109 protein-coding genes, 3 tRNA genes, 1 other RNA gene, 2 pseudogenes and 1 other annotated feature (2 of these 116 only partly in view) are annotated in these 115,343 nt (G+C 41.8%); of the genes and pseudogenes, 11 read left to right on the forward strand and 104 right to left on the reverse strand.

The genetic code is table 11. The annotated features are described in order from the left end of the window. The 13 genes from NQ508_RS09745 to NQ508_RS09810 form a co-directional block, all read right to left on the reverse strand. Positions 1-3,125 carry the 5' portion of a penicillin-binding Tp47 domain C-containing protein gene (locus NQ508_RS09745; RefSeq protein ID WP_049940526.1) on the reverse strand. The gene continues 703 nt to the left of window position 1, outside the view, so only the first 3,125 of its 3,828 coding nucleotides appear in the window; its start codon is at positions 3,123-3,125; its stop codon lies beyond the left edge, outside the window. Positions 3,126-3,243: 118 nt separating this feature from the next. Further along, a complete protein-coding gene (locus tag NQ508_RS09750) occupies positions 3,244-4,092 on the reverse strand; it encodes a 4Fe-4S binding protein (protein WP_006428093.1) in 849 nt (282 codons plus the stop codon). Further along, a complete protein-coding gene (locus NQ508_RS09755) occupies positions 4,093-4,527 on the reverse strand; it encodes an FMN-binding protein (protein WP_006428092.1) in 435 nt (144 codons plus the stop codon). A 29-nt stretch (positions 4,528-4,556) separates the two neighbouring features. Beyond that, positions 4,557-6,308 carry an FMN-binding protein gene (locus NQ508_RS09760; RefSeq protein ID WP_006428091.1) on the reverse strand — a complete coding sequence of 584 codons (1,752 nt, stop codon included), beginning with the start codon at positions 6,306-6,308 and terminating at the stop codon, positions 4,557-4,559. 11 nt (positions 6,309-6,319) lie between these two features. After that, entirely contained in the window at positions 6,320-7,411 is a 1,092-nt protein-coding gene (locus tag NQ508_RS09765) for an FAD:protein FMN transferase (RefSeq protein WP_006428090.1), read from the reverse strand. Between the two features lie 225 nt (positions 7,412-7,636). Further along, positions 7,637-7,987: a transfer-messenger RNA gene (ssrA, locus tag NQ508_RS09770) on the reverse strand. Between the two features lie 227 nt (positions 7,988-8,214). Beyond that, entirely contained in the window at positions 8,215-9,969 is a 1,755-nt protein-coding gene (locus NQ508_RS09780) for an ammonium transporter (protein WP_006428088.1), read from the reverse strand. A 276-nt stretch (positions 9,970-10,245) separates the two neighbouring features. Then, a complete protein-coding gene (locus NQ508_RS09785) occupies positions 10,246-10,479 on the reverse strand; it encodes a hypothetical protein (RefSeq protein WP_006428087.1) in 234 nt (77 codons plus the stop codon). Between the two features lie 9 nt (positions 10,480-10,488). After that, the gene (gene smpB / locus NQ508_RS09790) at positions 10,489-10,953 is read right to left on the reverse strand and encodes an SsrA-binding protein SmpB (protein ID WP_006428086.1); all 465 of its coding nucleotides are present in this window, start codon (positions 10,951-10,953) and stop codon (positions 10,489-10,491) included. Next, positions 10,940-13,096 carry a ribonuclease R gene (gene rnr / locus NQ508_RS09795; protein ID WP_044920284.1) on the reverse strand — a complete coding sequence of 719 codons (2,157 nt, stop codon included), beginning with the start codon at positions 13,094-13,096 and terminating at the stop codon, positions 10,940-10,942. Before rnr ends, smpB begins: the two co-directional genes overlap by 14 nt. Before the next feature lie 90 nt (positions 13,097-13,186). Beyond that, positions 13,187-13,429, reverse strand: coding sequence for a preprotein translocase subunit SecG (gene secG, locus NQ508_RS09800; RefSeq protein WP_022415780.1), 243 nt, complete (start codon positions 13,427-13,429; stop codon positions 13,187-13,189). Positions 13,430-13,523: 94 nt separating this feature from the next. Then, positions 13,524-14,846 carry a phosphopyruvate hydratase gene (gene eno, locus NQ508_RS09805; RefSeq protein WP_006428083.1) on the reverse strand — a complete coding sequence of 441 codons (1,323 nt, stop codon included), beginning with the start codon at positions 14,844-14,846 and terminating at the stop codon, positions 13,524-13,526. 103 nt (positions 14,847-14,949) lie between these two features. Beyond that, the gene (locus NQ508_RS09810) at positions 14,950-16,065 is read right to left on the reverse strand and encodes a 4-hydroxybutyrate dehydrogenase (protein ID WP_006428082.1); all 1,116 of its coding nucleotides are present in this window, start codon (positions 16,063-16,065) and stop codon (positions 14,950-14,952) included. A gap of 161 nt (positions 16,066-16,226) precedes the next feature. Here NQ508_RS09810 and NQ508_RS09815 point away from each other — a divergent pair, with 161 nt between their 5' ends. After that, positions 16,227-17,069, forward strand: a complete 843-nt coding sequence (locus tag NQ508_RS09815; RefSeq protein ID WP_006428081.1) for a YitT family protein — start codon at positions 16,227-16,229, stop codon at positions 17,067-17,069. Positions 17,070-17,078: 9 nt separating this feature from the next. On the opposite strand, the gene NQ508_RS09820 is transcribed toward NQ508_RS09815, so the two are convergent. The 4 genes from NQ508_RS09820 to NQ508_RS09835 all read right to left on the reverse strand — a co-directional run bounded on the left by NQ508_RS09820 (position 17,079) and on the right by NQ508_RS09835 (position 20,529). Beyond that, a complete protein-coding gene (locus tag NQ508_RS09820; protein WP_006428080.1) occupies positions 17,079-17,660 on the reverse strand; it encodes a TetR family transcriptional regulator in 582 nt (193 codons plus the stop codon). Positions 17,661-17,749: 89 nt separating this feature from the next. Next, the gene (locus NQ508_RS09825) at positions 17,750-18,334 is read right to left on the reverse strand and encodes a manganese efflux pump MntP (RefSeq protein ID WP_028086849.1); all 585 of its coding nucleotides are present in this window, start codon (positions 18,332-18,334) and stop codon (positions 17,750-17,752) included. A 278-nt stretch (positions 18,335-18,612) separates the two neighbouring features. Next, complete coding sequence (locus tag NQ508_RS09830) at positions 18,613-19,791, reverse strand: phosphoribosylaminoimidazolecarboxamide formyltransferase (RefSeq protein WP_006428078.1); 1,179 nt, start codon at positions 19,789-19,791, stop codon at positions 18,613-18,615. Positions 19,792-19,815: 24 nt separating this feature from the next. Beyond that, positions 19,816-20,529, reverse strand: a complete 714-nt coding sequence (locus NQ508_RS09835; RefSeq protein ID WP_006428077.1) for an IMP cyclohydrolase — start codon at positions 20,527-20,529, stop codon at positions 19,816-19,818. 214 nt (positions 20,530-20,743) lie between these two features. On the opposite strand from NQ508_RS09835, the gene NQ508_RS09840 reads away from it, so the two are divergent. Further along, entirely contained in the window at positions 20,744-21,001 is a 258-nt protein-coding gene (locus NQ508_RS09840) for a hypothetical protein (RefSeq protein WP_006428075.1), read from the forward strand. A gap of 142 nt (positions 21,002-21,143) precedes the next feature. Further along, entirely contained in the window at positions 21,144-22,499 is a 1,356-nt protein-coding gene (locus tag NQ508_RS09845; protein ID WP_006428074.1) for a radical SAM/SPASM domain-containing protein, read from the forward strand. 643 nt (positions 22,500-23,142) lie between these two features. On the opposite strand, the gene thiD is transcribed toward NQ508_RS09845, so the two are convergent. The 6 genes and pseudogenes from thiD to NQ508_RS09875 form a co-directional block, all read right to left on the reverse strand. Next, complete coding sequence (gene thiD, locus NQ508_RS14445) at positions 23,143-23,946, reverse strand: bifunctional hydroxymethylpyrimidine kinase/phosphomethylpyrimidine kinase (protein ID WP_044920142.1); 804 nt, start codon at positions 23,944-23,946, stop codon at positions 23,143-23,145. Between the two features lie 90 nt (positions 23,947-24,036). Further along, positions 24,037-24,576 (reverse strand): annotated as a pseudogene (locus tag NQ508_RS14450) (HAD family hydrolase); the annotation flags it as partial. Next, a complete protein-coding gene (thiE, locus tag NQ508_RS09860; protein ID WP_173785120.1) occupies positions 24,573-25,220 on the reverse strand; it encodes a thiamine phosphate synthase in 648 nt (215 codons plus the stop codon). The gene thiE and the pseudogene NQ508_RS14450, both read right to left, overlap by 4 nt. A 40-nt stretch (positions 25,221-25,260) precedes the next feature. After that, complete coding sequence (thiM, locus tag NQ508_RS09865) at positions 25,261-26,082, reverse strand: hydroxyethylthiazole kinase (protein ID WP_006427810.1); 822 nt, start codon at positions 26,080-26,082, stop codon at positions 25,261-25,263. Between the two features lie 308 nt (positions 26,083-26,390). Further along, positions 26,391-26,894, reverse strand: a complete 504-nt coding sequence (greA, locus tag NQ508_RS09870) for a transcription elongation factor GreA (protein WP_006427809.1) — start codon at positions 26,892-26,894, stop codon at positions 26,391-26,393. Positions 26,895-26,956: 62 nt separating this feature from the next. Beyond that, positions 26,957-27,742 carry an HAD family hydrolase gene (locus NQ508_RS09875; RefSeq protein ID WP_022416363.1) on the reverse strand — a complete coding sequence of 262 codons (786 nt, stop codon included), beginning with the start codon at positions 27,740-27,742 and terminating at the stop codon, positions 26,957-26,959. Positions 27,743-27,986: 244 nt separating this feature from the next. Between NQ508_RS09875 and NQ508_RS09880 the strand changes: the two genes are divergently transcribed. Continuing rightward, complete coding sequence (locus NQ508_RS09880) at positions 27,987-28,310, forward strand: tRNA-binding protein (protein ID WP_044920133.1); 324 nt, start codon at positions 27,987-27,989, stop codon at positions 28,308-28,310. A gap of 101 nt (positions 28,311-28,411) precedes the next feature. Here NQ508_RS09880 and fucO read toward each other — a convergent pair whose 3' ends face one another. The 7 genes from fucO to NQ508_RS09915 all read right to left on the reverse strand — a co-directional run bounded on the left by fucO (position 28,412) and on the right by NQ508_RS09915 (position 36,470). Beyond that, positions 28,412-29,557 (reverse strand): lactaldehyde reductase, encoded by a 1,146-nt coding sequence (gene fucO, locus NQ508_RS09885; protein WP_006427806.1) that lies wholly within the window; start codon positions 29,555-29,557, stop codon positions 28,412-28,414. A 331-nt stretch (positions 29,558-29,888) separates the two neighbouring features. Further along, positions 29,889-30,428 carry a TetR/AcrR family transcriptional regulator C-terminal domain-containing protein gene (locus NQ508_RS09890; protein ID WP_006427805.1) on the reverse strand — a complete coding sequence of 180 codons (540 nt, stop codon included), beginning with the start codon at positions 30,426-30,428 and terminating at the stop codon, positions 29,889-29,891. A 39-nt stretch (positions 30,429-30,467) separates the two neighbouring features. Next, complete coding sequence (locus NQ508_RS09895) at positions 30,468-32,024, reverse strand: ABC-F family ATP-binding cassette domain-containing protein (protein ID WP_006427804.1); 1,557 nt, start codon at positions 32,022-32,024, stop codon at positions 30,468-30,470. A 144-nt stretch (positions 32,025-32,168) separates the two neighbouring features. Further along, complete coding sequence (locus tag NQ508_RS09900; protein WP_006427803.1) at positions 32,169-32,672, reverse strand: GNAT family N-acetyltransferase; 504 nt, start codon at positions 32,670-32,672, stop codon at positions 32,169-32,171. A 160-nt stretch (positions 32,673-32,832) separates the two neighbouring features. Next, positions 32,833-34,281: a serine hydrolase domain-containing protein gene (locus NQ508_RS09905; RefSeq protein ID WP_006427802.1), complete on the reverse strand. Its 1,449-nt coding sequence runs from the start codon at positions 34,279-34,281 to the stop codon at positions 32,833-32,835. A gap of 1 nt (position 34,282) precedes the next feature. Then, on the reverse strand, positions 34,283-35,662 hold the full coding sequence (locus tag NQ508_RS09910; RefSeq protein ID WP_044920131.1) for an APC family permease: 1,380 nt from the start codon (positions 35,660-35,662) through the stop codon (positions 34,283-34,285). A 160-nt stretch (positions 35,663-35,822) separates the two neighbouring features. Beyond that, on the reverse strand, positions 35,823-36,470 hold the full coding sequence (locus NQ508_RS09915) for a GntR family transcriptional regulator (protein WP_006427800.1): 648 nt from the start codon (positions 36,468-36,470) through the stop codon (positions 35,823-35,825). Between the two features lie 167 nt (positions 36,471-36,637). Here NQ508_RS09915 and NQ508_RS09920 point away from each other — a divergent pair, with 167 nt between their 5' ends. After that, positions 36,638-36,970, forward strand: coding sequence for a hypothetical protein (locus tag NQ508_RS09920; protein WP_006427799.1), 333 nt, complete (start codon positions 36,638-36,640; stop codon positions 36,968-36,970). A 139-nt stretch (positions 36,971-37,109) separates the two neighbouring features. On the opposite strand, the gene rpsI is transcribed toward NQ508_RS09920, so the two are convergent. The 14 genes from rpsI to NQ508_RS09990 all read right to left on the reverse strand — a co-directional run bounded on the left by rpsI (position 37,110) and on the right by NQ508_RS09990 (position 50,793). Beyond that, the gene (gene rpsI, locus NQ508_RS09925; protein ID WP_006427798.1) at positions 37,110-37,502 is read right to left on the reverse strand and encodes a 30S ribosomal protein S9; all 393 of its coding nucleotides are present in this window, start codon (positions 37,500-37,502) and stop codon (positions 37,110-37,112) included. A 25-nt stretch (positions 37,503-37,527) separates the two neighbouring features. Further along, positions 37,528-37,956, reverse strand: a complete 429-nt coding sequence (gene rplM / locus NQ508_RS09930) for a 50S ribosomal protein L13 (RefSeq protein WP_006427797.1) — start codon at positions 37,954-37,956, stop codon at positions 37,528-37,530. Between the two features lie 226 nt (positions 37,957-38,182). Next, the gene (locus NQ508_RS09935; RefSeq protein WP_006427796.1) at positions 38,183-39,490 is read right to left on the reverse strand and encodes an alpha-amylase family glycosyl hydrolase; all 1,308 of its coding nucleotides are present in this window, start codon (positions 39,488-39,490) and stop codon (positions 38,183-38,185) included. 157 nt (positions 39,491-39,647) lie between these two features. Continuing rightward, positions 39,648-41,006 carry an MATE family efflux transporter gene (locus NQ508_RS09940; RefSeq protein ID WP_006427794.1) on the reverse strand — a complete coding sequence of 453 codons (1,359 nt, stop codon included), beginning with the start codon at positions 41,004-41,006 and terminating at the stop codon, positions 39,648-39,650. Positions 41,007-41,012: 6 nt separating this feature from the next. Beyond that, the gene (locus NQ508_RS09945) at positions 41,013-41,522 is read right to left on the reverse strand and encodes a flavin reductase family protein (protein WP_044920128.1); all 510 of its coding nucleotides are present in this window, start codon (positions 41,520-41,522) and stop codon (positions 41,013-41,015) included. 139 nt (positions 41,523-41,661) lie between these two features. Then, complete coding sequence (tyrS, locus tag NQ508_RS09950) at positions 41,662-42,885, reverse strand: tyrosine--tRNA ligase (RefSeq protein ID WP_006427792.1); 1,224 nt, start codon at positions 42,883-42,885, stop codon at positions 41,662-41,664. 128 nt (positions 42,886-43,013) lie between these two features. Next, positions 43,014-43,285: a binding site (T-box leader), on the reverse strand. Between the two features lie 70 nt (positions 43,286-43,355). Then, positions 43,356-43,979, reverse strand: coding sequence for an SGNH/GDSL hydrolase family protein (locus NQ508_RS09955; protein ID WP_006427791.1), 624 nt, complete (start codon positions 43,977-43,979; stop codon positions 43,356-43,358). A 43-nt stretch (positions 43,980-44,022) separates the two neighbouring features. Next, the gene (gene nagA, locus NQ508_RS09960; RefSeq protein WP_006427790.1) at positions 44,023-45,174 is read right to left on the reverse strand and encodes an N-acetylglucosamine-6-phosphate deacetylase; all 1,152 of its coding nucleotides are present in this window, start codon (positions 45,172-45,174) and stop codon (positions 44,023-44,025) included. Between the two features lie 77 nt (positions 45,175-45,251). Beyond that, positions 45,252-46,094, reverse strand: coding sequence for a MurR/RpiR family transcriptional regulator (locus NQ508_RS09965; RefSeq protein WP_006427789.1), 843 nt, complete (start codon positions 46,092-46,094; stop codon positions 45,252-45,254). A 24-nt stretch (positions 46,095-46,118) separates the two neighbouring features. Next, on the reverse strand, positions 46,119-46,997 hold the full coding sequence (locus NQ508_RS09970; RefSeq protein ID WP_044920125.1) for an ROK family protein: 879 nt from the start codon (positions 46,995-46,997) through the stop codon (positions 46,119-46,121). Positions 46,998-47,089: 92 nt separating this feature from the next. Beyond that, complete coding sequence (locus NQ508_RS09975; protein ID WP_022416399.1) at positions 47,090-47,539, reverse strand: NanQ anomerase/TabA/YiaL family protein; 450 nt, start codon at positions 47,537-47,539, stop codon at positions 47,090-47,092. Between the two features lie 18 nt (positions 47,540-47,557). Continuing rightward, complete coding sequence (locus NQ508_RS09980) at positions 47,558-49,063, reverse strand: sodium:solute symporter family protein (RefSeq protein ID WP_006427786.1); 1,506 nt, start codon at positions 49,061-49,063, stop codon at positions 47,558-47,560. 49 nt (positions 49,064-49,112) lie between these two features. Next, positions 49,113-50,030 (reverse strand): dihydrodipicolinate synthase family protein, encoded by a 918-nt coding sequence (locus tag NQ508_RS09985; protein WP_006427785.1) that lies wholly within the window; start codon positions 50,028-50,030, stop codon positions 49,113-49,115. A gap of 73 nt (positions 50,031-50,103) precedes the next feature. Then, a complete protein-coding gene (locus tag NQ508_RS09990) occupies positions 50,104-50,793 on the reverse strand; it encodes an N-acetylmannosamine-6-phosphate 2-epimerase (protein WP_006427784.1) in 690 nt (229 codons plus the stop codon). 280 nt (positions 50,794-51,073) lie between these two features. Between NQ508_RS09990 and nagB the strand changes: the two genes are divergently transcribed. Then, positions 51,074-51,805 carry a glucosamine-6-phosphate deaminase gene (gene nagB, locus NQ508_RS09995; RefSeq protein WP_006427783.1) on the forward strand — a complete coding sequence of 244 codons (732 nt, stop codon included), beginning with the start codon at positions 51,074-51,076 and terminating at the stop codon, positions 51,803-51,805. A gap of 94 nt (positions 51,806-51,899) precedes the next feature. Here the strand turns inward: nagB and lgt are convergent, their stop codons facing one another. From lgt to NQ508_RS10065, 14 genes are all read right to left on the reverse strand, one after another. After that, the gene (gene lgt, locus NQ508_RS10000; protein ID WP_006427782.1) at positions 51,900-52,778 is read right to left on the reverse strand and encodes a prolipoprotein diacylglyceryl transferase; all 879 of its coding nucleotides are present in this window, start codon (positions 52,776-52,778) and stop codon (positions 51,900-51,902) included. Between the two features lie 124 nt (positions 52,779-52,902). Beyond that, positions 52,903-54,003, reverse strand: a complete 1,101-nt coding sequence (gene ychF, locus NQ508_RS10005) for a redox-regulated ATPase YchF (RefSeq protein WP_006427781.1) — start codon at positions 54,001-54,003, stop codon at positions 52,903-52,905. A gap of 190 nt (positions 54,004-54,193) precedes the next feature. After that, entirely contained in the window at positions 54,194-54,853 is a 660-nt protein-coding gene (locus NQ508_RS10010) for a thiamine diphosphokinase (protein ID WP_006427780.1), read from the reverse strand. Then, complete coding sequence (gene rpe, locus NQ508_RS10015; protein WP_155115987.1) at positions 54,846-55,508, reverse strand: ribulose-phosphate 3-epimerase; 663 nt, start codon at positions 55,506-55,508, stop codon at positions 54,846-54,848. The genes NQ508_RS10010 and rpe overlap by 8 nt, the downstream gene beginning before the upstream one ends. A 2-nt stretch (positions 55,509-55,510) precedes the next feature. Continuing rightward, positions 55,511-56,389 (reverse strand): ribosome small subunit-dependent GTPase A, encoded by an 879-nt coding sequence (rsgA, locus tag NQ508_RS10020; RefSeq protein WP_006427778.1) that lies wholly within the window; start codon positions 56,387-56,389, stop codon positions 55,511-55,513. A gap of 6 nt (positions 56,390-56,395) precedes the next feature. Next, positions 56,396-58,510 carry a Stk1 family PASTA domain-containing Ser/Thr kinase gene (gene pknB, locus NQ508_RS10025; RefSeq protein ID WP_022415856.1) on the reverse strand — a complete coding sequence of 705 codons (2,115 nt, stop codon included), beginning with the start codon at positions 58,508-58,510 and terminating at the stop codon, positions 56,396-56,398. Next, complete coding sequence (locus NQ508_RS10030) at positions 58,504-59,247, reverse strand: Stp1/IreP family PP2C-type Ser/Thr phosphatase (protein WP_006427776.1); 744 nt, start codon at positions 59,245-59,247, stop codon at positions 58,504-58,506. The genes pknB and NQ508_RS10030 overlap by 7 nt, the downstream gene beginning before the upstream one ends. Then, positions 59,225-60,295 carry a dual-specificity RNA methyltransferase RlmN gene (gene rlmN, locus NQ508_RS10035; RefSeq protein ID WP_006427775.1) on the reverse strand — a complete coding sequence of 357 codons (1,071 nt, stop codon included), beginning with the start codon at positions 60,293-60,295 and terminating at the stop codon, positions 59,225-59,227. Before rlmN ends, NQ508_RS10030 begins: the two co-directional genes overlap by 23 nt. Continuing rightward, the gene (gene rsmB / locus NQ508_RS10040) at positions 60,288-61,598 is read right to left on the reverse strand and encodes a 16S rRNA (cytosine(967)-C(5))-methyltransferase RsmB (RefSeq protein WP_006427774.1); all 1,311 of its coding nucleotides are present in this window, start codon (positions 61,596-61,598) and stop codon (positions 60,288-60,290) included. The genes rlmN and rsmB overlap by 8 nt, the downstream gene beginning before the upstream one ends. A gap of 67 nt (positions 61,599-61,665) precedes the next feature. Beyond that, positions 61,666-62,373 carry a zinc metallopeptidase gene (locus NQ508_RS10045; RefSeq protein WP_022415854.1) on the reverse strand — a complete coding sequence of 236 codons (708 nt, stop codon included), beginning with the start codon at positions 62,371-62,373 and terminating at the stop codon, positions 61,666-61,668. Positions 62,374-62,449: 76 nt separating this feature from the next. Further along, a complete protein-coding gene (gene fmt / locus NQ508_RS10050) occupies positions 62,450-63,400 on the reverse strand; it encodes a methionyl-tRNA formyltransferase (RefSeq protein WP_022415853.1) in 951 nt (316 codons plus the stop codon). A 1-nt stretch (position 63,401) separates the two neighbouring features. Next, on the reverse strand, positions 63,402-63,875 hold the full coding sequence (gene def / locus NQ508_RS10055) for a peptide deformylase (protein ID WP_006427771.1): 474 nt from the start codon (positions 63,873-63,875) through the stop codon (positions 63,402-63,404). Positions 63,876-63,896: 21 nt separating this feature from the next. Beyond that, a complete protein-coding gene (gene priA, locus NQ508_RS10060) occupies positions 63,897-66,125 on the reverse strand; it encodes a replication restart helicase PriA (protein WP_006427770.1) in 2,229 nt (742 codons plus the stop codon). Next, on the reverse strand, positions 66,126-67,589 hold the full coding sequence (locus tag NQ508_RS10065; protein ID WP_006427769.1) for a UDP-N-acetylmuramoyl-L-alanyl-D-glutamate--2,6-diaminopimelate ligase: 1,464 nt from the start codon (positions 67,587-67,589) through the stop codon (positions 66,126-66,128). It lies immediately after the preceding gene. 126 nt (positions 67,590-67,715) lie between these two features. Between NQ508_RS10065 and pepT the strand changes: the two genes are divergently transcribed. Beyond that, positions 67,716-68,933 carry a peptidase T gene (pepT, locus tag NQ508_RS10070; protein WP_006427768.1) on the forward strand — a complete coding sequence of 406 codons (1,218 nt, stop codon included), beginning with the start codon at positions 67,716-67,718 and terminating at the stop codon, positions 68,931-68,933. A 353-nt stretch (positions 68,934-69,286) separates the two neighbouring features. Here pepT and NQ508_RS10075 read toward each other — a convergent pair whose 3' ends face one another. The 21 genes from NQ508_RS10075 to NQ508_RS10175 form a co-directional block, all read right to left on the reverse strand. After that, positions 69,287-70,162, reverse strand: coding sequence for a YitT family protein (locus NQ508_RS10075; protein ID WP_022415851.1), 876 nt, complete (start codon positions 70,160-70,162; stop codon positions 69,287-69,289). A gap of 197 nt (positions 70,163-70,359) precedes the next feature. Then, a complete protein-coding gene (locus NQ508_RS10080) occupies positions 70,360-71,547 on the reverse strand; it encodes a Y-family DNA polymerase (RefSeq protein ID WP_044920119.1) in 1,188 nt (395 codons plus the stop codon). Next, positions 71,538-74,132: an ATP-dependent chaperone ClpB gene (gene clpB, locus NQ508_RS10085; RefSeq protein WP_006427765.1), complete on the reverse strand. Its 2,595-nt coding sequence runs from the start codon at positions 74,130-74,132 to the stop codon at positions 71,538-71,540. The genes NQ508_RS10080 and clpB overlap by 10 nt, the downstream gene beginning before the upstream one ends. Before the next feature lie 150 nt (positions 74,133-74,282). Beyond that, a complete protein-coding gene (locus tag NQ508_RS10090) occupies positions 74,283-74,735 on the reverse strand; it encodes an Hsp20/alpha crystallin family protein (RefSeq protein ID WP_006427764.1) in 453 nt (150 codons plus the stop codon). Positions 74,736-75,365: 630 nt separating this feature from the next. Then, the gene (locus NQ508_RS10095) at positions 75,366-75,866 is read right to left on the reverse strand and encodes an EFR1 family ferrodoxin (RefSeq protein ID WP_006427763.1); all 501 of its coding nucleotides are present in this window, start codon (positions 75,864-75,866) and stop codon (positions 75,366-75,368) included. Between the two features lie 401 nt (positions 75,867-76,267). Continuing rightward, on the reverse strand, positions 76,268-77,017 hold the full coding sequence (locus NQ508_RS10100; RefSeq protein WP_006427760.1) for a YibE/F family protein: 750 nt from the start codon (positions 77,015-77,017) through the stop codon (positions 76,268-76,270). Next, a complete protein-coding gene (locus NQ508_RS10105) occupies positions 77,011-78,156 on the reverse strand; it encodes a YibE/F family protein (RefSeq protein ID WP_006427759.1) in 1,146 nt (381 codons plus the stop codon). Before NQ508_RS10105 ends, NQ508_RS10100 begins: the two co-directional genes overlap by 7 nt. Positions 78,157-78,167: 11 nt before the next feature. Beyond that, a complete protein-coding gene (locus tag NQ508_RS10110) occupies positions 78,168-78,305 on the reverse strand; it encodes a hypothetical protein (RefSeq protein WP_006427758.1) in 138 nt (45 codons plus the stop codon). A gap of 6 nt (positions 78,306-78,311) precedes the next feature. After that, on the reverse strand, positions 78,312-78,500 hold the full coding sequence (locus NQ508_RS10115) for a hypothetical protein (protein ID WP_006427757.1): 189 nt from the start codon (positions 78,498-78,500) through the stop codon (positions 78,312-78,314). Then, a complete protein-coding gene (locus tag NQ508_RS10120; RefSeq protein ID WP_006427756.1) occupies positions 78,497-78,763 on the reverse strand; it encodes a hypothetical protein in 267 nt (88 codons plus the stop codon). Before NQ508_RS10120 ends, NQ508_RS10115 begins: the two co-directional genes overlap by 4 nt. 352 nt (positions 78,764-79,115) lie before the next feature. Next, on the reverse strand, positions 79,116-79,475 hold the full coding sequence (locus tag NQ508_RS10125; RefSeq protein ID WP_006427754.1) for a Fur family transcriptional regulator: 360 nt from the start codon (positions 79,473-79,475) through the stop codon (positions 79,116-79,118). A gap of 139 nt (positions 79,476-79,614) precedes the next feature. Beyond that, complete coding sequence (locus tag NQ508_RS10130) at positions 79,615-80,199, reverse strand: cytidylate kinase-like family protein (RefSeq protein ID WP_006427753.1); 585 nt, start codon at positions 80,197-80,199, stop codon at positions 79,615-79,617. A gap of 13 nt (positions 80,200-80,212) precedes the next feature. Then, positions 80,213-81,574 (reverse strand): MATE family efflux transporter, encoded by a 1,362-nt coding sequence (locus tag NQ508_RS10135; RefSeq protein WP_006427752.1) that lies wholly within the window; start codon positions 81,572-81,574, stop codon positions 80,213-80,215. A 292-nt stretch (positions 81,575-81,866) separates the two neighbouring features. After that, the gene (locus tag NQ508_RS10140; protein WP_006427751.1) at positions 81,867-82,127 is read right to left on the reverse strand and encodes a type II toxin-antitoxin system Phd/YefM family antitoxin; all 261 of its coding nucleotides are present in this window, start codon (positions 82,125-82,127) and stop codon (positions 81,867-81,869) included. A gap of 52 nt (positions 82,128-82,179) precedes the next feature. Next, positions 82,180-83,526: an MATE family efflux transporter gene (locus tag NQ508_RS10145; protein WP_006427750.1), complete on the reverse strand. Its 1,347-nt coding sequence runs from the start codon at positions 83,524-83,526 to the stop codon at positions 82,180-82,182. Beyond that, positions 83,516-83,971: a MarR family winged helix-turn-helix transcriptional regulator gene (locus NQ508_RS10150; protein WP_006427749.1), complete on the reverse strand. Its 456-nt coding sequence runs from the start codon at positions 83,969-83,971 to the stop codon at positions 83,516-83,518. The genes NQ508_RS10145 and NQ508_RS10150 overlap by 11 nt, the downstream gene beginning before the upstream one ends. A 240-nt stretch (positions 83,972-84,211) precedes the next feature. Continuing rightward, on the reverse strand, positions 84,212-85,189 hold the full coding sequence (locus NQ508_RS10155) for an aldo/keto reductase family protein (protein WP_006427748.1): 978 nt from the start codon (positions 85,187-85,189) through the stop codon (positions 84,212-84,214). A gap of 14 nt (positions 85,190-85,203) precedes the next feature. Further along, entirely contained in the window at positions 85,204-85,413 is a 210-nt protein-coding gene (locus NQ508_RS10160) for a substrate-binding domain-containing protein (protein WP_006427746.1), read from the reverse strand. Further along, positions 85,377-85,916: a substrate-binding domain-containing protein gene (locus NQ508_RS10165; protein ID WP_147578449.1), complete on the reverse strand. Its 540-nt coding sequence runs from the start codon at positions 85,914-85,916 to the stop codon at positions 85,377-85,379. Before NQ508_RS10165 ends, NQ508_RS10160 begins: the two co-directional genes overlap by 37 nt. Further along, a complete protein-coding gene (locus NQ508_RS10170; RefSeq protein WP_022415842.1) occupies positions 85,817-86,437 on the reverse strand; it encodes a methylated-DNA--[protein]-cysteine S-methyltransferase in 621 nt (206 codons plus the stop codon). The genes NQ508_RS10165 and NQ508_RS10170 overlap by 100 nt, the downstream gene beginning before the upstream one ends. A 183-nt stretch (positions 86,438-86,620) precedes the next feature. Then, positions 86,621-87,508, reverse strand: coding sequence for a LysR family transcriptional regulator (locus NQ508_RS10175; RefSeq protein ID WP_006427743.1), 888 nt, complete (start codon positions 87,506-87,508; stop codon positions 86,621-86,623). Positions 87,509-87,696: 188 nt separating this feature from the next. Between NQ508_RS10175 and NQ508_RS10180 the strand changes: the two genes are divergently transcribed. Further along, positions 87,697-88,743: a YeiH family protein gene (locus NQ508_RS10180; RefSeq protein WP_006427742.1), complete on the forward strand. Its 1,047-nt coding sequence runs from the start codon at positions 87,697-87,699 to the stop codon at positions 88,741-88,743. Positions 88,744-88,894: 151 nt separating this feature from the next. On the opposite strand, the gene NQ508_RS10185 is transcribed toward NQ508_RS10180, so the two are convergent. From NQ508_RS10185 to NQ508_RS10250, 14 genes and pseudogenes are all read right to left on the reverse strand, one after another. Next, complete coding sequence (locus tag NQ508_RS10185) at positions 88,895-89,746, reverse strand: bifunctional 5,10-methylenetetrahydrofolate dehydrogenase/5,10-methenyltetrahydrofolate cyclohydrolase (RefSeq protein ID WP_006427741.1); 852 nt, start codon at positions 89,744-89,746, stop codon at positions 88,895-88,897. 75 nt (positions 89,747-89,821) lie between these two features. After that, complete coding sequence (locus NQ508_RS10190) at positions 89,822-90,466, reverse strand: cyclodeaminase/cyclohydrolase family protein (protein WP_006427740.1); 645 nt, start codon at positions 90,464-90,466, stop codon at positions 89,822-89,824. Between the two features lie 321 nt (positions 90,467-90,787). After that, positions 90,788-91,540 (reverse strand): TSUP family transporter, encoded by a 753-nt coding sequence (locus NQ508_RS10195; protein ID WP_006427739.1) that lies wholly within the window; start codon positions 91,538-91,540, stop codon positions 90,788-90,790. A gap of 209 nt (positions 91,541-91,749) precedes the next feature. Then, positions 91,750-92,715 carry a beta-galactosidase small subunit gene (locus tag NQ508_RS10200; protein WP_006427737.1) on the reverse strand — a complete coding sequence of 322 codons (966 nt, stop codon included), beginning with the start codon at positions 92,713-92,715 and terminating at the stop codon, positions 91,750-91,752. Beyond that, positions 92,699-94,645, reverse strand: a complete 1,947-nt coding sequence (locus NQ508_RS10205; RefSeq protein ID WP_044920112.1) for a glycoside hydrolase family 2 TIM barrel-domain containing protein — start codon at positions 94,643-94,645, stop codon at positions 92,699-92,701. Before NQ508_RS10205 ends, NQ508_RS10200 begins: the two co-directional genes overlap by 17 nt. Before the next feature lie 67 nt (positions 94,646-94,712). Beyond that, positions 94,713-95,414, reverse strand: a complete 702-nt coding sequence (locus NQ508_RS10210; RefSeq protein ID WP_006427735.1) for a pentapeptide repeat-containing protein — start codon at positions 95,412-95,414, stop codon at positions 94,713-94,715. Between the two features lie 180 nt (positions 95,415-95,594). After that, positions 95,595-96,656: a tryptophan--tRNA ligase gene (gene trpS, locus NQ508_RS10215; RefSeq protein ID WP_259828682.1), complete on the reverse strand. Its 1,062-nt coding sequence runs from the start codon at positions 96,654-96,656 to the stop codon at positions 95,595-95,597. A 182-nt stretch (positions 96,657-96,838) separates the two neighbouring features. Continuing rightward, on the reverse strand, positions 96,839-97,927 hold the full coding sequence (locus tag NQ508_RS10220; protein WP_022415832.1) for a DnaJ C-terminal domain-containing protein: 1,089 nt from the start codon (positions 97,925-97,927) through the stop codon (positions 96,839-96,841). A 210-nt stretch (positions 97,928-98,137) separates the two neighbouring features. Beyond that, positions 98,138-98,590: an Hsp20/alpha crystallin family protein gene (locus tag NQ508_RS10225; protein WP_006427892.1), complete on the reverse strand. Its 453-nt coding sequence runs from the start codon at positions 98,588-98,590 to the stop codon at positions 98,138-98,140. A gap of 510 nt (positions 98,591-99,100) precedes the next feature. Continuing rightward, positions 99,101-99,553, reverse strand: a pseudogene (locus tag NQ508_RS10230) (aldo/keto reductase); the annotation flags it as partial. Positions 99,554-99,611: 58 nt separating this feature from the next. After that, positions 99,612-100,079: a YbaK/EbsC family protein gene (locus tag NQ508_RS10235; RefSeq protein WP_006427895.1), complete on the reverse strand. Its 468-nt coding sequence runs from the start codon at positions 100,077-100,079 to the stop codon at positions 99,612-99,614. Positions 100,080-100,129: 50 nt separating this feature from the next. After that, positions 100,130-101,485, reverse strand: coding sequence for an MATE family efflux transporter (locus NQ508_RS10240; protein ID WP_044920218.1), 1,356 nt, complete (start codon positions 101,483-101,485; stop codon positions 100,130-100,132). Between the two features lie 326 nt (positions 101,486-101,811). Beyond that, positions 101,812-102,096 carry a hypothetical protein gene (locus NQ508_RS10245; protein ID WP_055181945.1) on the reverse strand — a complete coding sequence of 95 codons (285 nt, stop codon included), beginning with the start codon at positions 102,094-102,096 and terminating at the stop codon, positions 101,812-101,814. A gap of 30 nt (positions 102,097-102,126) precedes the next feature. Beyond that, a tRNA-Gly gene (locus NQ508_RS10250) sits at positions 102,127-102,197 on the reverse strand. Between the two features lie 195 nt (positions 102,198-102,392). On the opposite strand from NQ508_RS10250, the gene NQ508_RS10255 reads away from it, so the two are divergent. Then, a complete protein-coding gene (locus tag NQ508_RS10255) occupies positions 102,393-103,178 on the forward strand; it encodes a hypothetical protein (RefSeq protein WP_006427899.1) in 786 nt (261 codons plus the stop codon). A gap of 1 nt (position 103,179) precedes the next feature. Here NQ508_RS10255 and NQ508_RS10260 read toward each other — a convergent pair whose 3' ends face one another. The 8 genes from NQ508_RS10260 to NQ508_RS10295 form a co-directional block, all read right to left on the reverse strand. Further along, positions 103,180-105,993: an ABC transporter permease gene (locus NQ508_RS10260; RefSeq protein ID WP_006427900.1), complete on the reverse strand. Its 2,814-nt coding sequence runs from the start codon at positions 105,991-105,993 to the stop codon at positions 103,180-103,182. Between the two features lie 4 nt (positions 105,994-105,997). Further along, entirely contained in the window at positions 105,998-106,672 is a 675-nt protein-coding gene (locus NQ508_RS10265) for an ABC transporter ATP-binding protein (RefSeq protein WP_006427901.1), read from the reverse strand. A gap of 91 nt (positions 106,673-106,763) precedes the next feature. Further along, entirely contained in the window at positions 106,764-107,705 is a 942-nt protein-coding gene (locus NQ508_RS10270) for a sensor histidine kinase (protein WP_006427902.1), read from the reverse strand. Positions 107,706-107,741: 36 nt separating this feature from the next. Further along, entirely contained in the window at positions 107,742-108,407 is a 666-nt protein-coding gene (locus NQ508_RS10275; protein WP_006427903.1) for a response regulator transcription factor, read from the reverse strand. A gap of 18 nt (positions 108,408-108,425) precedes the next feature. Next, positions 108,426-109,772 carry an MATE family efflux transporter gene (locus NQ508_RS10280; RefSeq protein ID WP_006427904.1) on the reverse strand — a complete coding sequence of 449 codons (1,347 nt, stop codon included), beginning with the start codon at positions 109,770-109,772 and terminating at the stop codon, positions 108,426-108,428. Positions 109,773-109,885: 113 nt separating this feature from the next. Continuing rightward, on the reverse strand, positions 109,886-110,842 hold the full coding sequence (locus tag NQ508_RS10285) for an AEC family transporter (protein WP_044920204.1): 957 nt from the start codon (positions 110,840-110,842) through the stop codon (positions 109,886-109,888). A gap of 92 nt (positions 110,843-110,934) precedes the next feature. After that, on the reverse strand, positions 110,935-112,146 hold the full coding sequence (locus NQ508_RS10290) for a MalY/PatB family protein (protein WP_044920206.1): 1,212 nt from the start codon (positions 112,144-112,146) through the stop codon (positions 110,935-110,937). A 56-nt stretch (positions 112,147-112,202) separates the two neighbouring features. Then, on the reverse strand, positions 112,203-113,099 hold the full coding sequence (locus NQ508_RS10295) for a C39 family peptidase (protein WP_006427907.1): 897 nt from the start codon (positions 113,097-113,099) through the stop codon (positions 112,203-112,205). A gap of 230 nt (positions 113,100-113,329) precedes the next feature. On the opposite strand from NQ508_RS10295, the gene NQ508_RS10300 reads away from it, so the two are divergent. Both NQ508_RS10300 and NQ508_RS10305 read left to right on the forward strand, forming a co-directional pair. Beyond that, a tRNA-Pro gene (locus NQ508_RS10300) sits at positions 113,330-113,404 on the forward strand. Positions 113,405-113,419: 15 nt separating this feature from the next. Continuing rightward, a tRNA-Gly gene (locus NQ508_RS10305) sits at positions 113,420-113,490 on the forward strand. A 158-nt stretch (positions 113,491-113,648) separates the two neighbouring features. Here NQ508_RS10305 and NQ508_RS10310 read toward each other — a convergent pair. The 3 genes in view from NQ508_RS10310 to NQ508_RS10320 are tightly spaced (at most 28 nt apart) and all read right to left on the reverse strand, a layout consistent with a single transcriptional unit that may run on beyond the window. After that, complete coding sequence (locus NQ508_RS10310; RefSeq protein WP_006427908.1) at positions 113,649-114,107, reverse strand: signal peptidase II; 459 nt, start codon at positions 114,105-114,107, stop codon at positions 113,649-113,651. Next, the gene (locus tag NQ508_RS10315; RefSeq protein ID WP_006427909.1) at positions 114,108-114,398 is read right to left on the reverse strand and encodes a hypothetical protein; all 291 of its coding nucleotides are present in this window, start codon (positions 114,396-114,398) and stop codon (positions 114,108-114,110) included. A 28-nt stretch (positions 114,399-114,426) separates the two neighbouring features. Beyond that, on the reverse strand, positions 114,427-115,343 hold the 3' portion of the coding sequence (locus NQ508_RS10320; protein ID WP_006427910.1) for a S8 family peptidase. It continues 667 nt past the right edge of the window; 917 of the gene's 1,584 nt are visible here — the last part of the coding sequence; its start codon lies off the right edge, out of view; the stop codon is at positions 114,427-114,429.

A 115,343-nucleotide genomic window follows, 5' to 3' on the forward strand; every position in this document is an offset into this window, starting at 1 on the left:
GATGTAACCGTGATCTGGAATTCTGTTCCGGCCGCCGCATCTTTAAATGGCGCTGCATCTGTCACCAGCGTTCCGTCTTTATCAATAATCTTTACAGAACCTCTTCCACTTGCTGCATAATCGGTGCCGTTCACGTTTACAGATGTAATATTTCCGATATAAGTATTGAATGCTTCCTCATTACTGTTTTCTGCCACTGTAAGCTTTTTGTTATCTGCATCATATGTTGCCGGCATATCTGTTGTTGACAGAATGAATGTTGTTTTCAGATCTGCATATTTTCCATTTTTATCTTTTACTGTAAGTGTATATTTCCCCGGATTAATTGAAGAATCTGCTTTAAATGTTAATACATTGCCTTCTACTTTCACATTCAATCCTTCAACGGTGTATTCCGGATCAAAATCATCCCTAAGATTCAGCTCTATCGCCGTCTTACCAGCAGAAATATCTGCATCTGCAACCTTAACAGCATCCTCTGTTTTTGCAAATTTTACAGGGACATAAAGATCATTAACATCAATTGTATATAGACCATTTGTTGTATAATATTCAATACTGTCAATCGTCTTGCCCATCATAGATGCATAATGCGCTGAAGATGTCGGGCAACCATGTACTGACTCTGTATATCCAGTACTCCAAGCGAGCTCATTTCCTCTCCAGATGTTCTCCAGATGACGCATACCATAGGCAGTTCCATCTGTTGTCTTTACAACGACTGCATTTACATTAGAAGATGTAATCTTATCTTCCGGAAGTCCGTCCAGATTAAGCTGGTAATCTCCATAAGAAGACTGTGTTAACAATTCTGCCGTAACACCTGTCAGAGCTTCTGCTTTCTGTCCTTTAACCTCGCTGAATACAAGTTTTCCATCCTTGTCCATAGAAACTTCTTTGTAATTTGCAGGAGCCTCTGTCAATGAATAGTATGCATATGTCTCGTTTTCAAAAAGTGTATCTTTTCCTTCTAATGTTGTGGTAGATGTCTGTCCACGGTTCGTTACTGTAATATCAACTTTATCCGTATCTTTTACTTCTTTGTATTTTGTAAGATCTACGGAAGGATCTACTTTTACAGCAAATGTAATACCATCAATCTGTGATCCATCTGCATTTTCATGATAAGAACCACCTGCAAGTCCTGTGGTACGTGTCTTGTTCTTTGTTGCAGAAGTAAATACATCAACATCCACGTCATTGTTTGTTGTCTCTGATTTGTAGAATGCTGCATACGGGATGTTCATGAGAACATAAGTCTCTTTTTTCTCTGCTTTTACAAGTGCGTCGATTGCTGCATTCAGATGACTGGTTGCTTCATCAACTGTTGCCTGTGTATGTGGAGTTTTTATTTCATCTTTTGCTTCCTGAAGCTCTGTCTGCATTGCCGCCCAGCTGTCTGCTGTATAATCTGATTCCGTCAGACTTTCGGCTTTCTTAATTGCTGCTTCCAGATTTGTTGTACTGATCTCTTCTTTTGCATCTTTTACGATGTTTTCATCTTTTGCCTGGAAATTATATGTTACATCTTTATAACCCAGTGCTGAAATTGTAATTGTCCAGTATCCCGTTCCATCTGTTCCTTCCGGCAATGTACAACGCAGTGACTTGGTAAGTCCAAGCTGAATTCCCATTGATTTATGCATCCAGTTATCTGCTGCAAATTTTGTTCCGTATGTTGCTTTTGCATTCGTGTATGTACTGTCATCTCCATAGTATGTCCATTTTACACTCTGCATATTTGCTCCGAGGGCTCCGTAATTACCCGTCAGATCTACTCTTAAGAATTCTCCATAAGAGCCCTTTGCTTCTTTTACTGTAAGTCCTGCTTCTTCTGCTGTTGGTGCTGTTTTTAATTCCTGGCCTTCAATTCCAGATTCCGTTCCTGTCTCTTTTGCTGAGAAACTGAATGTTCCATCCGCATTCTTAGTTGCTGTCTTAAGTCCGTTTGTATTTGCTGTAACTTTTGCTTTCAGACCTTTGTATGACTGAAGTTTATTCTCGGCAAATCCTCCTGCAAGTTCTCCACCGTTTTCTACAACTTTGTATGCTTTGCAGAATGCTTCATAATCTTCTGCCGCTACTTTTACCGGTACATATTTCAGTCCTGTAACATCATATTTTGTCATCTTCGTTGTTGTTCCGTCTTCTTCGGTGATTGCTCCACGGTCAAATGTAATCGTTTTTCCATCTGTCAGAACAGCTTTCTTTGAATCTGTCCAATATGACACTTCATAAGATTTTCCATTTTCTGCCTCTATGGTTGCCGCACACTGATAACTTCCTCTGTGAAGTCCATGATTCACTGTTGGACGTGTTACGACATCAAATGCACCTTTATCTGACTCTCCTTTTGTATCCAATTCACTGGATGATGAACTGTCTCCTGCTGCCTGTACTCCTTCTGCTGCCCAGTATTCCGCCCAGCTAAGTCCTGCATAGACATATTTATATTCTTCTTTTACTGCTGCTTTCAAGTTATCAATTGCACTATCAAGATTTTTTTTCGCTGCATCGACTGTATCCTGAGATTTCTTTTCAGCGAGTGCTGTCTCTGCAGACGCAAGTGCTGTCTTTAACGTATTCCATGTCTCAGCTGTGTAATCACTTTCTTTTAATGCTTTTGCTTTCGTAATTGAAGCTTCCAGAGCTGCTGTATCTACAGTTGCTGCTGTACTTGCTTCTGGTGCTGACTGGATTGCTTCTAATGCCGCTTTTTTTATGGCATCAGATGATCTTGTTGCAGTAGATACGGTATCCCAACTATTAATTGTATCTTCTGTTGCTGACTGACCAGCTAATTTTGATTTTATTCCCTTTGATTTAGAATATGCTTTGTTAAAATATGAATCGTTACCAGACTCATAGCCATTTTCCGGAGTTACTACAATATCAGAAAACTTTCCATCTTTTACAGTCAAGGCTACTCGGACATCATATTCATTCCATTCATCTTCATCATCATCCTCTGTTCTTGTGACATGTGCAGTCTTCGTATATGTTCCATCTTTTGCCACCTGATCTTTCGTTACCGCCATCGCCGGTACCGCCGGACAAATGCTGGCTGCCATGGTTGCCGACATCGCAACTGCCATTACTTTTGTCTTCATTTCTTTCTTTTTCATAAAAGCCTCCTTAATGAAAATATTTATTATTAAGTTAGTATTTTCTAACTTATAATCAAAAAAAATTTTACTAATCAGACATGTGCATTTTCCACACATGTCTGCATATTATGTTATTTTATACTCCAAGCCAGATACATAATCCAAGTAATATCAATGCTCTTAAAATTGTAAACCAGATTTCATTGCCTCTGATCTTTTTCACTCCGCAGTGAATATTCTTCTTCGGACATGTATCTATACATTTCTGGCACTGGAAACAGTCGCCTTCTACTTTCCAGGAACCATCCGTCGGAAGTCCGATATTCGCCGGACATTTTCTGGAACATGCACTGCACTTTGGAATGCAGGATTCCCGGTCTCTGCGAAGTGCAAATATCGGTAACACCGGAACCAGTGAGAATACAGCTCCCATCGGGCAGAAATTTCTGCAGAAAAATCTTTCCTCCAGACACATTCCGACAATCAGAAATACCAGAATGACCAACCCTATGAGATATCCATTCAGTTTAAAATTTCCTGCATGTATCATAGAAAATACATCCCAAGGACTTGTTCCCTGTGCTTTACTGTATACACCGCCATAGCACATAAATACGATGATTACCAGGATCACATATTTCAGATATACAAGTCTGTCTGCAATCCGGTCCGGAATCTGCACCGGTTTCTTTTTCATCTTTTTGCAGATCAGTCTGTATAATGCATTCACTCCATCGCCAAGACTTCCAAATGCACAGGCAAATCCACAAAAGAATCTTCCGAAAACAGCAGTATATACACACACCACAATAAGTACAGTAACAAATGATGTCAGCGCTACTTTTTCACCCGCACCAATCTGTGTAAATATATATTTCACACCTGCAAATGCTGCCGTGTATACCGACGGAATAAAGATAAAATACAGCAATTGGATGATTGCCCTTATCCATATATGTATCTTTTTCAATTGTTTTGCATTCATTTATTTTACCGCCTTTTCTAATGCCTGTTTTGTCGCATTCTTAATTCCTGTAGAACTGAAAGTCGCACCGCTGATCGTATCTACTTCTGCACTTTGCGCATCCAGAATCTTCGGTATAATATCTTTCGCCATAGTCAGATAAGAACCATCTTCTCCGTCAGCAGAGACAATATTTACTTCCTTAATCTTCTGCTTTTTTACTATTACTTCCACTTTAACAGTTCCACCAAATCCATCCGCTTCTCCGGTATATGTCCCGTCTTTATAAGAACCGTTTTTTGAATCCTCATCTTCTAAACTTTCCGTATTTTCGATTTTGGCATTCAGTTTTGCAATTTCCTCATCTTTTGCTCTGACTTCCAGCACGGAATTATATCCCAATATCAACCCGACGATCACTACAGCACTCATCAGGCGCATCCAGAATTCTCTCATTCTTCTCTCTCCTTTAACTCAGTCTCTTTTTACTGTCTTTTTGCAGAAAGCAAGGCGTTCTCACATGCATCCAGGATTGCTTTTGAAGTACAGGTTGCACCCGATACTGCATCAATTCCTTCTGTATTACCTTTCTCGATCAGCTGGCTTGTCACACCTTTTTTATTCGGTGTTCCGTTTGCAGCGCGAAGGATATATCTGTCATTCGATGAATCTCCGTCCCCTTTTACATCAGTAACAGCAACAATCTTGTCATCCCGCACTGTCACTTTCAATGTCAGATTATAAGCCGTGAAATCTTCATCTTCATCTGGTCTGCACAGCGCACGTCCTTCATAGATACCATTTTTATATACTGTAGTATCATCTTCGCCATCATCTTTTTTCTCCAGCAGTGCCAGTGCCTGGTTCAGATTCTCAAGAGCCTGATCCACATCTTCCTGACTGATCTCTGTCTTATCTGCATCAAGCAGCTTCTGTGCGTCTTCCATTCTGGTCTTAAGAACCGCATAGGTTGCTTCTGTATAATCCTCTTGTTTCAGTTCTTCTGCTTCTTTCATCGCTTTTTCAAGTTCTGAAGTATCAGCTTCTTCCTTATCCGGCTCCGTTGTCTGTCCGTTTGTTACCTTTTCTGCTTCTTTTAATGCATTCTTCACTGCATTTATGAGACCATTTGAACTGTAAGTTGCTCCGGATACTACGTCCACATCCGTACTCTGTTTTTTCATAATATTTTTTACTACATCCATTGCACGGTTAAAGAATTTTTCATCATCATGATTCTTTGTTACGAGTACTGCCTTGATTGATTTATCCTGAAGAACCACCGCTACTTCTATCTCACCGTTATACCCTTCTGCCGTTCCGTAATAAATACCTTCTTTATACGGGAAATTGCCTTTGACAGTCGTATTGTCTTCTGTCTTAGAAGTATCTTCCGTCTTCGCATTCACAGACTGTGAATTACCGCTTACTGCAGCCTGACGGAGTGCATCTCTTACTGCACTCTTAATTCCGTTCGAACTGTAAGTCGCCCCGGAGATTACATCTACATTTGTACTCTGCGACGAAATAATATTGCCGATCAATGCTTTTGCACGATTCAGATAACTGCTGTCATCATGATTCTCCACAACCTCAATAGACGCAATCTTTCCTCCGCTGATCACAACCTTGACTTTCAAAGTTCCCCCGAATCCGGTTCCTGTTCCATAATAGGTTCCATCTTTATACGCTGCCGCATCCTGTACATCAGCCAGTGACAGTGCACTTCCCTGTGCCGCTGCATTTCCGGACTGGGACTCTCCCGTCTCTCCACTGTCTTTTTCTCCTGTCAATGCATTCTTCACCGCACTGATAATGCCATTAGAGCTAAATGTTGCGCCAGACACCACATCCACATCCAGCGTCTGTCCTGCAATGATCCTGTCTATCACTGCTTTTGCACGGTTAAAGAACGCTGCATCGTCCGAAGAACTTAAGATATCGATTGCCGTAATCTGTTTATCTTTGATCGTTACCGCAACAGTCACCTCGCCGGCATAACCGGTTCCTGTTCCTTTATAGATTCCGTCCGCCAGATCAAAAGAACCTTTTGCCTTGCTTTCTGTCTTCTTCGCTTCCTCGGCATCCGTTGTCTTTGTCTCTTTCGTCTGTGCCTGAGCTTCATAAACCGGTGCCTGATAGCCGCTTAATGACACCCCGATACAGGCTGCAACTACAATCGCCGAGGTAGCCGGTGCACCCTGTTTTATTTTTTTGATCACTTTTTCTTTGTCCATATCTTCCGCCTCTACTTTTTCATTACATTTACCTTATAATCCGATTGAAAATCATCCGCGATCCCTTCTGATACGTATAATTGTTCGTCATCCGTAAGCAGAATCACATCAAATTTATCGTTATACTTCTTCCAGAATTTCTCCGCTTTCTCTTTTCCCATGATAAAAAGTGAAGTAGATAATCCATCCGCAAGTGTTCCGTCATCACTTACGATCGTTACCGAAGTCAGTCCGTTCTCTGCCGGATAACCGGTAGACGGATCAATAATATGATGATATTTCTTCCCATTTTTTTCAAAGTATCTCTCATATCCGCCCGATGTGATAACCGCCTTGTCCTTTGCCTGCAGGATTCCAAGATAATTTCCGTCTTCATCCGGACTTTCTACCGCAACTTTCCATGCGCTTCCATCTGGTTTTGCACCAAGAAGCTGTACATTTCCTCCAAGACTTACCAGACCGCTCGTCACACCGCACTTTTTATAAATCTGCATAATCCTTGAAGATGTATATCCCTTCGCAATGCCTCCGAAATCAATTTTCACATTCTTAGGCAGCGTGATTTTTTTTGTCTTTTTGTCGTATTGGATCTTCGATGCATCTACATTCTTCAGTAACGCACTCAGTTCATCCTCCGCAGGGATCCGGTAATTCTCCGTTGTAAATCCCCATGCATCCATGACCGGATAGATGGATATGTCAAATACTCCTTTTGTCTGTTTATATATTTTTTCAGAGCGTTCATACAAGTACGCCGTGTCATCCGAAACAACAGCTTCCCCGTTTTGATTTAATTTGTACACTTCACTGTTTTCATTTCCGGTAGACAACATTCCATCCAGTCGTTTGATCTCTGTCTCAGCTTTATCTACTGCTTCAGATGCATGCTCTCCATATGCTGTTACCGTCATATACGTATCCATCGCAAATATATCGCGACTCTGCTTTTCTTCACTGGATTTTTCGGAATTTTCACTTTTGGAATCTTCTTTTTTATCTGTCTGCGTCTGTGTTGTCTTGGCGGATGCCGTACTGTTTCCACATCCAACGGTTCCCATCGACACCGCCACACATAAAATGGCTATTACAATCTTTCTTTTCATTCTTTATCCTCTATATCTATAGTTATTTTCATCTACCAATAGTTAGTCTGTATTATTTTCAATTTCACTCTTCTAACTCAATAAATGTACCATATGTTTTTTTCTGCTTCAATTCTTTTTTTGATATTGATATTTATTATCATTTATTTTCACTGTTGATTTTCCACCAAAAAAGCGCAAAAAAATATCCTGAAATCTTTGATTCTTTCAAAAATTTCAGGATATCAGTGGACCTGGCGGGAGTTGAACCCGCGTCCGAAAGCCCATCCATTCGAGCATCTCCCATCACAGTCATTATATCAACATTCCCTCCATGCGGCACCTAATGACAGGTTCCTCACTTTAGTAGCTTCATAAATTCTTCCATCCCCTCAAAGCTTTGGGAACGAAGTGCTCCGCCTGTTTGAAGCCGGTGACCCGAACAGCGGATGATCCGGGGCCGACTGCGGCCTAATTAGGCTGCGTACGCTAATTCTGTATTGTCTGCGTTTATATTTAAGTGGAACTTTTAACGTAGTGTCCCGCTACGGATGGCTTCTCCAACTTCCAGACCCCCGTCGAAACCAGTACAAGCCCTGATTGTAATGCTTTTCTGGTTTGCAGACTGTCTTTACGTAAATTTAATTATAGTCTTAATCAATTTCATTTGTCAAGCCTCTCACCTAATAAAATTTGAGATAATACAGATAATTGGCAACTCCTTCCGAATACATGACAGTGAAAAGAGACATATTCGAACTTCTATTCTATATGCCTCTTCTCACTATACATAATAAACCACCATATTGTTGTAAACTTTTTTCTTACTCTACATCTTTCAATGCATCATAATCTTCTTCGCCGGTACGAACCTTGACAACCTTCTGTACATTGTAAACGAATATTTTTCCGTCTCCGACATGTCCGGTATAAAGAGTTCTCTTCACAGTCTCAATCACTTTGTCTACCGGAATGCTTCCTACGATAACTTCTACTTTAACCTTTGGAAGTACGGTTACATCCATCTCAACTCCACGGTATTTCTCACCGGCACCTTTCTGAACACCACATCCCATAACCTGTGTGACTGTCATTCCTGTTACTCCAAGATCATTGAGTGCAGTTTTCAGTTTTTCATATCTTGAAAGTTTGGCAATGATAACAACTTTATGTATTCCAGTCTCAGGATCTACAGGAGCAGTTACTTTGACAGATGCAGCTCTCTGTGCTTCTGAAGCTTCATCATAATCATTTTCTCCAAGCTCTGTATTCTCATTGATATTCATGCTTCCTTCTGTGATATCCATCAGACTGAAACCTGCATATGCAGATGCCAGACCATGTTCTTTCACATCCAGACCTACAATCTCTTCTTCTTCTGTTACTCGAAGACCTACCGTCTTATCGATAATCTTAAATACGATCGTCATGGTTATGATCGTCCATGCCATTACGGTTACTACACCAAGCAGCTGTAAACCAAGCTGGTGGAATCCGCCGCCGTAGAACAGACCTTTCAATGTGCACTCTGGTGCTGTTTTTGTTGCAAAGAGACCGACTGCGATCGTTCCCCAGATACCATTTAAGCAATGAACTGCAACTGCTCCGACCGGGTCATCTACATGAGCAACATTGTCACAGAACCATACACCAAATACAACCAGAAGTCCGGCTACCACACCGATGATGATCGCACCTGTTGCATCAACGACATCACAAGGTGCAGTGATTGCTACCAGACCTGCAAGTGAAGCATTCAGACACATCGATACATCCGGTTTGCCATATCTAAGCCATGTAAATATCATACATACAACCGTTGCGATTGCCGGTGCGATCGTTGTTGCCATAAAGATCGATGCAAGCTGTGGACCTGTCGTAGCGGCAGCTCCGTTGAATCCATACCATCCAAACCAGAGGATGAAACATCCAAGTGCACCGATTACAATGTTATGTCCAGGGAATGCATGTACCTTTGTTACTTTTCCATCTTTATCTCTGGTAAATTTACCAATTCTGGCTCCTTCCAGTGCGGCTCCGATAAATGCTGTTGTTCCACCAACCATGTGGATTGCACAGGAACCTGCAAAATCATGGAATCCTAAACTTGCAAGCCATCCACCGCCCCAGATCCAGTGTGCCTCGATCGGATATACAACAGCGGAGATCACTGCGGAATAAATACAATAAGATAAGAATTTGGTACGTTCTGCCATTGCTCCGGATACGATGGTTGCCGTTGTCGCACAGAACACCAGGTTAAATACAAAATTGGACCAGTCAAAATTTGCATAATCGGTAAAAATTCCAAGTGTCGGAGTTCCGATAAATCCGCCAAGTGCATCTTCACCAAGCAAAATTCCAAATCCCAATGGGATAAATACACAAGTTCCTATACAAAAGTCCATCAGGTTCTTCATAATAATATTGCCGGCATTCTTCGCTCTGGTGAATCCTGCCTCTACCATTGCAAATCCAGCCTGCATGAAAAATACAAATGCTGCACCGATCAGGAACCAGATTCCAAATACCTGTGTGCCTACGGCATCCTGTATCGCCGATAATACTTCTTTCGTCATAATGTCTCCTCCTTCATCCTTCAGATGTCCGATAACGAAAAAGAGTGTGCACTTCCGTGGTCGACTCACGAAAATGTACACACCCTTGTGCTATCCTTTTATATAAAAGAAAAAGCGCCTCGAAATGATTCTTTCGAAGCGCCCTTGCTTTTATGTCCCGTAGTTTAACGCTGTGAACTTTTTTTGTCAAGGAAATTTCTGACATTTTTCTGACGTCACACACAATTTCGTTTAATTATCACAACAGGATCTTATTTTTCTTATATTTTTTCTACATTATTCCAGACCAAGAATTTCTCCAAGTACTTCTATAATAATTTCATTGGTGCAGGATTTTACAAATCCCATCATATGTAATGAGATCTCATCCTGCTTCTGAGCTTCCGTCAGTTCCGGATTTCTGTTCGTTTCATTAATAAGCTGTACCAGATGTGGTGTCAGCTCCTCGTAGGTCTCTAATGTTGTCTGGGTAACCAGATTTCTTAATTCTTCTTTCTTTGTAGGTACCATTCTTTTCTCCTATCTGAGTTTCATCTTGAAATCACGTTCTGCTTCACGTCTCTGATCCTTTTTGGCGATATCCTGACGTTTATCATATAATTTCTTACCTTTTGCCAGACCAATCTCCACCTTTACAAGGCTGCCTTTGAAATATACTTTCAATGGAACGATTGCCATTCCCTTTTCCTTCGTTTTACCGATCAGTTTATTGATCTCTGATTTATGAAGGAGTAATTTTCTGACTCTGAGTGGGTCTTTATTAAAGATATTTCCCTTTTCATATGGACTGATATGCATACCGTAGATAAAGACTTCTCCATTTTCAATACGGATAAAGGATTCTTTGATACTGCATTTTCCCATACGGAGTGACTTTACTTCTGTTCCGTGCAGAGCAATTCCTGTCTCGATCTTATCCAGGATAAAATAATCATGATATGCCTTTTTATTATTTGCTACCATCTTGTCATTACTCTTCGCCATCTCCGGCACCTCCCTGATTCACAATCTTAAAATCAATCGTACGCATCAGACGATCTGCATCCAGCACCTGTACTCTTAAGGCTTCTCCCAGTTTGTACACTTTCCGTGTATGCATTCCTATCATCTCATAACGTTCTTCATTGTATTCATAATGATCATCGGTCATGTTTGTTACATGGACCAGACCTTCTATCGTATTCGGAAGCTCTACATACATACCCCATTTAGTAATTCCAGAGATCACACCGTCGAATTCCTCTCCGATATGTGCCTGCATGTATTCCACCTTCTTAAGTTTGATTGTCTCTCGTTCTGCCTCATCCGCGCGACGTTCCATCTCACTGGAACGCTTTGCAACTTCCGGAAGGATCGACTGGTAGTGTTCAATCTTACTTTCATTCATTCTTCCCCGCAGGTTATCCTTAATGATCCGATGGATCTGAAGATCCGGATATCTTCGGATCGGAGAAGTAAAATGCGTATAATAATTCGCCGCCAGTCCAAAATGTCCGTCATTCTCTGCCGTATACTTCGCCTGTTTCATCGAACGAAGTGCCAGACGGCTGATCATTGCCTCTTCCGGTGTATCTTCCACTTTCGTTAGCAACTTTTGTATTTCTTTTGGTCTAATTTCATTAACTCCAATATGCATTGAATACCCGAAATTATTGATAAATGTTGCCAGTGTACGGATCTTTTCTTCATCTGGTGCTTCGTGGGTACGGTATACAAACGGAAGCTCCTGCCAGTAGTAATCTTCTGCAACCGTCTCATTTGCCAAAAGCATGAAATCCTCGATAATCTTCGTTGCAACATTTCTGTCATATGGTTTAATATCGATCGGCTTTCCATTCTCATCCAGGATCATCTTCGTCTCTGGGAAATCAAAATCAATGGAACCGCGTTTCTTCCTTCGGGCTCTTAAAATACCCGAAAGCTCCTGCATCCGTTCGAACATCGGAACCAGTTCTTTGTATTCTAAGATCTCCGCTTCATCATGATCCGTCAGAATCTTCTTTACGCTGGTATAGGACATTCTGCGATCCACATGAATTACTGTCTCAGCGATCTCATGTGCGATCACATCACCAGACGGATCCACTGTCATGATGCAGCTGAGTGCAAGTCTGTCCTCTCCTGCATTGAGTGAACACATTCCATTCGAAAGTGTATGTGGAAGCATCGGGATCACACGGTCTACCAGATATACACTTGTACCCCTTTCCAGTGCCTCTCTGTCAAGTGCACTGTTCTCCTGCACATAATTCGTCACATCTGCAATATGCACGCCCAGAATATAATTTTCTCCCTCTTTTACAAGGGATACCGCATCATCCAGATCCTTTGCATCTTCTCCGTCAATCGTGACCATCTGCCAGTCACGCAGATCCTTTCTTCCATTCATGTCAGCTTCGCTGACCGGTTTTGCAACACGCTCTGCCTGTCTTAATACTTTATCCGGAAATTCTACCGGGAGGTTATACCCTTTTACGATCGACATGATATCTGTTCCCGGATCATTCAGATGACCGATGATCTCCACGATCTTTCCTTCCGGTTTCTTTCCATTCTCTCCATAAGAGGTCAGCTCCACTACAACTTTGTGTCCATCCACTGCCCCTCTTGATTTTTCAATCGGTACAAATATGTCCTGATCCAGTCTCTGGTTATCCGGAATCACGAACCCAAACTTCTTTCCCGGCTTCATGCGGTAAAGTCCGACTACTTTTGAAAGCCCCCGCTCCAGGATCTTCACGATCTTTCCTTCACGGCTTCTTCCTTCCGGTTCTTTTGTAAGTACGATCTCAACATGATCTCCGTCAAATGCACCACAGGTATCATCCGCACCGATGAATACATCCTCTGAATCTCCTTCGTCCAGCACTACAAAGCCAAATCCCTTAAGACTTGCCCGGAACACACCGGTCAGACGCTTTGCATGTCCCCTGCAGTATTTTCCTCTCTTGGAAAGATATATCTTTCCTTCCTGCTCCAACGCTTCCAGGATCTGTCTTAACTCATCTCTGTCTTCTTTTGCCACGCGAAGAAGCATTGCCAGTTCCTTGAATTTCATCGGTGTATATAAATCATCACAGATCAGATCATAGACAACTTTTTTTCTTTTATCAAATTTCTTACTCATATCTCTATGCTCCCCTGCATATTCTGTGTTCCAAAAAGGGACACTCCCATACAGGAGTGTCCCTTTCATCTTCTAAAAATATGCTCTATCCTATGCAAATACTTTTAAATTCAACACTGCTGCCAGTACAATAAACAGAATCGCAAGGAATTTTGTCGACTTCACCAGTGCACCTTCCATAGAACGTCCCTTGTTCTGTCCCCAGTAAGTATCAGCGATACCACTAATGGCACCAAGCCCTGCTGACTTACCTTCCTGCATCAGTACGATAACTGTTAAAGCGATACAGTCTATTGCAAATATTATCATTAATACAATCTTCAAAATGTCCACTATTCACACCTCCTGCGGATAAACCACATATATTCTATCACAGGATGGACGATAAGGCAAGCTAATCTCTTTCGAAATCTTGTGTCAGACAGCATTATATCTGTACATTTTCTATTTTTTCTTCGAATGGGTTCTGATATACAGCCACATCCCCCAGTCTTTCCTCTATCCGCAATAATTGATTATACTTTTCCACCCGTTCCGAACGGCATGGAGCTCCTGTTTTGATCTGCCCTGCATCTGCCGCCACTGCGATATCTGCAATGAACGAATCGGCAGTCTCGCCCGAACGGTGTGAGATTACCGTCTTATATCCGGCATTCTGCGCCATCTTTACTGCTTCAAAGCTCTCCGTCAGTGTCCCGATCTGATTCACTTTGATCAGTATCGCATTCGCCGCTTTTCTTCTGATCCCTTTGGCAAGTCTTCTGGTATTCGTCACAAACAAATCGTCTCCTACCAGCTGCACCCGCTCTCCGAGCCTGTCCGTCAGCGTCTTCCAGCCTTCCCAGTCATCTTCATCCAATGGATCTTCAATGGATACAATCGGATATTTTTCTATGATATCTTCGTAATAATCAATCAGTTCTTCTGCCGAACGGACGATCTTATATCCTTTTTTCTTTGCCTCACCGTCGAATACATATTTCTTAAAATTCTTATCATATAACTCGGATGCTGCTACGTCCAATGCGATAGCTATCTCTTCGCCTGGCTTATATCCGGCCTTTTCCACCGCTTTTACCATCAAACGCAAGACCTCATCTGCATTGTGAAGATCCGGTGCAAATCCTCCTTCGTCTCCTACTGCAGTACTGTATTCCAGCGTTTTCAAAACTCTCTTCAGCTCATGATATACTTCCGCACACATCTGAAGTCCGGTCTTAAAATCTTTCGCCCCTACCGGCATAATCATAAATTCCTGAATATCAATCGTATTATCCGCATGTCTTCCGCCATTCATGATATTCATCATTGGAACCGGAAGTTTTTTCACATTTGTGCCGCCAAGATACGAATACAGCGGAAGTCCCAACGCCCCGGCCGCCGCTCTTGCAGCCGCCAGCGAGACTCCAAGCATGGCATTGGCACCAAGATTGGATTTGTTCTTTGTTCCGTCAAGCCTGACCATCGCCTGATCGATCGCTGCCTGATCCAGTACATTCATGCCGATCACTTCCGGCGCAATCCTTGCATTGACATGATCTGCCGCCTGCTGCACGCCCAGGCCTCCATATCGTTCTTCTTTATCCCGTAATTCAACTGCTTCATATTTTCCGGTCGATGCACCGGACGGAACACTTGCTCTTCCGCAGAATTCATCTCCGGCAAGTACTTCCACTTCTATCGTCGGATTTCCTCTCGAATCAAGTATTTCTCTTGCGTATACATCCGTAATGGGTAAATACTTATACATTATTTCTATCCTCCTCTTTATAGAAGATAGTATGTTCCGATCCGAAGCAAAACATTCAGTTTTTAATCTGAATCACACTCTTTTGCACTATTATATATAAAAATTAATACAATTCTTTATAAATCTCTGCCATCTGCTGCCAGGTCAGTTTCACATAGCTTTGATTCAGAAGTCTCTGCTGTGTCTCTTCAACTGTCTTCGCAAAGCTCTCGATTTCTTCTTCCTTCATTCCATATTCATGTAACGGTTTTCTTGCAATGATCTGATCCAGAAGTTTCTCAATCTTGGTATATACTTCATCTGATTTGCACTTTAAAATATTGCTTAAGAAATTATTTAGTTTCTTTATTCTGCCATTTGGATCTAATTTCTGATATTTTGCGAATACAGCTGTCAGGAACTGATAGTTCGCTTCTCCATGTGTGACATGATACACGCCACTCAGAGGATAAGACATGGCGTGCACCGCTCCTGTTCCTGCATTGCCGAATGCAATACCGGCAAGATTGCTTGCTGTCAGGAAATCATCCAGCAGATTCATTCTGTATTCTTCCCCATGTTCAGCAATCTTCCGGAATCCTTCAATGATCATCTCCATTGCCTTCATACTGAACATCTGTGTATATAAAGTTGCTTTCGGCGATACATAGGATTCAATCGCATGAATGAACGCATCAATCGCACTTGTCGAAAAAAATGAATACGGAAGACCGGTCAGAAGCTCCGGAATCAGCACTGCACGATCTGCATAGATCTCATCGACAGCAAGTCCCATCTTTGTATGTAACTTCGTAAACTCTGCAATTGATACATTGGAAACTTCCGAACCGGCACCACAAGTCGTCGGCACTGCGATCAGAGTCTTCTCTCTTTTAAGCGGTACCTTCCTTCCAAAGATCTCTTCGGCGGTGTAATTTCCTGCAAGCACCAGGATCTTCGCCATATCGATAACAGCTCCTCCTCCGATTGCAATAATTCTGTCACAATCCGTCTTACGGAAATCTGCCAGCAATGCATCGATCATCACATCTGTAGGCTCGCCTTTTCCATATTTACTTTTAAATTCCACATGTGCTTCCAGCCCAAGTGGTGCAAAATATGTCTCATATGTACTTTTACTTGCAAGAATAAAATCATTCTTACCTATATTATATTCTTCTGCGAAATCTTTTGCGTGTTCAAATTTCTGTACTTCTGCCTTCTGCCAAAAAAGCTTCATTTTTTCTTATCCTCCCGGTCATTTTTCTGAATATTTTGTCTCTTAATAATATACCACCAATACGTTGACTTTTCCAGACACGAGCGTTACAATCATTGAGGATATGAAAGATTTCTTTCATATCCAAATAATTACAAAAGGAAAACTGGGGAATTTTTCAAATGAAAGAACATTTAAAAAACTTTGCACTACTCACTGGCAGTACACTGATCATGGCAGTGGGTATTTACTTTTTCAAGTTCGCCAACAACTTCACGTTTGGCGGTATCACCGGTTTTGCGGTACTCGTTGCCAAGTTCACTCCTCTTTCGGCCAGTGATTTTTCCTTCATTGCGAATATGCTCCTTCTGATCATAGGGCTTTTCGTTCTCGGGAAAAAATTTGCTGCACAGACTGCATACAGTAGTATCCTACTTTCTGTCACGCTGTCCGGACTGGAACGTATCTATCCAATGAGCCACCCGCTTACCAACGAACCATTGCTGGAACTGATCTTTGCGATTGTACTTCCTGCCATCGGTTCGGCCATTCTGTTCAATATCGGAGCATCCAGCGGGGGCACGGATGTTATTGCCATGATATTGAAGAAATACACCAGCGTTGACATCGGAAAAGGCTTGCTTGCTTCCGATATCTTATTCACAATCGCCGGTTTCTTCGTATTTGATATTAAGACGGGTCTTTATTCACTGCTCGGTCTTACGATGCGTTCGACACTGATCGACAGTCTGATTGAAAGTCTGAACCGCTCGAAGTATTTCCACGTGGTATGCAGCGAGCCGGAACCAATCTGTGAATTTATCAAAAATGACCTGAAACGAGGTGCAACAATCGTACTCGCCCAGGGTGCATTCACAGGCGATGACAAATATATCATCCTGACTGTACTTAGTCCAAATGAAGCAATCAAGCTTCGTAATTTCATAAAAGCTCATACAACTGGTGCATTCTTACTGATATCCAATACCAGCGAGATTATAGGAAAAGGGTTCCACTCTGTGTAGTGAAACCCTTTATTTTTTCTCCGTATTCTCAATGTCCAACAGATCCAGGATTGAATGTGACATCATATACTGATAAAATTCCATTACATCTCCCGCCGAAATATTTTTGCTTTCCCGGATAAGCCAATATTTCAGTCCATTCACCAATGATATTGCATGAAATTCCAGAAATACCTTTTCGTCGACGTGTGGCATATTTCTTAAGTGTTTTAACGGATGATGCTTTACCAAAATTTCTTCCATATGGAAAACCTGTCCATACAGCATCTCCTCAAAGGAATTCTGCCCTGTTACTTCAAATACCTTTTCGTAATAAGTCTTGTCTTCTCCAAATCTCTGGAACAAAAGCTGCAGAGACTCCATTCCATGTTCCTGCTCCATAAGTTCTGAGACTTCTTTAAATACGTCTTCCCACAGAAGCCATTCCATCACTTCGTATTTGTCCTGAAAATAATTATAGAACGTCGGACGTATCACCCCTGCTGCATCTGTGATCATCTTGATCGTCAGTTTTTCAAATCCTTTTTTCGCCACCAGTTCTTTAAATTTTTCTCCCAATAGTGCTTTTGTTAATTCACTTTTGCGCTCCATCTCATCACCTTAATTTTTCTCAGATAACTTGTAGTAAATTATTATACCCCTGCTATCCGGCAAAATCTACCGTCAAATTGCTCCATTTTTTACGTATAATAATGGAGAATTACGTCGAAACTGGCAAGTAAAAGGAGTGCTCCCCCGACCCAGTATGCACGTCTGTTTTCTTTCAGTCCCAGTCTGTATCCTGCAAATATACCGATTACCGCTTCCAGAACCGTTACCGGGAATAACACCAATGACTCTTCGATCATGGCTGTATCCAGGAATCCAAGTCCCATTCCGACAAAGAACGCATCGACACTCGTTACCAGTGCAAGAAGCGTTGTTTTCTTCCATTCGATCTCATCTTTTCTGCGTTCCAACACCTTCTTTTTACGGATTCCTTTGAGGATCATATAGATGCCAAGTGCCGCAAAGATCAGCACTGTCAGACCTTCCCATCTGTCAGCCGCCGTCTTCGTTCTGGTAATAGACAGTAACGGCAACAATGTGATCAGGTTTCCAAGTACCAGTACCCCAAGCTGGATACCGCCAAACAGAACGCTTAAGAGGACCAGATTCTTCCATCTGATCTTTGAAAATCCGGCTCCCATATAGGCCGCCGCCACAAATACATCGATCGATAATCCAACGGATACAATCAACAGTTCCATCGTTGACAATTGCATCGCCTTCTTTCTTTTCTCCTATTTTAGCCTATTTAGAATCGTTTTTGAAGAAACAAATGCTATATAGATACCGAAATCGTACTACATTTTCCTCTATTTGTATAAAAACCAAATATACTCGATATATAAATATGATATATAGTAACTCCCGTAACTCTTTTATTCCTGAATACTTTGGTATCTAAAAAACGAGAAAGCTACGCTCTTACGTAACCTTCCCGCTTTCTGCGACATATATAGTATCAACTTTAGGATGTGTCTCTTATATTATATCCCGATTAGTGATGGAATAAACGGATTCCGGTAAATGACATCACCATATCATATTTATTACATGTTGCAATTACATTGTCATCACGTACGGATCCACCCGGCTGTGCAATGTATTTTACACCACTCTTATGCGCACGCTCGATATTATCCCCAAATGGGAAGAATGCATCTGATCCAAGTGCAACATCGGTCAGTTTGTCCAGCCATTCTCTCTTGGCTTCTCTTGTGAATACTTCCGGTTTTTCTTTGAAGATTGCCGGCCATGCATCGTCTGCAAGCACGTCCATGTAATCGTCTCCCATATAGAGATCGATCGCATTGTCTCTGTCTGCACGTCTGATTCCATCCACGAATGGAAGATTCATAACCTGCGGTGACTGTCTGAGCCACCAGTTATCTGCTTTGCCTCCTGCAAGACGTGTACAATGGATTCTGGACTGCTGTCCTGCACCGATACCGATTGCCTGTCCGTCTTTTACGAAACATACAGAGTTGGACTGTGTATATTTTAATGTAATCATAGAGATTGCCAGATCAATCTTAGCCTGCTCTGTCAGTTCTTTGTTCTCTGTCACGATATTTGAGAAGAAATCATCGTCAATCTTTAATTCATTTCTTCCCTGCTCAAATGTAACACCGAATACCTGCTTGTGTTCGATTGGAGCCGGTACATAATCCGGATCGATCTGGATTACATTGTAGTTTCCTTTTTTCTTTGCTTTTAAGATTTCCAGCGCTTCCGGTTCATATCCAGGAGCGATCACACCATCGGATACTTCACGTTTGATCAGTTTGGCAGTATCCACGTCACATACATCAGACAGAGAAATAAAATCTCCGAAAGAAGACATACGGTCTGCGCCTCTTGCTCTTGCGTATGCAGATGCAAGCGGAGATAATTCTCCGAGATCATCTACCCAGTAGATCTTTGCAAGCGTATCACTCAGTGGAAGTCCGACTGCGGCACCTGCAGGAGATACATGCTTGAATGATGTAGCTGCCGGAAGTCCGGTTGCTTTCTTTAACTCACTTACAAGCTGCCATCCGTTAAATGCATCCAGGAAATTGATATATCCCGGTCTTCCATTCAGAACCTTGATCGGCAGTTCACTTCCGTCTTCCATATAGATTCTGGAAGGTTTCTGGTTCGGATTACATCCATATTTCAGTTCTAATTCGTTCATATCTATTCTCCTTATCGATTCCTCTTACTGGTTCTTATTGATGATCTTTGTCTCATATGTACCTGTCGCGATATCAATATAGCGTACGAATAATGATACTTTGTTGTCCGCATTCAGGCTGTTCCATAAGCTGTCGGCAAATGCATCCATATCATCCGGAATTGCGATCAGTTTTGGTTCTCCTTCAAAGCTCGGAAGCGGATTGCCGTCACATTTGTATGTATGGATGAAATGTCCTTCTCCTGCTGCAGGATTCTCATATGCAAATGTATAACGGTTGCAGCTTTCCGGATTGCCGTTGTTGCTCTTTAGGATTGACATTGCGTAGTTAAATGTTCCATTTTCAATATGCATAACACCAGAAATTCTAGGTGTGTAGTTCGGTCCGTCTGGTTCGAATTCACGGCTTCTGAGTGACTGTTCAAATGTAAGCTGCTTGTCCATGCCCTCGTAGATGGTATCTGTCTGATCTCCGTTAGTTACGATCGTCTTGTTGCCAAGTACTCGTACCGGTGCATAAATGATCAGGCTTGGATCAGTCAGTTTGGATGGATCAAATGCCTGTGTGCGGATGCCTTCCCCTTCTTCTACAAACACACGGTTACGGCTGTTCTCACTTCTTCCCATAATAAAGTAAGCAGTTACAGCTTTGGTCCCATCTGCACTCTTTCCTATAATAATGCCACGTCCCGGGTAAGAATTGCCCTGCAGTTCCTTCTCGATTGATAACATTTCCATGAATACATCTCCTTTTCCTATGTGGTTTTGAACGTTTCTATCCCTATTATATATAAAACCTTCTTATTTTTCCACCCCTTTTTATAAGTATAATTAAAAAAGTTCGTTTTTTTATAAGTACAATTTACAATTTGAAGCACAAAAGCGACATATATTATAATTCGGAGAACAAGATTTATTTTATGAAAAGGGGGATTTCTCATGAAACATCTACATGTACTCGCACTGCCTTGTCTTATGGCCGCTCTTCTGCTTTCCGGCTGCAGCCAGATTTGAATCCGGCACTTATTACTCCATTGATGAAGCCTCCCGTGCACTGGTAGAAAAGCTTGAACATTACGCAGCTTCCCCGGTCTATGGAGACGAGACAACAACAGATATTTCCTTAAACGGACATACGCTATCAGATTCCGGTAATGAAGATTCCGAACTGCAAAAATTAGGAACTATCATTTGCCCAATGCCTGAATAAACGCTGATTCTTTTTGCATGGCAATTGCCAAAATACGACAATATACGATTAATGTCGCATTTGCTTGAATCTGAAAATCAAAAGTTTTAAGATAAGGTAACTGCAAAGAGAATATAATGCAGTAAAATGAGGAGGTAACACTATGAATGTTGTAGACACAGTAAAAAACGCCGCCTTTGCTTCCGCTATTCAGGCAGCACTTAACTACATGGATAAGGATCCTGAAACTAATATTCCAAAGGTTATGAGTATCGTTGACAAGGCTGCACCAGAAGGCTGGTATGAAAGTCAGCGTAATGCGATCCGTCAGGGTATCGCCGAAAAAGGTAATTGGTATCAGCTTGCACAGAAAGTATGGGAGCTGGATCCAGGTGTACGAAAAACTTTCTTTACAAACTTTATTGTTAACGCTTCTTTGAAGGGTTCTGCTCTTCAGAAGGAAACCGAGGAAAAAGAAGACTGTAATGTTCCTTGGGCGATTTTATTAGATCCGACTTCAGCCTGTAACCTGCACTGTACCGGATGCTGGGCTGCAGAATACGGACATAAACTGAATCTTTCTCTCGAAACGATCGATGACATCGTAACACAGGGAAAGAAACTTGGTACATACATGTATATCTATACCGGTGGGGAACCAATGGTACGTAAAAAAGATATCATCACAATCTGCGAACGTCATCCTGACTGTGAATTCTTATCTTTCACAAATGGTACACTGATCGATGAAGAATTCTGTCAGGAAATGTTAAGAGTTAAGAACTTCGTTCCTGCAATCAGTCTGGAAGGATTTGAAACTGCCAATGACGGACGCCGTGGTCCTGGTGTGTTTGATAAAGTAAAACATGCTATGCAGTTATTAAAAGAACACAACCTTCCATTTGGTATCTCAACCTGTTATACAAGTATGAACTACAAAGATATCACAAGTGAAGAATTCTACGATATGATCATCGAAGCCGGTGCTTTATTCATCTGGTTCTTCCACTATATGCCAGTTGGAAATGACGCCGCTCCGGAACTTATGCCAAATCCAGAGCAGAGAAAAGCTGTATACGAACGTATCCGTGCTTTCAGAAGCTCCAAACCAATCTTCAGTCTGGACTTCCAGAATGATGCGGAATACATCGGCGGATGTATCGCGGGCGGACGTTACTACCTGCACATCAATGCAGCCGGAGATGTGGATCCTTGTGTATTCATCCATTATTCGAATGCCAATATCCATGAAGTCAGTCTTCTGGATGCATTAAAGAGTCCAATCTTCCAGGCATACCGAAAAGGACAGCCATTCAATGACAACATGCTGCGCCCATGTCCAATGCTTGAGAATCCGGAATGCTTACCAAAGATGGTAAAAGAGACCGGTGCTCACTCTACCGATCCACAGTCACCGGAAGATGTACAGCATCTTTGCGATAAATGTAAGCCTTACGCTGAGGCCTGGACGAAGATGGCTGATAAGCTTTGGGTGGAGAGACAGACAGCGAAGAAGTAATTTTCTATTTAATTAATTATCGTCTCCTCTCAGTCCATGAGAAAAACTTGGTGCTCTATTTGCTACTAAGATTCCGTGATGTAAGAAAATCTAAGGATGTCCAAATCTCCTAAAAGCAAAGGCATTCCACTCATAACTCGCTTCGCTCAAACAATTCGTTCCATGCCTTTAACGGAGATTTGAACATCCTAAGTTTTTCTAAACATCACTCCATATACGCGACAAACAGAGCACCAAGTCTTTCTCATGTCGTGATTGGCCAATGATAATGAATTCAATAGATGGATTGTAACCGTTGTGTAGCCGGAAAGTTGTGGTGGAAGCCTTGATTTTCCGGATTTTTTGTACACTTTCGGTATCACGCCGGTTACGCTTCCACTATTGAATCATTACTGTATGCGATAACGTAAGGAAGAAAAGGGAAAGAGTCCCGCTGCGTGCATATGAGATCATGGTTAGTATTTCTTAAGCATCAAAATTGGCCGTTAGCAGTCAAAAAATCATTGTCTGAGCTTGCGAGTTATGTTTTTTTGACTGCTGCTTTTAGGACAATTTTGATGCTTTAGAAATACTCCATGATTGAATCAGCACGCAGCGGGACTCTTTCCCTTTTCTTCCGGCCGGGTATCAACCGCTTAATGCATTAAATAGAAAATCTCCCCCGCATCTCAAACCCATGATCCATCGGTCCGCTTCCTTTTCCCAGATCTAACATGGCTTCCAACGCCCCGCTGATATACTCTTTCGCGCGGTGAATAGATTCTTCCAGAGAATATCCTTTTGCCAGATTGGATGCGATTGCGCTGGATAAGGTACAGCCGGTTCCGTGAGTGTTCGGGTTGTTGATTCTTTTTCCGTGGAACCATGTTGTTTCTCCATCCTGGTATAGGAGATCATTCGCATCATTCAGGCTGTGTCCGCCTTTGCATAAGACTGCACAGTGATACATTTCATGAATCTTCTTTGCTGCTTCCACCATATCATCTTCTGATCTAATCTCCATTTCTGCAAGAACTTCTGCCTCTGGGATATTCGGTGTGATCACAGTTGCCATTGGCAGCAGCTGTGTTTTTAATGTATCAATCGCGGTTTCACTGATCAGTCTGGATCCGCTTGTTGCTACCATCACTGGATCAACTACGATATTCTCCAGATGGTACTCTTTTAGTTTCTTTGATATCATTTTTATTAACTCTTCTGATGACACCATACCGATTTTCACTGCATCCGGACGGATGTCTGTGATAACTGCGTCCAACTGTTGTTCTAGAAATTCCGGAGATACTTCCATGATTCCGGTTACTCCGGTTGTATTCTGGGCTGTCAGTGCGGTGATTGCACTCATTGCGTAGACTCCGTTTGCCTGCATCGTCTTGATGTCTGCCTGAATTCCTGCACCTCCACTTGAATCACTTCCGGCGATTGTAATTGCTGTCTTTTTTTTCATAAGTTCTGCCCACTCTCTACAATACCAGTCTACTTCTCTCTGAACCTCTTCCTGGTCATCCTTACTTGCTTCATCATAGATTCCTACAACCTGGAACCCTGCCTGCTTTGCAGTACGGATTGCATGAATGACATCTTCGAATACAACCGTCTCCTCCGGACGGGTTCCGAGATATTCTGCTGCCCGCAGATAAATATCCGGCTTCGTCTTTCCCGCACCGACCTCTTCACAGGTAAAGATCCGGTCAAAATATTTTGCAATTCCCAGACGCTCAAATGCCATCTCTATCTCTTTTTTATTATTGGATGATGCAACCGTCATTGGGATATTATGCTTATCAAGCTTTTCCAGAAGTTCCTTCACTCCACTCTTTAATAGTGCGGTTTTCTTATAATAATTGCTGATGATGTCCAGAACTCCCTGCACAATTTCTTCCGGCTCCTGGGACAGATGATAATGTTCTTTTACATATGCTGCACCTTCCTGGATGCTCATTGTAAATAACACCGTCCCAAGATCCGGCTCTGCCTCTATACCGATACTGTTCAGATAACGGACTCCTACGTCTTCCCAGATCTCCATGGAATCCAGAAGGGTTCCGTCTACATCAAATATTGCTCCTTTTATCATGCTTTCACCATTTCTCCTGTTAAACTTTTTAGTTTCTCTGTCGCTTTTTTAATATCTTTTTCTGCAAATATCGCACTGATCACGGCAATTCCACAGATTCCGGTTCCTGCAAGCTCTGATACATTTTCTTTACTGATTCCGCCGATTGCGATTACCGGAATGTCTACCGCATCACAGATTGCTTTTAATGTCTCACGACTTACCTCAGCAACATCGGCTTTCGAATTTGTATGGAATACTGCTCCGACTCCCAGATAATCAGCTCCTCTCTTTTCGGCAAGAACTGCCTGTTCTACCGTCTGTGCAGATACACCGATGATCTTATCCGGTCCAAGCTTTGCTCTTACGTCGTCTGCTTCCATATCACTCTGTCCGACATGTACACCATCGGCGTCCATTTCCAGTGCAATATCTACATTGTCATTGATCACAAACGGCACCCGGTATCTGGCACAAAGTTCTTTGATTTCTTTTGCTTCTTTCAGGAAATGTGCTTCATCCAGTTCTTTTTCTCTCAGCTGTACGAATGTCGTACCGCCTTCCAGCGTTTTCTCTACCTGACTGTATAACGTCTCACCATTTAACCAGTGGCGATCTGTCACCGCATACAGAAGTAAATCTTCTTTTTTCATCTTTTTACACATATGTTCTGTCTTCTCCTTCATCTGATCTTTTTCGAGCTCCTTATCTGATCTCATATTTTGCACCTTTATCCAATGTCTCTTTATCCATATTGTAGATAGCATCAATGATACGGTTGCGGTAAGTAGCGTTACCGTCACCTTTCTGCATATAACTCCATCCGATCTCTCCGGCCAGCCCCATTGTACATACAGCTGCTGCAGCTGCTTCCAGTTTCTGTTCCGGATTCGCTGTTAAGAACGCTGTCATCATTCCCGATAACTGACATCCTGTTCCCGTAATCTTTCCCATCTCCGGACGACCGTTGCGGATCACATAGCATCGGTCTGCATCACTTACCAGGTCAATCGCACCTGTAATCGCAACGATACATCCCGCCTTTTTGGCAAATGCTTTGGTAAATGCAATACCTTCTTCCAGATTCTCTTCTGTTACGGCATCTGTCACATCTGCATCTACCCCTTTTGTTGTTCCGCTGCCCTGTGCCAGTGTTTTTACTTCCGAGATATTTCCACGGATCACATCGAACCTGATCTTCTCCATCAGTTCTACAGCTGTATTCGTCCGAAGTGTGCTCGCTCCTGCTCCGACCGGATCCAATAACGTTGCATGCCCCAGCTCATTGGCACGCGCTCCGGCTGCGAACATTCCCTCAATACTTCTTTTGCTCAAAGTACCAATGTTGATATTCAGCCCTCCGCAGATTGAAGTGATTTCCTTTACATCCTCCGGTTCATCTGACATGATCGGGCTTCCACCACAGGCTAACAATACATTCGCAACGTCATTTACCGTTACATAATTGGTGATGTTGTGTACCAACGGTACATTCTTTCTTACATTTTCGATACAGTTTCCTAACATATTTTCTTCCTCCTGTTATTCATGTATTCCCGATTTTTCCATCTACAGGACCTGCCACCTCCAGGGCCTGCCACTGGCAGCCCCTTACGGATACTTTGGTAACTGGCAGCTCCTTTCGAATGCATGGTAATCAAAAAAGGACAGATCTACCTGTTTTTCAGATACATCTGCCCTGTCGGCAACTTTTCTTTCCCTACGTTGGCATGATCCAAATCAGTTTCCCGGGTCAAGACATCTTTAGTCTACTCTCAGCCCGCTCAGATTACGGACTCCCCTTTTCCTTTAATGACCTCCATTATACTACGCTTTTAATATTTGCGCAATGTATCATGACTGTCATCTGTTGTATTGTCAATATTTTTGATCACGATATAATATCCGTCATTTCCGTTGGTCTTAACAAGTACACGGTCTCCGACCTTATGTCCCTGTATCGCTTTGCCGAGTGGTGATTCAATACTGATCAGGCCCTGAAGGGAATTCCCCCTGATACTGGTTACAAGACGATATGTCTCTGTCTCATCATCATCTTCAAAATAGACCTCGACCGTATTATTGATTCCGACTTCATCTGCTTTCGATGTATCTGATACGATCTTCGCATTCTTAAGCATTCTCTCCAGATAACGGATACGGCTTTCATTTCGGTTCTTATCCTGTTTTGCTGCCTTGTACTCAAAGTTCTCGCTTAAGTCGCCCTGCGCTCTTGCCTCTTTTACAGCTTCCAGTTCTTTCTTACGCACAACAATCTTGCGGTATTCAATCTCTTCTTTGATCTTCTTAACATCACTTTCGGTTAACTGTTCTCCCATGAAAATGCACTTCCCTTCTTCTCTCCGTATATTATAATACTCTGATACACGCTCTGCAAATTCTAAATCAATCCATAATGCTCCATCGCCTTATAAAGCCCGTCATTCTCCACTGTATCTGTAATGTATTCTGCATATGGCTCCAGAACCGGATCATGATGCCCCATGATCACTCCATGTCCGGCAGCTTTGATCATATCAAGGTCATTGCTGCTATCTCCGAATGCATAGATTTCATCATCAGCCAGATGCAGTTCTTTCTGTATGTACTCAATTGCAGTTGCCTTGGAATACTCTTTCTGTACACATTCATAGACACCTCCCAGACGGTCGATATGGTTAAATACATCTTCTGTTTCTTTAAAGAATCGTTCTCCATCTGCCATCTTATCTATATAGATCAGTATCTTATCAAAATCATAGCCTGTATCTTCCATTGCCTGTTCTCTTCCAAGCCCAAGTCCTGCCATATACCTTCTGCTGCTTTCTACCGGCTCCAGTCTGGAGATCCGGTTCGAATAATAGATATCCTCTGTTCCTTCCAGAAATCCTTCTACTTTACAGTCCTTCATGCTTTTAATAATTTCACGTCCTCTTTCATAGGGAATCGAATGATGAAACACAACCTGTTCTCCATAGATCAGATGCGTTCCGCATCCACACAGGAATCCATCAAATGATATCCTCTTTATCATCGGTGGTACACTGCATATGGTACGCCCGGTATTGATAAATGTCTTGTGACCGTTCTCCTGTGCCTTATGTAATGCCTCCAGTGCACTTTCCGGTATTTTATGTGTAATCTCACTTAAAATTGTTCCATCAATATCAAAAAATAATGCTGACATAATTTCCTCCATGATCTGTACTGCCAGTTTTTTAATCTTCCTGATCTGTCACCGACTTTTTTACAAGCGTCCGGCACAAAAAACTGACATCGTCTATTATAAATAAACGGTTCGCTCTTTTCAATAGATACAGCGGTTTCTATCTTCCATTTTCGACAAATATCTGGTAGTATAAATATATTATCTATAGAGCATGAAGTACAATAGTATGCACTTCACTGTTTTAAAACAGGAGGTATTCATTATGATTACATTAGAACATTTTGATGAAGTCGACATGAGAGTTGGCACTATTACAGCTGTATCGTTGAATAAAAGGGCAAGAAAACCTGCTTATAAAATCACCGTAGATCTCGGCGATTTCGGAACCAAGAACAGCTCCGCTCAGTTAACCAACTATGAGCCTGAAGAACTGGTTGGAAAGCAGGTAGTCTGTGTATGCAACTTTGAACCCATGAGAATCGGTGATGTAAAAAGTGAAGTACGTCTGCTCGGAAGTGATACCGATGAAGGATGTATCCTTCTTACTTCTCTGACTCCGGTGAAAAACGGAAGTAAAATATTTTAAATCGCCCAGGACTTGCCACCGGCAGCTTCTTCCAAATACCTGGTAAATGTAAAACAGGGTCAGAGAACCGTTCTTCTCTGACCCTGTTTTTTATTCATATCTTACATTAATTTTCTGAACAGATCTTTCAGATCTTCTACGCTTGCATCTTTCGGGTTACCCGGTGCACATGCATCTGCGTGAGCGGATTCAGCAAGGAACTGAAGGTCTTCTTCTTTCAGAGCTTCCAGTTTTGTAGGAATTCCGACATCAACAGATAATTTACGTACAGCATCTACTGCTGCTTTTCTGTATTCTTCTACAGACATATCATCTACGCCTTCAACGCCCATTGCTTTTGCGATTTCTTTATATTTCTCTCCTGTGCATTCTGCATTGTATTCCATAACGATTGGAAGCATCATTGCACACGCAACACCATGTGGTGTATCATATACAGCTCCAAGTGTATGAGCCATAGAATGTGCGATTCCAAGACCTACGTTAGAGAATCCCATTCCTGCGATATACTGTCCGAGTGCCATGCCCTCGCGTCCTTCTTTTTCATTGGCAACTGCACTTCTTAAAGATTTGGAAATGAGTTCGATTGCTTTCAAGTGGAACATATCTGTCATTTCCCATGCTGCCTTTGTTGTATATCCTTCAATTGCATGTGTCAGGGCATCCATACCTGTCGAAGCTGTCAGTCCCTTTGGCATAGAAGACATCATCTCCGGATCTACGACTGCGATAACAGGCATGTCGTGCGGATCTACACAGACGAATTTTCTCTTCTTCTCGACATCAGTGATAACATAGTTGATCGTTACCTCTGCTGCTGTTCCTGCTGTTGTAGGCACTGCAATGATCGGAACACATGGATTCTTGGTTGGTGCTGTTCCTTCCAGACTTCTTACATCTTCGAATTCCGGATTGGCAATGATGATACCGATTGCTTTGGATGTATCCATAGAAGATCCTCCGCCGATTGCGATAATATAATCAGCTCCCGCTTTCTTAAATGCCTCAACTCCGTGCTGTACATTCTGAATCGTCGGATTTGGTTTAATGTCAGAATATAATTCATATTCCAGTCCTGCATCATCAAGTACTTTTGTTACCTTTGTTGTCACATTGAATTTGATCAGATCCGGGTCTGAACATACCAGTGCTTTTTTCAGTCCTCTTACTTTAACTTCTGCTACAATCTCTTTGATTGCTCCTGCTCCGTGAAATGATGTCTGGTTTAAATTAATTCTGTTTGCCATGATAACTGACACTCCTTTTATACATATTCTTTATTCGCGATGCGAAATATTTTTATTTTCTTGTTATCCGCATCTCTTTTCTTTATGTCTTTATTTTAACAACCTTTTTCTTGTTATGAAAGTTACAAAGTGATTATTTTGTAACTTTTGCATGTTACACTTTTGTTATTTTGTAACTTTTTATGCTTTGTTCACAATACCATTCATTTTTATTTGTTATATAAATAACTTTGTTCTGTCCAGCAACAGCCATCGGAAGCTTCCTTCGAACGCATGGCGATACCAAAAAACACTTCTCTCGCATACTTTGGTATAAAAAAAGAACTCCCTTTTACAGGAGTTCTAATTTCTTAAATAGTGTTTCCAGCTCTGCCGGCATTGCTGCAACCAGATTTCTCGCCATCTCTTCCGGGCGCTTTTTCATATCTCCAAGTACCCACTGCGTTGTCATATATACAGATCCCTGACAATACATTTCCAGTTGGAAATGCAGATTCTCAGGAATTGGCTGTTTTGTCTTTTCCTGAATCTGGTTCTCATAGAATCTTAAGATCAGCTGAAAATCATGATCTCGCAGACAATTCTGATCATCATTACGAAAAGCAGCTTTGAAGAATAATTTTTCTTCTTCTATATAATGAAACTTATTAACAAGACCTTCATAAGCCGTCTTACCTTCTCCCATATGCTGGAACGATTCCAACAGGATCCGGTCAAAATACCAGTTGATCAGATCATATTTATCCTGAAAATTCCGGTAAAATGTCTGCCTTGTCGTTCCGCATTCTGTTACGATTTCTTTTACCGTAATCTTTTCTACCGGCATCTTCTTCATACAGTTTTTCATAGCGTCCGCCAGACGGTATTTCATTTTATCATGTTTTGTTTCTTCCAATTATATCATCCCCAGTTAGAATACTTTTGTCGTCCACTTACTCATGTCCCACACTTCATTCACTACATCCTGATAAAACTCAGGTTCGTGGCAGATTAAAAGAATACTTCCTCTGTACTCCTGCAAAGCTTTTTTCAACGAATCCTTTGCGTCCACATCCAGATGGTTTGTAGGTTCGTCCAGAAGTAATATATTCGTATCCCTGTTGATCAGCTTACAAAGTCTGACTTTCGCCTGTTCTCCACCGCTTAATACTCTGACCTGACTTTCAATATGCTTCGTTGTCAGTCCACATTTTGCCAGCGCAGAACGGACTTCATATTGTGTAAATGAAGGAAACTCCTGCCAGATCTCATCAATACAGGTTGTCTTATTCTCTCCTTTTACTTCCTGCTCAAAGTAACCAATCTCCAGATTCTCTCCCAGTTCGCAACTTCCGGATAACGATGGGATCAATCCCAGAATACTCTTCAATAATGTAGTCTTACCTATTCCGTTCGTTCCGACAAGTGCAATCTTCTGTCCACGCTCCATACTGAAGTTCAATGGTTTCGATAACGGTTCATCATATCCCGTCACCAGATCATGTGTCTCGAATAACATCTTTCCGGGTGTCCGTCCATAACGGAAATGAAATTCCGGCTTTGGTTTCTCTGCCGCCAGCTCGATCACATCCATCTTATCCAGTTTCTTCTGTCTGGACATCGCCATATTTCTGGTAGATACACGTGCCTTATTACGTGCCACGAAATCTTTCAGCTCACTGATCTCCTGCTGCTGTCTTCTGTAAGCAGCTTCCAGCTGCGCTTTCTTCACTGCATAGACTTCCTGGAAGTGATCATAATCTCCCACATAACGGTTCAGTTCCTGATTCTCCATATGATAAATGATATTGACCACTTCGTTTAAGAATGGAATATCATGCGAGATCAGAATAAATGCATTCTCATAATCCAGAAGATAGCGCTTCAACCATGCAATATGTTCCTCATCCAGGTAGTTGGTCGGCTCATCCAGAAGCAGGATATCCGGCTTTTCCAATAACAGTTTTGCAAGAAGGACTTTCGTTCTCTGTCCTCCGCTTAAGTCTGTAACATCACGGTCCAGACCCAGATCCAGAAGTCCGAGTGCTCTTGCCACTTCCTCTACCTTTGCATCAATCGTATAGAAATCGTGCAACGTAAGCTCATCCTGAATGGTTCCGAGTTCGTCCATCAGACGGTTCATCTCTTCTTCATCTGCCGTTCCAAGCAGATCACAGATTTCATTCATACGCTGTTCTTTCTGAAGCAGCGGATCGAATGCAGATTTTAACACGTCACGGATGGTCATTCCCTTTTCGAGGACCGCATGCTGATCCAGATATCCTGCATGTACATTCTTAGACCATTCTACTTTTCCTTCATCCGGCACAAGCTTTCCGGTCACAATATTCATAAAGGTAGATTTTCCCTCTCCGTTGGCTCCTACAAGACCGATGTGTTCTCCCTTTAAAAGTCGAAAAGAAACATCTGAGAATATGGCTCTGTCCCCGAAACCATGTGTCAGATGTTCAACATTTAATATACTCATAAATTTCTCCCTGATTATTCACTTTTTTAATTTGAAAAGATGCCAGCAAACTCTCTGCTGACATCTACATTATAACGTTTCAACCAGGACCTTGCAATCATAATATATTCCGGTTTGATTCGTACATTCTGTATTACATCTGCATTATATCGCTTTACAGAAAATACTCCTCTTCATCCCGCCATATTTTTCCTTCGTCATCACCTGTTCATACTGTAATTTCAGGAATGTATTCACACTTGCCACATTGTCCGGATGTGCCGTTCCAAGCAGATAATGATATCCCTGTTCTTTCAGAATCTGTTCTGACTCTTCCATCATCTTTCTCTGCAACCCCTGTCCGCGGTATTCTTTTCTTACCATGGCAATCTCCATATGTGCCGACTGCTTTCGCTGTTCTTCATCAAATTTCAGATCGTATCCGAGATTCTCATCCCCAAGATTCTTTGCCCGTGCGATAAAGACACCTGCCAGTCTGCCATCACATATTGCCTTTAATCCAAAGCCACCAGTCATCATATAGCTTGTTACTTCCTCATCGCTATCCAGACTGAACCATTCCTTATTCGGAAGTTCACTATAGATTTCATGGATCATTCGAAGAATATCCGGTATATCCTGCTCTGTTACAACTGCTATCTCATTCATATATCTTCTCCGTTCATTTTTGTTGTTTACAGTATCATACTGTAAATATGTTCATCTGTAAATAGATGAACTTTTATCGAATATGCAATGCAAAAAACCCCGTGGGACAGCTTCTTCTGCCTCACGGGGTTCTCCTTTTTCCACTAACCGTTCATTCTATCTACAGAATGCATGACGGTTCAAATGTTCCGGTAAACTTCCATGTCATATCTTCTTCTGCCGGAAGATACGTTACATTCGGTCTCCATGTTCCAACTACTACATTTTCCGAATTCACCCACAGACAATATTCTTCTCTGTATGATGTATTCAGAAGTCCCACAGAAAGATACAATGCATCTTCATCAAACGCATAAGATACCGCATGATATCTCTTCGTAAAATCATTCGGATACATATCATTACATTTCCAGTCCTTATATCCTGCAAAAAGAATCTTCTTTTCTCCTGCCACAGTAAGTTCCAGTTTTAATTCCTCTCCTACCGTTGAAATCACTGCCGACTCAATTTGTCTTGGATTCTCTGTAAACACAATTCTTTTATTTAATAGTTTCTTTGTTGCTTCATTTGTGTCTTTTTTGTCACCTTCCGGCTTCGGAAGTGTCAGATGTACCAGTTTCTCTTCCAGTTTTTCCTGTGCCTCTTCCAGATTTTCTTTTTCACACGGGATCTGAACTGCTTCTTTTATGTATTTCAGACAGATATCTGCTGCCAGATATTCCGATGCCCCTGCCGTGATTCCGATTGCAACCGGATAATCACGAAAACAGATCAGATACTGTCCAAATGCTCCTTCTGCCGCAAAAATCTCTTTTCCGGCCTTGATATGATAAGCATAATGCGTCAGTGCTTTCTTCTCATCTTCCGGAATCACAACGCGCATCTTTCCTATCTCTTCGGTCCACCATGCCGGTATCAGCTGCTCTCCATTCCATTCACCTTTTTGAAGCAGAAGCTGTGCCAGTGCAGAGATCTTTCCTGCAGTCAGGTACATTCCCCATCCACCGGTGTTGTGTCCTTCCGGACTGGTCAGCCAGTTGATCTCACCAAATCCCATCTTGTCAAATACACGCTCCTGCATCAGTGCCAGACAGTTTTTTCCCATAACCTTTGTGACAATTCTTGAAAGTGTATAACTACATCCGGAATCATAATGGAATGCTTTTCCGATATCTTCTCTTATCTTCGGCTGTTTTAACCAGTTTGTCTCCCAGTCTCTTGTAAGCTTCGAAAACCATACATTATTGCAGCATTCTTTGGAACCTGCCTGCATGGTAAGCAGATGATAGATCGTCAGATCTTCCAGTGCCGGATCGTATTCTTCCGGAAGTTCATCTCTTACATAATCAAGCAGTTTATCTTCCAGATGAATCTTCCCCTCATCGAGTGCAAATCCCAGACAAATACTTGTTCCGATTTTTGAAAGTGAATGCATCATCTGCGGCTTCTCCAGTGAGAACGGCTCCCATGCACCCTCTAAGATAACTTTTCCATCAAACCGTACTGAGATACTGTGGATTTCCACTGTCTGTTCCAGTTCCGTTAACATCTCTGTCAATTTCTCCGGATTCAGTCCCAGTTCACCTGGTTTTACATAAGTTGCCGCCATCTTACTTTTCCTCCTTTTTTACAGATGGATCCCAGAGTGAAGTCTCGATACGGATACCACCTTTCTTTGTCAAATAGATTCCGATCAGTATCAGTGCAAGCATAACAATAACCGCTGCTACTGCATAAGATACTTTAATACTGAAAATACCCTTTACAAAGATAACTGTATAAATGATGATACTTACAGTACAGAATGTATATAATGCCCCATTTGAAAAATGGAATTTATTCTTTGCCCATGCTTCCGGATATCTTTTTGGAAGTCTTGAAATTGCATATACAACAGTCACATTCATGAAGAATGTAATTACCTGGAAAATGTTTGTGATTGTTACAATGCTCATATCCGTAACGATTGGGATCAGAACAACGATCAGTGTGTATGTATAAATCAGATACGGTGCTCCAAAACGATTCTCTTTTAAAATAAACTTTGGAAGCCATCCGTCTTTTGCAGCCTGTGCAAGAGGATATCTGACATCATTGAATACACCGTTCAGTGTAGTAATGATCGCCATGATTGGTCCGCCGATCATGAAAATCTTATATACTGCACCAGGAAGGATTGCCTGCGCTGCCGGTAAGATTGTCGGTGCTCCTGCAACTTCATCATGCGGAAGCACACCGCCTGTTACCATGGCAAGCCCCACATAGATGAACAGAAGGCATGGCACACATGCCATACTTGCAAACGGTACATCCTTTGTCGCTTTCTTTGCATCTTTTCCGTACCAGAGGATATTGTAATATCCATTTGCTGAGTTGATCAGAAGTAATGCAGCAAGCATGAATCCTTTAAAGCCTCCGGTAAACATCTTATCCCCAGAGAACTGGAAGATCGGCTGCTTGATCTGTGTCAGTCCAAAGATAACATAAAGTACCATCGTGATCAACAAGATCGTTGATAAGATCTTACTAACCTTTGCAAAAATATCCATTCCCAGAAGGTTTAATACAAATAAGATGCAGATTCCCACAACAGCAATTGCTTTTACTGTAATTCCCGGAAGAAGATTATTTACATACAAGCCTAATGCCAGTGCAAAAGAGCTGTTCAGGATTGGAGTTACAAGCTTCGTATACGCTACCAGTCCTCCTGCACTTACACCGGATAAATTTGTTACAATCGAGTAAGGTCCCCCTGCCACTCTCATAGTTCCCCCAAGGATAATATACGGAAATACCATAAAAAATCCCATAACGATAGCTGTCAGATATGCCAGCCATACGGAATATCCTGTCATTGCCATCGCCGGTCCGATCAATGTTACCATTCCTGATCCAATTACCATTCCTACCGCAATAGCAAAGAGATCTCCTCGCTCCAATATACCAGGCTTTGGTTCCGGAGTGTTCACGATTAAGTTCTTGTTACTCATTTTTCTTTCTCCTTTGTCCTTTACTCTTATCATTTATTTTTTATTATTTATAAATGATAATGTATCCATAATCAAATTGTAATCAAAAGCGCCGGACTTGTCAATCGTTAATCACAAGTTCGACGTTTTACATAATTTTTACTTTATTTTTTGTGCATATTTACTTTTCAAATTCCGTCAATACATCCTCTAAGCTTCGTTCTATATGCTGATGCATCTTCATCGCTGCTTCCATGGTATCGCATTTTTTCATACTTTCTACAATACCCTCATGTTCTTTCAACGATTTTTTTGCATACTCTGCTTCTGTCATCTTTACTCCCATCGATAATCCGCTCCAGAGTTCCGAAAGCATTTTCTTTAATTTTTCATTCCCGGCAGCTATCCATATCTCCATGTGAAGCGACTGATTCAGCTTCGAATAGTTCTCATAATCCTGTTTCTCTATCATCTCTTTCGAAACAGTTAATACCTGCTCGATCCGGCTCATATCAATGCGGTTCTTACAACACAATACACACGCTTCACTTTCCAGTGCCGCCCGGATCTGGAAATGTTCTCTGAGCGTTGTCTCATTGATTCCCAGTACCGTTGCTCCTTTGTTCTGTTGCAGATCTATCAAGCCGTCCCTTTCTAGAATCTGGAATGCCTCTCTGACTGGTGTAATGGAGACCCCAAGCTCTTGGGCCGTACTTTCCAGAGTTAACACTTCTCCTTCTGTAATCTGTCTTGAGATAATCGCCTTTCTAAGTGCTGCCGCCACTCTTTCCCTTGCCGGTAACATTTTTATCGGTTTTAAACCAAGCATTTTTTATTCTCCTTATCAAAGTTTTCCTTGTGTTTATATTGTATACATTATTATCTATAATGTAAACCCTTTTTCTTTAATAAGTCTTCCGTTGATTTTTGCTCATATTCTCGCGTTCTTTCTCATTTTATGTTATAATTTTCTTAAAAACTTAAGGAGGTTTTACTATGAGCCATATTTCCTATGCCTTCAATCATTCTGACATAGAAGCAACCGCTTACGCTCTTACCGTTCTGCCTCGTCTTGGACTTGCAGAATCAGAAGCCCAGGCAGAAATTAATTATCAACTCTGTTGTTCTGCGGCGAAAAAATTGATTAATCACGCCACAGATATTACACCCGACGAATTTCGTACCATTATTGCAGCACTCCAGGCTGCCAAACTCATCATTCTTGGTGATATCGAAGTCGATGCAAAAACATGCAGCGAATGCAAGAGTTATTTCTTTACGATCAACAAATTATTATCCACCTTTGAAAAGCAATTATTGCAGGAATAAGATCAACTGAACTACAGATAAAGCTGCCGATGGCAGCTTTATCTGTATGCTTTGCTATGCAAAGAAAAACCCCGGAAACATTGCATTTCCGGGGCTGCTGTGTACTTCTTTTTTGTATATCTCGAATGATTCGTATAAATTATCTCTTTGAGAACTGTGGTGCTCTACGAGCTGCTTTGAGACCGTATTTCTTACGTTCTTTCATACGTGGATCACGTGTAAGGAATCCAGCTTTCTTAAGAACTGGTCTGTAATCAGCATCAGCCTCAAGAAGTGCTCTTGCAACACCGTGACGGATTGCTCCAGCCTGTCCTGTGTATCCACCACCCTTAACATTAACGATTACATCAAATTTTCCTTCTGTGTCTGTTGCAGCTAATGGCTGGCGAACAACAACCTTTAATGTCTCAAGTCCAAAATACTCATCGATATCTCTTTTATTGATAGTAATTTTACCTGTTCCTGGTACTAAATATACTCTAGCAACAGATTTTTTTCTTCTACCTGTTCCGTAAAATTTTGCAGTAGCCATTGTAAAATCCTCCTTTTAACCTTTCTTAGAATTTCAGTTCAACTGGTTTCTGAGCCTGCTGAGCGTGCTCTGGTCCAGCGTATACGTGAAGTTTCTTGATCATAGATCTTCCTAAAGGTCCCTTTGGAAGCATTCCCTTAACAGCAAGTTCGATAACCTTCTCTGGTTTCTTAGCCATCATCTCTGCTAATGTAGTCTCTTTCATTCCACCTACATATTCAGAGTGATTGTAATAAATCTTCTGATTCAGTTTCTTACCTGTTACATTAACCTTTTCTGCATTTACAACGATTACATAATCGCCTGTATCAACGTGTGGTGTGAACTCCGGTTTGTTCTTTCCTCTTAAAACCTTAGCAACTTCTGATGCTAAACGTCCTAATGTATATTCCGAAGCGTCAACTACATACCATTTTCTTTCAATCTTATCTGGATTAGCCATATAAGTTTTCATTGTGGTTTACCTCCTGTGAATCATTAACATTTTCATGATAATATATCAGAATCAGCAAGATTCCGGGGCTTTGGCCTCTTACTGTTTCTCCTTTTGTCATACTTGCTTATTATATTATACTGTACCGTGTGTGTCAACTGTTTTTTGACATATTTTTCTTATATTTTTACTTATTTTCGTTGATCAAATGTACTTTTCCCGAGAATCTTCCCGTACATTTTTCATACTAAAATTTTAAATACTGTACACTATATGGTTTCAGTTCAAGCTGACCATTCATCGTAACCGTTTCCCCGGTCAGCAGATCTGCTGCCGTTCCATTCAGTTCTCCTGCATTGGCAGTGTATGGATAATCCGCAGCATTGATTGCAACGATCACTCGTTCTTTCTCTGAGCAGCGCTCGAATACCAGCTGATGATTCTGGATCACTACATTCTTATAAGCACCATTGCAAAGTGCATCACTTTCCTGGCGTACACGGATCAGTTTCTTAATAAACTCTGTCAGCTCATTTGGCTTTGGTTCTTCAAAGCAAGGGCGAAGCGCATAGTCATTATCCGGTGCTTTCTCCCCCGGCTCAGCCCATTCACTTCCATAATACAGGCACGGGATTCCCGGCATACCCATAAGCAGTCCGTATGCCAGCGGAATATGTTTCTTATTCGTCAGAATGCTTGCCAGTCTTGTAACATCATGATTATCCACAAATGTCATCAGGTGCTTTCCTCTGTAAATACACCACTGATCACTTCCGAACTGGCGGTGCAGGGAATGTGCGATCTCGAACATATTCATACTGTTAAAGCTGGAATATAATCCCTTGTAGCACTCATAATTCGTGCAGCTGTGAAGCATCTCATCATTCACGATAATATTATAATCGCCAAACAATACCTCTCCGATCAGTGCAAAGTCCGGTTTTAATTCCTGTGTATAAGAGCGGAGACGTTTCATGAAATTGTGATCCAGACTATAAGCCACATCCAGACGGAGACCGTCGATATCAAATTCGTCAATCCAGTATTTTACACATTCCATCAGATAATCTACGACTGCCGAATTCTGAAGGTTTAATTTGACCAGCTCAAAATGGCCTTCCCATCCTTCATACCAGAATCCGTCATTATAGCAGCTGTTGCCGTCAAAGCTGATATGGAACCAGTCTTTGTACGGTGAATCCCATTTCTTCTCCTGTACATCTTTAAATGCCCAGAAGCCTCGTCCCACATGGTTAAATACACCATCCAGTACAATTTTTACGTTATGTTTATGCAGATCTTCACAGACCTCTTTAAAATCTTCATTCGTTCCAAGCCTGCAGTCGATCGTCTTAAAATCTCTTGTATCATATCCATGATTGTCCGATTCAAAGATCGGATTTAACAGAATTGAATCTACTCCTAATGTCTGAAGATACTCAGACCAGTCCATAAGTTTGCGGATACGAGGAACACACACACCGTCATTGTGCACTGGTGCCCCACAGAATCCGATCGGATAAATCTGATAAAAAATACTATTGTAAGCCCACATTACTCATCCATCCTTTCTGTGTCTGCCATAAACTATGCTCCGGCAGATCACTTACTGTTCTATTGTACCACATTTCGTTCTTTAAAGACACAAAAGACACTGCCACTGGCAGTGCCTCTTGCATACTTCCCTATCTGAAAGACCTGCCGCTGGCAGGTTATTTCCTGTTATATATAAGTTTCTCTCCCCGCATGAATATGTAGAACCATACAAACAGCAGCACACCTTTCAGAATACTCGAAATCGTAATACTCCACCAGATCCCGTTCAGCGCAAGTGTTGTATGAACCAGTATCAGCGCAAGCGGAATCCTGAGCGCCGTAAATACAATACTGATCACAGATGGCGGCACGGTCTTTCCATACCCCGAAAATGCACCTGCCGTCGTAATCTCAAGACTCATAAAAAGCTGCGATACACCAAGGATCCGAAGATAATCCACTCCAAGCGGAATTACATCTTTTTCTGTAATAAAAATCCGGAATACCGGAGCCGGACAGCATATTAATAATAGCGTACAGAAAATCCCCCATACAAATACTACTTTTAATGCGCTGACATATCCCTGATAGATCCGTCTCTTCTTACCTGCGCCATGGTTCTGCGATGTAAATGAATTCACCGCTGCTGCAAAACCATCCGCTGTCATCCACGAAATTGATTCTATCTGTGAACCAACTTTCTGGACAGCCACCGCCGCATCTCCATATCCCGCGACCAGACGTGCAATGATCATCGATATTCCGGTAAACAGCATACTCTGAACAGACGTTGGAAAACCGATTCTGACAATTCCTTTCAGATGATGCAGATCCGGCTTCTTCAGATATCTTACATATTGAAAAAGTACGGTATCCTTCATCGCAAATATAAAAAACATAACTGTAACGATCATCTGCGCGGTTACCGTAGCAATTGCTGCACCTGTCACTCGAAGAACCGGAAATGGTCCGATTCCAAAAATCAGAACCGGATCCAGGACGATATTAACAACCAGTCCGGTCGTTGTTGCCAGAAATACCGGCCTGCTGTTACCGATTGCCGTAAATAATCCGGTATACGTCTGATTTAAAAAGGAAAACAAGACAAGACCGCAAGTAATTTCAAGATAATATATGGCATCCCGGATCACCTGTGCCTGATTCAGATGGAAAAAATGAATCAGTGGTTTTGCCCCTAATATACAGACAAGTCCATAAATAATCCCCAAAATCAACGTAAGCTGTAACGCGTTGGATGCATATTCTGCGGCCTCTTCACTATTAGATGCCCCAAGTGCATGTCCGACATTAACCTGCCCTCCCATTTTTGCAAGCGCGGCAAGTCCGTTGGAAAGCCACATATACATTCCTGCTGCCCCAACAGACGCTACCGCCGAACTTCCGATACGGCCGATCCAGATCATGTCGGTCATATTGTACGCCATCTGGATCAATGACGTCGCCATGATCGGGACAGCCAGTCTGGTAAGAGATGATAATACAGGTCCGTTTACCAAATCAATTTTCTTTTGCATGATTGGCTATACTCTTTTCAATACTTTCACGATCTCGCCCATATACATCGTATGATAATCCTTATCCGGATACCATTTATCATCATTTTCCTTAACATCGAAACATTCCGGTTTCATATCCTGTGTATACTGAGTCTTGCATACGAAGATCAGATCTGCTTCTTCAACTGCAGTTGTTCCGTCTACCGCATATGGATGAAGGCCTGCTTCTTTCCATTTATCTTCTACGTCTTTTCCTGATACAGATCCGCATACGCTTAATGCTTTTCTGTAATCTTCTGACAGGAAAGAAAGCGTGTACATACCGGTCTCATCCATGAATTTCTTCGTGTATCTCTGTGGGCGGATATATGCAGTTGCGATATTCTTTCCCCACATGATTCCGACACCACCCCAGCTTGCTGTCATGGTGTTACTCTTTTTTTCATCTCCTGCTGTTACCAGCATCCACTCTTTTGAAATCTTTGTGAATGGGTTGAATTCCAGACTTTCAATTGCTACTTCTTTAAATGCCATTTCCATATCCTCCTTATCGTCTTTATGTACTCTCACAAAATTAAGTATGAAACAGTAGCAAGAGTACATCTTTGCTTTTAGAATTACAGACAGTGAGTATTCACTGCCTGCAATTTTACTGTATTCTTTTATAATTATACTACTTTACTAACACTTTACGGAAGTTTTTCTTACCCTTTTTCAGGACTACGCCTTCTCCACTTAATGCTTCTCCGGCAAATGTCTGGAATACATCTGTCACCTTCTCACCATCTACAGATACTCCACCCTGCTGTACGGCACGGCGTGCTTCTGACTTAGAAGCTGTCAGTCCTGATTTTACTAACATCGTCAGGATATCGATGTTACCGTCTGTAAGGTCTTCTTCTGTCAGTTCTGTCTTTGGCATATCTGCTGCTGCACCTGTTGAGAATAATGCTCTTGCTGCCTCCTGTGCCTTCTGTGCTTCTTCTTCACCGTGAACCAGTTTTGTAAGCTCGAATGCAAGAATCTCTTTTGCTGTGTTAAGCTGTGCACCTTCCCAGCTGTCCATCTTGTCGATCTCTTCTAATGGAAGGAATGTCAGCATACGGATGCATTTTAACACGTCTGCATCTGCAACATTTCTCCAGTACTGGTAGAATTCGAATGGTGATGTCTTGTTAGGATCAAGCCATACAGCACCGCTCTGTGTCTTACCCATCTTTTTACCTTCTGAGTTCAGAAGCAGTGTGATCGTCATAGCAGAAGCGTCTTTTCCGAGTTTACGACGGATCAGTTCTGTACCTGCAAGCATGTTGCTCCACTGGTCGTCCCCGCCAAACTCAAGGTTACATCCGTATTTCTGGTATAACTCATAGAAGTCATATGCCTGCATGATCATGTAGTTGAACTCAAGAAAGCTGAGTCCTTTTTCCATTCTCTGCTTGTAGCACTCTGCTGTCAGCATACGGTTAACGGAGAAATGTGCTCCGACTTCACGTAATACTTCGATGTAGTTCAGTCCCATCAGCCAGTCAGCGTTATTAACCATCAATGCTTTTCCATCTGAGAAATCGATAAATCGACTCATCTGTTTCTTAAAGCAGTCACAGTTGTGCTGGATTGTCTCCGGTGTCATCATCTGACGCATATCTGTTCTTCCGGATGGATCACCGATCATAGCTGTTCCTCCACCGATCAGTGCGATTGGTTTGTTTCCTGCTTCCTGCAGACGTTTCATCAAGCACAGTGCCATGAAATGTCCTACGTGAAGGCTGTCTGCTGTCGGGTCAAATCCGATGTAGAATGTAGCCTTTCCATTGTTGACCAAGTCTTTGATCCTGTCTTCGTCTGTTACCTGTGCGATCAGACCTCTTGCAACGAGTTCTTCATAAATTCCCATTTTTATTCTCCTTTTATTATGTTAATGATTTACAGAATTCTCACTTTACTTCAGCTTGCAAATATGCTTTTCAGGAAGCGATTTTCCCACATAACTGGTCAAAAAAAGTCCTTATCCAATCAATATTGGATAAGGACGATATTAACCGTGGTACCACCTTATTTTGCTGATTACCTGCGTATTCAGCCTCATTCAGTCTGCGTGTTCACAGACCTTTGCACTATAACGTGTGCCCGACGTCACAGCCTACTTTCGAAAACACTCATAATTCTTATCGTGTATCATTTCGGTGTGCAGCTCCAAGACGTATTCATTCTTCACTCTTTCATGCGCCTCTCATCAACCGGCAGCTTTCTGTATGGGTGTGTGAATCACTACTTCTTCTTTTCCAAGCCTTTGTGATATCTGTATATTATTTTCCTGTCTGTGTTAAAGACTAACTGATTTGATGAACTTTGTCAAGATGATTTTTAATCTCCATCTTTTATTTTTTCAAAAAGTTGCAGCCATGCTCCTGCAATTATTTCATTTCCATATTCTGTCAGATGAATACCATCCGTTGTAACACTCTCATATCCTGCTTTTTCTGCTTTCAATATTATCATCTCCTGAAGCGCAAGAAAGTCCGCATGATATTTTTCTGCAATCTTTTTTTCGATTCTTTCTGTCTGTTTTATTCCCGGAATCCAGTTTTCATACATTCTGGGATATGGCACTATAAATGGCGACATACAGATAAGCTTTGCATCCGATTGCTCTGTAATTTCTTTCACAATGGCTTCATAACAGGCTTCAAACTGCTGTTCTTCCAGGCTCTTTCCTGTATTCATCATAACTCCGACGTCATTGCATCCTATCAGAATGCTTACGACATCCGGTCGTTTTAAAATGCATTCCTTCTCCAATATACGTTTCACTCCATGAATCGTGAATCCATCATGTCCTCGATTCATAATGTCGTACTTCTTCCTTCCGCCGCCACTGTCATTCAACTTCTCAGCCACCATATTCACATAACCGTTTCCCAGTGGATTTTCTAAAAAGCAATGACTGGCATCTGTAATACTGTCACCTAAAAATATAATCTTTTTCATCTGTCCTTAACACCAAATGGCCTTATACTATAAATTGCATGAATTATAATTCCTGTCCGTCCTTAATTACCATCTTAAGCTCCAAATTCTCGTCTAATAATACGATATTCGCTTTCTTTCCCGGTGCGATCGAACCATATGTATCTTCAATTCCAAGACTCTTAGCCGGATTGATCGTCGCACATGCAATAGCTGTCTCAAGTGGGATCTCCATCTTTTTAACTACTGTACGCAGGCAGTCAGCAAGGTTTGTTACTGATCCTGCAAGTGCTCCGTCAGATACCAGTGTCGCATGATTTCCAACTACTTTTACATCCAGACCGCCAAGTGTATACTGTCCGTCCGGCATTCCGGTTGCACGCATGCTGTCACTGATCAGGATCATGCGGTCTGCTCCCATCATCTTGAACGCTGCTCTTACCATAGATGGGTGGATATGTACACCGTCACAGATAATTTCTGCCATTACATGTTCACTATCTGATACTGCACCTACTACACCCGGTTCACGGTGTGTGAATGCAGGCATTGCATTAAAGAGATGTACCGCATGATTCGCACCTGCATCAAACGCTGCTTTTGCGTGTGCATAATCAGCATTCGTATGTGCAAGGGAAATATTCACCTTATCTTTCATTGCTTTTACAAATGCAACTGCTTCGTCACTTTCTTCCGGCGCAAGTCCGACAAACTTTACAAGCCCTTCGGAAGCATCAATGAATCTCTGACAGATTTCCGTATCACAAGGCATGATGTTTCTTTCATCCTGTGCACCTTTTTTCACCGGACTGATAAACGGTCCTTCCATGTTCACACCTACAAGGTCCGCTCCCTTAGGATTCTGCTCTTTTTTGTATTCAGCTGCCGTTCTTAAGATCGTTTCCAGCTCTTCGACCGGAAGTGTCATGGTTGCCGGTGCAATTGTTGTAACACCTACAGATGCCTCATATTTTGCAATATTTTCAATTGCTTCTTTGCTGTTATCGCAGAAGTCATCTCCCATACATCCGTGGAAATGCAGATCGATCAGTCCCGGGATTGCATATGCTCCCCGTCCATCGATCACTTCCTCTCCGATCATATCCGGTACATTTTCTGTTGTATAAATATTATCAATTTTATCATCGTGGATTACAATACCACCTGCTGTAAATTTCTTATCTTCTGTATAAACGATTACATTTTTGATTATCATTTCAGTTATCCTCCAATTTATTCTGTCTATTTCCGCATATCATTTTATCATTCATACGATGTCCCCGTGATATGTATTTATTTTAATAAGCTCCTGCGAAGCGCCTCACCTTCTTCCAGTGCACGCAGTGTATTATCATGCAGTACCTCTTTTTCATACTTATCCTGCTCTACATAATAAGAATAGATAATATCCAGCATGACCAGGATTGGGAACTGTGGTGATATAACGTTACCATGGTTCAAATGCCGAAGCGACGGAAGTAAGAGTACTTCCGAACAATATTGTTCAAAATCACCCCGGTTATTCGCCGTCAGCAGTACGGTTTTTGCACCTCTTCGATAAGCTTCCTGCAGCAAAAACAATACCGATTCTTTTGTACCACTGATACTGATTCCGAACACCAGACTTCTCTTATCCTGAAATACCGCCTGCATCCTCATCATATCCGTCTCCACCAATGAATCAATATCCACACCGATACGCATAAAGCGAAGCTCCATCTCCCTTGCAGAAAGTCCCGAACTTCCCGTTCCACATACAAATACCCGCTCCGCCTGATTCAGATATCTGCTGATTCTTGCAATCTGAGCTTCATCTACCAGACTGTACGTCTTATTCAGGAGTTCCTGGTATGCATTCAAGATCATCCTGGTATTCCCTGTAATAGATTCCTGCTTTTCAACAAATGTTTCTTCATACTGATAGACAAATTCCCTGTAACCTCTGTAGCCACATTTTTTTGCAAATCTTGAAAGTGAAGCTTCTGATACAAAAAGTCTTTCTGCGATAGATTTCGCAGAAAAATCTACTTTCTTTCTGTTCTGTATAAAAAAATCTGCAATATTTCTTTCTACTGTTGTGAACTTATCATAGTTGGATTCTATGATCGGTACTACTGATTTCACATAATATTCCATAGCTTATTATCCCTGTTCTGATTACTAGTGTCTTCCCTGGAAATGATAGAATGCTCCAAGCATACCGGCATTGTTCTGATTTTTGGCAAATGCAATCCTTGTATGCTCCCACATACTGGACACCAGATATTTTTCTACTGCTTTTTCAATCTTATCTTTTAAGAATGCTTCCTGTGCCATAATTCCACCGCCAAGTACAACAACTTCCGGATTCACTACATAGCAGATATTGGCAATTCCTTTTCCAAGTACATCCACCATCTCGTCAATTGCACGGTTACAGATCTCATCGCCTTTTTTCGCCTCTTCGAAAATGTGATATCCGCTCCAGTTTTCGGTTGGTTCTTCCTTCCACGCAGCTACTTTCTTTGTCAGGATGCTTGCTGCTCCGAGTGTCTGGAAATCACTGTCATCCATATGCATATATCCAACTTCACATGCACTGTTGCTGAATCCGTGGAACACTTCACCGTTCAGAAGGATACAGCCGCCGATTCCGGTTCCGATCGTCAGCATCACTGCTGCCTTGCTTCCTGCAGCCGCACCTGCTTTATACTCTGCAAGTCCGGCACAGTTTACATCATTTTCCACTTCACATGGAATTCCGAATCGTTCTTCTACTGTCTTTTTAAATGCCGTTCCGATATAATTCGGGATCAACGGTGCAGAATAGAAGATTTCTCCTTTTTCGATGTCCACCATACCTGCAGTAGAGATACACACACCTGCATCTGCTTCACCTTTTAACTCTTCTACAATACCGATCACTTTCTCAAGGATCGCCGGTCCGCCTTTTTGTGCTTCTGTCTTCATTTCTTTTTTTAACAGTACTTCTGCATTCTCGCTTACAATCCCATATTTGATGGCTGTGCCGCCGATATCAATACTAATATATTTTTTCATTTCTTCTTTTCCTCTTTCACTATCCTTCATTATACTCGTTAGGCCAGAAAAGGGCAAACCGTTCTTTCATGGTTTGCCCTCGACTTTTCTGATTAGATCTTTACTTTGAATATTGCCTTTTTGATGGCTTCCGGTTCCTGAACCTGAACCGCTGTTCTGTGTCCGTCACTTGGATAACAGATCAGGAAATCTCCATCTGTCAGGACTACTGAAGAATTCTTTTCTCCATCCATTGGAAGAAAATCATCTTTTTCCACAAAATCTTTTAATTCCATATTCTGAATGAAGTTCAGATCGATCTGTTCATTTCCATGGATCATTACATGGACGTCCAGATAATTTTTATGTGCTTCCCAGAAACGTTCTTCCGGTGTTGTTGTTGTATATTCTACGATATTGACAAACAGTCTGTCACCATCGATCTCATGACTTCCCTTTTCATAAGATGCAAGATCGTGTGTCTTTGCATATTCAAAGCACTCTTTTACTTGTTCTTCTAAGAATGGGAATTCTGATAAATTATTGATATTTCCAAAAATCACGAAAATCGTCACTCCTTCTTAGTTTTTGTAAATGGTTGTGTTAGGAGCAGGTACGGAATCGTCTCCTTTTGCCTTTCTCCAGATGATACTTGCCGGGATACCAATTACCAGTGATACTACAATTGAGATGATTGAGTATGACCAGATTGATACGTGATCAGCAGGTACGAAGTATTTGATGTATACCATTACGCCTGATGCAACGATGAATGCACATACTGCACCAAATGTATTGGCAACCTTTGTAAATGCTCCAAGGATAAATGTTCCGATCAGGATACCAAGTACCAGTCCCATGAATCCATTGAACCATTCGTATGCAGATTTTACTCCGCCGTTAGCCAGTACCATAGCAACTACGATTGCGAAGATACCAACGATCAGAGATACATACTGTCCGATCTTTGTCTGTTTCTCAAAGCTTAATTCTTTCTTAGAAAGTCTTGCCTGGATATCCAGTGTCCAGCTTGATGCTACAGAGTTCAGACCTGTAGAAAGTGTAGACTGTGCTGCTGCATAAATAGCTGCTAACAGAAGTCCTGTTACACCAACCGGAAGCTCAAATGCGATGTAAGATGCGAAGATCTGGTCCTGAGCTGCTGCCGGTGGAAGTGTATTCTGCTGATAGAATACGTATAATCCTGTACCGATCAGGTAGAATACTGTTGCGATGAAGATTGATAATCCTCCGTTTGCAAGCATCATTTTGTTCAGTTTCTTTGTATCAGTTGTTGTTGTAAAACGCTGTACAATATCCTGGCTTGATACGTAAGATGCCATTGTATTGAATCCGGCACCAACGATCATGATGAATACGCTGTCTTTAAAAATGTTAGCATTGAAGATCGGCTGATCTACAGCAAGGAACTTATGCTCTGTTGTCAGTGCATGTGCGATTGCTCCAAATCCACCATCTAAGTGTGCTAACAGGAAGATCAGTGCAAATGTAACACCGATCAGAAGTACAGATCCCTGGATGAAGTCTGTCCAAAGTACGGATTTAAGACCTCCTGTGTATGAGTAAATAATAGCAATGATACCCATGATAATGATCAGTAAGTTTACGCTGATTCCAGTCAGACTTCCAAGTACCATACATGGAAGGTACATGATGATTGACATACGTCCGATCTGGTAAATGATGAACATTACAGCTCCAAGTACACGAAGTCCTTTGCTTCCGAATCTCAGTTCCAGATAATGATATGCTGTATCAATATCCAGTTTGCTGTAGATTGGCAGGAAGAATTTAATCGTGATCGGGATAGCTAACAGCATACCAAGCTGTGCGAACCACATGATCCATGTTCCTGCGTATGAGTTTCCTGCTAATGACAGGAATGAAATCGGACTTAACAGTGTTGCGAAAATTGATACGGAAGTTACCCACCACGGTACAGTTCCGTCTCCTTTAAAATACTCTTTTCCTTTCATTTCTTTCTTTGCGAAATGAAGGCCGGCGAACAGTACAGCCGCGAGATAAATTACTAAAATGACTAAATCTACTACGGTAAACCCTTGCATCGTCTCTCTCCTTACAGATATTTTTCTTTCACGTATTTTTTATATAATCTTACAGATATTTAGCTTTTGCGTCGCGAACCATCTTAGCTGCTTCTTCAACGATAGCCATGTCTTCTTCTACTAATGCTGGCAGTGGCTCTCTTACTCCGCCAAGTTCCAGACCTTCGTTGATCTTTAACATAGCTTTGATCACTGCGTACATATTTCCGTGTGCAGAGCACATCTTATAGATAATCTCATCACAAGCATACTGGATTTCTCTTGCTTCTTCCATCTTTCCGGCTCTTACATACTCGTCTAATTTCAGATATAATTCCGGCATAACTCCGTATGTACCACCGATTGCTCCTTCAGCTCCGATGACACGTCCACTCATGAACTGCTCATCTGGTCCGTTAAAGATGATGTAGTCAGGGCCTGCTGCCTGTTTGAACATCTGGATATCCTGTACCGGCATAGAAGAGTTCTTAACACCAATTACGTTAGGATTCTTTCTCATCTCTGCGAAAAGTCCCTGTGTAAGAGCTACTCCTGCAAGCTGTGGAATGTTGTAGATTACGAAGTCTGTGTTTGGTGCTGCTGCACTGATGTCATTCCAGTACTGAGCGATTGCATACTCTGGCAGGTGGAAGTAGATCGGTGGGATTGCTGCGATTGCATCAACTCCAAGGCTTTCTGCATGTCTTGCAAGCTCCTGGCTGTCTTTTGTGTTGTTGCATGCAACGTGTGCGATTACTGTAAGCTTTCCTTCTGCTGCTTTCATAACGTTCTCAAGGATGATCTTACGGTCTTCTACGCTCTGGTAGATACATTCTCCTGATGAACCGTTAACGTATACACCTTTTACACCTTTTTCTACGAAGTACTTTGTCAGTGCCTGTACGCCTTCCGGACTTACATTGCCTTCGTTGTCATAACATGCATAGAATGCTGGGATCACGCCTTTGTACTTTTCAAGATTTCTCATTGTTTTTTCTCCTTTTCTTTTTTGATATATTGCTTTATCTTTTTATAATGTTATCAATAAATCCTTTAGGGAATTATCTTTCCATTTCTTCCACAAATGATTTTGTGATCAGCTGTGGTCTTGTGATAATAGAACCGACAACAACGCTGTATGCTCCAAGTTCGATCACGTGTCTTGCTTTTTCCGGTGTGTTGATGTTACCTTCTGCAATGACTCTGTGTTTTGCTTTTGCGACAATCTTTCTTAAGATTTCGAAATCATTTGCCTCGATCTTGTCGCCCTTGCTCTGCTCTGTGTAACCAACCATTGTAGTTCCAATGAAGTCAAATCCAAGTTCATCCGCATGCAGTGCTTCTTCCACTGTAGAACAGTCTGCCATAAATAACTGATCCGGATATTTTGCTTTTACTTCTTTAAAGAACTCATCTAATGTCTTTCCGCCAGGTCTCTTTGAAATAGTAGCGTCCATAGCGATGATTTCAGGTTTTACTTCCATCAGTTCTTCGATTTCTTTCATCGTTGGTGTAATGTAGATATCACTGTCATCATAATCTCTTTTTACGATTCCGATGATCGGCAGATCAACCTGTGACTGGATCTCCTTGATATCTTCTTTTGTATTTGCACGAATTCCGCTTGCACCTCCCTGTTTTGCAGCCAGTGCCATTCTTCCCATAATGAATGAAGAATGTAAAGGTTCATTCGATAATGCCTGACAAGAAACGATTAATTTTCCTTTCAGATTTTCAACTTTCTGATTCATTGTTTTGTTCCCTCCTTCGTTCTGCAATCAGTATAATATTGTTCGATTTTATTTTCAAGTGTCTTTGTAGTTGTTGAAAGCTCTTTCATTCTTTTCAATTCCCATATCCTATTTTCCTTATTTTTCGCCTTTTATTTTGTGCAACTTGCACAATTCCAGGTAGTTTCTTTCCAGTTTTGAAAGTAGTTTCTGTTCTTTCTATTTCACTTGAAAATTCATTTATAATGTATATACTGGTATTCAGAAACAAAAAACAATTGAATAAGGAGAGGTTATTATTATGGTAATTTATAAAGCAAAAGACTATCAGGATATGAGCCGTAAAGCAGCAAACATTATTTCTGCACAGATTATTATGAAACCAAACTGTGTACTTGGACTTGCAACCGGATCTTCACCGGTCGGTACTTATAAACAGCTGATTGAATGGTATAAGAAAGGTGATCTTGATTTTTCTCAGGTTACAAGCGTGAACCTCGATGAATATAAAGGACTCAGTCCGGAAAATGACCAGAGCTACAGATATTTCATGAACACCAATCTTTTCGATCATGTAAATATCGATAAAACACGTACTTTCGTTCCGAACGGACTGGAAGCAGATTCTGACAAAGCCTGCAGTGAATACAATGAGATCATCCGCAAACAGGGCGGCGTAGACCTTCAGCTTCTCGGTCTTGGACACAACGGACACATCGGATTCAACGAGCCAGGTGCTGCTTTTGAAAAAGAGACACACTGTGTAGATCTGACAGAAAGCACAATTGAAGCCAACAAACGTTTCTTCGAATCTGAAGATGATGTTCCAAGACAGGCCTACACAATGGGTATTAAAAATATCATGCAGGCAAAGAAGATCCTCGTAGTCGTAAGCGGAGAAGATAAAGCTGCAATCTTAAAAGAAGTATTATACGGCCCAATTACTCCGGAAGTTCCTGCTTCTATCCTTCAGCTTCACAATGATGTTACGATTGTGGCTGATGCAGCTGCACTTAGCAAAATTAATATGTAGATCACAGGACTTACCACCGGCAAGTTCTGTTGTATACTTTGGTATAAAAAAGCAGGCGTTCTATTGAAAGAATGCCTGCTTTTTTATATCTGTCTTACTGATTTGACTCCGTACTTTTGATGCGTGCGGCTTTTTTTCTGCCTGTAATAACCAGGATTGCTGATACTATCACAATTGTGCCTGCCAGAAGTTGTGATACCGGAAGTCCAACTTTCGGCAATAAAAGCTGATCTGTTCTGAGGCTTTCGATCCAGAATCTGCCAAGACCGTAGCCTAAGAGATAGATCAGGAAGACCTCTCCATCGAATTTCTTGTGTTTGCGGTATAGCAGCATAATGATCAGCACCATCAGGCACCACATGGATTCATACAGGTATGTCGGGTGAACCTGAATGTACATGACCCCTTTTACGGTCTCTGCATGATTCCACATCTTTGTAGTAATGTCTGAGCTTCTGACTGCATCTACCGGAAGTCTCATTGCAAATAAGCCATTTGTATATTCACCGAATGCTTCTCGGTTAAAAAAATTTCCCCATCTTCCAATCATCTGTCCGGTGATCAGACCAAATCCGCCGGTATCAAATAAAAGAAACGGTGATATTTTTTTTATTTTTGCAAATATGAATACTACAATAATTGCAGTAATTACACCACCGTATATAGCAAGTCCTCCCTCACGGATATTAATGATGCTCTTAATGTCGTCTTTATACATATCCCAGGAGAAGATCACATAATATGCTCTTGCTCCGATAATCGAAAAGATTACTCCGTATATTGCCAGATCATAATAATCCTCTACATTCTGATGTGTGCGCTTTGCTTCCATTACTGCCAGCATGAGTCCCGCCAGGATCCCAATTCCTATGACGATCCCATAATATGCAATATCAAATCCAAATACGGTGATATGATCTCCGACAGATTTTAAATGAATTCCCAGATTCGGAAAATCAATTGTTCTGTGCATTTCTTTTTCCCTTTCCTTTTTCTTTATAGATATGACTTTCCAGATTGGCAGAAAAGCCGGCACATACCATGCCAGCTTTTCTATTTATACATTTTCTTATGTGTTTTCAGCATGCTTAGTATGCTTATACATTGAAACGGAACAGCATGATGTCTCCGTCTTTTACCACATAGTCTTTTCCCTCCAGACGGATCAGACCCTTTTCTTTGGCTGCTGTGTGACTTCCGCATGCGATCAGATCATCATAAGATACAACCTCTGCACGGATGAATCCTCTTTCAAAGTCAGAATGAATCTTTCCAGCTGCCTGAGGTGCCTTTGTTCCTTCTGTGATCGTCCATGCACGGACTTCCGGCTCACCTGCTGTCAGGTAACTGATAAGTCCAAGCAGTTTATAGCTTGCTTTGATCAGTTTTTCCAGACCAGACTCTTTTAATCCAAGATCTTCCAGGAACATCTTCTTCTCATCATCATCCAGTTCTGAAATCTCTGCTTCGATCTCTGCACATACAACGAATACTTCACTCTGCTCTCCCTTGGCATACTCACGAACAGCCTGTACCCCTTCGTTATTAGCCGCATCATCTGCCAGATCGTCTTCAGATACATTTGCTGCATAGATCACTGGTTTGTAAGTCAGAAGATTGTAGCTTTCCAGCCATGCCTGTTCTTCCTCGTCATCTACTTCTTCGAATGTCTTTGCAAGCTTTCCGTCTTCGAGATGTGCTTTAACCTTATTCAGAAGTCCGAGTTCTTTTGCTGCTGATTTATCATTTCTTGCAACTTTGGAAACTTTGGAAATTCTTCTTTCCAGGATTTCAAGATCAGAGAAGATCAGCTCTAAGTTAATTGTCTCGATATCACGAAGTGGATTAATGCTTCCGTCTACGTGTACGATATTGCTGTTCTCAAAGCATCTCACTACATGTACGATTGCATCTACTTCACGGATATTGGCAAGGAACTGGTTCCCAAGTCCTTCTCCTTTTGAAGCACCTTTTACGAGTCCAGCGATATCAACGAATTCAATTGCTGCCGGGATGATTTTTTTTGTGTGATACATCTCTCCCAGTACATTTAATCTTTCATCCGGTACAGTTACAACTCCTACGTTCGGGTCGATGGTACAGAACGGGTAGTTAGCTGATTCTGCTCCGGCCTTTGTAAGTGAGTTAAACAGTGTACTCTTTCCTACGTTTGGTAATCCTACGATTCCTAATTTCATTTTTCTATTTCCTCCTGTGAATCTATCTGTTTTCTCTTTTTGGCACTCTATGTCTGATAGTCTTGCCGGTAATCATTCTCATTCCGGCACTCTTATATCACAATAAAAAAGTCTTAACACAGTATTTTGTATTATACCATGCTAGGACTTTTTTGTGAATAATTTTGCTTTAAATTCTATTATGAAAATTTTATCTGTCTTTTGTCTCCATCAGGATTACAATCCCTTTCATGAAGCTGATCGTAACTTCATCTTCCTGAAACTGATTGCTTACACACAGACTGTCATAAGGAATCAGGGTATGATTATCAAGCGGATACTTTGCCCCCTTAATACTAAATCCATATACCTCTTTCCCCAACGGGAACACTGAAAAATACGGCCCATATGTTTCACCTTTCTTCAGGTGTGTCTCCCCGCCTCCGATCAGACGGATCTTATTCTGCGTATCCATAATAACGGCATCAATCCCTGCTTTAAATGGAATTGCAAGGCTCTGTACATTAGCCCAGAGATGATCAATTCGCCCTCCGGTCGCTCCAAGGATCAGGATTTCCTTAGCCCCTAGTGTCATCGCAAGTCTTATTGCAATCTCTGTATCCGATGCATCTTTTACCGGATTAAATTCACGAATAGGAACATTCGTCTCATTGCGGTAATAATCACCGATTTCTTTTTTTACACTGTCGAAATCGCCAACAATATAATTCGGCAGTATCTGATGTCTGCAAAGGAACTCCATACCTCTGTCCACACCGATGACATACTGATTCTCTTCTTTTTCAAGAATCGATAATACAAATTCTTCATTCAGTTCCCCACCACTGATGATGATAATCCTCTTACTCATAACTCTTTAGTATCTCCATAAATTTTGCAGTATTTTCTCCGGCATCCCCTCTGAATACAGCGGAGCCGGAAACAATCACATTCGCTCCTGCATCCAGTACTTCTCTTACATTCTCTACATAGACGCCGCCATCTACCTGAATATCCGTCTCCAGATTTTTTTCATTTAACATCGCACGAATCGCACGAATCTTGTCCAATGACTCTGGAATGAATTTCTGTCCTCCGAATCCAGGATGAACACACATCACCAGAATCATATCCACTTCTTCAAGATACGGTACAACTTCCTTCACATCCGTCTCCGGATTAATAGAAAGTCCTACTTTCATTCCGCATTCGCGGATCTTATTCAGCGTAGCTTTTACATCCTCACAGGCTTCTACATGTACAGTTACAGAATCAGCCCCTGCTTTCTGAAATGCTTCCACATAACGGATTGGCTCCTGAACCATCAGATGTGCATCCATGAATTGCTCTGTAGCATCATGAATCGATGCCATAACCGGCATACCGAATGAAATGCTTGGTACAAACATTCCATCCATGACATCAAAATGAATATATTCCGCTCCATTATCCTCAGTCTTTTTCATTTCCTGACCCAAAACTTTGAAATCCGCCGCCAGTATTGACGGTGCTAATACATAGTTTATCATCAGTACCTCCTCTTATTCTTCAATTCCTCATACATTTCTATATAATTCTGATAACGGATCTTATGAATCTTTCCTTCTTCCAAAGCTTCTTTTACTGCGCATCCCGGCTCATGCACATGATCACATCCATTAAACCGACACATTCCTTCATATTCCCGGAATTCCGGGAATAAATATTTCAATTCTTCTTTTTCATAATCATTGACGTACAATGAGCTAAATCCGGGTGTATCCATGATATAAGAATCCTCATCGATCGCGAATAGTTCCGAATGTCGTGTCGTATGTTTGCCACGCTCAATCTTTGTGCTGATCGCACCGGTCTCCATCTCGGCGTCCGGCTGCAGAATATTGATGATCGAAGATTTTCCTACCCCTGACGGCCCTGCAATTGCCGTCGTCTTTCCTTTTAGCAATTCACGTATTTTTTCAATTCCCCGTTCTTCTTTTGCACTTACGAATACCATTGGATAGCCACATGTTTCGTAGATTTCTTCCAGTTCTTTTATCTGAGGATCTGTTGCAATATCTTCTTTATTAAAGCATAAAACCACCGGAATTTCTTTGCTTTCCATCATGACCAGAAATCTGTCCAATAGATTAAAATGCGGATTCGGTTTTGTGATTGCAAAAACCACCAATGCCTGATCGATGTTAGCCACTGCCGGACGTATCAATTCATTCTGACGAGGCAAGATTTTTACGATATTGCCTTTCTTCTCGGATTCATCCAGAACCTCTATCTCTACATTATCTCCGACCAGAGGTTTTATCTTTTCTTTACGAAATACCCCTTTTGCTTTACATTCATAAACACCGAATTCTACTACATGAACGTAGTAGAATCCGGCAATTCCTTTTATAATTTTTCCCTGCATATCTTTTTACTGATTACCACCGTTATTTCCATCACCGGAATTCTGGCCGTTATTTCCTGAATTTCCGGAATTGTCACCATTATTTCCAGTGTTATTACTATCTTGTGATTTTGATCCAAGACTGATCACATAACTGATTGTTCCTCCTTTGGAAACTGTTCCTGAAGAAGGAGTCATGGAAATAATACATCCTTTTGCATAACTGTCACTGTATTGTGAATCAGATATATTGGTATAAAGTCCTTTTGACGATGCCCAGCTCTTCAGTGCTGATTCCTGTTGACCGACAAAACTCTGTACTTCTATCTTTTCCTCCGGTTTCGGTCCGTTACTTACGGTAATAGAAATACTCGTTCCTGCAGAAGCCTTTGTTCCAGGTTCTACTGTCTGACTGATGACCATTCCTTTTTCTACACTGTCGCTGTAATCATAAGTTACAGTTCCTACATTAAATCCGTAACTCTTGATTGTACTCTGTGCAGTTGCATCTGCCATACCTCTTACATCCGGCACTGTCTTCTTATTGCTTCCCTGACTTACCAGCATCGTAACCGTCGAACCTTTCTCAGCTTTTGTACCTGCTTCCGGTGTTGTACTGATTACTTTTCCACTTTCAACACTGTCATCATACTGGAAACTTGAAGTTACTTTAAATCCTGCCTCCTCAAGTTCATTCTGTGCCTCTGTCTCACTCATACCACTGACATACGGTATTGCCTTTTTGCTTCCAACTAGTCCTGAACTTACAACTACTTCAATCTTGGTATGTTTTGATACCTTTTCTCCGGCTTCCGGTGTCTGTTTTGAGATCTTTCCTGCCTTATACTTCTTAGACTCTTTTCTTGTCACAACCTGAATTCCGAGTCCTTTTTTATTCAGCAGTGCCTTTGCATTCTCTTCAGACATACCACGGACATCCGGTACTGTGACCTTGCCTGATTTATCTTCCTCGTCCTGAGTTGTAATTCCACCAAATGATTTAAATACGCCTGCCGCCTTACCAACAGTAAATACAAGGATCAGCACGATGATCGCCACAACTACGATTGTAAGTATCTTCATGATCTTATGCATATGCGGATTGACTTCATCTGCCCCTCTGCCACTTTCATAATTCTCATAATCTTCGTCGTTGTCATCATTTCCATACATGGTATCTGTATCATACTCATCTGTATCATACTCTTCTGTATCATACTCTTCATCATCATTTCCATTCCGGATATCATCCAGATCTTTGTCTGTCATGATAACGGTATCTGTCATACCACCGATTGGAGGGATCACTACAAAATCCCCATCCGGATCGACCAGTGAATGCTTCAGATCCTGAATCAGAGCCCCTGTACTTTCATATCTTCTCTCTGAACTTTTCTGCGTACATTTCAGAATGATCTGCTCCAGACTGTACGGAATATCCGGTACGAGTTCTGACGGCGGTGTAATCTCCTGCTGCAGATGCTTCATTGCAACTTCTACCGTTGTCTCCCCGTCAAATGGAACCTGACCGGTTACCATTTCGAATAAAGTTATACCAATTGAATAAATATCACTTCTCTGATCACTGAATCCGCCTCTTGCCTGCTCCGGCGACGTATAATGAACCGATCCCATCGCATTCGTACTTACCGTATTGGACGTTATGGCCTTCGCAATTCCAAAATCCGTAACTTTTACCTTTCCGTCCTTGGAAATAATAATATTCTGTGGTTTGATATCGCGATGGATAATTCCCGATGCATGTGCTGCGCCGATACCGCTGCACATCTGAATCGCAATACTGATCGTCTCTTTATGAGAAAGTCTTCCCTTTCTCTCTATATATTCTTTTAATGTAATTCCTTCTACGAGTTCCATAACCATATAGTTAAGGCCACGGTCCTCCCCTACATCATATACATTTACAATATTCGGATGTATCAGTCCGGCTGCTGCCTGTGCCTCCGAACGAAATTTTCTCACGAAATTTTCATCCTCTTTATACTGTTTCTTTAATACCTTAATCGCTACATATCGGTTCAGCATCTGATCCCGGCCTTTATAGACATCTGCCATTCCGCCGGCACCGATCTTACTAAGTACAGCATATCTCTTGCCTAGTACGATTCCATCTTTTACCATACACTCACCTCATCAGCAAGTGGCTCTGCTACGATAACCCCTATATTATCTCTCCCGCCATTGCTATTTGCTTTTTCTATCAACATCTGAACAGCTTCCACTACGTCTCTGGAACCTTTGACAATATTGAACATGTCTTCATCCTCTACCATATTACTGAGGCCATCTGTACACATCAATATCATATCACCCTTTTTCAGACGATATTCATAAATGTCCGGTTCCACATCTTCTTTTACACCAATTGCCCGTGTAATGATGTTCTTATCCGGATGGTTTCTTGCTTCTTCTGCTTTGATTCCACCAAGTCTTACCATCTCTTCTACCAGCGAGTGATCTTTGGAAAGCTGACGGATCTTATCGTTGATCAGGTAAAGTCTGCTGTCTCCCACATTGGCAAAGTACAATGTATTGCCAACAACAGTTGCCGCTACCAGTGTCGTTCCCATACCTTCCAGTTTTATATCTCTTGAAGCTGCCTCGATTAATTTATGATTTGCAATACTGACTACGCTCCTTAGGATCTCCTCGGGTTTATCCATCGGTGTCTTCTTCAGTTCATCTTTTAATACATTTACCGTATAACTGGACGCGAAATCTCCCGCCTTATGTCCGCCCATTCCGTCGGCGACCGTAAGGAGATTTGGAAATGGTCCAATCGGTCTGTCTGTCACATATACATAGTCCTGATTGACCTCACGTCTTCTTCCTACATCAGTCATTGCATAAATTTTCATCTGTCTCTCCCTCGCTTTTGGCTGCGTGTCTGCGACGCAACTGTCCACAGGCTCCGTCAATATCAGAGCCTCTTTCCCTTCTTATAGTAACATTAATTCCGTTTTTTTCAAGTTTATTTTTAAATTCCATGGCATTTTTGCGGTCCGGCTTTTTGAAATCTCTTTCCTTGATCGGGTTCACCGGAATCAGATTAAGATGACAATTTCGCCCTTTTAAAATCGTCGTAAGTTCCCGGATATCGTCCGGCTGGTCATTCACTCCGGCTACCAGACTGTACTCGAAAGTAATCCTTCTTCCTGTCTTGTCAAAATAATAATCGCAGGCATCCAGTACTTCCGACAGATCGTATTTATTCGCTACCGGCATCAGTTTCTTACGTTTTTCCTGACTGGAACCGTGAAGTGAAAGTGCCAGTGTGATCTGAAGTCCTTCCTCCGCAAGCCGTCTCATATTCGGAACGATTCCACAGGTAGACGCCGTAATATTTCTCTGACTGATATTCAGTCCGTGCTCATCACTCAACATATGGATAAACTTTACAAAATTATCATAATTATCGAGCGGTTCTCCGGTTCCCATCACAACAACATTCGAAACACGTTCTCCGGTAATCTTCTGGATGTGATAGATCTGCCTTAACATCTCAGACGGCTCCAGGCTTCTTACCAGTCCACCGATTGTCGAAGCGCAGAATCTGCACCCCATACGACAGCCCACCTGCGAAGAGATACATACGGAATTACCGTAATTATATTTCATCAGAACACTTTCTACCATATTACCGTCTTCCAGTTCGAATAAGAACTTCTCCGTCGGATCTTCTTTTGATATCTGATGATCGATCATCTTCACTTTGCGGATCTCATAATTTTTTTTCAGTTTCTCACGTAAGGCTTTTGACAGATTCGTCATTTCATCAAAATCATCTGCCAGCTTTACATGAAGCCATTCATAGATCTGTTTGCTCCGGAATGCCTTCTCTCCGATTACAAGCATCTCTTCTTTTAATTCATCATAATTATAGGAACATATATCTTTCTTACTCATGGTTCACCCTTTTTATTATTGCTATGTAGAATCCATCTCCTGCATCTTTACCCGGAATCATCTGTTTGTCTTTCACCAGTTCAAATTCCGGATATTCTTTCAGGAACCATTCTACATTCCCCTCATTCTCTTCTCTGTGTATGGTACAGGTACTATACAGAAGCTTCCCGTCCGGTTTTACATAATCCTTTACCACCGACAGGATCTTCCTCTGTAATTCCACCAAGTCAGCTTCCGTCTTTTCATTCATCTTATAACGCAGATCCGGTTTCTTTCCAAGTACACCAAGTCCGGAACACGGAAGATCTGCGATTACAATATCTGCACTCTTTTTCTTATCCGGATCATACACGGTTGCATCCTGGCATACTGCCTCAATATTGGTAAGGCCGCTTCTTTCGATGTTGTCCCGGATCAGATCGACTTTATATTCAGTCAAATCTCTTGCTTCCACATGGCCGGTTCCGTTCAGAAGTTCTGCGATATGTATGGATTTTCCACCCGGTGCGGCACACACATCCAGTATCTGGTCTCCTTCTTTCACTTCTGACCATAATGCTACCTGCATAGAACTTAAATCCTGCACCTGATAAAGTCCTTCGCAGAAGCTTGGAAGTGCGGACAGGTGATCATATCCTGACAGATATAATGCACACGGAATCTCCGGCACTTCACCAACCGTTACACCTTCTTTTTTCAGGATTCCGACCAGATCTTCTTTTTTGATCTTATGTTCATTAAACCGGACTGTTAATGGCTTTTCTTCCAGAAATGCACTTCCGATTGTCTTTACTGTCTCTTCGTCGTATACGTTCAGCCATTGTTTGACCAGCCATTCCGGCAGCGAATACTTCACGGAAAGGTAAGACACCTTATCCTTCTCATCCGGATAGTTAATCTTGTCAAGATTCCTGCTGATATTGCGGAGCACTCCGTTGACGAATCCTTTCAGATTCACGAATCCTCTTTTGCCTGCAAGCTTCACCGCTTCATTACAGATTGCCGAATCCGGTACGCTGTCCATATATTTCATCTGATACACCGAACTTCTTAAGATCGTTCGTATCAACTGTTTCATCTTATTTACTTTTACCTTTGAAAACAGATTAATGATATAGTCGATCTCAATCATGCGTTCCAGGGTTCCATTTACCACTCTTGTGATAAATGCACGTTCTCGTTTGTCCAGATACTGATATTTATCCAGAACATTCTTTATAACAATATGGCTGTACTCACCGTCTCTCGTGATCTGAAGCAGCATGTCCAGCACTAATTCTCTTTCATTTACAGACGCCTGCATACGTCCCCTCCTCTTCCCATAGATATACAATCAGGGAAGCGGTTTATATCCCCTTCCCTTTCGTTAATTAATCGTTTCTTCGATTTCCAGTCAGAAGCAGTATACGCAGAAGCTGCAGAATTGCAGATGCTGCTCCGGCTACATAAGTAAGCGCTGCCGCTGTCAGCACCTTTCTGGTATCTCTGACTTCATCCTCATACAACATGCCTGTATTACCAAGGATCTTTAATGCTCTGTGCGACGCATCAAATTCCACCGGTAATGTCACAATCTGGAATAACACTGCAAGTGAAAATGCAAGGATTCCAAGATTGATGAACAGTGAAGAGGTCGTACTGCTGTTGAAGAAAAATCCAAGGATAATTAACGGCCACGCGATCGAACTTCCGAAATTCGCCACCGGCACCAGGCTGCTTCTTAACTTCAGCGGCACATATCCCGTCGCATGCTGTACTGCATGCCCGCATTCATGCGCTGCTACGCCAAGTGCTGCTACTGATGTAGAATTATACGTTGCATCCGAAAGTCTCAGCGTCTTTGTTCTTGGATCATAATGGTCAGTGAGATTGCCGGAAATATGCTCGATCCGCACATCATACAGTCCTTCCCTGTGAAGGATCTGCTCTGCAGCATCTCTTCCTGTCATACCGGAATGATTCCTTACTCTGGAATATCTGCTGAATGTGGAATTCATCTTCGCAGATGCAATCAGGCAGATCACGACACCAATCAGCACTAATATATACGTTGGATCAAAATACATTGGATAATACATAATTATCAGCCTCCTTGCTCTCTATGACCTGCATTATATATGAAAATTTCCCCAAATAGCAGGTTTTCATACATTTTTAACAATTCTTAATCATTTGTGAAGAAAGTTCACATCCTGTTTCGATCTGATAACCTCGTAAGAAAGCGTCCGCTTCCATTCTCTTCTTTCCAGGGATCTGAAGTACCAGTACTTTCAGAAGTCCGTCTCCTGTCTGTACAGAAAATCCGTCTTTTTCCACTTTCACGATTGTTCCCGGGGTTGCATCGGTATTCTCATCCAGAACTTTTGCTTCCCAGATTTTCATGACTTTACCATTCCAGTCTGTGTAAGCACTCGGCCATGGATTCAGACCCCGGATCAGACATTCGATTGCCTTCGCAGACTTGCTCCAATCGATATCTCCGAGCTTTTTGTCCAGCATTTTCGCATATGCTGTCGGGCTTTCTCCCTGTGTTTCCCACGTTGCAGTCTTATCTTCCAGTGCCTTTAATGTCTCAACACAGAGCTTTGCACCTGCTTTAGCAAGCTTGTCATGAAGGCTTCCGCCTGTCTCATCTTCTGCCAGTGGCACTTCTGTCTTCATGATCATATCTCCCGTATCCAGGCCTTCATTCATCTGCATCGTCGTTACACCGGACACTTTATCCCCGTTGATAACTGCCCACTGAATCGGAGCCGCACCACGGTAACTTGGCAATAAGGACGCATGTACATTGATGCATCCGTATGGTGTCATCTCAAGAATTTCTTTTGGAAGGATCTGTCCGAATGCGATAACGACCATGATATCTGCATTATATTTGCGAAGTTCTTCTACGGCCTGCGCTTCTCTGATCTTCACCGGCTGAAAGACTGGGATTCCATGTGCCAGTGCTGCTTCTTTGACCGGTGTATACTGCATCTTGCCGCCACGTCCCTTCGGCTTATCCGGCTGTGTGACTGCAAGTACGACTTCATGTCCGGCTTCGATCAGTGCTTCCAGTGTTCCGACCGAAAAGTCCGGTGTTCCCATGAATATTACTTTCATGCTATTCTTCCTCCTCATAGTTCACGTCATGTACTTCACCCTCTACCAGTCTGGTATATAACTTACCATCCAGATGGTCGATCTCATGACAGAATGCTCTTGCAAGGAGACCTTCTCCTTCCAGGATCACTTCTTCCATATCTTCATTCAATGCTTTTACTTTCGCATAATTCGGTCTTGTCACGATTCCTGCTTTTCCAGGAAGGCTTAAGCATCCTTCTTCGCCTGTCTGTTCTCCGGATGTCTCCAGGATCACCGGATTGATCAGGACGATCGGTCCTTCTCCGATATCAATGACTACGATACGCTTCAGGATCCCAACCTGTGGTGCCGCAAGCCCTACGCCCATTGCTTCATACATGGTATCTAACATGTCGTTGATCAGTACTTTTGTGCGAAGCGTCATCTTCGTTACTTCTTTACATTCTTTATTCAGAACTTCATCCCCAAATTCTCTGATTGTTCTAAGTGCCATCTCTTTTGTCTCCTTTATCTTTTAAAAAATATTCATCGGATTAAAGTCAAACTGTATCCTCATGTTCGCAAATCCTCTGTTGATCTCGATATAGCGTTCCATATGGTTCTTGATCCGCACAAGCACCTGATATTCCTCACTTTTCAGATATATGACTTTCCGGTAAACGTCATTGACTTTTCCAACCGACGGACTTGCCGGTCCGATTACCTGCACTTCTCCGTCTGCGCTTACCCGGATTGCATATTTCTTCAGATATTCTGCTGCCGTTGTAAGCTTATTTTCATCAGATCCGGTCATCAGGACTGCCATCAGCTGTGATGCCGGCGGATATCCCATCAGATCCCGGTAATTCATCTCTTTTTCATAGAAGCCTTCGTAATCCTGTCTCGCTGCCATCCGGATACTGTAATGATCCGGACTGTAAGTCTGTATTATTACCTCCCCCGGACGTCTGCCTCGTCCCGCACGGCCCGCCGCCTGTGTCAGGAGTTGGAATGTACGTTCTCCGGAACGGTAATCATCCGAATACAGCGACATATCTGCCGCCAGAACACCGACCAGCGTCACATTTGGAAAATCATGTCCTTTTACGATCATCTGTGTCCCGATCATGATATCTGCTTCTTCATCTGCGAATTTCGCCAGGATTTTCTCATGTCCGCCTTTGTTCTTCGTGGTATCCATGTCCATCCGAAGAACCCTTGCCTGTGGGAATTCCCGCTTCACCAGATCTTCAATCTGCTGTGTTCCCGCCCGGAAACCTCCGATATACGGAGACCCGCACACCGGACAATTCTTAACAGTCTGTGTCTCATACCCACAGTAATGACAGACCATTTTTCCGCCCCGGTGTACCGACAGTGATACATCACAGTGAGGACATTTTACTACATATCCACAGGCTCTGCAAGAAACAAAGCCTGCGTATCCTCTCCGGTTCAGGAATAACATTATCTGTTCCTTCTTCTCCAGCCGGTCCTGCATCAGTACTTTTAACCGGTCACTTAAGATAGAACGGTTCCCATGCTTTAATTCTTCCCGCATATCTGCCACATATACTTCCGGGAGTGCCTGCTTCCCGGTGCGGTTCCTAAGCCTCAGCATCTGATATCTGCCACACTCACACGCATAAAATGCTTCCAGAGACGGAGTTGCCGAACCAAGTACTACACTTGCGCCCTCCATCCGTGCTCTTTCGATTGCCGTCTCTCTTGCATGAAATCTCGGTACCTGTTCACTCTTATAAGTCGGTTCATGCTCTTCGTCAATGACGATCAGTCCCAGTCGTTCGAACGGTGTGAACAGAGCCGATCTCGGACCAATCATGATATCGACTTCACCTTTTTTCACACGTTCCATCTGATCATAACGCTCTCCCTGTGACATCCTGGAATTCAGGATAGACACCCGTCCGCCAAATCTTGTGTAGAACCGCATCACAGTCTGATAGGTCAGTGCTATCTCCGGAATCAGTACGATTGCCTGTCTGCCCTCACTTAGAACTTTATCGATCATTTCCATATATACTTCTGTCTTGCCGCTTCCTGTCACCCCGTATAACAGATAAGTCTTACGGATTCCCTGCTCATAATCCTTCGAAAATGTCCGGATTGCCGCCTGCTGTTCTTCTGTATAAATGATTTCTTTTTGTTCTTTCTGCTGATAAATCACAGGGTTACGGTATACTTGTTCCGATTCCAGTGCCAGAACCTTCTGCTCTTCCAGTGCCCTTACCACACTTCTCGTCAGATTCAGCTTATGGATCAGAAAATCATAATCCTGTTCCGGCTGATCCAGAAGTGCCGCCAGAAGTCTGGCTCTTGCTTTCTGATTCTTGTGCAGATACAGTTCCAGCTTTTCTTTTCCCTCTGCTTCCGGCAAAAGAAGCCGTACCTTCTGCTTTTCCTTTGCTTTTTCTTTCTTCTTGATCGGAAGTACCGTCTTCAGTGCCTGGATCATCGTTCCCCCGTAAGATTCCTTCATCCAGGCCGCCAGTGCAACAAGTTTACTTTCAATCGCCACACTTTCTTCGGCAATTTTTAAGACCTCTTTCATCTTCTCCGGTGCATACTCCGCACGTTCGGAGAATCCGGTTACATAGCCTTTGATTTCTTTATTTCCCATGCCGAACGGAACTACAACTTCCATTCCAACCTTAAGCATCCCCTCCAGATGAGAGGGGATGCGGTATTGAAAGACTTTATCTAATTTTTCATGCGTAATATCAACGATAATATCAGCGTACATTTATTTCTTTAATTCCTCTAATACTTCCTTGATCAGAACACGTTCGTCCATATCGTGTTTCACACCCTTGATTTCCTGATATGTCTCATGTCCCTTTCCTGCCAGAATGATGACATCTCCAGGCTGGCCGTGTTCGATCGCATACTTGATTGCTTCTTTTCTGTCACAGATCGTGATGTATTTTCCATCTGTCTTCTTCATTCCTACTACAATGTCATCGATGATCGCCTGTGGTTCTTCAAATCTCGGGTTATCAGATGTGATGATCGTAAAGTCGGATAATTTACCGGATACTTCACCCATCTCGTAACGTCTGGTCTTAGATCTGTTACCGCCGCAACCGAATACGGTCACGATTCTTTCCGGATGATAATCTCTTAATGTATCCAGAAGACTTTCGAGTGCCATGGCATTGTGTGCATAGTCGATCATCAATGTAAAGTCATCAGATACTTTGATCATCTCGATACGGCCTTTGACTCTTGCAACCTTCAGCGCCTTCTTAATATCTTCTACCGGCACACCGAAATGTCTGCATACGGCAATTGCTGTCAGTGAGTTATATACACTGAAGTCTCCGGGAATGTCGATCTCTACATCAAAGTCCATAAGTCCCGCTACATGATACTGTACTCCAAGGTATCCAGGTCTTGAGATGTGCTTTACATCCGTTGCACGAATATCTGCTTTTTCAGAAAATCCAAATGTTTCCACTTTGCATGTTGCGTCTTTGAATATATCTTCGAACCATTTATCATCTACATTACCGATTCCGATCTTACACTGCTTGAATAACAGACTCTTACAATATTTATATTCATTGAAATCTTTGTGCTCATTCGGTCCGATATGATCTTCTCCAAGGTTCGTAAAGATTCCGATCTCAAATGGAATTCCTGCGGTACGATCCAGTTTCAGCCCCTGTGAAGAAACTTCCATAACTACACATTCGCAGCCTTCTTCTACCATCTCTGAAAAATATTTCTGAATGGTATAAGATTCCGGCGTTGTATTATTTGCCGGGATACTCTTATCTCCGATGATTGCCTCAATCGTACCGATCAGTCCGACTTTGATGCCGACTTCTTCCAGAATGGATTTCACCATATAGGTTGTCGTTGTCTTTCCTTTTGTTCCTGTGATACCGATGACTTTCAGCTTCTCTGCCGGATATCCGAAATATGCTGCCGAAGTTAATGCCAGTGCGTAACGGGTATTCTCTACCTTAATGACTGTCAATCCTTCCGGTGCTTCTACATCTTTTTCTACGATCACAGCCGCTGCTCCTTTTTCCGCAACCTGCTGTACATAAGCATGTCCGTCGGAAACCGCTCCGCTGATGCATACGAACACACTTCCTTCTGTCACTTTACGGGAATCGTTGATCAGTTCTGTGACTTCAATCTGGTCGTCTCCCTGTACTACTTCATATTCTAAACGTTCCAGTAACTGGGTTAATTTCATCTGATTGCCTCCTATTTTCCTACAATATCATAAGTATACCATCATTTTTCCATGCAGCAAAGGAAAAATTATGTTATAGTAATAGTTAGAATATTTTGAAAAAATAAGAAAAGGGGAATGTAACTTATGAAAGCTTATGAAAGATTACTGAAATATGTCGTTGTCCGTACACCAAGTGACGAAAACAGCGAAACTGTACCATCTTCTGTATGCCAGTTCGATCTTGCAAGACTTCTGGAAGCGGAAATGAAAGATCTTGGACTGACGGATGTTGTTCTGGATGACCAGTGTTATCTGTATGGCAAGCTTCCGGCTACCGCAGGTCTGGAGGACAAACCGGCGATTGGATTCATCGCACATATGGACACTGTATCTGATTACTGTGACCATGATATCAAACCAATCGCTACTGAAAATTATGACGGTGGCGAGCTTAAGCTTGGAACAAGTGATACTGTATTAAGTCCTAAGAACTTCCCACATCTGGAAAGTCTTAAGGGACGTACACTGATCACCTCCGATGGAACAACGGTTCTCGGTGCAGACGACAAAGCCGGAATTGCTGAGATCTTAACTATGATCGAACGTGTACAGGAAGAAAAGATTCCTCACGGACCTCTGTGCGTTGCATTTACACCGGATGAAGAGATCGGTACCGGTGCTTCTCACTTCAACGTAGAACAGTTTGGTGCAGACTATGGATACACACTGGACGGTGATACCGAAGGTGAGATCCAGTACGAGAACTTCAATGCTTGTAAGGCTGATTTTGTGATCAAAGGATTCAACGTGCATCCTGGCTCTTCCAAAGATACCATGATCAATGCAAGTCTTGTAGCTATGGAAATCAACAACGCACTTCCATCTATGGAAACACCTCGCGGAACAGAAGACTATGAAGGATTTTATCATCTGGTAAGTATGTCCGGAGAAGTTGCGGAAGCTGAACTTCATTATATCGTAAGAGACCATGACAAAGATCTCTTTGAAGCGAAGAAAAAAACTTTAAAATTAATCGAGAAAGACATGAATGAAAAATGGGGCGAAGGTACTGTAACACTTACCATTTCTGAACAGTACCGTAACATGGCTGAGATTATCTCCACCTGTATGCATCTGATTGACAATGCGAAAAAAGCATGTGAAAATGCAGATGTGACACCACTTGTACTTCCGATCCGCGGCGGTACAGACGGCTGTCAGTTAAGCTTCAAGGGCCTGCCTTGCCCGAATCTCGGAACAGGCGGACATGCTTATCACGGACCTTATGAACATATTACTGTAGAGGGTATGGATAAGAGTGTGGATGTGGTTACAGAGCTTGTAAAATTATATGCAGAATAAATATTCTCTTTTCAATGTAAGAAGACCAGCCGGTAATTGGCTGGTCTTCTTATTTTTATATTTGTTTTAAAAAGTCCATGGGCCGTTTCCGGAGCCTTTTACTGGATAGAAGATTTTTTCAAAAATCTTTTCCAAGGAACCGCTTATTCCACGTTAAAACGCGCACCGGTAACTGCATATGGAAGCAACATCCGGAATATCGGTCTCCTTATCAGATCACTGATTTCGATATTATTCAGTAAGCGGTTCAGTATTAAAAAAATCCGTTTCGGCAAACAAGTTCTGGTATCTGAAGGATATTACAAATAGAAAAAGTGTATGGTCTTTCACATTTGACCATACACTTCTTTATTTTACAGTTCAATATCCGGAATTTCTTCCTTGAATCCCTCTCCCACAACTTCATTGGATTCTACGATGATTGTAAATGCTTTCGGGTCGATGGTATGCACCATCTTTTTAATAGTATACATTTGCTTATTATTACATGCACACATTACGACGTCTTTGTTTTTCTTAGAGTAGCTTCCCATTCCTTTCAGAATTGTGGAACCTCTTCCTGAGTAGGCATCTATCTGTTCTGCGATCTCGGCACCTTTATCGGTTACGATCAGGGTCATCTTTCCTTCGTCAATACCATACATGATTCTGTCCATTACCATTGCCATCAGATAAGTAACGATGACACCGTAGATCAGGCCGTCCACATCCTTGAATACCAGTACTGTTCCAAGGATGATCGTACAGATATCAAGAACAAATGTAATGATTCCAAGTGTAATGTGTGGTTTTACTTTCTTGATCGCTACGCTGATGAAGTCCTGTCCGCCTGTTGAAGAACCTCTCATGAAGATCATAGCGTATCCGATTCCACATAACACACCCATGCACAGAGCGGCCAGCAGTCTGCTGCCGTTATAGACTGGGAACAGTGGTGCTACGTAATCCATCAATAATGACGAAATGATCATCGATTTCATAGATTTTAAGAAAAATTCTTTTCCTAAAAATTTATAACAGAAGATTGCAACAGGTACGTTCAGAATAATGGTTCCGGCACCGACCGGCAATCCGAATATGTGATACAGAATGATCGCGATACCGGAAAATCCGGCTACCGGGAAATCTGCATTCAGCGCAAAGTTATAGATACCAACTGCGATGATCATACCTGCTACGATATCCACAAGGATATCAATGAATAATTCTTTCCAATTTACATTTTTCATTTCCATTCCTCCTAGATTTATTTTTACATTTTCCGCGGACATACATCTCACGACTAACGTCGTTCGATGATTGTCCGCTTTCTTCATTTATGGACAAACAAAGAAAGCAGCCACAAATTATATGTAAATATAATTCGCAACTGCTCTTATATTCATAACTATAGCAAATTTCATTATGGTTGTCAAGGATTTTTCCTTTACCATCCCTTTTTTACAATCCCATCCCCATATTTTCCTTCTAATTTCTTCAACGCCTCTTTCAGATTTTTCTTTTTCTTCCTCGTCTCTTCGGATTCGAACTTCATATCGAACAGACTCAACTGCTCCGGTTCGCTTTCTTCCGATAACTTGGACGTCCGGATTCCAAGAAGTCTGATAGGTTCCCCGCTCCACAATTCGCGGAACAGTTCGATAGATGCCTGATAAATATCCTGATCCTGGTTCGTCTGTCTCTCCATCTGCTTCTGATGAGACATCTGATTAAAAGTGTGGTACTTAATTTCTACGCTCACCATTCCGGCTTTTTGTCCGGCTTTTCTCAACCGTCGTCCCACACTTACAGCCAGATCTTTCAATACCGGCAATGCCTCTGCTTCTGTTATCAGATCTTTGGGAAGTGTCGTGGAATTGCCGACTCCTTTTGCCTCTGCACGGACACTTTCCACTTCCGAATCATCCAGCCCGTTGGCAAATTCCCATAGCTTTCTTCCATGGCTTTTCAAATGCAGTTCCAAAATTGCCGGATCCGTATTCGCCAGATCTCCGATCGTATAGATTTCAAGCTTCTTCATCGTCTCTACACTGGAACGGCCTGCCATGAATAATTCTCCGATCGGCAGCGGCCACATTTTCGCCGGGACTTCTTCTGGGAATAAGGTATGCACTTTATTTGGTTTTTCAAAGTCAGATGCCATCTTTGCCAGGACTTTTCTGGAAGATATCCCCACATTCACCGTGAATCCGAACCTTTTATACACCTCATCTTTGATTTCAGACGCACCTTCCACCGGAGATGTGAACCGGTCCGCAATCTCCGTAAAATCCATATAACATTCATCCACACTGACCTGTTCTATATGTGTCGTGTAAGTACGTAAAAATTCCATCAGCTTTCTGCTATATTCACGGTACATCTGATGATCCGGCAGATAGGTCTTAAGATTCGGACACTTACGAAAGGCATTCGCAACAGGTTCCCCCGTACGAATGCCATATTTTTTTGCCGAAATGGATTTTGCCAGTACGATACCGTGGCGGGACTTCTGGTCTCCGCCAATGATCGCAGGTATCGTCCGGATATCCACCCCGGCTCCGTTTTTCAATTGTTCTACTGCTGTCCAGCTAAGATAAGCTGAATTGACATCTATGTGAAATATTATTCGCACACGCTCTGACTCCTTGCCACAAGCTTACCGTCTTCTACGTCTATGATGATCGTATCCTGTGCTCCAACGTCACCTTGCAGCATCAGTTTTGCTGCCAGTGTATCGACATGTTTCTGGAGGAATCTCTTCAGTGGTCTTGCACCATAGTTCGGATCGTATCCTCCGTCTACGACATATTTCTTCGCATCTTCGGTCAGGAAGATTGAAATCTCACGATCAGCCAGACGTTTGTTGACATCAGCTACTAATAAGTCAATAATGTCATAAATATTGTCTTTCGTCAATGGTTTGAACATGATCGTCTCATCCAGACGGTTCAGGAACTCTGGTCTGAAGTGTGCTCTTAAGTCTTCCATTACCGCATTCTGGCTTTCCTGGCTGATGTTGCCATTTTCGTCCATACCATCCAGCAGATACTGAGATCCAATATTGGATGTCATGATCAGGATCGTATTCTTAAAGTCCACGGTACGTCCCTGTGAATCGGTGATACGTCCGTCATCTAATACCTGTAACAAGATATTGAATACATCCGGATGTGCCTTTTCTACCTCATCAAACAGTACAACCGAATAAGGTCTTCTTCTGACTGCCTCGGTAAGCTGACCGCCTTCATCGTATCCAACATATCCCGGAGGCGCTCCGATCAGACGTGACACAGAATATTTCTCCATATACTCACTCATATCGATACGTACCATGTTGTTCTCATCGTCGAACAGATTCTCTGCCAGTGCTTTGGCAAGCTCTGTCTTACCTACACCGGTAGGTCCAAGGAACAGGAACGAACCGATTGGTTTGGTCGGGTCTTTGATTCCTGCTTTGGAACGGATGATGGCTTCTGTTACCAGTTCTACCGCTTCATCCTGTCCAATGACTCTCTTATGCAGTTCATCACCTAAATGTAAAGTCTTGCTTCGTTCGCTTTCATTTAACTTGGCAACCGGAATTCCTGTCCAGCGGGATACGATTCTTCCGATCTCTTCGTCATTAACACTTTCGTGTACGAGAGACAGATCTTCGTCTTTTACCTTTGCTTCTTCCTCTTCTAACTGTTTCTGAAGCTGTGGCAGTTTGCCATACTGAAGTTCTGCTGCCTTCTCCAGATCATAGGAATGCTGTGCTCTTTCGATGTCTTTATTGACCTGCTCAATCTCTTCACGTAGTTTCTGTACACGTTCGACACCGACTTTTTCATTGTCCCACTGTGCTTTCTTACCGGCAAATTCATCTCTAAGCTCTGCCAGTTCCTGCTGTAAGTGTTCCAGACGTTCTTTACTTAACCGGTCATCTTCTTTCTTAAGAGCCGTCTCTTCAATCTCCATCTGCATGATCTTACGGTTCAGCTCATCCATCTCTGCCGGCATAGAATCCAGTTCTGTCTTAACCAATGCACACGCCTCATCTACAAGGTCGATAGCCTTATCCGGAAGAAAACGGTCGGAAATGTAACGGTCAGATAATGTTGCGGCTGCTACCAGGGCACCATCTGTGATCTTCACACCATGGAATACTTCATAACGTTCTTTCAATCCACGAAGGATAGAAATGGTATCTTCAACGGTGGGTTCTTCTACCATAACCGGCTGGAAACGTCTCTCAAGTGCGGCATCCTTTTCAATATACTGACGGTATTCATCCAGTGTCGTTGCACCGATACAGTGGAGTTCACCTCTTGCCAGCATAGGTTTTAACATATTGCCGGCATCCATGGCTCCGTCTGTCTTACCTGCTCCGACAATGGTGTGTAACTCATCGATGAACAGAATGATCCTTCCGTCACTGTTCTTGACTTCTTCGAGTACTGCTTTCAGACGTTCCTCGAATTCACCACGATATTTGGCACCTGCTACCAGAGCACCCATATCCAAGGAGAAGATTGTCTTCTCTTTCAGTCCTTCCGGTACATCACCGCGTACAATACGCTGTGCAAGACCTTCTACAACTGCTGTCTTACCTACACCAGGTTCACCAATCAGGACCGGGTTGTTCTTCGTCTTACGGGAAAGGATTCTGACCACATTACGGATCTCGGAATCACGTCCGATAACCGGATCCATCTTCTGTTCTCTTGCTCTTTCTACCAGATCGGTACCATATTTATTCAATGTATCATAGGTATCTTCCGGGTTATCGCTGGTCACTCTCTGATTACCTCTGACGGTTGATAATGCCTGTAAAAATCCTTCTCTCGAAATTCCCACTTCACGGAAAAGTGCCTTCATATCTTTACTTGCATATTTCATCATTGCCAGGAAAAGATGTTCTACAGATACATATTCATCTCCCATAGCTTTTGCTTCGTCTTCACCGTGTACCAGTGCATTGTTCAGATCCTGTCCGACATACTGCTGTCCGCCCTGGACTTTCGGACGTTTCTGAATGGCTTCTTCTACTCTGTTAATGATGAGGTTCTTATCAAGCCCCATCTTTTCCATCAGTTTCGCGATCAGGCTATCATCCTGTGTCAGCAACGCATAGAGCAGATGCTCCTGTGCAATCTCTTGGTTGCCATAGTCCATTGCAATACGTTCACAGTTCTGAACAGCCTGCAGTGATTTCTGTGTAAATTTATTTATATTCATATAGACAACCTCCTTTTCACTCTTGTTCTATTTGCAATATAACATTACATCGTTTTGTTAGCACTGTCAACCCCCGAGTGCTAATTTTGTTGTATTTTTTTGCCACAGAAGGATTGCTCCCACCGTGGCAACGTTTCTTACCTTATTTAATTATCCCTCAATGGAAATATAATTTTTCTTTTCTTCCACTGGTTTTGCTTCCTCTTTCGGAACACTGAAGGAGAGGATTCCGTTCTCGTATTTCGGATGTACATCCTCTACGGTTACGTATTTTCCTACATAGAAACTTCTGCTCATGCTGCCTGCATAACGCTCTTTTCTGATGTAGTTACCTTTCTTGTCTTCCTCATCTTTGTCCAGTCCTTTGGCTGCGCTGATGGTAAGCACTCCATCATTCAGCTCCATCTGAATTTCATCTTTCTTAAATCCCGGAAGATCCATATCTACTTCATAACCTTTCTCGGTTTCTTTTACATCTGTCTTCATTAAATTCTTTGCATGTTTTCCATACAGTTCTTTGTCTACATCCGGAAATGCAGGTAATCTGAAATCGTTCATAAAATCATCAAATAAGTTTTCTCCCAAAATACTAGGCATCATCATAAGTCATTTCTCCTTCCAAATGTTTAAAATGTATTGTTAGCATCATCGGATAATTCCTGGATGTTGTTTGCTGGAACTTCTGGAGTTTCGATTCGGAATCATATCTTTGATTCTTTATCTCTCTTCATTTGTTCTATTTGTACTATAACACACTTTGTTAGCACTGTCTAGAGGTGAGTGCTAATTTTTTGTTTTTTTTTTGCAACACTTGTTTTTACAGGGTTTGCAACACTTTTCAATGTTATACTCCAAAATGTAAGATTTACGCTCGCAAATACTGCATCTATAAAATAATAATTTTTCTGTTGAGAAATTTAATATCTAAAAAACTATGGAATCAGAAATAATCATGTTCAAAAAATGTTACTCCAACTAGTAAATTTTACAGATACACAACTCCGTGGTATCTGGAACTGTCTACAAACTACCTACAATGAATTCCTCAGCAAATCCTATCGAAAAAAAGGAAAAAAGCCTACCATTATCCGTAGAATACTCCACAGATAATAATAGGCTTGACTCACTCATTAACAGTTACCTGCATTACCGTTACAGCCATGCTTATCTTCACCACAATGATGTTCTCCGCAGGAATGCTCGTGTTCATGATGGGTGCAATGCACTTCCGGATTATAGTTCAGGTTTCCGGCTATATAATTTTCTGTCTACAAAATTTCCTTTTCTTTTTGACATTATATTGCCGATAACAAGCTTAAGCTGCTTTTTGCCGTCACTCAGCCATTTATCAACTCTATTCTTATTCGTAAGGTCAAATACCGGTGTCCATGTATCCAGCATAATCACACTATAGTAGGCATCAAAGTTCTGCCCATTATGAGCCATAATCTTCTTCGCCATACTGCCAGCCTCACCTGTCGTTGTTCCATAGCTGGCAAGGAAAAATGTATATCCACAATTTTCAATTCTGAGCTTTCCCAGATATTCTGCAACAATCCGTGGAAGACGCCAGAAATAAGTCGGTACCACCATTCCAAATATTTTTTCATTGGAGAAACAATACTTATCCTCACAGATGCAGTCTACGATAGACATACATTTTTCATCTGTTTTCTCCGCAATCTGTTCTGCAATATATTTCCCGTTTCCTGTTGCACTGAAATACAAAATCATTTTCTGTGAGCCTCCCTTTCGACACTGCTAAGCAAAAAGCAAACCGCCTGTAATGCTTCCTCTTTGCTTAATTGCTCCTTCGCCAAAAAACATTTTTCCATATCCATGTCTTTCATAATTGCAATCCAGCAATAATCCATCAGATCATAAATGTCATCAAAATAATCATAAAATGTTGACCTTGGATATGTCCTTTAACCGTGCAGGATCATGCATTAATCGAAAAAGCCCAAAAGACTATACATTCAAATTATGACGAAAAAGATCAAAATCATACTGTAGGATCCGCCATACTATGTGAAAGTGGGAACATCTATGTCGGTGTTAATGACAGGAAACCAGGAAAAATCAAAGCAAAATATCTGCTGCCTTTTGCTTATAATACGGAAAATTAGAAGCAATTATACGATATTAATACGTTTTCCCACCAATACCGCCGCAACCGGCATCACCACTACACAGGCGATCGCACCAAATATCATTGATACACAATTCTGGAACAATATTTTCGAATTTAATAATGTTTCCAGTGTATAATCCTGCATCTTCAGATAAGAAAATAATAATAGTGATTCTCCAAGATACGCAAATAACAATGTATTCACCGTTGTCCCGATTACTTCTCTTCCGATCTGCATTCCACTTTCTACAAGTTCTGTCAGTTTCATCTCCGGTTTGTGAATACTGACCTCGTAAACGGAAGTGGTAACCGTAAGTGCCATATCTAACACAGCACCTAACGTGCTGAGTATGATCACAGCTGTCGCAACATTTCTCATATTAATATCCAGATTCATATTGTAATATAATACATCATCTTCCGCAGCCTGTATTTCATTCAGTCCTCCTGCCTCACTTCTCCACACCACCATATAGATAAAGAAGAACAAGACCGCCATTGTAATCAATACGGCTGTAAATGCACTCTTCGTCTTTTCATTGGTACCATTTTGATAAAATAATGTGACACATGAAATGATGATTCCTACTCCGACCGTAACCAGAAGTACCGGTGCTCCCGCTGCCATCAGCCAGATAGCCAGGCTAAGCAGCAGCATATTTCCAACCAGTGATATCAATGATATCACACCTCTGTCCCCGCCAATAATCATGATCAAAAATAACAGGATGAATCCCAGTATCATCAACATATCTTCTTCACCTTTCTTATCGTTAATTTCATTATCACAGATGTGATCAGGATAGATACTGGTATTGCCAGTACAATTCCAATACTCTCTATGAAGAATCTGCATAATTCACACGGAATATGTAATTTGATGATCGTCATAAACCGGACACTGTTATTCATCCTGATCACACACATCGGAATCAGGCCACAGCCAAACACGAATAACAATACATTGATCATCGTTCCCATAATATCATATCCAATCTCTCTTCCGGACCGGAATAACTCCCGGAATGTAACTTCTGGCCGCTTCGTAACAATTTCACTCAAAGCTGCCGCAATTGCCACTGCAACATCCATGATTGCTCCAAGTCCGGATAACAGGATCTCCGCATGAAAAATCTCATCCGGATTATCAATGCTTCCCAAATATTCCATCGTAGAATAATCCAGTTCTGCGGTATGACTGATCACTACCTCAAATATTCCCATGATCATTGCCAGTATACATAGTGTTGACAATAAGGCCGCCCATGTTTTCCTGTGAAGTCCATTTAATCCGATCAATGTAGCAATTGCAAAGAAGAGTACCATTTTATTACAGATTGCTACAACATCCGCATCATCACCGCTTTTTAAAAATCCTACTGAAAATATCACAATATTGATTCCAACCGTTATAATCGTGAGCACGCCTTTCTTTCCTGCGATTGTCATCAGTGCAAATATTAAAAGTCCAAGCAAAACAACAAGTTCTGTATCTCTTTTTACGCTCTGTATACTGGATCCCACATTACTTTCAGACCCGTTCAGCAATACTTTATCCCCTTTGTGATATTTCTGTTTTAACATTCCTGTATAGGTATATTCGTTAGAAAAATCAACGATTTTCCCCTTATTCGTTCCATTTAATATCACACCCCGGATTTTTTGCTTATATTTGATTTCCTGTGTTCCGCGGGTGCTTTTATTCTCTCCTGCTATGCTTGTCTCTACTTTTGTAAGTTTTGCAATTGGTGTCTGATACAGCCATGCATCATTCATGACAAATATAACTGCAATCAGATATATCAGACCAAATACTCCATATAATTTTGCTCTTTTGCTTTTCTTTACATATTCCGTTATCTTCGTTGCAACCTGTTTCATTCTTATCATCTTTTCATTTTTTATTTTACCTGCATCTCTGAATTCACAAGGTGACAGTATAATGTATCGTCTCCAGGTTCCTTATACGTTTTAAATGTTCCCTTTACCTCTATCTCTGTCTCATCTTTGGGATATTCATCCGAATATACATGTAACACATCTCCCTAGACAAACTCCAGTCCCTGTGAACAGCAGGCCAGTGCATCTTTTATAATGCTATAATGATAGTATGTTCCAGTTTTTTCGTTTTGTCCAGTATAATATAAGCCATCGATGCAAAGTGTCTTTCCAATATATTTATCTGGTTCTACCATCAGCTGATAAAAAGCAGCATAGACCATATCTTTATTCATATTTGTAAGGTCATAATCAACATCACTGCCTGGTGTCTGTTGCCCTCCCTGTCCCTTCGATTCCTGGCTTTTCTCTTCCTGCTGTTTTTTCGTTTCTTTACGTTTTGTATTCTGAGTTTCTTTTTTTCTGTCTTTTCCTTTACGATTTTATCCACGGAAGAGCCTGTAGTAATCTTCTTGCTTTCTTTTTTTACACATCCAGCTATATTTATCATACAAAAGAGCATACAAACGCCAAGAATAATCCATTTTTTTCTTCTCATATCATCTTCTCCCCATCATCCGTCCTGCTACACAACTGATAAAGAATGCTGCCATATCTGCAGCCACGATAGTCGAGCCAACCGGTGTTCCGGCAAGTATGGATAACAAAATTCCTATAACCGCACAGATAACGGACAATATCACCGAGCACAAAGTTACACAAAAAAAGTCTTAAACACACGCACAGACAGGACAGTCTTCTCCTGTGCATTTATGATTTTCTTCTTTGACAATATAGAAAAGAGAAGCCAATGTCACGAATATAAAGATGATGCTAAACCATGCTGCAAGATGTTTTCTTTTTTCCGTAGTCATATCCTTCTCCTTTCTCATTAACGTTCTTATTTTGGTTTAAGTGTTTTTTCTACACTCATTACAGATTCCATAGAAGACAGTACGTTTGGGATCTAATTGAAAATCATGATGTTCTGTCATGTGTCTGCTCAGGCATTCAATCTCATCACATTGAATATGAATCAGTTTTCCACATTTTTCACACTTGCAATGATAGCAGCTCTCATAATCAGATGTCTCACTCTCTCCTATGTACTCAAAGCAGGCACTGTTTGTACCTTCTACCACATATTTCTCAACCAAACCATCTTTTACCATCTTTTCCAGCTGCCGGTATATTGTTGTCGTTCCGACTGCAATTTCACGGTCTTTGAAGTATTCTCTGATTTCCTGTACAGTAACATGCTGTCCCTGCACGGATTGCAGAAAAGTATGTTACTCAGTCATCTGTTTTATCTTATATCTGGCTTTTGCCATTTTGACCTCTCCTTTTCAATTTGGAAATCATTTTTAAATTATCTTCATTAGCCCCGGATACTTTTCTGTCCCCACAGATCTATCTGCACTCCATAATAACCGCTTCACATCTGCCATATCCAAGCTGTGAACTGTTCAGACACAACGTGTAATTGCTGGCCTTTCCCCACTTCTGCCCGGTATAAAAGTTATAATTTGTCATGCGCCTTTTATCTGTATCTGCTATCAGCTTTACAGCCTCCTGCTCACTGACATGATATAACCTGCTGATACGCTGTATCTTTTCCGGCATATCTCCATGAATAAACACATTCAGCACATCATCCCTGTCTTTCAGTATAAAATCTGCATTTCTTCCTATAATAACGCAAGATTCCTTATCCGCAAGTTCCAGAATCACCTTCCTCTGTGCTTCATATACCATATCTTCCAAAGATTTTCCCGTGATATCCCGTCCGGCAAATGCATAGGCAAACAGTCCTTTCTTTGGCGATAATTCGGCACTTTCCTGAATATAATCCGGTGACAGTCCTGATTCTTCCGCTATCTGATTGATGATATTTTTATCGTAATAAGCAATTCCCAGCTTCTTTGCCACTTCCTCGCCGATGAAACGTCCGCCGCTTCCAAATTCTCTGCTGATCGTAATGATTCGTTTTACCATTCCTGTTTCCTCCTTACTTTAAAACCTTGTTTTTTCTGATTCTCTTTAAGAATACATATCCCACCAGACATGCAATCACTTCCGTGATCGGGAATGCCCACCAGATTAATGCAACTCCCATCTGACCATTTCTGGCAAATATAGAAAAAATTCCAGCCAGTGGTAAGATAATTACAAGCTGTCTCAGAAGTGAGATAACCAGTGATTCCATACCACTGTTCACTGCCTGATAGATTCCCTGATAAGCAACATTAATTCCTGCAAACAAGAAACTTAAAGAAATGACTCTCATTGCACTGATAAAATATGCTCTCGACTGTCCGGCATTAAACAGCGTCGCAAATGCCCCTGGGAAAATCTCTGTGATTGCAATACCCAGAATCATCAATGCAACCGTATAGATCAGACCATATTTGATTCCATCCTGGATTCTCTTCTTGCTTCTCATTCCATAAGCAAATGCAATGATCGGTGTGATTGCATCTCTGAGTCCAAATGCGAGGAACAGCACAAACTGTTGAACCTTATAGAATAATCCATAAGCTGTCTGTGCAGATGGATTGAATTTCAGAATCAGATTCATTACATATACCATAATAGACATCAATGCCTGTGCAATGATGGCCGGAAGGCCAATCGCATAGATTTCTTTTATAATGCCTGCATCCGGCTTCATGTATTTCACATCATGCTCAAATTCTTTATTCAGCTTTATCTGGAAAACAAGCAGTAAAACTGCAGATGCTATCTGACCAATTACTGTCGCATAAGCTGCACCTTTTACTCCCATTTCCGGAACCGGACCGATACCATAGATCATAATTGGATCAAGAATGATATTTACAACAGCTCCGACTACCTGTCCGATTGTGGAATAAAGAGATCGTCCTGTCGCCTGGAGTAATTTTTCAAATAGTGAAAAGAAAATGATTCCAAAAGAAATCACACAGCATATCCTCAGATAACTGACTCCCATTTCAAGTACTTCTGCATCTGTGGTCTGAGATGAAATATAAGCTTTCGCTCCAAAAATTCCAAATAACAGACATACCACATAAATAATCACACCAAGGAACAGACTGTTTCCTGCTACCTTTGCTGCTTTCTTACTGTTTCCCTGTCCCAGTGTTCTTGCAAGAAGTGCATTAGTTCCTACACCGGTTCCGATTCCCACTGCAACCATCAGCATCTGCACCGGAAATACTAAAGTCAGTGCATTTAGTGCCGCTTCACTGCCCGTTTTCATATTTCCCACAAACGCACTGTCTACAATGTTATAAACCGCCTGTAATGCCATAGATAAAATCATGGGGATTCCCATCTGGATCATCAGCTTATTTACCGGCATGTCTTTCATCTTGTTACTTTCTTCCATTTTGTTTTCATTCCTCCCTTTTCTGCACAAAAAATGCAGCTCTGTCGTATAAGTTGGACTTACGCTGACAGGCTACACACTTTTTCATGACAAATATTATGTTTTAACAAATAAAAAACGAGCAGCAGGTAAACTGGATTTACGCTTACTCGCTACTCGTTTGTGACTATTATATTTCCTGTTTTTCCAAAAGTCAAATAAATTTTTTCTGGTATTTTCCCCGAAAAATTATTGTAAAACCTTTGAACTCACATCCGTCTCAAACATCGGAAGATAACGAAGTTGATACGATTTATTTTCCATGTATCACGCTCCTTACATTCTTAAATACACTTTCATGAGAAAGTCTTTCCTCAGTTGCTGCCGCCTGCCTGTCTGCTTCATCAAGTTTCATTTCTACATTGTTAGTAAGACTTGCATACTCTTCTAAACTTAAAACTACCATAGAACCATAACCATTCTTCGTTAAATACACAGGATTCCCACTATTTACAATTGTCTCAATTTCAGGAAATTTGTTTCTTAAATCAGAAACTGGTCGAATTTGAATCATTTCTTCCTTTCATTTTTATTATCTATATTTTATCATAATCACAATAATATTTTTATTTTTTACTTATTTTCTTCTCCTGCTTTCCAAGATAAATATAAAATCCAACATTCAGCACAATTCCCACCATCGTCGATACCGGCGCCGCAAGACCAATCTTCGTAAGGCTCGCATCCGGTTGGATACTCATGACATATGCAAATGGAAGACGTACCAGCAAGGTCTGGATCAATCCCTGTGTCATTACCCAGACCGTCTTATTATTACCATTGAAGTATCCGACCATACTGAACAGGATCGCTGTCACGATTGTCTCCAGTGCAAATCCTTTCAGATATGCATAGCCTTTCTGGATAACGGCTGCATCTGTCGTAAAGAATCCTGCGAGCATATCGCCTTTTAACATCACCAGTAAGAATACCATGCATCCCACAACCAGGCCGACACCGATTCCGGTGAACATGGATTTCTTCGCACGTTTCGTCTTTCCTGCTCCGATGTTCTGGGATACGAAAGATGCCATCGACTGCATCAGCGCACTTGGTACCAGCATCGCAAAGTTGACGATCTTGCATGCAACACCGTAACCTGAAGAAGCTTCCAGACCAAGCCGGTTTACGAATGCACAAAGTGCCAGGAAGGACATCTGTGTCAAAAACTCCTGCAGTGCAAGCGGCAGCCCAATCTTCAGAAATTTCTTACACTGGCTGTTCAGGCTGAAATCTTTTCTGGTAATCTTAAATGGAAGTTTCTTTTTGATCAGAAGGATTACGGCAAATACTACGCTGAGTGCCTGTGCTGTAACCGTTGCGATCGCCGCACCTGCTGCATCCATGTGAAGTCCTGCCACCAGTACCAGATCTCCGATCACGTTCACGATACATGCAACAAATACAAATAGTAACGGAGATTTACTATCTCCCAATCCACGGAAAATTGCGGATAAAAGGTTGTATGCGACGATAAAGAAGATACCGCCTCCGCAGATACGCACATATACTGATGTCAGATCAACTGCTTCTTTTGGAGCCTGCATCAGTACTGAGATCGGATGTGCAAATCCTACCATAACGATAAATAAGCAGGCTGCAATCATAGTAAATACAACTGCCGAGCCGCCAATAACCGAACCTATCTGATCCGGTCTCTTTTCGCCCAGATACCTTGCTATCAAAACCGTGATTCCCATCGCAAACTGAATCACTACGAAAGTGACAAGATTCAATACCTGGCTTCCTGTGGACACTGCCGAAAGTCCTGATGTCGAACCAAATCTTCCGACCACCAGAAGATCCACTGCTCCATATGCCGCCTGAAGAATCAGTGCTCCCAGCACCGGCATCATAAATGCAATCAGTTTCTTAAGAATGCTTCCCTGTGTAAAATCTGCCTTATCGTTCATCGTAGTGTTTCCTCCTTTCACACATGATCTGATAGAATTTTTCGATCGTCTGTATCATGCATTCTGCATCTTCGTCCGGTATTTCTTCCATATATGGAAGCAGGCTGTCAAAATATTGTTCGTCATATTTCTGTGACAATTCTGAGCCTTTTTTCGTAACAGTAATGTATGTGACACGTCCATCCTCTTCGGAAGCAATCTTCTGAAGATATCCTTTTTCTTCCATTTCTTTGACCGTTCTTGTAACACCCGGTCTTGGAAGCTCCATTGCATCGCTGAGATCCGATACTTTTACCTGTATGCCCTTTCTTTCCAATGACTGAATCACATCCAGATACTGAATAAAGGATGCTCTGACACCTTCCGGCAGCGGCGGGAGCATATCCCGGGTCCGTTTTGCCTGATAGCATGCGTCGAACATCCTTTTTATGATTTCACTTGTCATATTTTGTCCTCCTTATATAATCATCATACAATTATTGCTTACCATTCTCTTGATATTGCAATGCATTCATAAAATTCTGTTAATAAACAGTAATCCAAATAATTACCTCTGTTAATTACCATTGATAATTATATGCAGATTTCAAAATTTGTCAAGAACTTATTTCATTGTTACACATTTGCATGGCGATTAAAGGCGGGGAAAATAACTTTTCCCCGCCTCTATGCATTTATATCAGTATTATCCTACATGGCGTTCAAATCTCTGGAATCCAAGAATCTTCTCAATCCGTTCCATCGCATCATCCGGAATCTCCAGATCAACAGCTTTGAGGTTATTCTCAAGCTGCGACGGCTTGCTTGCCCCTGCGATCACGCAGCTGATCTCCGGGTGTTTCAGAATCCATGCCAGTGACAGGATTGCTACATTTGTTCCCAGATCATCTGCCACTTTGGAAAGTTCATCCACAATTGCAAGATTTTCATCCGTCAGCAGATTATTGATCTGTTTGTCTGCCTGATGTGTTGCACGGGATCCTTCCGGATATGGCTGTCCTTTTTTATATTTACCGGTCAGAAGTCCCTGCGACAACGGTGAAAATGAAGTGATACCGATTCCGTATTTTCTGCAAGTTCCCATGATCTCATGCTCAATATAGCGGTCTACCATATTGTACTGTGGCTGGATCACTGTGATTGGATATAAACCACGCTTATCAATGATCTTCTGTGCTTCTTCAATTCTTGCACTTCCCCATTCTTCACTTACACCGTAATACAGCACCTTTCCCTGAGCAACCAGATCACTCATCGCACGAAGTGTCTCTTCCAGATCTGTGTTCTCATCATAGCGATGGCAATAATACAGATCCAGATAATCTAAGTTCATATTTTTCAGAGACTGCTCACAGTTTTCCATAATGTGCTTTCTGGAAAGTCCTCTATCATTCACGCCATCTCCTGTCGGGAAATAGACCTTGCTTGAGATCACCAGATCTTTTCTCGGGAATTCTTTTAACACTTCTCCGAAGAACCTTTCAGCTGCTCCTCCTGAATATGCATCTGCACAGTCGAAGAAATTAATTCCATTCTCATAGGCAAGTTTTACAACTTCTTTTGCCACATCTTCCTCGGAACTTTCTTTCAGATCTGTCATCCAGCTTCCAAGTGCAATCTCACTGACTTTGATTCCTGCTTTTCCTACGTTACGATATTTCATGTGTATATCCTCCTTTAAGTAAATTGGTTAAACGTTTTCATATTATACAGAGTTCCACGCTCCATAATCTCATATGGAAGGATCCTGTCTGTAAGCGGCATTCCCTGATCTATATATCTGATCAGCATTCCAGCTGCCTGTCTTCCCATCTCATACGCATCCTGTCTGACCGCAGTAAGTTTCGGATTCAGATATTTCGAAATGTAAATATCATCAAATCCCATGATCTTAATGTCTTCCGGAATTTTTTCCCAAGTTCTTTGCTTGGCGATATCGAGATATCTGCTGTAATATACGCCGGCTGTCTGCAGCCTTTTCCGGCAATATATGCCGCTACATCCTTCATTGCAGAAAATTTATCGATCAGAACACTTCCCATATTCTCCCTTTTCTTTATCTTTCTGTCCATAAAAACCACCGGAACCGTTATGTTTTCCAGAAGTTTTTCACTTGTTGCAGGATTGAAACTGACGTATATAATACCGTCCACCATCTTTGCTTTTAATGCATCCAAAAACTTTTCTTCCTGTATATAGTTATTATCAGTACTTCCAAATAATACGGTATAACCATGCAGAAAGGCCTCATCCTGAGCACCTTTTGCCCTCTCTGGAAATGCATTGTCAATTATATTCCGTATTTTTCCAGATCTACCCTTCCGTTTATCACTTCGACTCCATCCGCCCGAAGAAGTTCTGCCTGCACATTCTGGCCTCCAAATGCAAATGCTCCGGCCAGTTCTCCTTTTGCATTAACTACACGGAAGCATGGAATATGTTCCGGATCCGGATTCTTATGCAATGCATTGCCCACGGCTCTTGCCATCCTGGGTTCTCCTGCCATCTCTGCAATCTTCCCATAAGTTGCCACATGTCCTTTTGGAATACGCTTCACTGCTTCATAGATTCTCTTTGTCGGACTGTCCGTAACCAGATCATAGCTTTCTGCGATCATTCTTTTGATCTCTTCTTCCGGAATGGTCCCATCCAGAATGATCGTATTCCAGTGTTCTTTATTCAGATGATATCCGGCCGTCACTGACTCATACGCCGAGCGCCAGAAGTCTCTCCACTCCGGATTCACTTTGACATTCAGATTGATATAGCCTTCCCGTTCATATATCCACAGAAATGTTTTTTTACTTCCTTTAATCCGCACCAGCTGCCAGTTCGGATCACGAAATGGCTTTTCTTCATATACATTATAAAATGACATTCCGTATGCTAATGCTTCCTCTCTTGTCATCATATACTTCTTATCCCTCCTGATTTCTGCTTTCAGATTAACAGAAATCAGCATTTCTGTAAACGGTAATGCTCTGGCATTTATGCATATGAATTATTCCTGTAAGGATGACTTCATCATCTCCGTAACACTTTTCTCCGGTGCAGCACAGATAATAATGTAATAGAATGCCTTCCCCTGCCAATATCAGTACTTTTTCAGAAGTTCCTCACATATTCCAATATATTTTTCTGTATAAATACTGCCCTTTTCCCAGATAAAATCAAAATCATGCTGCATTTTAAAATCTGAAAGCCTGATTTCTTTCAATGTTCCGTTCTTAAGTTCATCCGCTACCGCAATTTTGTACATAAATGAAATTCCACAATCTCTTTTTAAAAGCCCGATAATTGTATGCATATTTTCCACTTCTGTATAGTGAAGAAAATCTTTTATCCCCATTCCCCTTGCAAGAAGTAACTCTTCTAAAATATTCCTTGTCCCGGATCCCGGTTCACGTACAAGCAGGCGCTCCTTCACCAGTTCCTGCATCGTTTCCGGAGATTTTACTTCAAATATGTGATCTCTGGCACAAACTGCTATATATTCTTCAGTACTGTAATTTTTATGTTCATAATTTTCCTTCGGATAATTCCCCTCTACAAGTGCCAGATTAATAATTCCTTCATCCAGCAATGTTAATAGCTGTGTTGTATTTCCATAATGTATGTGTACATTCATCTCCGGATGACCGATCAGAAAATCTGCTATTTTATCTACAATTGCATATTCTCCGATCGTCATTGTAACCCCTATAGAAAGAGATTCCATCTTATGGGATTCATTTCTTATCTCATTCATAATTGCCAGCTGATCATTTTTCATTGTCATCAGACGTTTTCTGAGTATCTCCCCTGCAGGCGTCAGATACAGTTGTTTATTACAATAAGAAAACAATCTGGTATTATATTCCTTTTCAAGGAAACGAATATGTTGCGAAACCGCCGGCTGTGTAATATGTAATCTTTTTGCTGCCTCTGTAAAGTTCATCGTCTCACATACCGTAAGAAATGTATCTGTTCTAAAATCCAGCATAATTTTCTTCCCTTCATTGTCAATTTGATTTTCACAAATGATTTTTATTAATTCTCTTTCATATCTGTCAATAATTTTTTATTATCGTTCAATAATATTATATAATTTTTTATTATCGTTTACCAGTGTTATAATCTCTAATTGGAAACCTGTATGAACTAACAAAAAAATGAGAAAGAGGAAAAAACATGAATTTTTTGAAAAAAAACCTAAACGGTATACTGGTTTGTTTTGTGATTGCCGTACCTTCCTGGCTTCTTGGAAAGACATTCCCAGTTGTTGGCGGCCCTGTCATCGCAATCCTTGCCGGAATGCTGATCACTTTAGTGTGGACGAACAAAGGAAAAGCCGAATCAGGAATCAAATGGACTTCTAAGATTATTCTGCAGACAGCAGTTGTCCTGCTTGGATTCGGAATGAACCTTGGCGTCATCTTACAGACCGGAAAACAGTCACTCCCGATCATCGTATGTACCATCAGTACTTCCTTGATCATCGCATGGCTGCTCCGTAAAATTATCAAAGTACCTTCTAACACTTCCATCCTGGTTGGTGTCGGTTCTTCCATCTGCGGAGGATCTGCGATCGCTGCCACCGCACCGGTCATTGATGCAGATGATACCGAAGTTGCACAGGCAATTTCCGTTATCTTCTTCTTCAACGTCATTGCAGCCGTACTTTTCCCGGTACTTGGAAGCGCACTTGGTTTTGACACAACAGGCGGTGGATCTTTCGGATTATTCGCAGGAACTGCGATCAATGATACCTCTTCCGTAACGGCTGCCGCCTCTACCTGGGACAGTATGTGGAACCTTGGAAGCGAGACACTGAATACTGCTGTTACGGTAAAGCTTACACGTACACTGGCAATTATTCCGATCACACTGGTATTATCCCTGATCCGTGCAAGATCTGCCTCAAAAGCCGGAACTGCTGATTCTTCCGCAAACAAATTCAGCCTGAAGAGAGCATTTCCTATGTTCATCTTATACTTCATCATTGCAGCTATCATCACAACAGTATGTATGAGTATGGGTGTCAGCGCTGACGTATTTGCTCCGTTAAAAGAATTATCGAAGTTCTTTATCATTATGGCTATGGCCGCAATCGGGCTTAACAGTAATGTTGTGAAGCTTATTAAATCCGGAGGAAAACCACTTCTGCTGGGTGCCTGCTGTTGGGTTGGAATTACAATTGTGAGCCTTGGAATGCAGCATGTAATGGGGATCTGGTAATTTTTTTCTACTTAATTCACTAAGCTGGCTACCCGGACTGGAATAAAAGCCGGAAAATCAAGGCTTCTGCCATAACTTTCCGGCTACACATAAAGGTTACCATCCTTTTATTGTCATTTTTCAGACCAGCGATATAATCCCCGGCTTCTCTTTACCTGTTCTGTGCAATCGCGGCATCTACCACATGTTCCAGCAAAATTGAAGTCGTCACTCCGCCGACGCCTCTTGGGACCGGTGTGATTGCCTCCACAATCTTCTCTGCTTCTTCAAAATTCACATCTCCGCAGAGCTTTCCTTCTTCATTCACATTGATTCCTACATCAATCACGATCTGTCCTTCTCGCAGATAGCTTCCATCGATCACTCCTGCTTTTCCGGCCGCTACAACTACGATATCTGCTTCCTTTACTACAGATGGCATGTCCACCGTCCTGGTATGGCAGACGGTTACGGTCGCATTCTTCTTGATCAGCATCATCGCTGCAGGTTTTCCGACTACAAGACTTCTTCCGATAACTACCACTTTCTTACCGGTACAGTCAATTCCATAATGATCCAGTACCTTCATGCAGGCACTCGGCGTACACGGTGCATATCCCATATCTTTTCCCATGAACACACCTGCCATGGAAAGATCGGTAATTCCGTCTACATCCTTTTCTACGGCCAGTGCATTCACGATCTTGTCTTCATTCAGATGCTTCGGAAGCGGTCTGAATAACAGAACTCCGTGGATTTTTTCACTTTTATTTACCTGGTCGATCGTCTTTAATACCTCTTCTTCTTCTACATCTGCAGGAAGAAGGAATTTCTCATATGCTACTCCCAGTGTCTCACAGCGTTTTGTTGCGCCTCTTTCGTATGCGATGTCATCTTCTCTTTCACCGATACGGATAATTCCAAGTGTCGGTGTAATATTCTGTGCTTTTAAAGTTTCTACTTTTGCTTTGATTTCTTCATTGATAGAAGCATTTACTTCTTTTCCTAATAGTAATTTTGCCATTTTTCCTGCTGCTTTCCTTTTATTTTGTATTTTCTCCGGACATTTCCGGTTTATCCGTCTTTATCTCACTGGATTTTACCGGATACGGCTGTTTACTTCCGCAAATATCCGGTCTGCTTTTGCTTCGTATTCTTCCCGCAGGGAATCTGCCAGATGATTGAGCTCTTCTGCTTTTCTTCTGTCTTTCATTGATTTTGTATTAATATATACATTCAGTGAAGCCCCCTGCATTGCGGATTTTAAAAGTGTTGCTCCGACTCCCGCATCACTTAATGCAATCCGGCTTCCTTTTGCAGCGAATACTTCTACCAGATCAATGCCTCTGGCACAGGTCTTCATAATCTCAATCGGAACACTACATGCCGTATTCAGCGCCTCTTCCATAATCTCTTCCTTTTTGGCAAGCTCTTCCGGCGTAGACTTCGGAAGTCCATATGCCTTACTGAGCGGCTCGAATGCTTCCGCATCCTTATCCATCAGTTCTAAAAATTCTTTTGCAATCTCATCTGCCTGTTTTTTGCATTCGATGATCTCTTCTTCTACATCTGCATAGGTCTTCTTTCCTACAGTCAGACTTCCGACCATATTACCAAGTGCGATCCCGATGGCTCCGGCTAACGCTGATGCCCCGCCGCCGCCCGGAACAGCTGCTTTACTTGCAAGGACTTCTATGAAATCTTCACAGGTCTGGGATTTAAAGTTTCTATTTGGATTTTCCATGTTGTACCTCATTTCTAAAAATCATGGGTACATTATACACTGTGAACTCTTTTACTGCAATACACTAAATTTGGGAGGGAAAATTAAAAAATTCTCCCTCCCAACTCAAAAGCTTCTTTCCAAACACATACCCTGCCGCCGACAGCTTCTTTCAAATACATGACAATTTAAAGTATTTCATTTTTCTTATCCAGGATTGCTCCGCCTGCACTGCACGCCGGGCAGATACAATATTTACCGCCGTTCGCTTTAGATGCCTTTCCGAAATCCCTAAAGCAAAAGATTTTTCATATCACTCCACTTTAAGGATTTCATTCATTTTTATATTCCCAGGACAATCTTGATCAGCAATAACGCCAACACCAGCAGGATGATCGGCTTAATGATCTTTACGCCGTTCTTCACAACCATATGTGCGCCAAGATAATGTCCGGCAATACTGAATACCGACGCCGAAAGTCCCAGCACCCAAAGAATCTTTCCTGCAAGAATAAATGTGATCAATGCCGATATATTCGATGTCAGATTGACGACCTTCACATTACCGGTTGCCTTCTCCATATCAAGCTTTCCTAATTTGGTAAATGCAAGCAGTAAAAATGTTCCGGTTCCCGGTCCGTAGAATCCATCATAGATGCCGATCACAAAAGAACATGCTGCCATGATCAGATACTGTTTTTTTCTGGTAAATCCTTCCGGTATCACCGGTTTCAGATCCTTGTCCCGCAATACACAGAATGCAACAACAGGAAGCACAAATACCAGTACCGTCTTAAGTACTTTGTCACTGATGATCAGCGCCAGGTTCGCCCCCGCAATTGAACCCACAAATGCACAGGCTACCGTACCCGGGACTAAAAATATGTCAACACATTTGCTCTTCACCAAGTGCCATGTCGACACCGCTGTTCCAGTCGCTGATGATAATTTATTTGTCGCAATCGCATGGTGTACCGGAATCCCTGCGAACATATATGCCGGTAATGAGATCAATCCGCCACCTCCGGCAATCGCATCGACAAATCCGGCAAGAAATACCATTGGACACACGATAAGGAATTCATGTAAATTCATATGTTTCTCTCCTTCATACTCTCAAATCCATAAATTAATCTATCGCATCCATATATTCATGTCAAGTTTTCAGGAGATAATTCTTATTCTGCTCTGCTTTCGGATACACGGCGATTTACATTCTTCACCAGATCCAGTACGGTATTGAGCACATAGTCTTCACCAAGCGAAGTATCGATACACATCTGATAATTACCTGAAAAGCAGATCTACATTATAAATTCTACTTCAATATCCTTATTTCCAGGAATCCTGTACTGTTCTTCCACGTCAGAGCCCCAGCTGTCGATTCCGCCTACACCACGGACCGCTCCATAGATACAAAGTACCGTTCTTCTTTCCGGCGGCAGTTCTTCCTGATGCGTTGCATTCTCAAGCTCTTCTGCAGTATAAGGAAGACATGAAAATGCAAACGTGGAATGATTGATCTCACTGCCCGCCCGGAATGTAAGTCCACTTTGTTCTATATGACGATTCCGGTTATCCAAAACCGTACTTCTCTGCACTGTCACCCACTCGGTATCCATATGCATGCCACATTCCTGCGGAACCAGATACGGTGTAACCGGAAGACCCTCTACTTCATAAATTCCGTGAATACCCCCGGCTTTTCTATCCGGATATGTCTCACCCGATAATCCTTCATAAACGAATCCGTCTGCCTTTGTCGGCATGACAAAGCGCATACCGAATGCAGGGAGCTCCGGCATTCCCTCTTTCCCGTAATAGTGCGCTCTTACTCTGACATTTCCATCAGCAAATACCAGATATGATACCTTTACCTGTGTTGACGGAACAGTTAATGTCTCATATGTAAATATAACTTCCACACGTTCCGCAGTTTCTTTATCCGAATATTTATTATTTACCGGTGCGCTCGGTTTTTCTATCTTGATTCCGTCTATCCGTACCTGGATATCCACACATTTCTGGAACATATCGGCAGTTATCCACATACCGGCTCTAAACGGGAATCCATTTCCACGATCATTGTCTGTGGTTGCTCTCCAGAATGTCGGCTTCGGTGTGCGATACAGCCATTCCTTTCCATGCTTTACCATGGATTCCAGACCGCCTGTCTGATAAGAAAAGATCAGATGAAAGTCTTCTCCGTGTACTCCAAGTGTTACATCTCCATACACAATTCCTAATTTTCCTCTATCTGCGTAATCCATAGTAATGTCTCACCTCCTGCATTGCCGGCTTTTCCGTTCTGTCCGCAAATAAAATTCCATTTCCCGAAAATTCATAATCCGATGGCCTGTCATCAAAATCACCACCATAACGCAATACATCACGTCCTGTCACTTCATCCTTCACGAACAGTGCCTGATCGATATAATCCCAGATGAAGCCTCCCTGATAATCCTCATACTGATCCAGTAATCTGATATAAGATTCCATTCCTCCCAGAGAATTTCCCATATCATGCATATATTCACATAAGATAAATGGTTTCTTCGGATTATTTTCCAGATATTCTTTTATCTTCTCCGGCGAAGCATACATCTGGCTCTCCATATCAGAAATTAAATCCTCATAAGGCCGGTTCTCTGCCACGCCCTCGTAATGCACAAGTCTGTCCGGATCTTTTTCTTTATAGTAACGGTTCATCTCCACCAGGATATCACCGGCATACGATTCATTTCCAAGTGACCAGAAGAGTACCGACACATGATTCTTAAATGATTCAAAGTTCGATACTGCCCTGTCTAATGTACATCCTCTCCAGCATCCGATACTTCCCGGAACATTCCACGACGGTTCAATCACACCTTGTTTCAGCCACGATCCATGTGTCTCCAGATTTGTCTCTGCCATCAGATAGATCCCCGCCTGATCACATCTGTAATACCATGAAATATGATCCGGATAATGACAGGTTCTGACTGCATTGATATGATTGCGTCTGATACATTCGATATCCCATTTCTCATCAGTTTCGGTAATACATCTTCCGCTTCTGGCATTCCATTCATGCCGGTTTACACCATTGATGATCAGACGTTTTCCATTCAGCAACATCTTTCTGCCTTTTAATTCTATCTTACGGAATCCAATCTGATATGGAACCACTTCTACTGTCTCGCCTTTTTCATTCTGAACTTCTATCAGAAGCTCATACAGATACGGATCTTCATTGCTCCATGCATGTACGGATTCTTCTAATTCATAACGGAACTGGATCTCATTGTTCACTGATCCTTCTACCGGAAGATTCTTCTGGATCACCGGGTTGTTCAGATTCTCCGTTTCATCCAGTAATACATGATTTTCATCACTATGGATATCTCGCAAAGAAACTTTTATTTTACCCTGGATATTATTTTCTTTCTTTTTCTGTGATAATCGGATATCCAGCTCCAGTTCTGCCTTTCCATCTTCCGGATGATACTTCGGACGGATCCACAGATCTTCAACATGAACCGCCGGTATTCCGTACAGGTTCACATCTCTGAAAATACCAAAAAACCGGAAGAAATCCTGGTCTTCCAGAAATGCCGCCGTACTGCGCTTATGTACTTCCACTGCCAGCAGATTATCTTTATCTTTTACATATGGTGTAATATCAAATTCCGAAACCGTAAAGCTGTCTTCTGCATACCCCACGAACTCTCCGTTCACCCATACATAGAATGCCTGTTCCACACCTTCAAAACTTAAGATGATCCTCTTTCCTCTCAGTCCGTCATTCAGATCAAACTTCCGGATATAAGAACCTACCGGATTATATTCGGCCTGGCTGAACATACCTTTCCCTTTTTCTTTTCCATATCCTGCCGGTCTTCTGTAAATATGTCCTTCCCACGGATACATCGTATTGATATAATGAATCTTATCGTATCCCGCCAGTTCTATATGCTGTGGCACTTTCATTTCATCAAAATTTTTACAGTTAAACCATTTCTGATAAAAATCGGCCGGACGTTCCAATGCATTCACTGAATAGTGGAACTTCCAGATTCCATTTAACGATTGTTTTAACCGCTGATCCTGCTTCTTATAATCTTCTTTATTCTCATAAAACTTATGATCACTGTGTGCATCCAGACGATTCACACGAAATACCTGCGGATCATCCAACCATCTGATGTCTGCTTTCATTTGCCTTTTGCACCTCCATTTATTTTTCTTTCTCATCTATCAGTAAACTTTTTCCAATGCAGGGGATTTAATACCCGAGTGCTTCATTTCTGTTCATCCAGAAATGAATCCCCGTCGTGGAATCCATCCATCTGTCCTCGTTAAAATCTTTGACCTCCACCCACTGTCCTTTTCTGTATACAAAATTCTCATCGACCAGCGACCAGGCTTCTTCGAATTCTTCCGTTTCATCAAAATTTTTTATCGAAAGTACCTTTGCCTTGCTGCACCGGCAAGAAGGACGTGTTGCCGAAGTCCGTTTAGCATCTGCCGGGATCAGAAGCTGTACCACTCTGTCATTCACACATTTCTTATAGCCAAGGATCGGTCCGGTCTCCGGACAGTGCATGCGGAACCACTGCGTTGCTTCGTCTGACTGAATGTCATCCAGCTTCGCGTGCTCCAATACAGCCCCGTAAAGGTTGGCTCCTTTGATGTTGCATTCCCGCATATCACATCCACGGAATGCTGCCGTCTTCATATTTGCATTCTGAAAATTTGCACCATGCAGGGAATTGCCGTCGAATAATGCATTTTCCACACTGCAGTTTTCAAAATTCACACGTTCCAGATTTACATTTTGAAAGGAACTCAATGTGAAGTCCATATTATGCAGATTCATTCCGTTTAGATCCATGTCTTTGAATTCACATTCACGAAATACCGGATGCTCTCCCGCATCTCGCGATTTCATAGCTTTCAGAAGTGTCTCTTTCGTTATCTCTTTCATAGCATTACACCCCTTCACTCCCGTATTATCTATACAATTTGCTTTTTTTACTGATAGTTTTATTATACCGCAATTCTTAACAAAAGAAATCCCCAAAATACCATATCATCCGGTATTTTGAGGATTTTATTTTCATATTAACAAATGCAATATAATGATTTTTCAGCTGTCCGCAGATTCCTAGTTCAGGAAATCTTCATCATCAAAATAGTTGATTCTCATAGCAACCTTTACATCTTTCAATGTCTCTGCTGCTTTCGCCTCAGCTACCCTGCTTCCTTCTTTCAGGATTTCGAATACTTCCGGAAGCTTCTGCTCCCATTCTTTTCTTCTTGCACGGATTGGTGCCAGCTCTTCCTGAAGAACCTTGTTCAGGAATTTCTTCACTTTGACATCACCCAGACCTCCACGCTGATAGTGTGCTTTCAGTTCATCCAGATTCTTATATTCCGGCCAGAATTCTTCGAAATATTCATCCTTGCAGAATGCATCCAGATAAATGAATACCGGATTGCCTTCTACCTGTCCAGGATCTTCCACGCGCAGGTGGTTCGGATCTGTGAACATGGACATTACTTTCTTCTTAACAACATCTTCTTCATCAGAAAGATAGATACAGTTTCCAAGTGATTTGCTCATCTTGGCCTTTCCATCGATACCCGGAAGTCTTAAGCATGACTTGTTAGATGGGAGTACGATCTCAGGCTCAGTCAGAGTCTCTCCATATACACTGTTAAACTTGTGAACAATCTCTTTACACTGCTCGATCATAGGCATCTGATCTTCTCCAACCGGAACTGTTGTCGCGCGGAATGCCGTGATATCTGCAGCCTGACTGATCGGATAGCAGAAGAAACCAACCGGGATACTTGCCTCAAAGTTTCTCTGCTGGATCTCAGCTTTTACCGTAGGATTTCTCTGTACTCTGGATACGGTTACCAGATTCATATAATAGAATGTTAACTCTGTCAGTTCCGGAACCATGGACTGAATAAAAATGTGACATTTCTCAGGATCGATTCCGCATGCCAGATAATCCAATGCTACGTTCATAATATTCTGACGTACCTTCTCCGGATGTTCGGCATTATCAGTCAATGCCTGCGCATCTGCGATCATAATATAAATCTCGTCATATTCTCCTGAATTCTGTAATTTTACACGTTCTTTCAAAGAACCTACATAATGACCAACGTGAAGACGTCCTGTCGGTCGGTCACCAGTTAAAATAATCTTGCTCATCTTACTTATCTCCTTAGCATATATTTCAATAACCTGTATGGGTATACAAATTCATTGTCTCTAATTATTTTATTATAATTCTTTCCAAAGTGAGCGTCAATACAGAAAAAATGCATCATTTTACCTTTCCTGAATTTTTATCTAAATCCTTTTGGATAAAATGATGCATAACAATTTATAAATTATGCTGCCCCTCTGCTTCCGTTCTTACACGCAGCTTCGAATTCTTTCAATTTTCTTTTTGCCTCATTGCTTAGATTCTTTGGTACATCTATCTGAACAGTCACATACTGATCTCCATATCTTCCTGCATCCTTCATAGACACGATTCCTTTACCTTTTAACCGAATCTTTGTTCCGGACTGTGTTCCCGGATTAATCTTGCACACTACCCTTCCGGTAAGCGTCTGTACAACTGCTTCACCACCTAATACTGCTGTAGTAAACGGAATCATGACAGTTGAATATACATCCATATCTTTTCGCTCAAATCCTGGTCGTTTACCAACTCTCACTTTCAGCAACAGATCTCCTGCCTTGCCTCCTGAAAGTCCAGGCATTCCTTTGCCACGCAGACGGATACTTTTTCCGTCACTGATGCCGGCAGGGATATGCACTTTCAGTGATTTTCCTGCTGCATTACTGCCCTGTGCGTCTGACAGCCGGATGACTTTATCTCCTCCAAATGCAGCCTCGTCAAATGTCACATCTATCTCAGCGGTCACATCGGAACCATCCTGACGGAAATTTCCTTCTCCGCCGAATCCATGATTTCCAAATCCATTTCCGAATCCGCTGCTTTCATAACTTCTTCCGGACGTACGTGTCCTTCCTGATCCACTATTTCCAAATCCGCCAAATCCATGGAACCCGCTTCCGCTGCCTTCCGAGAATCCGCCGCCAAATATATTCTTCAGGATATCGTCCATATCGCCGCCTTCGAAATGATATTCATGGAAGCTTCCATTCGGTCCGGTATAACTGTAAGTACCGCCGCCAGGTCCGTTTCCATAGCCATATGCTCCACTGCCGCCTGCACTGCCATCAAAAGCTGCATGGCCAAACTGATCATATAATTTCTTTTTCTCCGGATTACTCAGCACATTATAGGCTTCTGTCGCTTCCTTGAACTTTTCTTCTGCCTGTGCATTTCCGGCATTGGTATCCGGGTGGTATTTCTTGGCCAGTTTACGATATGCTCTTTTTATTGTACTCTTGTCCGCACTCCTGCTGATTCCAAGAACATCATAATAATCTCTTTTTGCCGCCATAGTTCTCCCTCCCGTCATTTATTCTATATTATTTTCTATTATCTTCATCTATGTGAACAGGATTTCGTGGAATATGTGAGCTTCTTACGTTATCCTGATTATTTTCTCTTTATGATATTGTACCCCACAGGCTTAACACCTGTGGGGTACGTTTACTCTTTTGCCATACAGGCTATACCGTCACTTATCGTTTCCCGCATCTGCCTGTCATTAACCTTCGATTGAAATGTAATGTTTCTTCTCTTCTACCGGTTTTGCTTCTGCTTTCGGAACACTGAAGGAAAGGATTCCACTTTCATATTTCGGATGTACATCCTCTACGGTTACATGTTTTCCTACATAGAAGCTTCTGCTCATGCTGCCTGCATAACGCTCTTTTCTAATGTAGTTACCTTTCTTGTCTTCCTCATCTTTGTCCAGTCCTTTGGCTGCACTGACGGTAAGTACGCCGTCTTTCAGTTCCATCTGGATCTCATCTTTCTTAAATCCCGGCAAGTCAATGTCTATCTCATATGCATTTTCTGTCTCTTTTACATCTGTCTTCATTAAGTTCTTTGCGTGTTTTCCATACAGTTCTTTGTCAACATTCGGGAATGTTGGGAATGAAAAATCGTTCATAAAGTCATCAAATAAGTTTTCTCCAAAAATACTAGGCATCATCATAAGTCATATCTCCTTCCAAATGATAAAAATTTATAATTAGCACGATCGGAGAATTCCGAGGTGTTGTTTGCTGGAACTTCGGGATTCCGGATGTTTGAATCTTGTATGAATGCTGTCGGCTTCATATCTTTGATTCTTTATCTCTCTTCCTTTGTTCTATCTGTACTATAGCACGCATTATTAGCACTGTCAATAGGTGAGTGCTAATTTTTTCAAAAAATTTGTGTACCCTTAAAATGAAAAATCTACTTCCATATTTCATCCACAACATATTCCAGGCTCCGGGTATGCAGCACTTTTTCTCCTGCCATTCCAGTAAAAATATAATCTAGCGCGGCAGTACCCATCATTGATAGTTTCTTATAATCGCATAGTTACGAAAAAGGCAAGTATCTTTTTTTGTGATACTTGCCTTTCTGAAATATTAATTTTATCAACCAGATATTCTCCATCTGCTTTACTGTCTATTCATAATTTTCTCTATTTCTTCTCATCCAACAACATCACACCTTACGCCGGATTCTTATCAATCGCACCAACAATCGGATGTGGTACATAACACTCTTCCAGATATGCAATGCCTTCTGCTGTCAGTCGAACGTTCAATGCACCTGCCGCATCATCCAGATACTGCATCTTCGTTGCACCGATGATCGGCGAAGTAACACCTTTTGCCCACTGCCATGCGATTGCGATCTGCGACATCTTACACTGATACTTTTCTGCAAGTTCGTGTACGCGGGTGACAATCTTCATATCTGCGTCTTCCATACGGTCATATTTGCCAACCGCAACTCTGTCCGTTCTTCCTCTTAAAGATTCGGATTTCCATGTCGGTCTTGCAAGGTGTCCTGCTACAAGCGGGCTATATGGCATCAGTGAGACATTCATCTGTTTACAGATAGGAATCAATTCTCTTTCATCTTCACGGTACAGTAGATTATAATGATTCTCCATTACAGACTTGCAAATGCATAGAAAAAAGCGGATCATCTACCGACAATCCACTTTCTCTCTTTCTTTACATTTCTTTACATACATCAATCCATCCACATGCCCCGGCAACGTCTTCCAGTTCTGCAATCGTAAGTCTAACTGCACTGTGGTCATTACCAGCTGCAGGATATACCGTCTCAAAACGTTTCAGAGACTCATCTAGATAAACTTTAATTCCATCTTTAATTCCAAATGGACACACACCGCCCGGGGCATGTCCGATATATTCTTCTACTTCATCGAATGGAATCATCTTCGCCTTCACATGAAACTGATCCTTATATTTACGATTATCAACCTTCGCCGTTCCCTCTGTCAAGATCAGGATTGGTTCTCCATCAACCAGAAATGACATCGTCTTTGCGATCATTCCCTGCTCTACACCGAGAGCTTCTGCTGCAAGCTGTACCGTCGCACTTGATTCTTCCAGTTCAATCACGTGATCTGCATAACCTTTTTCTTCCAGATATTTCTTTGCTCTTTCTAATGACATGATCCATATCTTCCTTCCTGCATCTATACTTTCTTTTTATTATACTACTTCTATACTGCTTCTTCATTCCTTTTTATATCGGTTAATTCACTCCACAACTCATGTTTCAGCAGGATAGCAGCTATCAATGCTGTCAGGAAATCAGAAACAGCCTGTGCTGCCAACACACCATGATATCCGATCATATGCGAAGCAATAACGATCACAATTCCATAGATCACACCCTGACGGCTGACTGATAACAAGAATGCTCCCATTGCTTTTCCCGCCGACTGGAATACACAGGTCGTAACCAGAACGACTGCCATAAACATCATTCCTGCTTGCTGAAGACGTAACATCAGCACACCCGAATCTACAATCTCCTGTGTCTTCATGAATACACGGATCAAGGGTCTTGCACCGGCGGATAAGATTACTGCCAGTATAACTGCCAGACCACATTCGAATTTATAACAGAATGCGAGAATCTCTTTCAGACGTTTCTTATTCCTTGCCCCATAATTATAACCAACCAACGGTTGACATCCGAACGCAAATCCAACCAGAATCAACGCCGCGATCATATTTACTTTCATCACGATTCCCATCGCCGCAACTTTATTGTTTCCATATACAAGCAGACTCCTGTTTGTAACAGTAACTGCAAAGCTCTGCATAAAGTTCGTGATCGATGCAGGAATTCCGATTGCCAGGATCTGTCTGAATTCTTGCATGTTAATATGCATATGTCCCGGATCAATCGACAGCTTTTTACTCTTTTTCAAATATATCCACACATAATAAGCGTCCGTCGCAATATACCCGATGATTGTTGCAATCGCGGCTCCGCCGGCTCCCATACCCAGTACCGAAATAAAAATAGGATCTAATATAATATTCACTACTGCACCAAGGACGGAACCTTCCATGGATGCTTTCGAAAATCCTTCTGACCTGAGCTGGTTGTTCGGTGTAAATGATACAATAATAAATACAGAACCCAGCACCAGATATGTATAGTACTGTGATGCATATTTGTAAGTATTTGCATCCGCTCCTAATAAATGCAGCATCGGTGCACGGAAGATCAGAAGTAATACTGTTACGATTACTCCGCAGATAATTGCTCCATAAAAACAGAAGGAACTGATGCGTTTTGCATCCTCATCTTTCCTCTGTCCGAATAATCTTGCGATCATGGAACTTCCACCCAGTCCGAAGATATCTCCAAGTGCGATCATAGCCGTGAACATCGGTGCTCCAAGTGACACACCTGCTACCAGATTCGTATTTCCCGTTCTTGCAATGAAGAATGTATCTACCATATTATAGACCAGTGAAATGACCATACTGAATACCAGCGGTAATGCCATATTAAAATATGCCTTATGTACCGGTGCTTTTTCAAAAAGTTCGTTTTCCATATATCTGTAAACCTCCACTATGATTTTATCTGAAATATTCCATTTCTTAATTATTGTTTTTTGAACTGTATCGGTTATTTTACAACAAACTTTCTGTTTTGTCACAGGAATATTTCCATATTTTATTGTATATTTTTTCATATATATCTGTATATTTCCAGCTGACCGCAGAACCCGATATCCACATTTTCATTTCTTATCCAGCTTATTATCTGTAGAATTTCTTACCGGCATCTTCTTTTGCAGCTTCTTTCAAGCGACCAACGGCAAAAAAAGCCTTGGATCCGGCACAATAATCCACCGGATTCAAAGCTTCTTATAATCTTTTATTTTTTCTGATTAATTTTCTTCTGCGATACGATCAGTCCCAGCAGAATTAACAGAGCTCCCGTCACAGATACGAACGTCATCTTCTCATGCAGTATCACCACAGATAGCACAACCGTCACATCCCATGACACCCCTTGCCACATCAGAACCGGAATCAGGAATAACATTCCGTAAAAATAGATTCTCCTGGTCACCGCTGCCGTCGGATAATCCCATTCACCGATTTTCTTGATGATTGCGGAATAGAAGCCCCAGGAAATCATAGCCGTAAATGCCAACATATCTCCCTTCATAAAAAAGGGTAGCAAAAAAGCGGGTGATGGGAATCGAACCCACGTATCCAGCTTGGAAGGCTGGTGTTCTACCATTGAACTACACCCGCATCAACAATGCTCATTTATAATAGCATGATGTTTTCTAAAATGCAAGCACTTTTTAAATTTTTTTAATTTTTTTGACACTTAACTCAATTTCACATCTACAAGACCTGCCACTACTAATTCTCCTATTTGCAATATTTTTTCAAAGTGCTACAATATGTAACCGAAAAAATATTACATCAAAGAAGGTATATGATATGTTCCAATATTATCTGATTCATTATTTTAACTTTAAGAATGCCGGAGGCTTCATGCTTGTCTCCCTGCTCTGCCTGATCGCAGTGCTTGCGATCGTTATTCTGGCAGCCAAGCTTAAGAAACACTATAAACTTAATACACAGGATCTGACGCCAAAACAGATCCGGAAGCTGAACCATATCCACAAAGTAAAAGAAATCTCGCTTATTGAAAGCTTTTATGAGATGGTATTTTCCAGTACTTCGGTACTGTTGTTCCTGTCTCTTTATTATATTATCGATGAGCGGATCCCACAGGCTGCCTTTTACTGGCAGAAATACCAGAACATTATCTTACTTTTATTTCTGGTATTTTCTGTATTTATGACAAACTGGTTCGATATCCTGTTCGTTCCGTTAACTGCAATTCCGACCAGACAAAAGGCGTCCGTGCGGCTGATCTCTGCCTTTTATATTATTCTGATCTTATTATATATCAAGTTCATCTACCATGATTCGAACTATGATTCACTGATCATGTATTTTATCACACTGGCAGTCGGCCGTTTCCTGTACTTTGATTCTACACTTGAAGATATCAAAGAAACACTGCAAGGTGTCGCAAGAAATCTGCCGCTTCTGGTACTGATGGGAAGTTATTCCGCCATCGTATGCTGGTATGGATTCCACTGTGGATTCCTGTTGACTTCCAACGGTGTGATCCTTAGTACGCTACTGGCGCATCTTTTTATGGATGTATCGATTTTTGTGCTGGATAAAACGCAGTTGGTGAAATTATTTATTTAACCTACTTTTTCAATATAAGCAGGTTACAAATTATAACGCACATTATTTCCATAATTACAATACTTCCTGCAATCGCTCCTACCGGATAATGAAAGGTAAAATAAGAAAGCTGTTTTCTCATATAAACGTTGATTCCTTTTAGTATGATTGATCCAACTGACGCTACAAGGCCTGCGATAAGCAGTACATAATAGCTGCCTTCCAGTAATAACAGCTTTCTTTCCTGCCGGCGTGTCATTCCAATCTTTCTCATAATCTCCAGTTCTTTTTTCCTGCCCACAATTCCTGTAAACATAGTATTAAAATAATTAACCAGTCCGACACACAATAATATTACACTGATACTTCCGAACATAATTCTGTTTCCCCGGATGTAGTCTGCATTTTTCTGCATAAGATCTGATCTTGCAATGTAAAAAATGCCTGCTTCTCCTTCTCCGTCCAGGCTTGTCTGTGTATTGCTTTTCCGCCGCTGATTTTCTGCCGAAAGAATCTTCTGGATTTCATACATGATCTTTTTTTCTTTCTTTTTCTCTACGTTTAATTCCATGCAAAATGTCTTTCTCTTCGTAGGTAAACGGTTAAATCCTTTTTCACTGACCAGATAATAGATATCTCCTTCTGCACCATGCCAGGTCTGGTGGATCTCCGGGAAGTCATCTGCCTGATTATCCAGATAGCCGCTTAACGTATATTCTGTAGACGGCGTTTCTGCTTTTATTATCTCATCTTCCTTGTCTCTTTCTTTGTCCGTCATGGAATTCCACCGGATACACGTTTCTTTATTCTTTAAAGGAGATAAACATACCGTTTCTCCCACTGCTTTTTCTGCCTGTCTTCCCTGCTTTTGTGACAACTTATGATCATGGATGATCATTACCCCTGTTCCGTTTTCCAGACTGTCCATATCAACTTTTAACTTGTTTTTCTCTACATAAGTTTTTAATGCTTTTAATTCATTTTCACTGACAATCTGAACAGTATCGGCATCCAGTCCTTCGATCATCTTTGCCCCGGATTCATAATCAGTACTGCTTTCTTCTGCATATTCCACATTTTTTCCCAGATAAGTATCCTTTTCCAGTGGACGTACTCCATCTCTGGATATACTGGAAAGCATATAGGCTCCTTCGGTTATATAAGATTTCTTTTTCTTCACACCGTCAAGATTCCACAAGCGGTTCCGCACCTTTTCGGATATCGGTGAAAATTCATCATATTCATTGTCATATAAGAGTTCGAAACTATCTCCTTCTGATTTCAGTGGATCTTGATCCGGCGACTGTGTCTGATATTCTGTCCCGCTTCCCTCTTTTTGTGCAAACTCACTGAATTCCCCTGCGATCAGGAAATCCGGTCTCTGATTAATGATATTCGCATAATCACTTCCATCTGTGATCACCATGACAATCAGGAACATTTCTATTCCGAGGAACAATGAACTAACTGTAATGACAAATCCCTGCCTGTATCTTGTGACGTTCTTCCATGCCATAAAGCACAGTTCCTGTGTTTCGCTTCTTTTTTTCTTGTTTAAGACTGCTCCTTTATCTGCATGACCTGCTTTTCCATGCTGTTGTTTCTTGCTTCCCTTCTGCTCCGTGTAATGCATTCCCTCTATACAGGTTCTGTTTACAGTCTGCCAGATCACCTGTTCCGATGCACCCAAGATTACCAACAACGTGAAGACTACCGCTAACAACAAGATTTCCACCCGAAAGATCTGCAGTTCTTCTGCGCCTCCATATCCATTCAGATACTGTCTGCCCAATAGTTGCGGTATCAGATATCGCAATAACACAACCGACAAACCTATACCTGCAATACCTCCCGGCACTATCGTCCGCATGATCTGCCGGATATAGATCTTACGGAGCTGCTTTTTCGTTGTACCGATCGTATGGAGCAGCGCCATCTGACGGATATCGCCTGCCATGGAGATCTGCATCACATTGTAGACAAGCAAAAACATTCCACAGATAATCACAACTGCCTCCACTGCTGCCATCCCGTAACTTCCTGTCACCTCTTTTACAGCCCGATTCTTCGCTGTATCTGTCGCAATGATCTGTTGGGAATTGTCTTTCATCGGCACATCTTCATATAATTTTTCTTCTGTATCTTTCCAGTCCATGTCATTCGCCGGACAGATCAGAATATCCGAACCATCTTTAATATCATAACCCCAGTCCTTCAGTTTCTTTTCTGACACATATCCGATTGCTTTGCTTCTTCCATTATCTTCTGTATAAGCACTGTACCAGCCTGATAATTTGAACTCTTCTTTTTCTGTCTGAAAAAAGCTGATCGATATATCAAGTGCTATCTTCATCCCTCTTTTCGGATTATCAATTCCAAGCTTTTTTAATGTCTTTACCGGAAGCATGATTTCCTGCTGCTTTTTGGGATAGGTTCCATGGACACCGGTATAGGCGGGCTTCATCATCTTTTCCCATGCAGTCTGATCCAGCACTTGTATGGAACAGATAGATTCTTTCTTTCCGGATTCTGTGGCTTCACCCATTTTCATTCTTCTTCCGATTTCTCTTACATATCCTAAGGAACGTGCTTTTTCATATTGCTGCTTTGTTCCCTCTTCTATGTAAGTGGATGCCGTTGTTCCATCCATCCGAATATTTTTCGTATATTCTGCATTTATTTTTCCGTAAGCCGTTCCAAAGACAAATGTCAGTGTAAGAATACATAAAACGACTGCTCCCATAAGAATCCGGTTTCTGCTTTTATTACATTTTCTGATAGCTTCCGAAAGCAGCCGGATCACGTTCGTATTATTGTTCGGTGTAAATCCATTCATTTCATTACACCTCCGCATTGTATAATTTCCCGTCTTCTACGCGCAGAATACGGTCTGCCATCTGTGCGATCGCTTCCTGATGGGTCACAACAATCACCGTCTGGTGGAATCTTGCTGCACAAGTCTTCAACAATGAAATTACTTCCATACTTGTGACAGAGTCCAGATTTCCTGTTGGCTCGTCACACAAAAGTACTGCCGGCTTTACCATTAACGCCCTTGCAATTGCCACTCGTTGTTGTTGTCCGCCGGACAGTTCTTCCGGGAGATTCTCTAACTTTTCTCCAATCTTTAACGTTCTGACAATATCTTCCAGCAATTTTTCATCAATCTCTGCACCGTCCAGTCTGAGCGGAAGTACGATATTCTCATATACATTGATAACAGGGATCAGATTATACTGTTGAAATACGAATCCGATATTCCTTCTCCTGAATATCGTGCGTTCATCTTCCGTCATATCTTTCAGACTGTTGCCGCGTATCCAGACGCCACCTGCAGTGGGTTCATCCAGGCCGCCCAGGATCTGAAGTAATGTCGTCTTCCCGCTTCCTGATGTACCGATGATTGCCAGGAATTCCCCTTCTTCTACGGACAGACTCACTCCGTCCAGCGCATGGACTTCGTAATTATCTGTCACATAATATTTCTTTAATCCTGCTGCTTTTATCATTTCCATAAGATTTTTTCTCCTTGCTTATAATTGTGTCCGTTTCGTATCGGAACTTTCACTTGTCTCATACAGCATACAGGACAAATCTAACAAACTTCTAACAGACTGGAAGATTTATCTCGATCATCAGACCTTTTTCCGAATATCTGTTTTTTGCAATCATAAATCCGCCATGAAGGCCGATAATTTTTCTCGCCAGATAAAGTCCGATTCCATAACCTTTCTGTGTGGTCACGTTCTTTCCTCTGTAGAATCTCTGGAAAATCTTATGCTCTTCTCCCTTTTCAATTCCAAGCCCATTATCTTTTACAGTAATCTTTGCATGCATTTCATTCTTCTGGATTCTCATTTCTATGATTCCGCCAGGCCGGCTGTATTTCACGGCATTATCCAGAACATTATCGATTGCTTCCCCAATCCAGTTGGCATCATGCGGACAGTTGACTTCTTGCGGCAGCTCTATCCTAAATGCAATCCGTTTTTCTTCTGCCTGCTTTTGAATTCTTCCAAGACAGTTTCTCACGGTCTTTAACAGATCTGTCTCTTCTTTCCGTATCTGAATCATGTTCTGCTCAAGTCTGGACATCTTCACGAATCCTTCTGTCAGGAATTCCAGTTGTTGTTCTCCGGATCTCATTGCATTTAGATAGTTATCCACATTTTCATCCGTCTTCGTCCTGGTTTTACTCCATTCTTCCTCTAATAATTCCTGATATGTCCTGATATTGGCAAGGGGTGTCCGCATCTGGTGTGCAATCTCTGAAATCAGCTTCTGGATCTCATCTTTACTCTTCTCCGCAGCTTCTGTCCGTCCATTTAACATTTCCTGGATCCTTACCAGTCTGGATTCCAGTCTTGCATATAATGTCTCTTCTCCTGCTTTTGTTTCCCGGATCTTTTCCTCTCGCAATATCTTTTCCATACATTCTGCCAATAACTTAAGTTCTTTCTGTCTGCATTTTCCCTGATAAACATATATGGCAGTTCCACCCAGAATTACTCCTGCCGTTACTGCCACTACGATTATTATGATATTCATTCTTTTCTCTTCCTTTTTGTATCTGCCATTACTTTTTCAGACGCACTCCAGCTTGTATCCCAATCCAAATACATTTTTCAGATATATCGGTGATCCTGCATCTGTTTCTATCTTTTTCCGCAGCCGGTTGATCGTAACACTGACGGTATTATCCACTACAAACTGGCCATCCAGTCCCCATACATATTCCAGGATATTTTCTTTCGTCAGTACATTTCCCTGATTGTACATCAGATATTCCAGTAACTGATATTCTCTGGCTGTAAGGATAATTTCCTTTTCGTTCTTGTATACTTGCTTCTTATCAGGAAATAATATTATTTCTCCGCATGCCAGTTGTTTTTCTCTGTTGTTCCGTCCGATCACTGCCTCTATGCGCTTTAGAAGCACTTTCATGGAAAATGGTTTTACCACATAATCGTCTGCTCCTGTGTCAAATGCTGTCAACATATCCGTTTCTTCGTCTCTTGCTGTCAGGAAAATGGCCGGTATCTCTGCCTTTTCCCGGATCTTTTTGTAACATGCAAGTCCATTGCCGTCCGGAAGTCCAATGTCAATGAGAAGAAGGCTCTCACTGCCTGTAATTGTAGTAAGAGCCTCTTGTTTTGTGTATGCGGATACGGTCTGATAGCCTGCGTTTTGCAGTGCTGTTTTGAGTGCCTGATGTAATAATGTGTCGTCTTCTATAATTCCGATCGTCATATATTTTCTCTCCGATCACTACGTTCTTTCCATATATTTTTCCGTGTGTTTATTCATCCATATCAGTACACCAACACAGATAATGATTGAGATGATCGATCCTGCCGGTGCCGCACAGCCCATCGGAAATAATGTATCCGGAAAATGCGTTGCCGCATAATAAGACAATGGGATTCTCGCACATATGATAGATATGGAATTGTGGATAAATGATACGATAGACAAGCCATATGCATAAAAATATCCACTTAAACAGAAATGCACTCCTGCAAATACGCAGTCCCATGCATAACTTCTTAAATACTGTCCTCCAAGTATCTGTACTGCCCCGTCATTCGTGAATAGTCCAACAAACGGAACAGATACAAACTGCACAATCGTTGCCGCAACTAATCCATATCCTACTGTCATACATAATACATACCGCAATGTCAGGCGTGCACGGTCATGCTTGCCTGCACCAATATTCTGCGATGCCAATGCCGATATCGTTGACAACATAGAAGACGGTACCAGGAACAGGATCCCTATGATCTTTTCCACAATACCTACCGCCGCCGCATCATTTAATCCACGCTGGTTGGCAAATATTGTGATTGCAATAAACGATATCTGGATAAATCCATCCTGCAGTGCAACCGGCACACCGACTTTCAATATGTTTTTCATCGTATGTCTCTTCGGACGAAGATCCGATTTTCTTAATTTGATCCCTGTGCCCTTTTTTATGACCACGGTAAGTGAAACAATGACACTGACTGCCTGTGCGATGGTCGTTCCAAGTGCTGCTCCGGCCGCATCCAGTCCCATGACTCCGATGAACAGATAATCCAGACCGATATTCGCTGCGCATGCTACTGCAATAAAGTACATCGGACTTTTGGAATCACCGATTCCACGGAAGATTGCACTGATAATATTATAAGCTGTAATAAAAGGAATCCCGATAAAGCAGATTGTCAGATAACGGATCGTTCCTTCTACTGCCTCGGCCGGTGTCGACATCACACTGACGATCGGTCTGACTGCCGCCAGTAATACGATCATAAGTATGATCGCAATTCCCATGAACATCGTTGCCGTGTTTCCAATTGTCTCCGATGCTTTCTTATAATCTTTTGCACCGATGCAGCGCCCGATCATAACCGTCGCTCCCATCGCAAGCCCTACGATCATAACTGTCAGCATATGCATGATCTGGCTTCCGATCGATACCGCCGTCGTACTGCTGACCCCGCCAAACTGACCGACAATAAATAAATCTGCCATACCATATAACGTCTGTAAAAAGTACGATAACAGATATGGCAGTGAAAAATAAATGACTGTCTTAAATACACTTCCTGTTGTTAAATCTTTCTCCATATTGTAACATCCTTGTCTTTAGAAATACTCATTTCATAATTTTATTCCTATTAACCTGGTAAATCAACTTTTCAGGAAGATTTTTTTGAAAGAGAGTGATTACTTTTATGATACTAAACCGCAAGGAGCCCCATCGTCCGCAATATGAATATCGTCACAAACAACGTAAATATCGAAAGCACCGATGAGAACACAACCAGCTGCCCGGCAAGCTGTCCATCCGCTCCCGCCTGCTGCGCCATGATATAGCTGGATACTGCAACCGGCGTCTGATATGCCAGCCCCCCGGACAACAGGTCCGCATCCCGGTAACCCATCATAACCACCATCGGAATCATGATAAGCGGCAAGATTACCAGCTTGATCGTCAATACCACAAATGCTGTTTTTAAGTTTCCTTTTATTTTTGAAAAGTCCAGATCACCACCCAGAATCATAAACGCAATCGGTGTTGATAATTTGGCCAGATCCTGAACCGTTGTATCGACAGCTGTCGGAAGTCTGATCCCAAGAAGTGAAAATATAATCCCTAATACCGAAGATATGATCAGTGGATTCTTTATAATATCCAGAATAATCTTTTTCCAGTCATTTTCCCTTTTTTCACCGAAGATTGACAGCGCGACTACTGCAAGGAAATTATACATCGGTACCAGGATGGCACTTAAAATTGCCGCTGTCGTCGTACTTTTCGGTCCATACATATTCTGTACGACTGCAACTCCGAAGATCACATAATTGCTCCGGAAAATTCCCTGGATAACTACACCCTGCTGATTTTCCTGTGTTACGATCCTTGGAACGATCAGACACAACAATACGAACAGTATCAGAAGTCCCCCTGCTGCCCAGATGCACAGCCTGATCCTGCTATGTATCTCAGAACCGATATCACTCTGGTAGACATTGTAGAATAACATACATGGTAAAAATATCTTAAACACAATGGCATTTGCCTGTTTTGTAAGCTTTCCGTCCGCCAGAGATGTATAATTGACCAGAAAATATCCTAATACCATAAGAAAAAATACCGGTGCAATTACATTAAACGATACAATTATATTATCCAAATTTTCTCACTTCTCTCATTCTTAATAAATGCTGTATTTTCCTTTGGAATCTACAGCATTATACTTTTTATTTCTGTATATTTTCCAGATATTTACACATGAAATACGTACTCATCCAGACGCTCGAATGCTTCTTTTACTCTGCCAAGCGGTAATGCAAGATTCATACGGATTCCATATTTCTGGTGGAACGGTCTTCCGTCCTGCCATGCAACGCCTATGTCCCATCCTGCTTTTAACAGCTCATCCAGTGACTTATAATTTTCCTCGCACCAGTCTTCGCAGTCCAGGAACAACATATAAGTTCCCTGCGGCTTACTTACTTCAATTCCTCTGTAGTAGTCACGGATATGATTCACTGCATAATCAACATTTTCAGATAATACCTGGCAAAGCTCATTGACCCAGGTATATCCTTCTGCCTCGTAAGCCCCGATCAGCGCATGCATAGATAATACATTCATTGTATTATAATGTGATTTTCTTGATTTTGCCTCCACCCGGTCACGCAGCATTTTGTTGAAGATTATATGATAACTTCCTACCAGACCTGCCAGGTTAAATGTCTTACTCGGTGCATACAATGCAATCGTACGGTTTCTTGCATCCGGACTGATCGACTGTGTCGGAATGTGCTGGCTGCCTTTTAAGATCAGATCTGACCAGATCTCATCTGCGATCACTACACATTCATTGTTCTTATATACTTCCATCGCCTCTTCAATCTCTCGGCGCTCCCATACACGTCCGGTCGGATTATGCGGACTACAGAAGATTGCTACATGAATGTTATTTGCCTTTAACTTGGCATCCATGTCTTCATAATCCATCCGCCAGATTCCTTTTTCGTCTTTTTTGAGCGGACTGTGTACAATCTTGTATCCATTCTCTGTGATGCATTTGGTGAATCCGATGTAAGTCGGGCTGTGAAGAAGTACGGCATCTCCCGGTGCGGCAAAAGCTGTCAGAGCAGAGATTACTCCGCCTAATACTCCGTTCTCATATCCGATATATTCCGGCATCAGTCCTTCTACATTATTGCGGATCTTATGCCAGCGTATGATCGAATCATAATACTCTTCCACCGGATTGAAATATCCATATGCCGGATGTGCTGCCCTGTCCATGATCGCTTTTGGAATCGTTGGGACAGTTTCAAAGTTCATGTCTGCCACCCACATCGGGATCACATCAAATCCGTCTTTTGGCGGTTCCGGTGCAAATCCCGGATTCTTTCCAAGTCCGTCTACTGCAATCGCATCTTTTCCATGCCTGTCTATAATCTTTGTAAAATCATATCTCATATCTTTCTCTCCTGTTTCCCGAAAACGATCTTCCACCGGCGCCTGCCGTCTGATCGCTATTTTTTTGAAAATACCCACATCGCTTTTATCTGGTCTTTGATATTGGCAAATACCCATGTTGCTTTCGAATTCTTTATGCTGAACGGATCATTCACTTTCACATTGCCATTCTCATAACCTGTCAGTACGATAAAATGTCCAATCTTGGTAAAATCTCCCGGACCGACACTGCATATGATCGGATGTCCCTGCGAAAGTTCTAAAGCTACCTGCTCTTCTGACAAAAGACCTGCAGTACTGTTAAGATTCCAGTTTGCTCCGGCTTCATCCATGAATCTCCAGTAGGTGTTATTCTCTTCGTCCACATAACCATGTTCCGTTCCGTAAGCAGCTACCTTTGCCGGAGTGATCGACGCATCCTGATTCAGTCCGGCTGCTACCATCGCCATACAGGTCGGTCCGCATCCACTTGCCGCTACTATACTGGTTCCGTATGGAGCATATCCCCATCGTTCATCCCACTGTAAAAGTTCCGGTATCCCTCCCTGCGAAAGATCTTTTCCTATCGTATCTGCATACGGCTTATCTTTTTTCTTTTCATAATCGGCCACAAAATCTACTGTTTCCACATTTTTATCCAACAGTTCGATCACATTTTTCGGATATCCGTGTTCCGTTGCCTGCTTTCGTATACGTTCCAATTTCTGTTCGGCAGTTTCCGGCTTTGACTTTACTTTTGCCGCCTCTTTTTTATCCTGCTTTTCTTTTCTAAGCTCTTCTGCTTTCTGTTTTTCTTCTACACGTTCACGGTGCAGACAATAGCCAGCAAAAGCAGCAGTTATTACTGCTGCTATCACACCGACTACTGTTATACGCCTTAATATCTGATTTCTTCTTGCACCTTTTGAAAGAGAAGTTCTTGGTCGTTGTTCTACGTTATTAGTCTCCTTCATCTGTCAATTCAGTCCTCTTAATAATAATCTATTTTCTCGACATCGTTCTTAATTATACAACAGCATTCCAGCGGATACAACTTATCATTTCCTTAATATTGATTCTGACTTTTCGTATTTGTGTCGTTTTTTTATATAATTATGACTTTTTTCAATTTTTTTCATTTTTTACTTGCTTTTTACATTTTATCATGATATCATACTACTTGTCTTAAGGACACGTCAAATAACGGGGTGTGGCTCAGCTTGGCTAGAGCGCCTGGTTTGGGACCAGGAGGTCGCAGGTTCGAATCCTGTCACCCCGATTTATAATGTATTATGCGGGTGTAGTTCAATGGTAGAACACCAGCCTTCCAAGCTGGATACGTGGGTTCGATTCCCATCACCCGCTTTTTTCATGCTCTATTTTAGATTTATCTGGCGGCTTCTTTCGAACCGCATGGCGACAAACAACGAACCCTGTCATCTTCCGGGTGTCTTCACTAACTTTATGTGAAGACACCTGAAAGATGACAGGGTTCGTTATTTGTCCAGATTGTTCCTTGAGCCCTAATCTATTTTCTTTTTCAAAAATGCAAATACAGAACCGAGCAAAATATAGATATCTGCCAGATTGGCGGTTATATTGCCCAGTATTTTGTGACTGGATTTAATACCGATATAATCCACTACCTTTCCTCTGACAACACGGTCATAAGTATTGCTTAAAGCTCCTGCGCTTAAGAATGTCAGGGCTATCTTACTAAGCATATGCCCTTCCCTAAAAGCTTCTATAATTGTCAGAAGTCCGATCGCTGCTGTCGTCATCACCGACGCTTTCTTTACTTTTTCCGGTTCGGAATCCATAGAGTTAAATGCAAATCCTTTATTATATACTTTTCTGATCAGAATCCCTGTCCCACAGAGACTTTTTTCTTCCGTCTCGCTTACATTCTCTTCTATGTACTGTTTTACAGCCATATCAAGAGCGAACAGTGTTCCGACCGCACCGGGTATGCGTGTACGCATTTATACTTCTCCCTGGATCTTTACGATCTCTTCTTCCTGTTTTTCTATCTCTTCGTCACGTTTTTCTATCTCTTCGCAGAGCGTTACATAATCCATGTCTGACACTTCTCCACTCTGGAATTTTTCATATACCATACGTCCGATATCTGCAAGATCTCTTTCATTCGCTCTCTTTAACGAACGAACATTGCTTTTAATCTTCTGGATTTCCAGAGTATCTCCTGTCTTCTTTGTGATGTCACTAGCAACATCTGAAACCATTCTGCCGAATTCTTCAAAAAAATCTGCCATTAGTATCCTCTCCTTATCTCGTTCTTCTTTACAGCTGTCTTAAAATATCCAATGATCGGTACAAATTCATCGTCCCATATCCCCATTGTGTATTCGGATATTCTATTCCCGGAAGCTTTTGTGTTCCCATCACGATAATATTTCTGACCTGACTGGACGACACTCCTCTTGCCCCCGGCTGCTCACTGATCCATTCCATGATCAGGGCACATCCGCCTGCTGCAATCGCTGTTGCGGCGCTCGAACCGGTCCGATTCTTAAATTCCCCGCCAGGTACTGCTCCTGTGACCGCTTCTCCCGGCGCAGCATAATCCGGTTTTATTTTTTCATCTCTAGTATACCCCCTGCCCGAATTAATATCAACTCCATTCTCCCTGCTGTTATAAAAAGCCACAGTCATTGTATTTCTTCCTCCTGAAGGCTCTGTAAATGTAGTGTCGGGATTTGATTCCAGAAAATATACCTCTCCCTCCAGGAATTCTTCCATCGGAAGCCATATGTGAAAATCTCCGGTTGTCTGCATCGCCGGCTTTATATCTATTTTCCATATTCCGGGAACCGCATTCTGAAACCTTATAAATACCAGCTGTGCATCATTATTCCTCTGTAATAATCTGTATTCCACAGTAATCGTTGTCCGTTCAAATGTAAATAAAAAATCAAACAGATACCCCAGACGTATCGGAATCATCCCCGTACGCTCTCCAGACGGCGAAGTAACCGACACCATTACGATATTCGGAAGTGTACTCCATAATTCAACGGCAAAAGACTGTGTCCCTTCTCCTACCCGGATTTCTGCTGTCCTCGTATCCTGTGCATCCGTAAAACGGTTAAAATAGTGATGTCTTCTGGCCGCCTCATTGCCTGTTCCGACTACAACACACCTGTTTCTTACCGTCGCATAAATGTCCAATATATCTGCCAGAATAGAATCTCCGTTAT

Source organism: Dorea longicatena, from assembly GCF_025150085.1.
Taxonomy (GTDB): Bacteria; Bacillota; Clostridia; order Lachnospirales; family Lachnospiraceae; genus Dorea_A; species Dorea_A longicatena.

Bases quoted from the DNA above. Each gene is read 5' to 3' on its own strand.
- NQ508_RS10145 (WP_006427750.1), bottom strand. From the start codon at position 83,526: ATGAACGATAAGGCAGATTTTACACAGGGAAGCATTCTTAAGAAACTG.
- NQ508_RS09830 (WP_006428078.1), bottom strand. From the start codon at position 19,791: ATGAACGAATTAGAACTGAAATATGGATGTAATCCGAACCAGAAACCT.
- NQ508_RS09840 (WP_006428075.1), top strand. From the start codon at position 20,744: ATGTACTCGCACTGCCTTGTCTTATGGCCGCTCTTCTGCTTTCCGGCT.
- NQ508_RS10155 (WP_006427748.1), bottom strand. From the start codon at position 85,189: ATGAAATATCGTAACGTAGGAAAAGCAGGAATCAAAGTCAGTGAGATT.
- NQ508_RS10270 (WP_006427902.1), bottom strand. From the start codon at position 107,705: ATGAATATCATAATAATCGTAGTGGCAGTAACGGCAGGAGTAATTCTG.
- NQ508_RS10180 (WP_006427742.1), top strand. From the start codon at position 87,697: ATGAATTTTTTGAAAAAAAACCTAAACGGTATACTGGTTTGTTTTGTG.
- NQ508_RS10315 (WP_006427909.1), bottom strand. From the start codon at position 114,398: ATGGCAGATTTTTTTGAAGAATTCGGCAGAATGGTTTCAGATGTTGCT.
- NQ508_RS10115 (WP_006427757.1), bottom strand. From the start codon at position 78,500: ATGAATAAAGATATGGTCTATGCTGCTTTTTATCAGCTGATGGTAGAA.
- thiM (WP_006427810.1), bottom strand. From the start codon at position 26,082: ATGTTAGGAAACTGTATCGAAAATGTAAGAAAGAATGTACCGTTGGTA.
- def (WP_006427771.1), bottom strand. From the start codon at position 63,875: ATGGCACTTAGAACAATCAGAGAATTTGGGGATGAAGTTCTGAATAAA.
- NQ508_RS09980 (WP_006427786.1), bottom strand. From the start codon at position 49,063: ATGCAAGGGTTTACCGTAGTAGATTTAGTCATTTTAGTAATTTATCTC.
- thiD (WP_044920142.1), bottom strand. From the start codon at position 23,946: ATGAAAAAAAAGACAGCAATTACAATCGCCGGAAGTGATTCAAGTGGA.
- trpS (WP_259828682.1), bottom strand. From the start codon at position 96,656: ATGAGCAAGATTATTTTAACTGGTGACCGACCGACAGGACGTCTTCAC.
- NQ508_RS10095 (WP_006427763.1), bottom strand. From the start codon at position 75,866: ATGATTTTGTATTTCAGTGCAACAGGAAACGGGAAATATATTGCAGAA.
- NQ508_RS09970 (WP_044920125.1), bottom strand. From the start codon at position 46,997: ATGAAAAAATATATTAGTATTGATATCGGCGGCACAGCCATCAAATAT.
- NQ508_RS09845 (WP_006428074.1), top strand. From the start codon at position 21,144: ATGAATGTTGTAGACACAGTAAAAAACGCCGCCTTTGCTTCCGCTATT.
- clpB (WP_006427765.1), bottom strand. From the start codon at position 74,132: ATGAATATAAATAAATTTACACAGAAATCACTGCAGGCTGTTCAGAAC.
- fucO (WP_006427806.1), bottom strand. From the start codon at position 29,557: ATGGCAAACAGAATTAATTTAAACCAGACATCATTTCACGGAGCAGGA.
- NQ508_RS10090 (WP_006427764.1), bottom strand. From the start codon at position 74,735: ATGATGATGCCTAGTATTTTGGGAGAAAACTTATTTGATGATTTTATG.
- rpsI (WP_006427798.1), bottom strand. From the start codon at position 37,502: ATGGCTACTGCAAAATTTTACGGAACAGGTAGAAGAAAAAAATCTGTT.
- NQ508_RS09935 (WP_006427796.1), bottom strand. From the start codon at position 39,490: ATGTGGGCTTACAATAGTATTTTTTATCAGATTTATCCGATCGGATTC.
- NQ508_RS10225 (WP_006427892.1), bottom strand. From the start codon at position 98,590: ATGATGATGCCTAGTATTTTTGGAGAAAACTTATTTGATGACTTTATG.
- tyrS (WP_006427792.1), bottom strand. From the start codon at position 42,885: ATGGGAATTTATGAAGAACTCGTTGCAAGAGGTCTGATCGCACAGGTA.
- NQ508_RS10205 (WP_044920112.1), bottom strand. From the start codon at position 94,645: ATGAAAGCAGACATCAGATGGTTGGATGATCCGCAGGTATTTCGTGTG.
- NQ508_RS10290 (WP_044920206.1), bottom strand. From the start codon at position 112,146: ATGAGATATGATTTTACAAAGATTATAGACAGGCATGGAAAAGATGCG.
- NQ508_RS10010 (WP_006427780.1), bottom strand. From the start codon at position 54,853: ATGAGTAAGAGGATTATCATCATCAGTGGTGGGGAACTGAATGAAGAA.
- NQ508_RS10105 (WP_006427759.1), bottom strand. From the start codon at position 78,156: ATGATAAGAATGAAACAGGTTGCAACGAAGATAACGGAATATGTAAAG.
- NQ508_RS10200 (WP_006427737.1), bottom strand. From the start codon at position 92,715: ATGGATTACGCAGATAGAGGAAAATTAGGAATTGTGTATGGAGATGTA.
- NQ508_RS10100 (WP_006427760.1), bottom strand. From the start codon at position 77,017: ATGTTGATGATACTGGGATTCATCCTGTTATTTTTGATCATGATTATT.
- NQ508_RS10185 (WP_006427741.1), bottom strand. From the start codon at position 89,746: ATGGCAAAATTACTATTAGGAAAAGAAGTAAATGCTTCTATCAATGAA.
- NQ508_RS10170 (WP_022415842.1), bottom strand. From the start codon at position 86,437: ATGATGACAAGAGAGGAAGCATTAGCATACGGAATGTCATTTTATAAT.
- thiE (WP_173785120.1), bottom strand. From the start codon at position 25,220: ATGTGTAAAAAGATGAAAAAAGAAGATTTACTTCTGTATGCGGTGACA.
- NQ508_RS10140 (WP_006427751.1), bottom strand. From the start codon at position 82,127: ATGATTCAAATTCGACCAGTTTCTGATTTAAGAAACAAATTTCCTGAA.
- NQ508_RS09890 (WP_006427805.1), bottom strand. From the start codon at position 30,428: ATGAAATACCGTCTGGCGGACGCTATGAAAAACTGTATGAAGAAGATG.
- nagB (WP_006427783.1), top strand. From the start codon at position 51,074: ATGGTAATTTATAAAGCAAAAGACTATCAGGATATGAGCCGTAAAGCA.
- NQ508_RS10045 (WP_022415854.1), bottom strand. From the start codon at position 62,373: ATGTATTATCCAATGTATTTTGATCCAACGTATATATTAGTGCTGATT.
- rsgA (WP_006427778.1), bottom strand. From the start codon at position 56,389: ATGCAGGGAAAAATTATAAAAGGAATTGCCGGATTCTACTACGTTCAT.
- NQ508_RS09910 (WP_044920131.1), bottom strand. From the start codon at position 35,662: ATGAGTAACAAGAACTTAATCGTGAACACTCCGGAACCAAAGCCTGGT.
- NQ508_RS09965 (WP_006427789.1), bottom strand. From the start codon at position 46,094: ATGGAATATTATGTGAAATCAGTAGTACCGATCATAGAATCCAACTAT.
- NQ508_RS10310 (WP_006427908.1), bottom strand. From the start codon at position 114,107: ATGCGTACACGCATACCCGGTGCGGTCGGAACACTGTTCGCTCTTGAT.
- NQ508_RS09875 (WP_022416363.1), bottom strand. From the start codon at position 27,742: ATGTCAGCATTATTTTTTGATATTGATGGAACAATTTTAAGTGAGATT.
- NQ508_RS10220 (WP_022415832.1), bottom strand. From the start codon at position 97,927: ATGGCGGCAAAAAGAGATTATTATGATGTTCTTGGAATCAGCAGGAGT.
- NQ508_RS10235 (WP_006427895.1), bottom strand. From the start codon at position 100,079: ATGTCATTAGAAAGAGCAAAGAAATATCTGGAAGAAAAAGGTTATGCA.
- eno (WP_006428083.1), bottom strand. From the start codon at position 14,846: ATGTATAAGTATTTACCCATTACGGATGTATACGCAAGAGAAATACTT.
- NQ508_RS10175 (WP_006427743.1), bottom strand. From the start codon at position 87,508: ATGCTGGATTTTAGAACAGATACATTTCTTACGGTATGTGAGACGATG.
- NQ508_RS09785 (WP_006428087.1), bottom strand. From the start codon at position 10,479: ATGGTACCTACAAAGAAAGAAGAATTAAGAAATCTGGTTACCCAGACA.
- NQ508_RS10280 (WP_006427904.1), bottom strand. From the start codon at position 109,772: ATGGAGAAAGATTTAACAACAGGAAGTGTATTTAAGACAGTCATTTAT.
- pepT (WP_006427768.1), top strand. From the start codon at position 67,716: ATGAAAGCTTATGAAAGATTACTGAAATATGTCGTTGTCCGTACACCA.
- NQ508_RS10265 (WP_006427901.1), bottom strand. From the start codon at position 106,672: ATGGAAATGATAAAAGCAGCAGGATTAAAGAAATATTATGTGACAGAT.
- NQ508_RS09765 (WP_006428090.1), bottom strand. From the start codon at position 7,411: ATGAAAAGAAAGATTGTAATAGCCATTTTATGTGTGGCGGTGTCGATG.
- NQ508_RS09990 (WP_006427784.1), bottom strand. From the start codon at position 50,793: ATGAATCAGAAAGTTGAAAATCTGAAAGGAAAATTAATCGTTTCTTGT.
- ychF (WP_006427781.1), bottom strand. From the start codon at position 54,003: ATGAAATTAGGAATCGTAGGATTACCAAACGTAGGAAAGAGTACACTG.
- NQ508_RS09810 (WP_006428082.1), bottom strand. From the start codon at position 16,065: ATGAAGCTTTTTTGGCAGAAGGCAGAAGTACAGAAATTTGAACACGCA.
- smpB (WP_006428086.1), bottom strand. From the start codon at position 10,953: ATGGCGAAGAGTAATGACAAGATGGTAGCAAATAATAAAAAGGCATAT.
- NQ508_RS09820 (WP_006428080.1), bottom strand. From the start codon at position 17,660: ATGGAGCGCAAAAGTGAATTAACAAAAGCACTATTGGGAGAAAAATTT.
- nagA (WP_006427790.1), bottom strand. From the start codon at position 45,174: ATGATAATCAAAAATGTAATCGTTTATACAGAAGATAAGAAATTTACA.
- NQ508_RS10160 (WP_006427746.1), bottom strand. From the start codon at position 85,413: ATGGGATTTGATGATATTTACATTTCGAAATATCTGAATCCGAAACTT.
- pknB (WP_022415856.1), bottom strand. From the start codon at position 58,510: ATGGTAAAAGATGGAATCGTACTAGGCAAGAGATATGCTGTACTTAGT.
- NQ508_RS10245 (WP_055181945.1), bottom strand. From the start codon at position 102,096: ATGTTGGCATTTACGGCTATGATTTCCTGGGGCTTCTATTCCGCAATC.
- NQ508_RS09780 (WP_006428088.1), bottom strand. From the start codon at position 9,969: ATGACGAAAGAAGTATTATCGGCGATACAGGATGCCGTAGGCACACAG.
- rlmN (WP_006427775.1), bottom strand. From the start codon at position 60,295: ATGAGTAAGAAAGATATATGTTCCTATAATTATGATGAATTAAAAGAA.
- NQ508_RS09905 (WP_006427802.1), bottom strand. From the start codon at position 34,281: ATGGCGGCAACTTATGTAAAACCAGGTGAACTGGGACTGAATCCGGAG.
- NQ508_RS09750 (WP_006428093.1), bottom strand. From the start codon at position 4,092: ATGAATGCAAAACAATTGAAAAAGATACATATATGGATAAGGGCAATC.
- NQ508_RS10260 (WP_006427900.1), bottom strand. From the start codon at position 105,993: ATGAATGGATTTACACCGAACAATAATACGAACGTGATCCGGCTGCTT.
- NQ508_RS09825 (WP_028086849.1), bottom strand. From the start codon at position 18,334: ATGCAATTGTCAACGATGGAACTGTTGATTGTATCCGTTGGATTATCG.
- NQ508_RS10075 (WP_022415851.1), bottom strand. From the start codon at position 70,162: ATGAAAAATGTAAATTGGAAAGAATTATTCATTGATATCCTTGTGGAT.
- NQ508_RS09835 (WP_006428077.1), bottom strand. From the start codon at position 20,529: ATGGAAATGTTATCAATCGAGAAGGAACTGCAGGGCAATTCTTACCCG.
- fmt (WP_022415853.1), bottom strand. From the start codon at position 63,400: ATGAAAGTAATATTCATGGGAACACCGGACTTTTCGGTCGGAACACTG.
- lgt (WP_006427782.1), bottom strand. From the start codon at position 52,778: ATGCACAGAACAATTGATTTTCCGAATCTGGGAATTCATTTAAAATCT.
- priA (WP_006427770.1), bottom strand. From the start codon at position 66,125: ATGTACGCTGATATTATCGTTGATATTACGCATGAAAAATTAGATAAA.
- NQ508_RS09920 (WP_006427799.1), top strand. From the start codon at position 36,638: ATGAGCCATATTTCCTATGCCTTCAATCATTCTGACATAGAAGCAACC.
- NQ508_RS10210 (WP_006427735.1), bottom strand. From the start codon at position 95,414: ATGAAAGAGATAACGAAAGAGACACTTCTGAAAGCTATGAAATCGCGA.
- NQ508_RS09755 (WP_006428092.1), bottom strand. From the start codon at position 4,527: ATGAGAGAATTCTGGATGCGCCTGATGAGTGCTGTAGTGATCGTCGGG.
- NQ508_RS09985 (WP_006427785.1), bottom strand. From the start codon at position 50,030: ATGAGAAATCTTGAAAAGTACAAAGGCGTGATCCCAGCATTCTATGCA.
- rplM (WP_006427797.1), bottom strand. From the start codon at position 37,956: ATGAAAACTTATATGGCTAATCCAGATAAGATTGAAAGAAAATGGTAT.
- NQ508_RS10240 (WP_044920218.1), bottom strand. From the start codon at position 101,485: ATGGAAAACGAACTTTTTGAAAAAGCACCGGTACATAAGGCATATTTT.
- NQ508_RS09945 (WP_044920128.1), bottom strand. From the start codon at position 41,522: ATGGCATTTAAAGAAGTAGCAATTGAAAGTCTGGAATTCAACCCATTC.
- rsmB (WP_006427774.1), bottom strand. From the start codon at position 61,598: ATGCAGGCGTCTGTAAATGAAAGAGAATTAGTGCTGGACATGCTGCTT.
- NQ508_RS10065 (WP_006427769.1), bottom strand. From the start codon at position 67,589: ATGAAATTAACCCAGTTACTGGAACGTTTAGAATATGAAGTAGTACAG.
- NQ508_RS10275 (WP_006427903.1), bottom strand. From the start codon at position 108,407: ATGACGATCGGAATTATAGAAGACGACACATTATTACATCAGGCACTC.
- NQ508_RS10030 (WP_006427776.1), bottom strand. From the start codon at position 59,247: ATGAAAATTTATGCAATGACTGATGTAGGAAGAAGACGTGAGGTCAAT.
- NQ508_RS10120 (WP_006427756.1), bottom strand. From the start codon at position 78,763: ATGAGAAGAAAAAAATGGATTATTCTTGGCGTTTGTATGCTCTTTTGT.
- NQ508_RS09900 (WP_006427803.1), bottom strand. From the start codon at position 32,672: ATGAATGAGATAGCAGTTGTAACAGAGCAGGATATACCGGATATTCTT.
- NQ508_RS09895 (WP_006427804.1), bottom strand. From the start codon at position 32,024: ATGAGTATATTAAATGTTGAACATCTGACACATGGTTTCGGGGACAGA.
- NQ508_RS10135 (WP_006427752.1), bottom strand. From the start codon at position 81,574: ATGGAAGAAAGTAACAAGATGAAAGACATGCCGGTAAATAAGCTGATG.
- NQ508_RS09760 (WP_006428091.1), bottom strand. From the start codon at position 6,308: ATGGACAAAGAAAAAGTGATCAAAAAAATAAAACAGGGTGCACCGGCT.
- NQ508_RS10255 (WP_006427899.1), top strand. From the start codon at position 102,393: ATGTTCCAATATTATCTGATTCATTATTTTAACTTTAAGAATGCCGGA.
- NQ508_RS09915 (WP_006427800.1), bottom strand. From the start codon at position 36,470: ATGCTTGGTTTAAAACCGATAAAAATGTTACCGGCAAGGGAAAGAGTG.
- NQ508_RS10190 (WP_006427740.1), bottom strand. From the start codon at position 90,466: ATGGAAAATCCAAATAGAAACTTTAAATCCCAGACCTGTGAAGATTTC.
- NQ508_RS09880 (WP_044920133.1), top strand. From the start codon at position 27,987: ATGATTACATTAGAACATTTTGATGAAGTCGACATGAGAGTTGGCACT.
- NQ508_RS09955 (WP_006427791.1), bottom strand. From the start codon at position 43,979: ATGAAAAAGATTATATTTTTAGGTGACAGTATTACAGATGCCAGTCAT.
- NQ508_RS10195 (WP_006427739.1), bottom strand. From the start codon at position 91,540: ATGAATTTACATGAATTCCTTATCGTGTGTCCAATGGTATTTCTTGCC.
- NQ508_RS09940 (WP_006427794.1), bottom strand. From the start codon at position 41,006: ATGCAAAAGAAAATTGATTTGGTAAACGGACCTGTATTATCATCTCTT.
- NQ508_RS09815 (WP_006428081.1), top strand. From the start codon at position 16,227: ATGAAAGAACATTTAAAAAACTTTGCACTACTCACTGGCAGTACACTG.
- greA (WP_006427809.1), bottom strand. From the start codon at position 26,894: ATGGGAGAACAGTTAACCGAAAGTGATGTTAAGAAGATCAAAGAAGAG.
- NQ508_RS10150 (WP_006427749.1), bottom strand. From the start codon at position 83,971: ATGACAAGTGAAATCATAAAAAGGATGTTCGACGCATGCTATCAGGCA.
- NQ508_RS10295 (WP_006427907.1), bottom strand. From the start codon at position 113,099: ATGAAGGAGACTAATAACGTAGAACAACGACCAAGAACTTCTCTTTCA.
- NQ508_RS10130 (WP_006427753.1), bottom strand. From the start codon at position 80,199: ATGGTAAAACGAATCATTACGATCAGCAGAGAATTTGGAAGCGGCGGA.
- rnr (WP_044920284.1), bottom strand. From the start codon at position 13,096: ATGAGTAAGAAATTTGATAAAAGAAAAAAAGTTGTCTATGATCTGATC.